At 63.6% G+C, this 113,640-nt stretch carries 106 protein-coding genes and 1 riboswitch; of the genes, 47 read left to right on the top strand and 59 right to left on the bottom strand.

What is annotated here, in order from left to right; genetic code table 11:
* The first annotated feature begins 174 nt into the window (after window positions 1–174).
* Complete coding sequence (locus tag HV681_RS21745) at window positions 175–1,974, top strand: DEAD/DEAH box helicase (RefSeq protein ID WP_175124963.1); 1,800 nt, start codon at window positions 175–177, stop codon at window positions 1,972–1,974.
* An 87-nt stretch (window positions 1,975–2,061) separates the two neighbouring features.
* On the top strand, window positions 2,062–3,249 hold the full coding sequence (locus HV681_RS21740; RefSeq protein ID WP_175124962.1) for a class I SAM-dependent methyltransferase: 1,188 nt from the start codon (window positions 2,062–2,064) through the stop codon (window positions 3,247–3,249).
* Between the two features lie 125 nt (window positions 3,250–3,374).
* On the opposite strand, the gene HV681_RS21735 is transcribed toward HV681_RS21740, so the two are convergent.
* Both HV681_RS21735 and HV681_RS21730 read right to left on the bottom strand, forming a co-directional pair.
* Entirely contained in the window at window positions 3,375–4,484 is a 1,110-nt protein-coding gene (locus HV681_RS21735) for a tRNA nucleotidyltransferase/poly(A) polymerase-related protein (protein ID WP_175124961.1), read from the bottom strand.
* Window positions 4,481–6,619, bottom strand: a complete 2,139-nt coding sequence (locus HV681_RS21730; protein ID WP_437340394.1) for a lytic transglycosylase domain-containing protein — start codon at window positions 6,617–6,619, stop codon at window positions 4,481–4,483. Before HV681_RS21730 ends, HV681_RS21735 begins: the two co-directional genes overlap by 4 nt.
* A 69-nt stretch (window positions 6,620–6,688) precedes the next feature.
* Between HV681_RS21730 and HV681_RS21725 the strand changes: the two genes are divergently transcribed.
* The 5 genes from HV681_RS21725 (at window position 6,689) to HV681_RS21705 (ending at window position 11,855) form a co-directional block, all read left to right on the top strand.
* Complete coding sequence (locus tag HV681_RS21725; protein WP_175124960.1) at window positions 6,689–7,363, top strand: 5-formyltetrahydrofolate cyclo-ligase; 675 nt, start codon at window positions 6,689–6,691, stop codon at window positions 7,361–7,363.
* Window positions 7,364–7,675: 312 nt separating this feature from the next.
* On the top strand, window positions 7,676–9,106 hold the full coding sequence (locus tag HV681_RS21720; RefSeq protein WP_175124959.1) for a circularly permuted type 2 ATP-grasp protein: 1,431 nt from the start codon (window positions 7,676–7,678) through the stop codon (window positions 9,104–9,106).
* A gap of 2 nt (window positions 9,107–9,108) precedes the next feature.
* The gene (locus HV681_RS21715) at window positions 9,109–10,083 is read left to right on the top strand and encodes an alpha-E domain-containing protein (RefSeq protein WP_175124958.1); all 975 of its coding nucleotides are present in this window, start codon (window positions 9,109–9,111) and stop codon (window positions 10,081–10,083) included.
* Window positions 10,084–10,096: 13 nt separating this feature from the next.
* On the top strand, window positions 10,097–10,900 hold the full coding sequence (locus tag HV681_RS21710; RefSeq protein ID WP_175124957.1) for a transglutaminase family protein: 804 nt from the start codon (window positions 10,097–10,099) through the stop codon (window positions 10,898–10,900).
* 91 nt (window positions 10,901–10,991) lie between these two features.
* Window positions 10,992–11,855 carry a proteasome-type protease gene (locus tag HV681_RS21705; RefSeq protein ID WP_175124956.1) on the top strand — a complete coding sequence of 288 codons (864 nt, stop codon included), beginning with the start codon at window positions 10,992–10,994 and terminating at the stop codon, window positions 11,853–11,855.
* A 46-nt stretch (window positions 11,856–11,901) separates the two neighbouring features.
* On the opposite strand, the gene HV681_RS21700 is transcribed toward HV681_RS21705, so the two are convergent.
* Both HV681_RS21700 and HV681_RS21695 read right to left on the bottom strand, forming a co-directional pair.
* Window positions 11,902–13,029 carry a CaiB/BaiF CoA transferase family protein gene (locus HV681_RS21700; protein ID WP_175124955.1) on the bottom strand — a complete coding sequence of 376 codons (1,128 nt, stop codon included), beginning with the start codon at window positions 13,027–13,029 and terminating at the stop codon, window positions 11,902–11,904.
* Window positions 13,026–14,186 carry an acyl-CoA dehydrogenase family protein gene (locus HV681_RS21695; protein ID WP_175124954.1) on the bottom strand — a complete coding sequence of 387 codons (1,161 nt, stop codon included), beginning with the start codon at window positions 14,184–14,186 and terminating at the stop codon, window positions 13,026–13,028. The genes HV681_RS21700 and HV681_RS21695 overlap by 4 nt, the downstream gene beginning before the upstream one ends.
* Window positions 14,187–14,275: 89 nt before the next feature.
* Here HV681_RS21695 and HV681_RS21690 point away from each other — a divergent pair, with 89 nt between their 5' ends.
* Window positions 14,276–15,187: a LysR family transcriptional regulator gene (locus HV681_RS21690; protein WP_175124953.1), complete on the top strand. Its 912-nt coding sequence runs from the start codon at window positions 14,276–14,278 to the stop codon at window positions 15,185–15,187.
* A 25-nt stretch (window positions 15,188–15,212) separates the two neighbouring features.
* Here the strand turns inward: HV681_RS21690 and HV681_RS21685 are convergent, their stop codons facing one another.
* Window positions 15,213–16,370, bottom strand: coding sequence for a Bug family tripartite tricarboxylate transporter substrate binding protein (locus tag HV681_RS21685; protein ID WP_175124952.1), 1,158 nt, complete (start codon window positions 16,368–16,370; stop codon window positions 15,213–15,215).
* 79 nt (window positions 16,371–16,449) lie between these two features.
* On the opposite strand from HV681_RS21685, the gene HV681_RS21680 reads away from it, so the two are divergent.
* The gene (locus tag HV681_RS21680; RefSeq protein WP_175124951.1) at window positions 16,450–18,006 is read left to right on the top strand and encodes an AMP-binding protein; all 1,557 of its coding nucleotides are present in this window, start codon (window positions 16,450–16,452) and stop codon (window positions 18,004–18,006) included.
* Between the two features lie 61 nt (window positions 18,007–18,067).
* Here the strand turns inward: HV681_RS21680 and HV681_RS21675 are convergent, their stop codons facing one another.
* The 7 genes from HV681_RS21675 to HV681_RS21645 form a co-directional block, all read right to left on the bottom strand.
* Entirely contained in the window at window positions 18,068–18,838 is a 771-nt protein-coding gene (locus tag HV681_RS21675) for an enoyl-CoA hydratase/isomerase family protein (protein ID WP_175124950.1), read from the bottom strand.
* A 10-nt stretch (window positions 18,839–18,848) separates the two neighbouring features.
* Entirely contained in the window at window positions 18,849–19,988 is a 1,140-nt protein-coding gene (locus HV681_RS21670; protein WP_175124949.1) for a type 2 periplasmic-binding domain-containing protein, read from the bottom strand.
* Window positions 19,985–21,178, bottom strand: a complete 1,194-nt coding sequence (locus HV681_RS21665) for a CaiB/BaiF CoA transferase family protein (protein ID WP_175124948.1) — start codon at window positions 21,176–21,178, stop codon at window positions 19,985–19,987. The genes HV681_RS21670 and HV681_RS21665 overlap by 4 nt, the downstream gene beginning before the upstream one ends.
* Window positions 21,179–21,210: 32 nt before the next feature.
* Complete coding sequence (locus HV681_RS21660; protein WP_175124947.1) at window positions 21,211–21,972, bottom strand: SDR family NAD(P)-dependent oxidoreductase; 762 nt, start codon at window positions 21,970–21,972, stop codon at window positions 21,211–21,213.
* Entirely contained in the window at window positions 21,969–23,147 is a 1,179-nt protein-coding gene (locus HV681_RS21655) for an aldose 1-epimerase family protein (protein ID WP_175124946.1), read from the bottom strand. Before HV681_RS21655 ends, HV681_RS21660 begins: the two co-directional genes overlap by 4 nt.
* Before the next feature lie 130 nt (window positions 23,148–23,277).
* Window positions 23,278–24,192 carry a sugar phosphate isomerase/epimerase family protein gene (locus HV681_RS21650; RefSeq protein ID WP_175124945.1) on the bottom strand — a complete coding sequence of 305 codons (915 nt, stop codon included), beginning with the start codon at window positions 24,190–24,192 and terminating at the stop codon, window positions 23,278–23,280.
* Between the two features lie 31 nt (window positions 24,193–24,223).
* A complete protein-coding gene (locus HV681_RS21645) occupies window positions 24,224–25,315 on the bottom strand; it encodes a Gfo/Idh/MocA family protein (RefSeq protein ID WP_175124944.1) in 1,092 nt (363 codons plus the stop codon).
* A 225-nt stretch (window positions 25,316–25,540) separates the two neighbouring features.
* Between HV681_RS21645 and HV681_RS21640 the strand changes: the two genes are divergently transcribed.
* Together HV681_RS21640 and HV681_RS21635 are read left to right on the top strand one after the other, a co-directional pair.
* Window positions 25,541–26,638 carry a LacI family DNA-binding transcriptional regulator gene (locus HV681_RS21640; protein WP_175124943.1) on the top strand — a complete coding sequence of 366 codons (1,098 nt, stop codon included), beginning with the start codon at window positions 25,541–25,543 and terminating at the stop codon, window positions 26,636–26,638.
* A gap of 260 nt (window positions 26,639–26,898) precedes the next feature.
* Window positions 26,899–27,897, top strand: a complete 999-nt coding sequence (locus tag HV681_RS21635) for a tripartite tricarboxylate transporter substrate-binding protein (RefSeq protein ID WP_175124942.1) — start codon at window positions 26,899–26,901, stop codon at window positions 27,895–27,897.
* A gap of 369 nt (window positions 27,898–28,266) precedes the next feature.
* Here the strand turns inward: HV681_RS21635 and HV681_RS21630 are convergent, their stop codons facing one another.
* The 12 genes from HV681_RS21630 to HV681_RS21575 form a co-directional block, all read right to left on the bottom strand.
* Window positions 28,267–29,166, bottom strand: coding sequence for a DUF6708 domain-containing protein (locus HV681_RS21630; RefSeq protein ID WP_175124941.1), 900 nt, complete (start codon window positions 29,164–29,166; stop codon window positions 28,267–28,269).
* Window positions 29,150–31,984 (bottom strand): toxin VasX, encoded by a 2,835-nt coding sequence (locus tag HV681_RS21625; protein ID WP_175124940.1) that lies wholly within the window; start codon window positions 31,982–31,984, stop codon window positions 29,150–29,152. Before HV681_RS21625 ends, HV681_RS21630 begins: the two co-directional genes overlap by 17 nt.
* A 29-nt stretch (window positions 31,985–32,013) precedes the next feature.
* Window positions 32,014–32,886, bottom strand: a complete 873-nt coding sequence (locus HV681_RS21620) for a DUF4123 domain-containing protein (RefSeq protein WP_175124939.1) — start codon at window positions 32,884–32,886, stop codon at window positions 32,014–32,016.
* A gap of 301 nt (window positions 32,887–33,187) precedes the next feature.
* On the bottom strand, window positions 33,188–34,030 hold the full coding sequence (gene metF / locus HV681_RS21615; protein WP_175124938.1) for a methylenetetrahydrofolate reductase [NAD(P)H]: 843 nt from the start codon (window positions 34,028–34,030) through the stop codon (window positions 33,188–33,190).
* Window positions 34,031–34,160: 130 nt separating this feature from the next.
* Window positions 34,161–34,496, bottom strand: coding sequence for a phage holin family protein (locus tag HV681_RS21610; protein WP_056327402.1), 336 nt, complete (start codon window positions 34,494–34,496; stop codon window positions 34,161–34,163).
* Between the two features lie 123 nt (window positions 34,497–34,619).
* Window positions 34,620–36,038 carry an adenosylhomocysteinase gene (gene ahcY, locus HV681_RS21605; RefSeq protein WP_175124937.1) on the bottom strand — a complete coding sequence of 473 codons (1,419 nt, stop codon included), beginning with the start codon at window positions 36,036–36,038 and terminating at the stop codon, window positions 34,620–34,622.
* Window positions 36,039–36,138: 100 nt separating this feature from the next.
* Window positions 36,139–36,273, bottom strand: a riboswitch (S-adenosyl-L-homocysteine riboswitch).
* Between the two features lie 61 nt (window positions 36,274–36,334).
* Window positions 36,335–37,381 carry a glycosyltransferase family 4 protein gene (locus HV681_RS21600; protein WP_175124936.1) on the bottom strand — a complete coding sequence of 349 codons (1,047 nt, stop codon included), beginning with the start codon at window positions 37,379–37,381 and terminating at the stop codon, window positions 36,335–36,337.
* A 158-nt stretch (window positions 37,382–37,539) separates the two neighbouring features.
* Window positions 37,540–37,776 carry a DUF1289 domain-containing protein gene (locus HV681_RS21595; protein WP_175124935.1) on the bottom strand — a complete coding sequence of 79 codons (237 nt, stop codon included), beginning with the start codon at window positions 37,774–37,776 and terminating at the stop codon, window positions 37,540–37,542.
* Between the two features lie 87 nt (window positions 37,777–37,863).
* The gene (locus tag HV681_RS21590; protein ID WP_175124934.1) at window positions 37,864–38,751 is read right to left on the bottom strand and encodes an alpha/beta fold hydrolase; all 888 of its coding nucleotides are present in this window, start codon (window positions 38,749–38,751) and stop codon (window positions 37,864–37,866) included.
* A 36-nt stretch (window positions 38,752–38,787) separates the two neighbouring features.
* Window positions 38,788–39,435, bottom strand: coding sequence for a 3-isopropylmalate dehydratase small subunit (gene leuD, locus HV681_RS21585; RefSeq protein ID WP_175124933.1), 648 nt, complete (start codon window positions 39,433–39,435; stop codon window positions 38,788–38,790).
* Window positions 39,432–40,853, bottom strand: coding sequence for a 3-isopropylmalate dehydratase large subunit (gene leuC / locus HV681_RS21580; protein ID WP_175124932.1), 1,422 nt, complete (start codon window positions 40,851–40,853; stop codon window positions 39,432–39,434). The genes leuD and leuC overlap by 4 nt, the downstream gene beginning before the upstream one ends.
* 100 nt (window positions 40,854–40,953) lie before the next feature.
* Entirely contained in the window at window positions 40,954–41,934 is a 981-nt protein-coding gene (locus HV681_RS21575; RefSeq protein ID WP_175124931.1) for a tripartite tricarboxylate transporter substrate binding protein, read from the bottom strand.
* A gap of 124 nt (window positions 41,935–42,058) precedes the next feature.
* Between HV681_RS21575 and HV681_RS21570 the strand changes: the two genes are divergently transcribed.
* On the top strand, window positions 42,059–42,982 hold the full coding sequence (locus HV681_RS21570; RefSeq protein WP_175124930.1) for a LysR family transcriptional regulator: 924 nt from the start codon (window positions 42,059–42,061) through the stop codon (window positions 42,980–42,982).
* Window positions 42,983–42,986: 4 nt separating this feature from the next.
* Here HV681_RS21570 and HV681_RS21565 read toward each other — a convergent pair whose 3' ends face one another.
* Genes HV681_RS21565 through HV681_RS21555 form a run of 3 tightly spaced genes read right to left on the bottom strand, consistent with a single transcriptional unit; the run spans window position 42,987 to window position 45,338 of the window.
* Entirely contained in the window at window positions 42,987–43,619 is a 633-nt protein-coding gene (locus tag HV681_RS21565; protein WP_175124929.1) for a flavin reductase family protein, read from the bottom strand.
* Window position 43,620: 1 nt separating this feature from the next.
* Window positions 43,621–44,373: a GntR family transcriptional regulator gene (locus tag HV681_RS21560; RefSeq protein WP_175124928.1), complete on the bottom strand. Its 753-nt coding sequence runs from the start codon at window positions 44,371–44,373 to the stop codon at window positions 43,621–43,623.
* Between the two features lie 8 nt (window positions 44,374–44,381).
* Entirely contained in the window at window positions 44,382–45,338 is a 957-nt protein-coding gene (locus tag HV681_RS21555; protein WP_175124927.1) for a polysaccharide deacetylase family protein, read from the bottom strand.
* A gap of 230 nt (window positions 45,339–45,568) precedes the next feature.
* Between HV681_RS21555 and HV681_RS21550 the strand changes: the two genes are divergently transcribed.
* The 3 genes from HV681_RS21550 to HV681_RS21540 are packed head-to-tail and all read left to right on the top strand — an operon-like array spanning window position 45,569 to window position 50,154.
* Window positions 45,569–46,759 carry an ABC transporter substrate-binding protein gene (locus HV681_RS21550; protein ID WP_175124926.1) on the top strand — a complete coding sequence of 397 codons (1,191 nt, stop codon included), beginning with the start codon at window positions 45,569–45,571 and terminating at the stop codon, window positions 46,757–46,759.
* Window positions 46,760–46,786: 27 nt separating this feature from the next.
* Window positions 46,787–47,665: a branched-chain amino acid ABC transporter permease gene (locus HV681_RS21545; protein ID WP_175124925.1), complete on the top strand. Its 879-nt coding sequence runs from the start codon at window positions 46,787–46,789 to the stop codon at window positions 47,663–47,665.
* Entirely contained in the window at window positions 47,665–50,154 is a 2,490-nt protein-coding gene (locus tag HV681_RS21540; RefSeq protein WP_175124924.1) for a branched-chain amino acid ABC transporter ATP-binding protein/permease, read from the top strand. Before HV681_RS21545 ends, HV681_RS21540 begins: the two co-directional genes overlap by 1 nt.
* Before the next feature lie 127 nt (window positions 50,155–50,281).
* On the opposite strand, the gene HV681_RS21535 is transcribed toward HV681_RS21540, so the two are convergent.
* Window positions 50,282–51,286: an Lrp/AsnC family transcriptional regulator gene (locus HV681_RS21535; protein ID WP_175124923.1), complete on the bottom strand. Its 1,005-nt coding sequence runs from the start codon at window positions 51,284–51,286 to the stop codon at window positions 50,282–50,284.
* Window positions 51,287–51,368: 82 nt separating this feature from the next.
* Here HV681_RS21535 and HV681_RS21530 point away from each other — a divergent pair, with 82 nt between their 5' ends.
* On the top strand, window positions 51,369–52,673 hold the full coding sequence (locus HV681_RS21530; protein ID WP_175124922.1) for an MFS transporter: 1,305 nt from the start codon (window positions 51,369–51,371) through the stop codon (window positions 52,671–52,673).
* 111 nt (window positions 52,674–52,784) lie between these two features.
* Entirely contained in the window at window positions 52,785–54,212 is a 1,428-nt protein-coding gene (locus HV681_RS21525; RefSeq protein ID WP_175124921.1) for an amidase, read from the top strand.
* A gap of 138 nt (window positions 54,213–54,350) precedes the next feature.
* Here the strand turns inward: HV681_RS21525 and metK are convergent, their stop codons facing one another.
* A complete protein-coding gene (gene metK / locus HV681_RS21520; protein WP_056327270.1) occupies window positions 54,351–55,514 on the bottom strand; it encodes a methionine adenosyltransferase in 1,164 nt (387 codons plus the stop codon).
* A 274-nt stretch (window positions 55,515–55,788) separates the two neighbouring features.
* On the opposite strand from metK, the gene HV681_RS21515 reads away from it, so the two are divergent.
* From HV681_RS21515 to xerC, 5 genes are read left to right on the top strand one after another with little or no spacing between them, the layout of a single operon-like run.
* Window positions 55,789–56,655, top strand: a complete 867-nt coding sequence (locus tag HV681_RS21515; RefSeq protein WP_175124920.1) for a lysophospholipid acyltransferase family protein — start codon at window positions 55,789–55,791, stop codon at window positions 56,653–56,655.
* A gap of 39 nt (window positions 56,656–56,694) precedes the next feature.
* Window positions 56,695–57,585, top strand: coding sequence for a lysophospholipid acyltransferase family protein (locus HV681_RS21510; protein ID WP_175124919.1), 891 nt, complete (start codon window positions 56,695–56,697; stop codon window positions 57,583–57,585).
* 30 nt (window positions 57,586–57,615) lie between these two features.
* The gene (dapF, locus tag HV681_RS21505; RefSeq protein WP_175124918.1) at window positions 57,616–58,527 is read left to right on the top strand and encodes a diaminopimelate epimerase; all 912 of its coding nucleotides are present in this window, start codon (window positions 57,616–57,618) and stop codon (window positions 58,525–58,527) included.
* 4 nt (window positions 58,528–58,531) lie between these two features.
* A complete protein-coding gene (locus tag HV681_RS21500; RefSeq protein ID WP_175124917.1) occupies window positions 58,532–59,209 on the top strand; it encodes a DUF484 family protein in 678 nt (225 codons plus the stop codon).
* Window positions 59,210–59,237: 28 nt separating this feature from the next.
* The gene (gene xerC / locus HV681_RS21495; RefSeq protein ID WP_286937877.1) at window positions 59,238–60,245 is read left to right on the top strand and encodes a tyrosine recombinase XerC; all 1,008 of its coding nucleotides are present in this window, start codon (window positions 59,238–59,240) and stop codon (window positions 60,243–60,245) included.
* 61 nt (window positions 60,246–60,306) lie between these two features.
* On the opposite strand, the gene HV681_RS21490 is transcribed toward xerC, so the two are convergent.
* From HV681_RS21490 to HV681_RS21465, 6 genes are read right to left on the bottom strand one after another with little or no spacing between them, the layout of a single operon-like run.
* Entirely contained in the window at window positions 60,307–61,467 is a 1,161-nt protein-coding gene (locus HV681_RS21490; protein WP_175124916.1) for a nickel/cobalt transporter, read from the bottom strand.
* Window positions 61,458–62,141, bottom strand: coding sequence for a DUF1007 family protein (locus tag HV681_RS21485; RefSeq protein ID WP_175124915.1), 684 nt, complete (start codon window positions 62,139–62,141; stop codon window positions 61,458–61,460). Before HV681_RS21485 ends, HV681_RS21490 begins: the two co-directional genes overlap by 10 nt.
* Entirely contained in the window at window positions 62,102–63,136 is a 1,035-nt protein-coding gene (locus HV681_RS21480; protein WP_175124914.1) for a metal ABC transporter substrate-binding protein, read from the bottom strand. Before HV681_RS21480 ends, HV681_RS21485 begins: the two co-directional genes overlap by 40 nt.
* A 21-nt stretch (window positions 63,137–63,157) precedes the next feature.
* Window positions 63,158–64,024 (bottom strand): metal ABC transporter permease, encoded by an 867-nt coding sequence (locus tag HV681_RS21475; protein WP_175124913.1) that lies wholly within the window; start codon window positions 64,022–64,024, stop codon window positions 63,158–63,160.
* On the bottom strand, window positions 64,021–64,743 hold the full coding sequence (locus HV681_RS21470; RefSeq protein WP_175124912.1) for a metal ABC transporter ATP-binding protein: 723 nt from the start codon (window positions 64,741–64,743) through the stop codon (window positions 64,021–64,023). The genes HV681_RS21475 and HV681_RS21470 overlap by 4 nt, the downstream gene beginning before the upstream one ends.
* Entirely contained in the window at window positions 64,740–64,910 is a 171-nt protein-coding gene (locus tag HV681_RS21465) for a hypothetical protein (RefSeq protein ID WP_175124911.1), read from the bottom strand. Before HV681_RS21465 ends, HV681_RS21470 begins: the two co-directional genes overlap by 4 nt.
* A 202-nt stretch (window positions 64,911–65,112) precedes the next feature.
* Here HV681_RS21465 and HV681_RS21460 point away from each other — a divergent pair, with 202 nt between their 5' ends.
* The 5 genes from HV681_RS21460 (at window position 65,113) to hslU (ending at window position 69,806) form a co-directional block, all read left to right on the top strand.
* Window positions 65,113–65,616, top strand: coding sequence for a Fur family transcriptional regulator (locus HV681_RS21460; RefSeq protein WP_056327248.1), 504 nt, complete (start codon window positions 65,113–65,115; stop codon window positions 65,614–65,616).
* A 426-nt stretch (window positions 65,617–66,042) separates the two neighbouring features.
* A complete protein-coding gene (locus HV681_RS21455) occupies window positions 66,043–67,158 on the top strand; it encodes a CobW family GTP-binding protein (protein ID WP_175124910.1) in 1,116 nt (371 codons plus the stop codon).
* 124 nt (window positions 67,159–67,282) lie between these two features.
* Window positions 67,283–67,747 carry an RNA polymerase-binding protein DksA gene (gene dksA, locus HV681_RS21450; RefSeq protein WP_056327244.1) on the top strand — a complete coding sequence of 155 codons (465 nt, stop codon included), beginning with the start codon at window positions 67,283–67,285 and terminating at the stop codon, window positions 67,745–67,747.
* 114 nt (window positions 67,748–67,861) lie between these two features.
* Window positions 67,862–68,401, top strand: coding sequence for an ATP-dependent protease subunit HslV (hslV, locus tag HV681_RS21445; protein WP_056327243.1), 540 nt, complete (start codon window positions 67,862–67,864; stop codon window positions 68,399–68,401).
* A gap of 70 nt (window positions 68,402–68,471) precedes the next feature.
* Window positions 68,472–69,806 (top strand): ATP-dependent protease ATPase subunit HslU, encoded by a 1,335-nt coding sequence (gene hslU / locus HV681_RS21440; protein ID WP_175124909.1) that lies wholly within the window; start codon window positions 68,472–68,474, stop codon window positions 69,804–69,806.
* Between the two features lie 83 nt (window positions 69,807–69,889).
* Here hslU and HV681_RS21435 read toward each other — a convergent pair whose 3' ends face one another.
* Complete coding sequence (locus HV681_RS21435; RefSeq protein ID WP_175124908.1) at window positions 69,890–70,195, bottom strand: copper-binding protein; 306 nt, start codon at window positions 70,193–70,195, stop codon at window positions 69,890–69,892.
* A 203-nt stretch (window positions 70,196–70,398) separates the two neighbouring features.
* Between HV681_RS21435 and HV681_RS21430 the strand changes: the two genes are divergently transcribed.
* From HV681_RS21430 to HV681_RS21365, 14 genes are all read left to right on the top strand, one after another.
* Window positions 70,399–70,959 (top strand): cob(I)yrinic acid a,c-diamide adenosyltransferase, encoded by a 561-nt coding sequence (locus tag HV681_RS21430; protein WP_175124907.1) that lies wholly within the window; start codon window positions 70,399–70,401, stop codon window positions 70,957–70,959.
* 175 nt (window positions 70,960–71,134) lie between these two features.
* Window positions 71,135–72,196 carry a dTDP-glucose 4,6-dehydratase gene (rfbB, locus tag HV681_RS21425; protein WP_175124906.1) on the top strand — a complete coding sequence of 354 codons (1,062 nt, stop codon included), beginning with the start codon at window positions 71,135–71,137 and terminating at the stop codon, window positions 72,194–72,196.
* A gap of 139 nt (window positions 72,197–72,335) precedes the next feature.
* On the top strand, window positions 72,336–73,259 hold the full coding sequence (locus HV681_RS21420; RefSeq protein ID WP_254595033.1) for a glycosyltransferase family 2 protein: 924 nt from the start codon (window positions 72,336–72,338) through the stop codon (window positions 73,257–73,259).
* 7 nt (window positions 73,260–73,266) lie between these two features.
* Complete coding sequence (rfbD, locus tag HV681_RS21415; RefSeq protein WP_175124905.1) at window positions 73,267–74,166, top strand: dTDP-4-dehydrorhamnose reductase; 900 nt, start codon at window positions 73,267–73,269, stop codon at window positions 74,164–74,166.
* Window positions 74,163–75,044, top strand: a complete 882-nt coding sequence (rfbA, locus tag HV681_RS21410; protein WP_175124904.1) for a glucose-1-phosphate thymidylyltransferase RfbA — start codon at window positions 74,163–74,165, stop codon at window positions 75,042–75,044. Before rfbD ends, rfbA begins: the two co-directional genes overlap by 4 nt.
* The gene (gene rfbC, locus HV681_RS21405) at window positions 75,044–75,589 is read left to right on the top strand and encodes a dTDP-4-dehydrorhamnose 3,5-epimerase (RefSeq protein ID WP_175124903.1); all 546 of its coding nucleotides are present in this window, start codon (window positions 75,044–75,046) and stop codon (window positions 75,587–75,589) included. The genes rfbA and rfbC overlap by 1 nt, the downstream gene beginning before the upstream one ends.
* Entirely contained in the window at window positions 75,586–76,632 is a 1,047-nt protein-coding gene (gene galE, locus HV681_RS21400; RefSeq protein WP_175124902.1) for a UDP-glucose 4-epimerase GalE, read from the top strand. The genes rfbC and galE overlap by 4 nt, the downstream gene beginning before the upstream one ends.
* Window positions 76,619–77,437, top strand: a complete 819-nt coding sequence (locus HV681_RS21395) for an ABC transporter permease (RefSeq protein ID WP_175124901.1) — start codon at window positions 76,619–76,621, stop codon at window positions 77,435–77,437. Before galE ends, HV681_RS21395 begins: the two co-directional genes overlap by 14 nt.
* On the top strand, window positions 77,427–78,818 hold the full coding sequence (locus HV681_RS21390; RefSeq protein ID WP_175124900.1) for an ABC transporter ATP-binding protein: 1,392 nt from the start codon (window positions 77,427–77,429) through the stop codon (window positions 78,816–78,818). The genes HV681_RS21395 and HV681_RS21390 overlap by 11 nt, the downstream gene beginning before the upstream one ends.
* Window positions 78,819–78,901: 83 nt before the next feature.
* Entirely contained in the window at window positions 78,902–81,070 is a 2,169-nt protein-coding gene (locus HV681_RS21385) for a methyltransferase domain-containing protein (RefSeq protein ID WP_302478748.1), read from the top strand.
* Between the two features lie 94 nt (window positions 81,071–81,164).
* Window positions 81,165–83,420 carry a glycosyltransferase gene (locus HV681_RS21380; protein WP_175124898.1) on the top strand — a complete coding sequence of 752 codons (2,256 nt, stop codon included), beginning with the start codon at window positions 81,165–81,167 and terminating at the stop codon, window positions 83,418–83,420.
* Entirely contained in the window at window positions 83,417–84,367 is a 951-nt protein-coding gene (locus tag HV681_RS21375) for an NAD-dependent epimerase/dehydratase family protein (protein ID WP_175124897.1), read from the top strand. Before HV681_RS21380 ends, HV681_RS21375 begins: the two co-directional genes overlap by 4 nt.
* A 126-nt stretch (window positions 84,368–84,493) precedes the next feature.
* Window positions 84,494–85,864 carry a hypothetical protein gene (locus tag HV681_RS21370; RefSeq protein ID WP_175124896.1) on the top strand — a complete coding sequence of 457 codons (1,371 nt, stop codon included), beginning with the start codon at window positions 84,494–84,496 and terminating at the stop codon, window positions 85,862–85,864.
* A 131-nt stretch (window positions 85,865–85,995) separates the two neighbouring features.
* Window positions 85,996–87,357, top strand: coding sequence for a hypothetical protein (locus tag HV681_RS21365; protein WP_175124895.1), 1,362 nt, complete (start codon window positions 85,996–85,998; stop codon window positions 87,355–87,357).
* Window positions 87,358–87,530: 173 nt separating this feature from the next.
* On the opposite strand, the gene HV681_RS21360 is transcribed toward HV681_RS21365, so the two are convergent.
* The 10 genes from HV681_RS21360 to lipA form a co-directional block, all read right to left on the bottom strand.
* Window positions 87,531–88,574: a hypothetical protein gene (locus tag HV681_RS21360; RefSeq protein WP_175124894.1), complete on the bottom strand. Its 1,044-nt coding sequence runs from the start codon at window positions 88,572–88,574 to the stop codon at window positions 87,531–87,533.
* Between the two features lie 233 nt (window positions 88,575–88,807).
* On the bottom strand, window positions 88,808–89,149 hold the full coding sequence (locus tag HV681_RS21355; protein ID WP_175124893.1) for a hypothetical protein: 342 nt from the start codon (window positions 89,147–89,149) through the stop codon (window positions 88,808–88,810).
* Window positions 89,146–89,505, bottom strand: a complete 360-nt coding sequence (locus HV681_RS21350; RefSeq protein WP_175124892.1) for a hypothetical protein — start codon at window positions 89,503–89,505, stop codon at window positions 89,146–89,148. Before HV681_RS21350 ends, HV681_RS21355 begins: the two co-directional genes overlap by 4 nt.
* A gap of 64 nt (window positions 89,506–89,569) precedes the next feature.
* Window positions 89,570–90,382, bottom strand: coding sequence for a glycosyltransferase family 2 protein (locus HV681_RS21345; protein WP_175124891.1), 813 nt, complete (start codon window positions 90,380–90,382; stop codon window positions 89,570–89,572).
* Window positions 90,383–90,395: 13 nt separating this feature from the next.
* On the bottom strand, window positions 90,396–90,752 hold the full coding sequence (locus HV681_RS21340) for an EamA family transporter (RefSeq protein ID WP_175124890.1): 357 nt from the start codon (window positions 90,750–90,752) through the stop codon (window positions 90,396–90,398).
* Window positions 90,749–91,579 carry a sugar phosphate isomerase/epimerase family protein gene (locus HV681_RS21335; RefSeq protein ID WP_254595032.1) on the bottom strand — a complete coding sequence of 277 codons (831 nt, stop codon included), beginning with the start codon at window positions 91,577–91,579 and terminating at the stop codon, window positions 90,749–90,751. Before HV681_RS21335 ends, HV681_RS21340 begins: the two co-directional genes overlap by 4 nt.
* Window positions 91,580–91,581: 2 nt before the next feature.
* Window positions 91,582–92,376, bottom strand: a complete 795-nt coding sequence (locus HV681_RS21330; protein ID WP_175124888.1) for an NAD-dependent epimerase/dehydratase family protein — start codon at window positions 92,374–92,376, stop codon at window positions 91,582–91,584.
* Complete coding sequence (locus tag HV681_RS21325) at window positions 92,373–93,542, bottom strand: FAD-dependent oxidoreductase (RefSeq protein ID WP_175124887.1); 1,170 nt, start codon at window positions 93,540–93,542, stop codon at window positions 92,373–92,375. Before HV681_RS21325 ends, HV681_RS21330 begins: the two co-directional genes overlap by 4 nt.
* Entirely contained in the window at window positions 93,530–94,609 is a 1,080-nt protein-coding gene (locus HV681_RS21320; RefSeq protein ID WP_254595031.1) for a glycosyltransferase, read from the bottom strand. Before HV681_RS21320 ends, HV681_RS21325 begins: the two co-directional genes overlap by 13 nt.
* Window positions 94,610–95,045: 436 nt before the next feature.
* On the bottom strand, window positions 95,046–96,050 hold the full coding sequence (lipA, locus tag HV681_RS21315) for a lipoyl synthase (RefSeq protein WP_175124886.1): 1,005 nt from the start codon (window positions 96,048–96,050) through the stop codon (window positions 95,046–95,048).
* Between the two features lie 178 nt (window positions 96,051–96,228).
* Between lipA and HV681_RS21310 the strand changes: the two genes are divergently transcribed.
* Entirely contained in the window at window positions 96,229–97,041 is an 813-nt protein-coding gene (locus HV681_RS21310) for a substrate-binding domain-containing protein (protein WP_175124885.1), read from the top strand.
* A 16-nt stretch (window positions 97,042–97,057) separates the two neighbouring features.
* On the opposite strand, the gene HV681_RS21305 is transcribed toward HV681_RS21310, so the two are convergent.
* The 10 genes from HV681_RS21305 to HV681_RS21260 form a co-directional block, all read right to left on the bottom strand.
* Window positions 97,058–97,780 (bottom strand): tetratricopeptide repeat protein, encoded by a 723-nt coding sequence (locus HV681_RS21305; protein ID WP_175124884.1) that lies wholly within the window; start codon window positions 97,778–97,780, stop codon window positions 97,058–97,060.
* Window positions 97,777–98,415 carry a lipoyl(octanoyl) transferase LipB gene (lipB, locus tag HV681_RS21300; RefSeq protein ID WP_175124883.1) on the bottom strand — a complete coding sequence of 213 codons (639 nt, stop codon included), beginning with the start codon at window positions 98,413–98,415 and terminating at the stop codon, window positions 97,777–97,779. Before lipB ends, HV681_RS21305 begins: the two co-directional genes overlap by 4 nt.
* Before the next feature lie 12 nt (window positions 98,416–98,427).
* Complete coding sequence (locus tag HV681_RS21295) at window positions 98,428–98,703, bottom strand: YbeD family protein (protein WP_175124995.1); 276 nt, start codon at window positions 98,701–98,703, stop codon at window positions 98,428–98,430.
* A 129-nt stretch (window positions 98,704–98,832) separates the two neighbouring features.
* Window positions 98,833–99,699, bottom strand: coding sequence for a D-amino acid aminotransferase (locus tag HV681_RS21290; protein WP_175124882.1), 867 nt, complete (start codon window positions 99,697–99,699; stop codon window positions 98,833–98,835).
* Between the two features lie 133 nt (window positions 99,700–99,832).
* Entirely contained in the window at window positions 99,833–101,095 is a 1,263-nt protein-coding gene (locus HV681_RS21285; RefSeq protein ID WP_175124881.1) for a D-alanyl-D-alanine carboxypeptidase family protein, read from the bottom strand.
* Window positions 101,096–101,247: 152 nt separating this feature from the next.
* Window positions 101,248–101,901, bottom strand: a complete 654-nt coding sequence (locus tag HV681_RS21280) for an alpha/beta hydrolase (RefSeq protein ID WP_175124880.1) — start codon at window positions 101,899–101,901, stop codon at window positions 101,248–101,250.
* A gap of 102 nt (window positions 101,902–102,003) precedes the next feature.
* Window positions 102,004–102,612, bottom strand: a complete 609-nt coding sequence (locus HV681_RS21275; RefSeq protein WP_175124879.1) for an ABC-type transport auxiliary lipoprotein family protein — start codon at window positions 102,610–102,612, stop codon at window positions 102,004–102,006.
* Window positions 102,613–102,617: 5 nt separating this feature from the next.
* Window positions 102,618–103,565, bottom strand: a complete 948-nt coding sequence (locus tag HV681_RS21270) for an MlaD family protein (RefSeq protein ID WP_175124878.1) — start codon at window positions 103,563–103,565, stop codon at window positions 102,618–102,620.
* Window positions 103,552–104,391 carry an ABC transporter ATP-binding protein gene (locus HV681_RS21265; RefSeq protein ID WP_175124877.1) on the bottom strand — a complete coding sequence of 280 codons (840 nt, stop codon included), beginning with the start codon at window positions 104,389–104,391 and terminating at the stop codon, window positions 103,552–103,554. The genes HV681_RS21270 and HV681_RS21265 overlap by 14 nt, the downstream gene beginning before the upstream one ends.
* Window positions 104,391–105,521, bottom strand: a complete 1,131-nt coding sequence (locus HV681_RS21260) for an MlaE family ABC transporter permease (protein ID WP_175124994.1) — start codon at window positions 105,519–105,521, stop codon at window positions 104,391–104,393. Before HV681_RS21260 ends, HV681_RS21265 begins: the two co-directional genes overlap by 1 nt.
* A 94-nt stretch (window positions 105,522–105,615) precedes the next feature.
* On the opposite strand from HV681_RS21260, the gene HV681_RS21255 reads away from it, so the two are divergent.
* The 3 genes from HV681_RS21255 to HV681_RS21245 are packed head-to-tail and all read left to right on the top strand — an operon-like array spanning window position 105,616 to window position 107,447.
* On the top strand, window positions 105,616–106,467 hold the full coding sequence (locus tag HV681_RS21255; RefSeq protein ID WP_175124876.1) for a biotin--[acetyl-CoA-carboxylase] ligase: 852 nt from the start codon (window positions 105,616–105,618) through the stop codon (window positions 106,465–106,467).
* Window positions 106,464–107,270 (top strand): type III pantothenate kinase, encoded by an 807-nt coding sequence (locus HV681_RS21250; protein WP_175124875.1) that lies wholly within the window; start codon window positions 106,464–106,466, stop codon window positions 107,268–107,270. Before HV681_RS21255 ends, HV681_RS21250 begins: the two co-directional genes overlap by 4 nt.
* Before the next feature lie 12 nt (window positions 107,271–107,282).
* Entirely contained in the window at window positions 107,283–107,447 is a 165-nt protein-coding gene (locus HV681_RS21245) for a hypothetical protein (RefSeq protein ID WP_175124874.1), read from the top strand.
* Here the strand turns inward: HV681_RS21245 and HV681_RS21240 are convergent.
* The 3 genes from HV681_RS21240 to HV681_RS21230 form a co-directional block, all read right to left on the bottom strand.
* A complete protein-coding gene (locus HV681_RS21240; RefSeq protein ID WP_175124873.1) occupies window positions 107,444–108,733 on the bottom strand; it encodes a 3-deoxy-D-manno-octulosonic acid transferase in 1,290 nt (429 codons plus the stop codon). The two genes, HV681_RS21245 and HV681_RS21240, sit on opposite strands and share 4 nt — an antisense overlap.
* A gap of 1 nt (window position 108,734) precedes the next feature.
* Window positions 108,735–109,772, bottom strand: coding sequence for a lipopolysaccharide heptosyltransferase I (gene waaC, locus HV681_RS21235; RefSeq protein WP_175124872.1), 1,038 nt, complete (start codon window positions 109,770–109,772; stop codon window positions 108,735–108,737).
* Between the two features lie 158 nt (window positions 109,773–109,930).
* Window positions 109,931–111,034: an MraY family glycosyltransferase gene (locus HV681_RS21230; RefSeq protein ID WP_175124871.1), complete on the bottom strand. Its 1,104-nt coding sequence runs from the start codon at window positions 111,032–111,034 to the stop codon at window positions 109,931–109,933.
* Between the two features lie 233 nt (window positions 111,035–111,267).
* On the opposite strand from HV681_RS21230, the gene pgi reads away from it, so the two are divergent.
* Both pgi and HV681_RS21220 read left to right on the top strand, forming a co-directional pair.
* Window positions 111,268–112,860, top strand: a complete 1,593-nt coding sequence (gene pgi, locus HV681_RS21225) for a glucose-6-phosphate isomerase (RefSeq protein ID WP_175124870.1) — start codon at window positions 111,268–111,270, stop codon at window positions 112,858–112,860.
* A 92-nt stretch (window positions 112,861–112,952) separates the two neighbouring features.
* Window positions 112,953–113,522, top strand: coding sequence for an SRPBCC family protein (locus HV681_RS21220; RefSeq protein ID WP_175124869.1), 570 nt, complete (start codon window positions 112,953–112,955; stop codon window positions 113,520–113,522).
* Window positions 113,523–113,640 lie beyond the last annotated feature (118 nt).

The following is a 113,640-nucleotide window of genomic DNA, read 5'->3' as shown; positions in this document are numbered from 1 at the left end:
ATCGATTCCTGACCCCTTTCCTTTCGCCCTGCGTTCCATCAGTACAAGAGAACGCGCCACGCGCATGGTTGATCCGGTCGGCACGATGCTCCATCAACCGTCGCCTGGATCCGGCCGCCTAATCCCCTGGCCCGACCAAGCACTGCGTCGCATTGATTGCGGCAAGGGAAAGTAATGTCTTTCGATACCCTGGGTCTCGCGCCCGCCCTGTTGTCGGCCGTTCAAGAAGCTGGCTTCACCACCCCCACCTCCGTTCAAGCCGCCGCCATTCCGCAAGCACTGGCCGGCCATGACCTGATGGTGTCCTCGCAGACCGGCAGCGGCAAGACCGCCGCCTTCATGCTGCCCGCCCTGCACCGCATCGCCCAGATGCCCGCCAACAAGGGCGTCGGCGTGCAAGTGCTGGTGCTGACCCCGACCCGCGAACTGGCCCTGCAAGTCACGGAAGCCACCGCCACCTACGGCCGCAAGCTGGCCGACCTGCGCACCGCGACCGTCGTGGGCGGCATGCCCTACGGCGCGCAACTGAAGGCGCTGTCGCGCCGCGTTGACGTGCTGGTCGCCACCCCGGGCCGCCTGATCGACCACCTGCAATCCGGCCGCGTCAAGCTGAACACCGTGCACACGCTGGTGCTGGACGAAGCCGATCGCATGCTGGACATGGGCTTCATTGAAGATATCGAGACCATCGTCGAGCGCCTGCCCGAAGGCCGCCAGACGCTGCTGTTCTCGGCCACGCTGGACGGCACCGTCGCCAAGCTGGCCTCGCGCATGATGCGCGAGCCGCAGCGCATCGAGATCGCCGGCGCCAAGGAAAAGCACACCAACATCACGCAAAGCCTGCTGTACGCGGACGATGCCAGCCACAAGATGCAATTGCTGGATCACGTGCTGCGCGACGCCTCGCTGGATCAAGCCATCGTCTTCACGTCGACCAAGCGCGGCGCGGACGACCTGGCCGACCGCCTGGCCGACCAAGGCTTTGCCGCCGCTGCCCTGCACGGCGACATGAACCAGCGCCAACGCACCCGCACGCTGTCGCAACTGCAACGCGGCCAGCTGCGCATCCTGGTCGCCACCGACGTGGCAGCCCGCGGCATCGACGTGCAAGGCATCAGCCACGCCGTCAACTTCGACCTGCCGATGCAGGCCGAAGACTACGTGCACCGCATCGGCCGCACGGGCCGCGCTGGCCGCAACGGTCTGGCCTTCACGCTGGCCACGCACTCCGAGCGCCACAAGGTCCGCCGCATCGAGCACTACATCGGCCAGTCCATCACCCCTGAAGTGATCGCCGGCCTGGAACCCAAGCGCACCCCGCGTCCGTCCACCGGCGGCGGCGGCGGTGGCAAGCCGTATGGCAAGCCTTTCGGCAAGCGTCCCGGCGGTTTCGGCGGTTCGCGCCATTCGGGCGGCTTTGCAGGTAATCGCGACGGCGCGCCGCGCGATGGCGCACCGCGTGAAGGCCGTTCGTTCGGCGGCCCGCGTGGCGAGTTCAAGCCGCGCGACGGCGGCTACCAAGGCAACCGTTCGTTCGACGACCGCCCGTTTGGCGACCGCCCGCAGCGTTCCTTCGGTGACCGTCCCAGCTTCGGCGATCGTCCCCAGCGCGAAGGCGGCTACCAGGGCAATCGTCCCTTCGGCGACCGTCCTCAGCGTGAAGGCGGCTTCCGCGGCGGCGACCGCGATTCGCGTCCCAGCTTCGGCGACCGTCCCAGCTATGGCGACCGTCCGCAGCGCGATGCCCGCCCGTTCAGCGAGCGTGCCCCGCGTGAAGGCGGCTTCCGTGGTGGCGATCGCGACGCGCGCCCCAGCTTTGGCGACCGTCCCAGCTTCGGCGACCGTCCGCAGCGCGAAGGCGGCTTCCGCGGCGGTGATCGCCCCGAAGGCGGTTTCCGTGGCAAGCCCTCGTTCGACAAGCGTCCTGGCGCCCCCGCCAAGCGCTTCGGCAAGTCGAACGATCGCCGCGGCTGATCCCCACGCCTGATTCAAAAAGCCCCGCGGCCATGCCGTGGGGTTTTTTTTTGGGAAAATGTCGGTTTACCCACGTCTCTGCCGCCCATGCAACGCCCCGCCCCCGCCAATCTGCCCCCCCTTTCCCCCGCCGCGCGTGAGCACAGCGACGCTACCGCCGCCCACCTGCGCGCCGCGATCGCGTCCAACGGCGGCTGGCTGCCGTTCGATCACTGGATGGCGGAAGCCTTGTATGCCCCCGGGCTGGGCTATTACGCGGCAGGCAACGTCAAGCTGGCCGATGCAGACGACGGCGGCAAGACGCCAGCCGGCGACTTCGTGACCGCGCCACAGCTCACGCCGCTGTTTGCGCGCACGCTCGCGCGCCAGGCGGCCGAGGTGCTGCGCCAGACCGGCACGCACGACGTGCTGGAGTTCGGCGCCGGCACCGGCGCGCTGGCCGAAGGCGTGCTGCATGAACTGTATGCGCTGGGCCTGGCCGACACGCGCTACTGGATCCTGGAAGTGTCGGCGGACCTGCGCGCCCGCCAGGCCGAACGGCTGGCGCCTTTCGGCGACAGGGTGCAGTGGCTGGATGCGCTACCGAATACGTTTTCGGGCTGCGTGCTGGCCAACGAGGTGCTGGACGCGATGCCCGTGTCGCTCTTTGCCTGGAGCGAAGCCGGTCAGGTGCAGGAACGCGGCGTGACGGTGGATGCGAACGGCGGGTTCACGTGGGAAGATCGGCCGGCCCCGGCGGCCCTGGCCACCGCCGTTGCGGCGCGCATGCCCGCGCTGCCCGGCTATGTGTCCGAAATCAATCTGCAGGGCGAGGCGTGGATCGCCGCGATGGGCAGTTGGCTCGAGCGCGGCGCGGCCTTGCTGGTGGACTATGGCTTTCCGCGCAGCGAGTACTACCATCCGCAGCGCGCGGGCGGCACGCTGATGTGCCACCTGCGCCACCATGCGCATGGCGACCCCTTCACCGCGCCGGGCCTGCAGGACATCACCGCGCACGTGGACTTCACCGCGATGGCGGAAGCCGCCCTTGAGGCGGGCATGCAGGTGCTGGGCTACACCTCGCAGGCCCGCTTTCTGATGAACGCCGGATTGATGGATCTGCTGGCCGGGCTGGACCCGTCCGACGCCCAGGCCTACGCGCAGGCGGTCGCGCCCGTGCAGAAGCTGCTGTCGGAGGCCGAGATGGGCGAGTTGTTCAAGGTGCTGGCCATCGGTCGCGGCATGACGGCGCCGCTGTCCGGGTTTTCACGCGGCGACCGGCTGGGCAAGCTGTAAGCGACGAGTAGTGGCCGACTGCGCTGAGCGGCTGCGGCGAGTAACTGTGGGGAGTAACTGCGACGAGTACTGCGGCAAGCGGCTGCGATGTGCAATTGCGGCAAGCGCCGCAGCGGCCGGCCGAATCAGCCCGCCTGCAGATCCACCAATCGCGCCAGTCGCGCCTGGCGCACGCTTTCCTTGATGCGCGCCGGCTCGCCCGCGCACGCCTTGGCGATGGCGCCCGCGTCCACGCCGCGCACCGCCGCCACCCGTTCCTGCCAGGCGGGCATATCCACCGCGCGCAACACGGCCGCGGCATCCAGCAATTCAAAAAAGCGTTCCGGTTTGCGCAAGGCATCGACGCGCTCCATCAGCGCAAGTTGCGCATCGGCGCCGTCCGGCATGCCGTCCAATGCATCGAGCGCGTCCAGCACATCAGGCAGCAACCGCGCATAGTCGTTGCATTCCGTGGGCACGCGCATCCGGCGGCCGAGCGCGTCGCGCTCGGGCGTCAGGCGGCACATCAGCGCGTAGCGGCTTGCCAGCGGCAAGCCCTGCTGCGCTGCGCGGTCGACCTGCGGCCCCACTTCCTCCACGCCCAGCAGCTCGGGCATCACGCGCGCCAGCGCGCCGGATTCGGCTAGCACGCCCAGCATGCGCGAAGGCGTTTGCGCCATCAGGCCGCGCGACAGTTCCTTCCAGACGCGCTCGGCCACCAGCGCATCGGCCTCGCCGGCCGCCACCATGCGCCGGCACAACGTCATCGTTTCCGGCGCCACGCTGAAATCGCCAAAGCGCGCCGCAAAGCGGGCGAGGCGCAGGATGCGCACGGGGTCTTCCTCGAACGCCTCGCCCACGTGCCGAAAGACGCGGGCGCGCAGGTCGTCGGCGCCGTTCAGCGGGTCGACGAGCTGTCCGTTCTCGTCCTGCGCAATCGCGTTGACCGTGAGGTCGCGGCGGCGCAGGTCTTCCTCCAGCGTGACGTCCGTGCCCGTATAAAAAGTGAAGCCCTTGTAGCCCCGCCCCGACTTGCGTTCGGTGCGCGCCAGCGCGTACTCCTCTTTCGTGCGGGGATGCAGGAAGACGGGAAAATCGCCGCCGACCGGGATGAAGCCGCGGCGCGTCATGTCCTCGGGCGTGGCGCCCACCACGACCCAATCGTGATCGCCAGCCGGCAGGCCCAGCAGCGCGTCGCGCACGGCGCCGCCGACGATGTAGGCGCGCAGGCCCTCGGTGGCCGGGTCCCCCGTCATTGCGCCGCGGCGGTTTCAGTGCCGACCGGCACGATGTTGCCCAGGCGTTCCTTCAGCGATTGCGGCTGGCCGGTGAACATCGCCGCGTAGTACGTGGCGTTGGACATCACGTTCTTGACGTACGTGCGCGTTTCCGTGAACGGGATGGTCTCGGCAAAGATGGCGCCTTCAACCGGATGTGTGAACGTCGAGCGCCAGTTGCGCGGGCGGCCCGGACCGGCGTTGTAGCCCGCGCTGGCTAGCATCTGCGAACCGTTCAGGTCGCGCAGCACGATGTTCAGGTAGTTGGTGCCCAGTTCGGTATTGGTGTCGAAATCATTGACGCTGCCAGGGGTGAAGTCGCTCATGCCGATCTTGCCGGCGACCCACTTGGCCGTGGCGGGCATGAGCTGCATCAGGCCCGAGGCGCCCACATGCGAGCGCGCATCCATGATGAAGCGCGATTCCTGGCGGATCAGCCCGTACACCCACGCCGGATCGAGCGCGATGGCGTTGGCCTTGGCGGTAACGCGGCCCTCGAACGGCGCGATGAAGCGCTGGCTGAAGTCGAATTCCTTTTCCGTGCGGTCCGACGTATTGACCACGCGGTCGTAAATGTTTTCGGCGCGGGCCAGTTCGGCGGCCGCCATGAGCTGACGGTCGTTCATGCCGCGCAGCGTGAAGTTCCATTCAGGCACGGCCTCGGCACGCCAGCCCAGACGGAACAGCAGCACGGCGCGCTGCAGGCCCGGATTGGCGCGCGCCTCGGCGATCTCGCGGTCGCTGATGGGCGCCGGACGCGGCGGCACGTTGATGCGCCGGCCCAGTTCTTCGGCCGCGAGCTGGCCGTAGAAATCGAAGCGGTCGGAGATGCTGGCATAGGCGGCCTGGGCCTTTTCCTTGTGGCCCTGCGCGGCCTGGCCGCGGGCCTTCCAGTACACCCACGCGGTCTCGGCCTGCTGCGAGGCCGGCATCTCGTCGATGGATTCGATGACCCACTTCCAGTCGATCTTGGGCTGGCGCAGCGCCGCGCGCACCTTCCAGGCGGCGTTGTATTCCGTCATGCGGATGTGGCCGGCCTCGCGGTACCAGTCGTTGGCCCGGCTGTCCAAGCCCAGCGCGGCGGCCAGCGCGTACTGCCCCCGCACCCAGGCCAGGTTCTGCTTGGACATCGACTTGGCCCATTCGCGGCGCAGATAGGAATCGGCGACGCCGATGTCCGACCGCGCCAGGCGGGCCAGCGCGATCGTGACCAGTTCCTTTTCGTTGCGGCCCACCGGCATGCGGTCCTGGCGCGTGAGCCACTTCATGGGGTCCTTCATCAGGACGTCGTAGGTCTTCACGTCGCGCGGCTCGAACATGTACTGCACGAACTTGCGCGCGTCGGTGGTCTTGTTGGCCTCGATGGCGTCGCGCAGCTGCGGTTCAAGCTGCTCCCAGCCCAGGATGCCGTCGGCCACCAGCTGGTCGTACAGCGCCCAGCACGCGCTGCCGGGCGCGAAGACGGCCATCGCCTGCGCGGCGGTGGCGCGCTGGCCGGTCATGTGCTTGGCGTCAAGAATGGCGCATTCGATCTGCGCGTTGCTGTTCTTCACGGGCGCCAGCTTGCGCACGGTTTCGAAGTCGCCGCTGCGCGCGGCAGCCAGCAGCCAGTCGCCGCGCAGGCGGTCGGCCAGGTAGGCGTCGCCATTGCTGTTGATGAACTGCTGCAGGGCCGCGACGGGACGGCCCGAGGCGGGCGGCGTCCAGAGCTGGTAGCGCAGCAGCCAGTACTCGGGGTACATGCCCAGCGGATCGCCCTTGGCCTGCGGCACGAGCACGCCCAGAACGGACCACTGCTTGCGGCTCATGGCCTCGCGGGCGGCGACCACGGCGGCCAGCGCGGGGGTTTCGGCAGTAGGCGGCAGGCCTGCCAGCGCCACGGGCGGCACCGCGATCATCGGCTGGGCGGCCTGCACGGCGGGCTGGGGCTGAGGATTGACGGCGGCGCTGCGCTGCTGCGCATCAACGGGCGCACAGGCTGCAGTGAACAGCGCCACTAGCGGGAGAAAGCGGTGCAACCCGCGGTACAGCCCGGAGCGGGCGTCGGCGGCTTGGGACGAGGATTTCTGATACCGTGGTGGCTGCTGGGCGCCTGTCTCTCGACGCACCCGCATGCTGAGCCTACGCAAGTTCGTCTTCAGCATGTTTGCCTTCATCTTCAACCCCCCGGTTACAGCCACAGCATGACTACGCAAAATACTCAAGAGGATACCGCAGTCCAGGAGCGCACGCGATTGCGAAAATTGCGCGCCGACCTGCCGGAAGACCAGCGCAGCCGGGGCGCTTTGCTCATGCGCGCGCGCCTGTTCACGTGGCTGAACGTCGCCCGCGACCAGGCCGTGCAGGCGGGCAATCCGGCCCCCACAACCGTCGCCGCGTTCTGGCCCATGGCCGACGAACCCGATCTGCGCCCCCTGCTGACGCAATGGAGCGAGGCCGGCATGACCGTCGCCCTGCCCGTGGTGCGCGAGCGCAACGCGCCGCTCGCGTTCCTGCCCTGGACACCCGAAGCCGAGCTGCGCGCCGGCCCCTACGGCATCCAGGAGCCCGTGGCCGGTCCCGAACTGCTGCCTGATGTGGTTCTGGTGCCCACCCTCGGTTACACCGAACAGGGCGACCGCCTGGGCTATGGCGGCGGCTACTACGACCGCACGCTCGCCGCCCTGCGCGAACGCGGCTACGCGTTCACCGCCATTGGCATCGCCTGGAGCTGCGGTGAGCTGGAACCGGGATACGTCCCCGCCGCGCACGACGTCCGGCTGGACGCGGTGCTGACCCAGGACGGCTGGGTGCCGCACGCCCCGCTCGAGGAAGGCAAGACAGGCGGATCGGTCCTGCATTCGTATCGGATGAACTGACACGCCGGTCTGCGGGTGCAACCAACGCACCCGTCCGATGCGCCACTCTGACGCACCCGTCGGTGCACCCGGCGACGCACCCGGCGACGCACCAGCCTGACGCATCAGCAGCTTCGCGAGGGCGCACCAGCGTGGTGCGCTTTCCAACGCCCCCGCGCCCGCCGTGGCGCGGCCCGTCCCCCGATCTCCGCGTCGTCCGCCGTGGGGATGGCAATTCCCCCGTCCGCAGCGCATATTGACTCCGTGGCGCCCGCCAGCCGCCAAACCTGGCATGCGGGTTGCTTGTAGCTATGCATCTGCACCGGAGGAGCCATGATGGACAGACCCGCCCGCCCATCCGCCTATGACGAAATGCGCGACGGCGAAAGCCGCATCCGCGCCCACTATCAGGCATTCGAGCGCTGGCACAACGAGCAGTCGGCCGAGGCCATGTCCGTGCGCCGGCTCGAGGCCGACCTGAGCTTTCGCCGGGTCGGCATCACGTTCTCGGTGGCGGGCGACGCCGCCGGCACCGAACGCCTCATCCCTTTCGACCTGATCCCCCGCATCATCCCCGCCGACGAATGGCGGCTCCTGGAAGCGGGCCTGAAGCAGCGCGTGCGCGCGCTGAACCTGTTCATCCGCGACATCTATCACGGTCACGACATCGTGCGCGCCGGCATCGTGCCGGCCGAGCAGGTCTTCCTGAACGCGCAATACCGCCCCGAGATGCAGGACGTCGACGTGGCCGAAGACATCTACTGCCACATCGCCGGCGTGGACATCGTGCGGGCGGGCGCCGGCGAGTTCTATGTGCTGGAGGACAACCTGCGCGTGCCGTCGGGCGTGTCGTACATGCTGGAAAACCGCAAGATGTCGATGCGGCTGATGCCAGACGCCTTCGGCCGCATCAAGGTCGAGCCGGTGGCCCACTACCCGGACCTGCTGCTGGACAACCTGCGCGAGGTCGCGCCCCATGGCGGCGACGACCCCACCGTGGTGGTGCTGACGCCGGGCATGTACAACTCGGCGTACTTCGAGCACGCGTTCCTGGCGCAGCAGATGGGCGTGGAACTGGTCGAAGGCCAGGACCTGTTTGTGGAACAGAACACCGTCTACATGCGCACCACGCGCGGGCCGCGCAAGGTGGACGTGATCTACCGCCGGCTGGACGACGATTTTCTGGATCCGCTGGCGTTTCGCGCCGATTCCGCGCTGGGCGTGCCGGGCCTCTTGTCGGTGTATCGCGCCGGCCGCGTCACGCTGGCCAACGCCATCGGCACCGGCATCGCCGACGACAAATCCACGTACCTGTACGTGCCCGACATGATCCGCTTCTACCTGGGCGAGGAACCCATCCTGTCGAATGTGCCCACCTGGCGCTGCGGCCGGCCGGACGAGCTGTCGCACGTGCTGGCCAACATGCACGAACTGGTGGTCAAGGAAGTGCACGGCGCGGGCGGCTACGGCATGCTGGTCGGGCCGTCCGCCTCGCGCGCCGACGTGGACGCGTTCAGGGACCGCGTACGCGCCAACCCCGGCAACTACATCGCGCAGCCCACGCTGGCGCTGTCGACCACGCCGACCTACGTGGAATCAGGCGTCGCGCCGCGCCACGTGGACCTGCGTCCGTACGTGCTGTGCGGCAAGGAGATCCGCACCGTGCCGGGCGGCCTGTGCCGCGTGGCGCTGACCGAGGGCTCGCTGGTGGTCAACAGCAGCCAGGGCGGCGGCACGAAGGACACCTGGGTGCTGGAGGACTGACCATGCTGAGCCGAACCGCCGACAACCTGTTCTGGATGTGCCGCTACACCGAGCGCGCCGAAAACACCGCCCGCATGCTGGACGTGAACCTGCAGATGTCGCTGCTGCCGCAGGACACGCACACGCGCGAAGGCTCGTGGCTGGGCGTGCTGCGCATTTCCGAGCTGCAGGGCCTGTACCAAAGCAAATACGCCTCCATATCGCCGCACGACGTGCTGCAGTACATGGTGCGCGATCCGGAAAATTCGTCATCGATCTATGCCTGCATGCGCGCCGCTCGCGAAAACGCGCGCGCGGTGCGCGGCAGCCTGACGACCGAAGTCTGGGAAACCTACAACACCACCTGGCTTGAACTCCTCAAGCACCTGCACACCGGCCTGCTGGAGCGCAATCCGGGCGAGTTCTTCGAGTGGGTGAAGTTCCGCTCGCATCTGGCGCGCGGCGTCACGATCGCCACCATGCTGGAAGACGAGGCGCTGTACTTCATGCGCATCGGCATGCATCTGGAACGCGCCGACAACACCGCGCGCATGCTGGACGTGAAGTTCCATGAACGCGGCGGCGCGGGCGCGCAGGACGGCCGTGCGGAACCGGCCGGCGCGGCCGCCTTGCAAAGCGAGTTCTACCGCTGGTCGGCGCTGCTCAGTTCCGTGTCCGGCCTGGAGATCTACCGCAAGGTGTACCGTGATGTCATCACGCCCGACCGCGTGGCCGAACTGCTGATCCTGCATGGCGACATGCCGCGATCGCTGCTGGCCGCGATGCGGGCGGTGGCCGGCGACCTGGCGCGCGTCTCGAATCAGCGCTCCACGGAAACCGAGCGCCGCGCGGGCATGCTATGTGCGGAGCTGCAGTACGGGCGCGTCGAAGACATACTGGCGAGCGGACTGCACCGCTACCTGGATCGCTTCCTGGACCGCATCAACGACCTGGGCAACCGGATCAGCCAGGACTTCCTGGTGCCGCTGTCGGCCTAACACGGGAGAGGCAATGAAGCAGATCATCACGCACGTCACGCATTACCGCTACACGGCGCCGGTCAACTACAGCATCCAGACCCTGCGCCTGACGCCGCGCGACGACGAGCACCAGCGCGTGCTGCGCTGGCACATCGAGGCTCCGGGCGAACTGGACAAGCAGGTCGACGCCTACGGCAACATCACGCATACGCTGACGCTGAACCAGCCGCACAGCGACATCGAACTGCGCGTCTCCGGCCAGGTGCTGGTGGCGCCGCTGACGCGCGGCGTGCTGGGCAGCGAAGACAGCCGCCTGCCGGTGCACGCCTATTGCGTGCCGACGCGGCTGACGCAGGCGGATGAAACGATTCTGGCCTTTGCGCGGGCAGTGTTGCCGAATGGACTGTCGACGTCGGACGACATCCTGAAACTGGCGGCGGCGATCCACGGACGCGTGGCCTACGTGCCCGGCACCACGGACGTGACGACCGCCGCCGATCAGGTGCTGGCCCTGGGCCTCGGCGTGTGCCAGGACCACGCCCACCTCTTCCTGGCCTGCGTGCGCGGCCTGGCGGTGCCGGCGCGGTACGTCAGCGGTTACCTGTACACCACCGCCGAGCATGCGGCCAGCCACGCGTGGGCGGACGTCTGGCTGCCCGACGTGGGCTGGACCAGCGTGGACATCACCAACAACCAGTTCGCCTCGGAGTGCCATTGCCGGCTGGCGGTGGGCCGGGACTACGACTCGGCCTCGCCCGTGCGCGGCGTGCGCACCGGTGGCGGCGAGGAATCGATGGAGATCAGCGTCCGGGTCCAGGCCGGCGCGCAGCAGTAAGCCCGCAGCAGTAAGCCCGCAGCAGTATGCCGTTACATCCGCCCCGCCGCGCCGCAATACAATGCGTGGTGGTTTTTCCCTCTTTCCGATCATGACCTACTGCGTAGCCGCCCGACTCGACGCCGGCCTGGTGTTTCTCTCCGACTCCCGCACCAATGCGGGCGTCGACCAGATCAGCGTGTTTCGCAAAATGACCGTTTTCGAACTGCCGGGCGAGCGCGTCATGGTCCTGATGACCTCCGGCAATCTGGCGGTCAGCCAGGCCGTGCTGAATGTGCTGACCCGTCAGCGCGAGGAAGGCGCCGACACCCTCTGGAACGCGCCCGACATGTTCGCGGCCACGCGGCTGGTGGGCGCGGCGGTGCGCGAGGTCTACCGAAGCGAGGCCGCCGCCCTGCACGAGCAGGGCGTGGATTTCAACGTCAGCATGATCTTCGGCGGCCAGATCGGCACCGAACAGTGCCGCCTGTTCCAGGTGTATTCGGCGGGCAACTTCATCGAGGCCGGCCAGGAGTGCCCGTATTTCCAGATCGGCGAGGCCAAGTACGGCAAGCCCATCCTGGACCGCGTGCTGCAGCCGGACACCTCGCTGGACGAGGCCGCCAAGTGCGCGCTGATCTCCATGGATTCCACGCTGCGCTCCAATATCTCGGTCGGCGTGCCACTGGACCTGCTTGTGTATAGCGCCAACTCGATGCGCGTGACGCACTTTGCCAGCATCGACGAACACAACGAATACTTCCGCATGATCCGCGGCACCTGGGGTGAACGCCTGCGCCAGGTCTTTGCGGAAATCCCGGATCCGTCGTGGACCAATCCCGACGCCCCCGGCTCACTGGTGCCGCCGTCGCGCGTACACCAGCCGCTGCGCATGGAGCCCGTCAACACCGCCCACGCCCCCTACGTGACGCCGCAGGTGCTGGCCGAAGAGCCGGGCAAGGATCAGCCCAACTGAAACGCGTGACGGGGGCATGGCGCATGGGGGGGCCATGGCACCCCGCCTATCTCGGCCCGCGTCCCATTGCCCAGGCCAGGATCTCATCCCGATTCCCATCCAGCTCAGGCACTGCCGCCGGCTGTACCGGCAGCGGCTTTGAGAACTTGACCGGAAACGCCACGCGGGGTCCATCAGGCGTCTCGGCAACCACGCCCCGATGGCGTACGTGCGGATCGTCGAAGACCTCGTCATGCCGAAGCACCGGCGCCCAGGGAATGTCGCGGCCACGGAACACGCCTTCCCAATAATCCAGGCTGCGGCTGGCAAACAAGGCGCGCAGCCGGTCGTTCAGCGCCCGCTTATCACGCAGCCGTCCTGCCCGCGTCCGGTAGGTCTCCGTGCTCAGTTCGGGACAGTCCGGAGTAAGCGCCTCGCAGAGGTTTTGCCAGAAGGTCTCTTCCAGGATGCCCAGCGCAAGATGCCGTCCATCGGCCGTCTCGAACACGTCGTTGTCGGGCATGACATGCGCCATGTTATCGATGGCCGCGCCGGCGGGCCCGTTCATCGCCTGCAGGGCCGGCGCCATCCAGGCGGTCAGCGCATCATGGATGGACACGTCCAGATGCTGGCCCACGCCCGAGACACGCGCGTCATCGACGGCGGCCAGGATCGCCAAGGCGGCGTGCATGGCCGCGCAGTAATCCGACAGGCGCAAGCGCGGGCGCCCCATCACGTCGCGCACCTGCGATGGAACGGCCCAGTAACCGGACAGGGCCAGATAGTTCACATCGTGGCCGGGCCGCTGCGCGTAGGGGCCTGTCTGGCCAAAGCCGGAGATCGAACACATCACGATACGTGGATTGGCTTGCGCCAAGCGGGTGTAGTCCAACCCCATCCTGGCCATGACGCCGGGCCGGAAGCCTTCGATCAGCACGTCGCTGCGCGCGGTCAGCTGCAGGAGGGTGCTCCGGTCTTCCTCGCACGTGAAGTCCAGGCTGATGGATCGCTTGCCGCGGTTGTACTTGGCAAAGGTTTCCGCGCCGAGCTGACGCGCCGTGTCGCCCTGCGGCTTTTCCACCTTGATCACGGTGGCGCCAAGCTGGCCGAGCAGCATCGCCGTATATGGGCCCGGGTGAAGCTGGCCCAGGTCCAGCACGGTCAGCCCACTGAGATAGCCGCCGCCTCGGGTCATGCGAGGATCCCCTTGGCGATCGTATTGCGCTGGATTTCGCTGGTGCCGGTGACGATGCGGTAAAGACGCAGGCGGCGGAATATGAACTCCACCGGATGATTCTTCGTCACGCCCACGTTTCCGTGGATCTGCATGGCCTTGTCGGCAATGTCGAAGCAGCGTTCGGACACGAACAGCTTGCACATGGCGGCCTCGTCCCGCACGTCTGCGCCGGCGTCGGCCTTTGCCGCCGTGGCAAGCACCATGTGTTCGCAGGCGTACAACGCCGTCGCCATGTCGGCCAGCATGTGCTGGATGGCCTGGAAGCGGCTGATCGGGCCGCCGAACTGCTGGCGGTGCTTGGCGTAGTCCACCGCCAGCCTGAAGGCCTGCCGCGCCAGGCCTATCATCGTCGGACAATGCAGCAGCCGGTTCACGCTGATGCGATTCATGGCGATCTTGAAGCCCTGCCCCGGCGCGCCGATCAGATTTTTCTTCGGCACGCGAACCTGGTCGAACACGATGTCCGCGTCCACGTACTGCCCCGTCATCGGCACGCAGTCGTGCACAAGCCGCACGCCGGGACTGTCCAGGTCGATCAATATCGCCGAGATGCCGTCGGTCCCTGCCTCCGGGTCCGTGACGCACATCGTGATGGCGAAGTCCGCAAACATGGACGCCGTGATGTAGTGCTTGGTGCCCGTGACGATGTAGTCGTCGCCGTCCTCCACCGCAGTGGTCTGCAGACGGGTCGCGTCAGAACCCGACTGCGGTTCCGTCATGGCAAAGCAGGCCCCGCGCTCGGCATGAATCACGGGCATGATGTAGCGCTCAAGCTGATACGGCGTGGCATGGCGCACCAGATTGCCGATACGCGATGGCCCGCCCCAGTCGCCCAGCACGTGCGGAAACAGGATGGCGCCGGAAGCGGCGACGTCGTCCTTCAGTACGCACAGATCGCGATAGGACAGGCCCTGCCCGCCCAGTTCCACCGGCAGCTGCGGACCGTACAGTCCGAGCGTCCGGCACCGTTTCCATACGGATTGCACCAGACTGCGCTCGAACTTGTCTTCGTAACTCAAGTTGAGCGAGCGCTCCAGCGGAAGCAGTTCGTCCTGCAGATACTGCCGCAGCCGCTCGCGCAGTTCGGCCAGGGTGAGCGGTGTGTCGTTGGGCATGATGTCTCCTGTCTAGGTAGTGCCCAGCTTGACAGCGCCAGTCATCCTCATGATTATCTTTTCTTCGATCTTGATAACCATGCGGAATCATGAGACTGGAAGATCTGGACTATTTTCTGGCCGTCGCCCGCCTGGGACACGTGGGGCGCGCCGCGGACAGCATCGGCATCAGCCAGCCCGCGCTGACCAAGGGAATCCGCCGACTGGAAGACGAACTGAAGCTGCAGTTGTTCCTGCGCACGCCCAAAGGCATGGAGCTGACCGTTCCCGGACGCGCGTTCTATCAACGGTCGGTCCAGGCCCGACGCGAGCTTGACGACGCGATGCAGGAAGCTGGTGATTTGCATCGGGGTAGCATCGGGCAGGTGCGCGCCGGCGTCACGCCGCTGTTGGCCGAGCCGTTCTTCAATCCCGCTTGCATCGAATTGCTGTCGCAGCGGCCCGCCGCCAAGGTGCAGGTCATGGTCAGCCTGAACGATGCGTTGATTCCTGCCCTGCGTCAGGGAGACCTGGACTTTGCGATCAGCTCGCTGTTTGAATCCGCCACCGCGGCCGAATTCGATTGCGAACCGTTGTTTGCAGACCGGCTATATGCCGCGGCGCGGCCGGGCCATCCCTTGCTGAGCGGCCGCAAAGTTCGCTTTGCCGACCTTGCTCCGTACAAATGGATGCTGCCCGGTCCGCAAGCCGCCTCCCGCCGCTGGCTGGAAACCAGATTTGCGCAGCACGGCTTGCCCCCGCCCGAAGTGACCATCGAATCCAACGCGTCCGTATCAAACCTGCTGAGCATCCTGCACGGCACGGACCTGCTGACGCTGGTCAGCGAAATGACCCTGTCGGCGCACGCCGGCCAGGACCTTGCGATTGTGCCGCTGGAGGACCTTACCTGGCATCGCCAGATCGGCGTGCTGACGCGGCGCAATAGCTATCAGTCGCCCCTGACCGAGCGGCTGCTGGAGATCCTGCGCCAGCACGCGCAGCGGCGCACGCAGGCGAAGTAACGCCCGGCCCGCCGCGTGGCATTCGCTATTCCGCCGTCAGACCAAGGCGCTGGATCAGCGGTCCATAGCGAGCGGACTCCTGATCGATGAGCTTGCCCATGTCGGCCGGCGAGCCGGCGATGGATTTGAACGACTGCGACTCAAGCGCCTGCAAGACTTGCGGGTCGGCCATGACCCGGCGGATCGCCGCATTCAGGCGTTCCACCACCGCTGGCGGCGTGCCCTTCGGCACGGCGATGCCCGCCCAGCTTCCGCTGTCGAAGCCTGCGTAACCCAGTTCGGCAATCGACGGCACGTCAGGCAGGGACGCAGCCCGCGCTTCGCTGGTGACGGCTACCGCGCGGATTTTGCCCGACGTAATGAATGGCATGGCCGGCGCAACGGCCACAATACCCACATCTATCTGTCCGCCGGCCAGGTCGTTCAGCGCATTGCTGCCGCCGCGGTACGGCACGTGAACGGCATCCAGGCCGAAATGCTGCTTGATGGTTTCGAACGTCAGGTGCATGGACGAGCCCACGCCCGGGCTGCCATAGCTGAGCTTGCCCGGATGGGCCTTGGCGTACGCCTGCAGTTCGGCGAACGTTTTGATCGGCAACGCACTGCTGACCAGCACCACGTGGGGCGCGATGCTCAAACCCGATACCGGCGCAAGGTCGGCGATCGGATCGTATGTCAGCTTGGGCGACAGATGCTTTGCGATCGCGAAGTTGCCGCCATATTCAAGCAGGGTATAGCCATCGGCCGCCGCACTGGCGACTTTACCGCCGCCCAGGTTTCCGCCGCCGCCTCCCACGTTCTCGACGATGATGGTTTGCCCCAGCTCCTTGCCCAGCGGCGCCGATACCAACCGGGCGATGTAGTCGAACTGCCCGCCCGCCGTGAACGGAACAATCAGGCGGATGGGCTTTTCCGGATACTTGCCCGCCCCGTCCGCGGCCTGCGCCGGCGCGATGGCGGTCAGGCCGGCCAACGCAAGGGTCGCCTCGGCCAAGCGACGGACCGCCTTCACTCCCCACCGAACATCTCGTTTATCCACGCCTGTCTCCTGTCTCTTATCGGGGTTGGACCGTCGCCTCCCCTTTGGCAATAGAGGTAACCCGGCGCCCCGCGCCGCGTCATGCCACACCCGGCGATCTTCATAACGCACGGGAATCGCGCAGACGCGATAACGCAGCGGCATGAGGTTTTGCGTCCCGGTTATGCGGCCGTGCGCTGCGCCGCGCAGCATAGCGGCAAGCCAAATTCGATACGGAGCCGTCATGAACCAAGGCCGATACACTACCCGCAACGCGCGCTACTGGCGCGACCGTCCCGCCATTATTTTCGGCGACCGCAGCATAACCTTCGGTCAGTTGGATACCCGGTCCAATCGGCTGGCCAATGCGCTGCTGGGGCTGGGCCTGGTCAAAGGCGACCGCGTCGCCATCCAGGCCTGGAATTGCCCTGAAATCATCGAACTGGAATGCGCCCTGTACAAGGCGGGACTGGTCAAGGTGGCATTGAATGCCCGCTTGTCTGCGCAGGAGATGGTGGACTCGGTCAACAACGCGCAGGCCGCCGTATTTATCGTGGATCCGGCGCATCTGGAGGACGCAGAGTCGCGTCGCAACGCCTTCGAGACCGTTCGCCATCTCGTCGTGACCGGAAGCCGGGACGCGGGCGACTGGCGGTCCTACGAACGCCTGCTGGAGGCTGCCGCCGACCGCAACCCTGATGTCCCCATGCAGCCGCAAGACCTGGCGGTGCTGCATTTCACATCGGGTTCAACCGGCAAGCTGAAGGCCGCAATGCAGACGGTCGGCAACCGCCTGGCCTCGCTGCGCAAGGTGGTCATGGGCCGAATGCGCGCGAATCCGGGTGAAGTGCTGGCGTTGGCCGGGCCGATCACGCACGCCAGCGGCATGTTCATGCAACCGTTTCTGTTTCAGGGCGGCACGATCCTGCTGCACGACCGGTTCGAGCCCGAGGCCTTTCTCGCGTCAGCCGCCCGCCACCGCGCCGCCTTCAGCTTCATGGTGCCCACGATGGTCAACATGCTGATCGCGCATCCGAACCTGCATCGCCATGATCTGTCTGCGCTGCGGCAGATTTCCTATGGCGGCGCGCCGATGGCACCCGCGCGCATCCGCGAGGCCTGGGAAGCATTGGGACCGAAGCTCAGCCAGGGATATGGCGCCGGCGAGACGACCGGCGGCCTCGTTCTGCTAAGCGCGTTGGATCACGCCGATGCGATGGCGGGCCATCCGGAGCGCCTTCTGTCATGCGGCCGGCCTTTCGGCGAAAGCGAAGTCCGGCTCGTCGATGAAAACGGTCAGGAAGTGCCTCCCGGCGAGATTGGCGAAATCAGCGTCAGCGGTCCGGACGTCTTTGCCGGCTACTGGCAAGAGCCGGAACTGTCGGCGCAGGCGCTGCGCGACGGCTGGCTGCATACGGGCGACCTGGCGCGCACCGACGACGAAGGTTTCATGTACATCGTCGACAGGAAGAAGGACATGATCATCTCGGGGGGCTTCAACATCTACCCGACGGAAGTCGAGCAGGCGCTCTACCAGCACCCCGCCGTTTACGAAGCCTGCGTGTTCGGCGTGCCCGACAAACTGTGGGGCGAGTCAGTCAAGGCGATGATCGTCCTCAAGCCGGGCGAAGCGGCGACCCCGGCCGACCTGATCGAGCATTGCCGCAAGCAACTGGCCGACTTCAAGAAGCCGCGGAGCGTCGAACTGTTGGCGGAACTGCCGAAGAACGCCAATGGCAAGGTCGCAAGAAAGCAGATGCGGGACGCATTCTGGATGGATGAGGAGCGCAAGGTTGGGTGATCGCAACGGCATGCGGGCATGGCGCACCGGTCAGGTGCCGTCCAAGACGGCACCTTTCGGATCAGCGCCGCTCGAACTTCGGCGCGCGCTTTTCTTCAAACGCCTTGCGGCCTTCCTTCGCGTCGGCGGTGGCAAAGCAGATCGCCTGCAGATCGCGCTCGTATTCCACGGCCTTCTCCAGCGGCATCGACAGCGCGGCGCGCAGATTGACGCGGGCCGTCTCGGCGGCGATGGGCGCGCGCGAGGCGATGGTGGCGGCGAGCGCCTGCGCGCGCTCGCGCAGTTGTTCTTGCGGCAACACCTCGCTCACCAGACCCCAGGCCAGCGCCTGCTCGGCGCGGATGGGGTCGCCGGTCAGCACCATGAGTGCGGCGTTGCTCGGGCCGATCGCATGGACAAGCTGCGCCGTCATGCCGCCGCCGCCGATCCAGCCCAGCTTGATCTCGGGCGCACCCAGGCGCGCGTTGTCGGCGGCGATGCGGATATCGCAGGCCAATGCCATCTCCAGGCCGCCACCGAAGGTGTAGCCGTTGATCGCAGCCACCGTGGGCTTTTTCAACATGCGCACGCAGTCGCAGTAGTCGAGCCGGTTGCGAAAATCCCAGGGCGTCGCGTAGCGGTCCAGCTCGGTGATGTCCGAGCCGGCGCAGAAGGCCTTGGGACCCGCACCGGTCAAGATCACCGCGCGCACCTGCGCGTCGGTGTTGCATTGCTCCACCGCCGCGATCAGCAAATCGGCCATCTCGGGCGTCATCGCGTTCAGCTTCTCAGGGCGGTTGAGTTCAATGATGGCGACATGGCCATCGATACTGAGATTGACGAGTGCGCTCACGTCGACATCCTTATTGCGGAGTGCTTGGGGTGGCGGCCAGGCTGGCCTCGAAACGCTCGGTCAGGCCGCGCGCCAATGCATGGGACGATGCGCCGGCGGCGACGCCATCGCGCAGGAACTGCGAGGCCTCGCTCTGAAAGGCGATGTAGCCGTCGTGCCGCGGCCGGATCGAGGCCGCTTCCAGCGTGCGGGCCGTGTTGGCGTAGAAGTTGCCGCTCGCCGCATTCACGTTTGCATCGGCCCAGCTGCCCCGATGGCTGGGCTGTCCGTCATGCTGCGGGATGAAGCGGCTTTGGGTCTCGGCTGCCAGCAACCACAACAGATGCGCGCGTAGCTCTGGTCCCACGATGCAGCGCTGCGATATCGCAATGCCGGTGCCGCCGAGGATCGACCCGGGCCGGCCAGCGTCGGCCTGGGGCGCGTCACGGAACGTGAGCGGCTTGGCGACGGCGGCGGTGGCGTAATTCACATAGCCATAGACCAGCGGGCAGAGCGTGATGTCGTCGCGCGCGCTCATGTGGCCAAGCAGCGCAATGGGGTTGTACGCCAGGGCGTGCGCGGGCGTGCGCCGCGCCAATTCGCTTAGCACGTCGCACGCGCCGACAAGCGTCGCCTCGTCATGCCAGGCGCCGTGCGGCCTCAGGTCGGTGTCGGGCGCGATGGCGGCGGCGATCGACAGCAGCGACAGAAACGGATGCGGTCCCCCCCAGCTGAGCGCGACCGAGCCGCTGCGTTGCGACAGCGTCATCACCTCATGCCATGTGCGCGGCGCGGGGCCGTCAAGCCGATCCGCGCGCGTGGCCATCACCTGCGTCGCAGCGTCCAGCGGCAGCGCCCATTGGCGGTCGGCCATGCGATAGCTGTCGTACGACAGTCCGATGCTGTCGCGTGCGATCCGCGCCAGCTCGTCGGGCGCGAACACGGTGTCCAGCGGCTGCAGGCAATCGTGCGCCAGGGCTTCGCCCAGATGCGGATGATCCAGCACCACCAGGTCATAGCGGGCGCAGAGCTCGGCAATCGGCGCCGACTCAAAGCCTTCGAGCGACTGCTTGTCCCAGTGCACCAGCGGCGTGTGGGCGGTCGCCGCGTGCAGCGCATTGAAGCCGCGCGGGTGATCCCAGGTCAGGCCCCGATAGGGTAGCTGGCTCATTCCGAGGCTCCACGCAACACCGCACCCGACGCCGCATGCGCGGCGATCTCGTTGTCGCTGAAGCCAAAATCACGCAGCACTTCGTCGGTGTGCTGACCGGTGAGCGGCGCACCGCGCACCACCTGGCTCGGCGTCTTGGAAAAGCGGATCGGAAAGCCTGGCGTCTTGATCCGGCCTTCGGTCGGATGGTCGTACTCGACGAACGTGCCGTTGTGCGCGATCTGCGGATCTTCGACCAGATCGGCATAGCCATACACGGGGCTGCACCAGATGCCGGCGGCATCCAGTTTGGCGAACCAGTCGGCGGTCGAAGCCTTGGCCAGCGTATCGCGCACCAGCGCGTAGATCTCGTCGCGCTTTTCCCAACCGTCGCGCTCGGTGTACGTCGCCAGGCGCGGCTCTTCGGTCACGCGCGCCAGCACGTTCATGTCGGGCATGGCCAGCGCCAGATACCCGTCGGTCGTCGCGAAGGTGCCGTAGGGCGCGCGGATGTACACGTGGGCATGCGGCTCGGCGCTGCGCACCTGCGGCTTGTGCCCCACGGTAAACACCGAGAGCTCCTGCATCTGGATCGTGGTGATGGCATCCAGCATGTTGACCTCGACCTTCTGGCCTTCGCCGGTGCGCTCGCGGTGCAGCAGCGCGGCCAGCACGCCTTCGAACGCGCAATACGCGGTGACGGCGTCGACCACATACTGGCCCGCCGCGCGCGGCGCCTCGCCGGCCCGGCCCGACGACAGCATCGCGCCCGACATCGCCTGCAGCAGCAGATCCTGTCCGGGACGCGTGGCATAGGGGCCGTCCTCGCCGAAACCCGACATCGATACATAAATCAGGCGCGGGTTCAGGGCCGACAGGGTCTCGTAATCCACGCCCAGGCGGCCGGCTACACCAGGCCGATAGTTCTGGATGAACACATCGGCCTGCGCCGCGAGCTTCTGGATGATCTCCTTGCCGCCGGCGCTCTTCAGATCGATCGCCAGCGAACGCTTGTTGCGGTTCAGCGAAAGAAACGACACGTTGATCTTGTTGCCCGTGATGCCGCCAGCGGGCGCGTGCCGCTGCCATTCGCCGGTGGGCGGCTCGATCTTGATCACGTCGGCGCCCAGGTCGCCCAGACGCTGCGCCGCGAACGGCCCCGCCATGGCGATGGAGCAGTCCAGAACCTTGTAGCCAGAAAGAATGCTCATTGCTTCTACCCTTTGCGTGGCGCCGATGCGCCTCAGTGCATGACCCAGCCGCCGTCCACCGCCAGCGTCTGTCCGGAAATGAAACCCGCCTCGTCCGAGGCCAGGAACAAGATGGCCGCGGCAATGTCGCCGGCGTGCCCCCGGCGCTTGACCGATTGGCGTTCGAGCACCATGCGGTTGTAGCCCTCGGGATCGGGATGGATCTTCTCGGCGTCGGTCGGAAACGCGCCCGGCGAAATGGCGTTGACCGTGATGCCCCACTTGCCGAACTCGCGGGCGAAGGCGCGCGTGGCGCCCACCATCGCACCCTTGGATTGCACGTAGGGCAGCAGGTTTTCCCAGCCGCCCGATAGGGTGATCGACGAGATGTTGATCACGCGGCCCCACTGCTGTTCGCGCATGCCAGGCAGTGCCGCGCGCACGATCTGCACGGCGGCCTCCACGTTGACACGGTGCACGCGCGCCAGCTCGGCATCGCTGTATTCCTCGAACGGGCGCGACGGATAGATGGCCGCGTTGTTGATGACCACGTCGATCGTGCCCTCGGCCGTCAGCCGCTCAAGGTGCGATTGCAGCGCGCTGGCGTCGGCAAGGTCGGCCTGCAGGATCTGAAGCTGGCCGGCCAACTGTGCCGGCACGGTGCTGCGCAAGCGATCGATATGCCCGGCGTGGTTGTCCAGCGCAATCACACGTGCGCCCGCTTCCAGCAGCGCAATCGTGGTGTCCACGCCAAAGCCGCCCGCGGCGCCCGTGTACAGCACGCGACGGCCTTGCAACGAGAAGCGCGCGCTCATGTGCGCCCCGCGATAGGCGCAAAGCGTCCCGACAACGGCGGATAGTCGGTCTCGGGCTGCACCGCGATTGCGCGGATACGAGCTTCGCAGGCCGCGATGTCGGCGGCCGAGCCCAGCACGCTGAACGTGGTGTCGTAGCGGCGCTCGTCGCCATGCTCGAGCCAGATGAGCTCGTTGCGCTCGCGCGCCGCGCCCTGGCCCAGCACATGGTTGGTGGAGGGCTCGATGCCCATCGCATACTGGCCGGATTGCAGGTTCTGCCATTGGTACTGGCAGGGGAATTGATGCTTGTAGGTGCTGACCTGCATGCCCAGGCCCAACGCGTCGTTCACCAGGGCGACCGGCACGCTGCCGTCGGCCGCGGCCGCCATCTCGTGCTGCCACACCTGCTCATGAAAGCCCAGTTGCGGCGCCGGCATGCGGCGGTAGCCCACGCCCTGCTTGCGGTAGTCCTGCTCGTGCGCGGCCCACACCACCTCGCGGATCGGCGCCAGATAGCGAGAGTCTGCATCCAGCACCGGATAGCCCAGGTTGATGTGGTAGCAGAGCATATGGGGCGTGCGGTAGAAGCCACGATTCACGACACGATCCGACAGCTTGATGTCGTTGGTGCCCACCTCGATCTCGATGCGGCGGTGCAGCTCGAGATGCTCGCCGAACACCGTGCCCTGGCTCACCACGCCCTCGGCCCACAGCACGCAGCGATCGCCGTCCCAGCGTTCGCCGTAACCGGTCAGCCGCGCGGGAATGGTGCCGACGCGGCCATGGATCGATTGCCTGGCCGTCTTGCGCGGGCCGTACACGTAGTTGTCGGCCGGTGCGTCGTACATGAACAGGATGTGGTCCAGCCCGCAGGTGATCATGAGCCCGGAAAACGACCGCATCCAGCCCAGTCCGCCCTCGCCTTCGTAGTCGTGCAGCCCGGGGTGGCGAAAGCCCGACGGCGATTGCCATCCCATGGCCATACCGCGATATTCGCAGTCGGCGATGTCCATCGCCCGATCCACCAGCACCGTAAAACGCAGGCCCGTGCCGCTGCGGAACTCCAGCATGCGGATACCGCGCTCCAGCCCGTCGTCCAGCGTCATCAGGCGTACGCCGGCAAACTGCGCAAGCTGTCCGGTGCGCGCCTCTACGTCGCGGCGCGTCATCCAGGTTCCGTAAATGTCAGGCATGAGTTCTCCCTGGCGGATGCGCGGACGCGCGTCCACCGGTGTCGGTGTTCGGAATCGTGTTCAAGAGGCGCGCCGCGGACGCTGTTCGTTGATGGCTTCGCGGCGCGCCGGTACTGCTTGGAGCGCCGGCCTACAGACCGTTCGCGCGCAGCCGCTCGTCGAGGAATTGCTTGGCGCGCGGCACGTCGTCTTCGGTCAGGTGTTCGATGATGATGGGAATGTTGGGGTGCTTCTTGGCCAGGCGCTGCAGGTACAGGTCGTAATTGAGCGCGCCCAGGCCCGGCGCCGGCAACTCGATCTCCCCGACCCCACGGAACGTATGGCTTTCCGCCGCGCTGTCGTCACCGATGTCGCTGTGCTTTTCCGACTTGTCATCGCCCGAACGCTTCACGTCCTTGGCATGCGCGATGCAGATCTTGTCGGAGAGCGCGTCAAACACCTGATTGAGCGTGCGGTCCATCTGGTCAATGTTGTGCGCTTCGAAGAAGTTCGTCGGGTCCATCAGAAGGCCCAGGCCCGGGTGGTCTACTTCAGCGAACATGCGCAGCGTTTCCTCGACCGACCCCACCACGTTGTTCACGTAGGTCTCCAGCAGGAACACCGCCCCATGGTCGTAGGCATGCTGCGACAGCTCGGCGATCACCGCGCGGCACTGGTCCCAGCCTTCCTCGGTCTTGTTCTTGGGGTGATGCACCCAGTCGCTTTCGGTGTCGAACGTGCCGGTTTCCGAGATCACGTAAGGCGAGCCCAACTGGCGTGCGTGCGTGAGGATCTCTTTCAGATAACCGTTGCGGCGTTGGCGCTCGGCGGGATCGGGATGCACGATGTTGGTGTAGGCCGAGATGCAGGACACCGGCAGGTTGTAGTTGCGGAAGGTGTCGCGGATCTGCGTGCATTTCTGCGCGGTCAGTTGCCCCGGGCCGAGTTCCATGTCCTTGAAATGCAGGTCCAGCTGCACGGTGTTGAAGCCGTGCGAGCGGATCACCTTGGCGGTGCGCTCCAGCTCATAGGGAAAGTAGCCCGAGAAGATTCCGGTCTGGATCATGATGGTTGTCTCCGTCTGTTTTTCTGTCTGGTTATTCAACAGCCGGCAGCCGTACCGTGCGGCCTTCGGCGATGGACGTGTACGCGGCCTCGACCAGCGCCATCGTGCGTACGTTGTCGGTCACGCTCAACGCAGGCTCGGTGCCGCTGGCCAGCGCGTACTGCAACTGCTCCATCACGCCGATGAAGGCATGCGGAAACCACATCGTGTCCCACGTGGGCGTCACCCAACGCCCGTCGGTATGGCCCTTGGCCGCGCGCGAGGCGTAGCTCAGGGTCGACGGCTCGCCGGTGGGCCAGCCGATGGTGCCGCGCGCGACGCCCTCGGTGCCTTCCACGCGCCAGCGGATGTGCTGGTCGTCGGGGTATCCCTCGGCCCGCGGACCCGACCACACGTCTTCGAGCGACAGCGCGAGCAGGCCGTTGCCAAAGCGCAGCGTGGTGCTCACCAGCCCATCCTGATGCGCGAACTCGGTGCGCGGATCGGGACGGGTGATGCTGGTGATCTCGGTGGGCTCGCCAAAAAGATAGCGCAGGGCATCGAGGTGATGCACGCTCATGTTCGAGAGCGTCAGACGGTCGTAGCCGCGCAGGAAGTCCTGCCAGTGCGGGATTGCGTGCATGTCTATCTGCGCGAACACCGGCGTGCCCAGCACGCCCTGGTCGAGCAGCTGCTTGAGCGTGCGCATCGACTGGTCGTAGCGCATATTCTGGTTCACCGACAGGATCTTGCCGGCGGCCCGGGCCTCGTCGCGCAGGGCGCGGGCTTCATCCAGCGACAGCGCGAGGGGCTTCTGCGCCAGCACGCCGCGCACGTGCGGGGCGCGCAATGCGGCGCGGATCAGCGCGGGCTGCTGGTCGGGCGGATACGCGATGTCCACGATCTCGATCTGCGGATCCGCGATCAGGGCCAGGGGGTCGTCATGCACACACGGGATGCCATAGCGTTCTGCAACCGCGGCCGCTTTGCTGCGGGTGCGTGACGCGATCGCCGCCACGGTGAAGCCGGCCTGCTGATAGGCCGCCAGATGGCACTCGGCCATGATCATGCCGGCGCCGATGCAGCCGATGCGAAAGCGCCGTTCGCGGACGGGGGGGTCGGGCACCAAGGTAGGGTTCGACATGTGCTCCTCCTGCCGGCCTGGTATGCACTGTCGACTGCCTGGCATCCTGCCGTGCTGTGTTTGATGTATTGAGCCGCGATATTCACATCAAAACAATCAGGGGTAAAGACGGTCGGCGCTCATAGCGCTGCTGCGTTACCTTTTTGATCTCGAATGATTGCAAATGATGGCTTATGATGGCCGCGCTGCCATCGTCCTGATGGTGTATTGAGAGCCTGATCCGCCATGCGCCCCACCATTTCCCTCATTGCCCGTGAAGCCGGCATGTCCACCGCGACGGTGGACCGGGTCCTGAACGACCGGGACGGCGTGCGCGGCAAGACGCGCGACCGCGTGTTGGCGATTGCCAATCGCCTGGGCTACTTCGTTCCGGGCGCCGAGTCCGCCAGTCAGGACGTGCGGGTCGATTTCGTCTTGCCCGCCGGCACCAACAGCTTCATGACCGCGCTGGGCCGGCACTTGCTCGAAGAAGCCGCTGCCCGCCCCGACGTGCAGGCCCGCCTGCATCTGATCGAGGGATTCGACGCCAACAAGCTCGCGAAAAAGCTCTACGAACTGCGCGAGCAGACGCAGGCGGTTGGCCTGGTCGGGCTGGACCATCCTCAGGTGCGCGACGCCATCATGGCACTGCGCGACAGCGGCGTGCACGTGAGCACCCTGGTGTCGGACATTCCGATCTCGGCGCGCCTGGGGTACGTGGGCATCGACAACCGCGCCGCAGGCCGCCTGGCCGCGCTATTGCTGGGCCGGTTTCTGCCGCAGCACACCGAACGCAAGGTCGCGGTGTTCGTGGGGTCATTGGCCTATCGCGGCCACGAAGAGCGCGAGATGGGCTTTCGCTCGCTGCTGAGCGAAGAGTTTCCGCACCTGCGCATCGCCCACACGCTCGAGATCGGCGACGACCGCGACCGGGCCTTTGCCGTCACGCAGGATCTGCTGCGCACAGACCCGCCGCACGCGATCTACAACATCGGCGCGGGCAATCAGGGCATCGCGCGGGCGCTGAAGGAGGCGCGGCCGGCCGAGGCATGGGCGGCCGACGCGTGGCCGGACGCGGCCCGGCCGATCGCGGCCCGGCCGATCGCGGCCCGCCCGGACAAGGCGTCCTCCGCCCCTCGCATCGTCTTCGTCGGCCACGACCTCACCGAAGCCACGCGCCGCCTGCTGCTCGATCGCACGATGGACGCCGTGATCGACCAGAATCCGCGCGTCGAGGCACGGGAGATCGTGAAGCTCCTGGTGGCGGCCGTGAAGGGCGCACCGGAACCCAGCTACCTGCCCCGGCTGCAGGTGATCTTCCGGGAAAACATTCCGGAGCCGTGATGGCCCGGCGCGGGCCCGGCCTGGAACCCGTGCGCGCGGTTCGCACCAGCCCGGGCCCAGGCAAAATCCAGCCCATCCGAGGCACTACACGCACGCTTTTTAGCGCTTCTGCCGGCAAGTCCACGTAAACCCTCCTTTCCGCACGCCGAAGCCCGGCTTGCGAAACCGCGAATTCCCAACCTCGCCCTTGTCGCGCCACACTGCCGATGCCTGCCCGCCATGCGCGGCATCGCGGGCCAAGAGACTACAAGGAGCGAGACATGTCCCACCGATACGCGCGCGCGATCCAGCGCGCCGCCTGGCCCGTGCTGGCCCTGTCCTGCCTGGCTGTTGGCAACGCCGGCGCGCAAGGAGCCTACCCGAATCACCCGATTTCGCTGGTCGTGCCGTTTGCCGCGGGCGGTCCCACCGACGTCGTGGCCCGCAGCCTGGGCGCCTCCATGGCCAAGACGCTAGGGCAGAGCGTCGTCATCGAAAACCGCACCGGCGCTGGCGGCACGCTGGCCTCGCAGCATGTGGCACGCGCAGCCCCTGACGGCTACACCTTCCTGATCCACCACAACGGCATGGCGACGGCTCCGGCGCTGTACCGCAAGCTGTCGTTCAATCCGCTGACCGACTTCTCGTATGTCGGCCAGGTCGCCGACGTGCCGATGACCCTGCTGGGCCGAAAGGACCTGCCGGCCGACGGCATGGCCAACTTCATCAAGTACGCCAAGGAAAACGGCAACAAGATCAACCTGGCCAATGCCGGCCTGGGCGCCGTGTCGCAGCTGTGCGGCATGCTGCTGCAGGAGTCGCTGGGCGTGCAGTTCACGACCGTGCCCTACGCGGGCACCGCGCCCGCCATGACGGCGCTGCTGGGCGGCCAGGTGGACGTGCTGTGCGACCAGACCACGCAGACCATCCCGCAGATCAAGGCCGAACGCGTCAAGCTGTACGGCGTCACAACCCAGGAACGCATCAAGACGCTGCCCGACGCGCCCACCCTGCAGGAAGGCGGCCTGAAGGATTTCGAGGTCAAGGTATGGCACGGTGTCTACGCCCCCAAGGGCACGCCGCCCGAGGCCATCAACAAGTTCAACGCCGCGCTTCGCGCCGCACTGAAGGACCCGGCTTTCACGCAGAAGATGGCCGAGCTGGGCGCCGAAATCGTGCCCGAAGCCAAGCAGACGCCTGAGGGCCTGCAGACGTGGCTGAAGTCTGAAGTCGACAAGTGGGGCGGGGTGATTCGCAAGGCGGGCGTGTACGCGGATTGAGGCATGTTGCGGCGCCCGGCTGGGCGCCGCGGCGGAACAAAACAAGGCCATCTCGGCAACGCCCGTGTGAAGGGATGCGTCTCCAAAGCGGTGGCCGTGTCGGAAAACACTTGATGCAGCCAGGGACGTTGGCGTTCGGAGGCTTCGTTCTAGGCGGTAGACCCGCGCTGGTTCACGATGACGCAGGCTTATGACGTCATCGCTTGAGCCTGTTCTAGGGGGGAAAACGGCCATCGCTTCGCAGCGGCGTTCCGCCAAAGCGCAGGCTCTGAGAGAGGCGCTTTATGTCAACACTACTTGGCACACGGCAAATTTCCGTTCGAATCAATCGGAGCATTTGCTGATAAGTTGGGCAGTTGGCGTGCGTTTCTAGTCAAATCCGCATAGCCGATCTATTTCCTCGGGGAATTGCGCAAAGGGCACGTTGTATTGAAGGAAGGCCTCGAAACTGTCTGGATAAGCTTCGATCACCAGCAAAATTAGCCAGAACGGAATGGTGATTGGGGCTATCAAGATGCCGTTGGGTTGAGAGAGCTTGTGCCGCAAGCCCATGTACCAATTCCGATACGGCTTGAGCGTTTCCTCTGCCCGGCTTAGTCGTGGGGCCAGCAAGGCAGGCTTGGGCAAACCCTCTGGTCCGTTTTCCATGAAAGAGAAAAGATAGGACCACAGCCCCTTCGCTGACTGATCTCCAGTAAAGAGGCCGAGATTGCCGCACGCGACGCACACCTCAGACGGCGGGTCCATGCTGTAGTCGACGCCGATTAGATAGAGAGGGTGTCTGCTGAAGTAGCCGTTTGCGGAAATGATGGGAATGTAGCCGGCTACCGCTTCCAGTTGATCCCAGGCAAGAACATGCGTCCGCTTCTGCCTTGGGTATACGAAGTAGAGTTTTCGCGTACCGCGGTGTACACGAACATATGCCCCGCGACTTTTATGCGTTCCGCCTGCGAAATAGAAAATCAAGGCCATGATCGTCAAGGTCGGAGATAAGGCGAGCATGATCATGATCTGTTCGCCGCTGATGTCCTCCACGCCAATTGCGATTACTCCCGCAAAGAACGCTACGATACTCACAACGATCGACATCGCAATAAAACTTGCGGCGCCCCCGTGCACGTAATTCGCGTACGTTTCGAGTTCAACGCAACTTTCGTTAGCGCGCCGAACGCCATCGGGTTTGGGGGGAACAGAAGCAGTACCCGCTCTGTCGAGTGGAGTGCCTCCGAGGCGAAGACTATTCGGCAGACGCTTAATATTTTTGTTCATTCGGGGGGCGTACAGACTCAAGCTTGGATTGATGGATCGGATCTCTAAACCAACCTCCCGATGTGAATTCCAAAGGCGCAGGCTCACCGGGCTGCCGAATTGCCAGAGTTGGATGTCGTTCTGGGTCGGGGAAGTAGAGATACTCCAGCGCCACTTCGGCGTCCTCATGCATGAAGATCGACCACCCGCATTCTTTGCCGGTCCCACCTAATCGCGAGACGACGCACTCGAGTTCATAGTTGACGGGACTCGTGCCGGGCGCATATGCAATGGGTCCGTCCACTTGAATCAGCTGCCTGCCCCGCATAGTTAGAGACAGTCTCGACTGAAATCGGTCCTCGAGATAATCAGTGTTATCGGGTAGCTGACAACTGATGCGAAGAGCACCTACCGCATATCCTGATGCGTTGGTCCATTCAGCTGTCAACCTTGGTCGATAAAGCATGCCGTGAACCACGTCCAATTCTTCAGCGTTGGAGTAATGACGGTCTTCCACTCCCCACGCACTGTGTTTGAGCCAGATCTCGACCGGACCGTGCTTGTTGACGTCAACACCGAAGGCGAATCCAAACAAGAACACCACCGCAATACCCGCCGCGATTGCCCATCCCGCAGGATTTAAGCCGAGCATGATTGCGGCACCTCCACCGACAAGGGAGGCTGCCGTAGCCGTCCCTCCCGCCCACATCGCGACAGTTATAACGCCGCCAGCTATCGCTGATCCAATCAACATTCCCGCCTGCTCAGGGTTGCCGTCACCAAACGCCTGGGCCGCCTTGATCAAGTCGGCAACTGCCGCCAGTCCTGCCGCTCCGGCTCCAAAGAGCGCAATGCCTCGCTTTGCTGCAATGACGGACGTCTGGAGCGCCAAAGCTGTGTTTCCCCGCCTCGTTGCACTGAATGAAATCATGGAAGTACCAATTTCTATGCCGGCGGCGACGACGGCGCTCGTCGCTCCAGTGAAGCTCACGTAATTGGCGGCAGTTTCGTCCGAATTCCTCAGGTTCTTCCAAGCGTTTGACAATGCATTCAACGCTAGAAGGCCACCCAGTCCGGTGAATAAGTTTCCGACTGGCGCTCGCAAGCGATTCAACATACTGATGAACGGGTTGCCCTCCATCCGAATTGCCCTGGACAGCGGCAGGGCCGACTTGTCCGTGGTCGCCTCGCCAATCTCGCGGTACGTGGTTTCACCCACCTTCACCCAGTCATAGACTGATGTCCTCTTGCCCGAATCTGCCTGACTGATCTTCGGGGACGGCATCTTCCACCCACGCAACCCGTCTTCGCCAAGCGTTTGATATCCTTGGAATTCATAAGCGGCTCGCTGCAGGTCGACGATCCCAACGTCGTAACGAACGATGGTGAAACCGGCTCTGACCTCCATCACATGCCGCAGACGTGGAACCAGTACATCCGCCACCTTGGTTTCCGGCAGCGCCTGCAACAACCCGATTAGCGCGTTGGACGCTGTGGTCAGCTGGTGCTGTTCCAACACCTTGTCCATGACGTTGAAAAGATTCTTGGCAATCTCGCCGGAGCTCGACTTCAGACGAGCAAGAAGCAGTTCACTGCCATTGGCCAGTGCGAGCCAGTAAGGGCTTTTATCGACGGGCAGATTGATCAGGTCGTGCAGTACCTGTATTCCATCTTTCGCGTGCACCAGACCGCCAATGCACTGCAGGACGGCGTCCTCATAGTCATGGGCGTTGTAGATCACGCCGCGATCAAAGCAACGCAGCGCCTTGCCCAGCAACCGCGAGGGGTCGATAAGGCGAACCCACGCAACGGAATCCGCTACCGCTGCTGCAATAGTGCGGTCGAACGCTTCGATTTCCTTGGCGTAGACGCCGGGGAATGACATGGCGCCGCTGTAGTTCACCAAGTTTTGCTGCCGCGTGATCGTGTTGGCGACGTCTGGGTTTCCACCTGCCTCTTTCTTCATCGCCTCGAAGTAATTGCGGATGAGCGTTGCGCTCTGCAATTTGTGCGCGTTGCGTCCGGCGTATTCCGTCTTGCGGGTCACGGAATGGGTAATCCGATAATGAAGCTCGCTGGCGATCCCGATCGGATCCTGCAACGCAACCACCAGGGGCGTGAAGTCCTTGCGTGGCAGCAACGCGAGGTACATGTTGGCCAGGATGTTGTGGTGGTTTGGCGCCTTTTCCGAGAACTGGATTTCGCTCCAGTCGAACGGCTTGGGCGCACCATGTCCGGATGGCGAGACGAGTTCCCGTGCGGCCTCGCCCAGCAGCGTCGCGTCGAAGATGTGTTCTTGGTACGCATTGCCCGCAGGCCTGCACTGTGTGCTCAATGCATCGCGAAGGCCGCCGTCATTGGTCTCGATGGCCCACAACGTGCGGTGGGACAGCAGCGTGTCGCTCACCAGGATGTGTACGGTTTCGGCAGTCTTTGCGTCCGGCGCGAAGAGATACGTCTGAGCACCCACCGTATCGGGCCGGCTGAGCCGGCCCGGCGTGGCATCGGCGTCGTCCGCATCACTCCACCAGATACGGGCGAAGCGGACGTCTTCGGTGACTTGGTAATGCTGCGTCCACATGCGCCCATTCTGGAAGTGGAAGAGGTAGACGTAAGTGCCCGGACGCAATGTGCGCAATCCGTACGCTTTGCCCGCCGTGAGCGTGGGATAGCCCTCAATGTTCAGGCGGGGAAACACCTCCCTGTCCCACGCGTAATCGGCAATGCCATAGCGCAGCGGATACAGGGGCACACCGCGTTCGCAGGGCGGTGGGGAGATGGCTTTGCCCAGGCGTTTTTCATTCGGGCGAATGGAACCCAGCGCCTTTTTGTAGTTCACCGCTTTGCAGTCCACCTGATGAGGCTCCTTTACCGCGCCACAAGGGTCGAGAGCCGCGCTTCGGCGTCCACCAACCGCTGTTTTCCCGGAATGTGCCGGCTGGTCAGCATTTCGCGAAGCGCGTTGTCTGTGGAGAAAAACGCTTGCGGGTAGCGAAAGCGCAGATCGACGTAGCGGCGAACGTCGCGTTCCAAGGTGAGTGCGAGTTGATCGGCCGCCTCGTGCACGAAGAGGTCGATGCAACGCCACAGAACTGGTTCATTCTTTGGATCGTCGTAGGCCGGCGTTCGCTGGCGAACACTGCGCGCGCAGTCACGCATGAACCACGCGAGGCTGGCCTCGTCGAGTGAGATCTCATCGGCTTTCGTCAAGGCGATGGGCTCGTCCAGCGCGGTTGTGGCTTGCCCCGGGAAGGGAGAGTCCGCAACCAGCCATTCGCCCTGATGCGGGTTGCCCGCGTACCAGATGAAACGTTGAATGGGGCCGAACAGCCTGGCCAGGGCGTGCGCGTTCAAGCCTTCACAGAACTCTTCAAGCGCCCGCGCGCCGTTAAGGCTGAAGCTGATCGGAAGTCCGTCTGAACCCGTCAGTTGATGCAACTGTTGCAGATGGGCGACCAGGGTGTCGTCATCGTCAGAGGCGAGCAGGATGATCCCCGTTTGCTGACGGAACCAATGGTCAAGGGCGTGAGTGAACAAGGCCTCGTCGAGGGGCACGAGCAGGGGACCATGGCGATAGCCTGGGTTGCGGTACTCCCGAGGCGTGTCGCGCCACACCCACCGGTGCTCGAATCCCCTTGTGATTCGCAGAACGTCGCTTTCGAGTGTGTCGCTGCGGGCGCCGTCCAGAAAAAGCCAGGGGCGGATACCGTGTTCCAGCGAGGTCCAATCCGGACATGCCAATGTACTTACCACCCGACGCGTCCATCTGGACGCCTCGGCCGTCAAATCAGTCGCCGCTCCCGCCATGTGAGTTTCACTCGTTGATTGAACGAAAAGTCGTTCAATCTAAGGCGGGGCCGCCCCCTTGGACATATGAATACTTCGAAACTGCTGAGGAGCGGGTCTGAGTTACCAGCAAAAAAATCCCCACGCAGCGTAACGCTTCGTGGGGATCGATCTGACCAACTTATTAAGACCGGGGAAGACGCCGGCCTTTTACGACGGCAGCCAGCGGTATTCCCGCCGCCGTGCAACCGACCGCTTACACCGTCAGTTCCTTCCAGATCGCCAGCGGCGCTTCGGAATTGTTCAGCGTGTAGAAATGCAGGCCGGGCGCGCCGTTGTCCAGCAGCGTCTGGCACAGCTCGGTCACAACGTCCACGCCGAAGGCGCGGATGGAGGCCTTGTCGTCGCCGAATTCGGCCAGGCGCAGGCGGATCCAGCGCGGGACTTCAGCCCCGCACATCTCCGAGAACCGAAGCAGCTGCGTGTGGTTCGTGATGGGCATGATGCCCGGCACGATCGGCACGTTCACGCCCTTGGCGCGGGCGCGGTCGACGAAGTCGAAATAGGCGTCGGCGTTGAAGAAATACTGCGTGATGGCGGCATCGGCGCCGGCCTTCACCTTGGTCACGAAATGGTCCAGGTCGGCCGACGGATTGGCGGCCTGGGGGTGCATTTCGGGATAGGCGGCCACTTCGATGTGGAACCAGTCGCCGGTTTCCTTGCGGATGAACGACACCAGTTCGTTGGCGTAGCGCAGTTCGCCCGCGTCGCCGCCCATGCCCGAGGGCAGGTCGCCGCGCAGGGCCACCACGCGCCGCACGCCCTCGTTCTTGTAGGCCTGCAGGATGTCGCGCAGATCCTGGCGCGACGCGCCCACGCACGACAAGTGCGGCGCCGCATCGCAGCCCAGATTGCGCAGCGTGCGCACCGCGTCGGCCGTGCCGGCGCGCGTGGAACCGCCCGCGCCGAACGTCACGCTGACGTACTTGGGCTGGATGGCCAGCATCTGCTTGGCCGCACGCACCAGACGCTCCTGGCCGGCCAGATCACGCGGAGGAAAGAATTCCAGACTAAAAGCAGGAGAGTTCGATTCGGACATATCAATCTTTTTATGGCGCCAAGCGCCGCTTAGGGCAGGTGCGGCCCCCGCGGGGTGCCGCGGATCCGGGCTCCGCCGGTCCGCAGGCACGCCCCTGGGGGAAGCGCGCAGCGCTCGGGGGGGCTCTACCCTACGGGATCAGCTTGGTCAGGAGACCGGAAATGATGCTGTAGAGGATGGCGCCGCCCACGGCCCACCAGAACCCGTTGACCTGGAAGCCCTTGAGCACGGAGCCCACGAACCAGAACAGCAAGGCGTTGATGACGATGAGGAAGAGCCCAAGGGTAACGATCGTGATGGGCAGCGTCAGCAGCACCAGGACCGGCTTGACCAGCATGTTCACCAAGCCCAGCACCAGCGCGGCGATCAGCGCCGAACCGAAACTGGCCACCGTGATGCCGGGCAGCAGGTAGGCAACGGCCAGCAAGGCCACTGCGTTCAGGATCCAGACGAGTATCAGTGTCACCATGTTCGAACTCCTGTATTGACGCTCCGCGGACCCGTCGGCGCCGGGCGGCGACGGGCGTGACCCGCAGACCGGAAAACCCGCGCCGACATGGCGCGGAATTTTCCTATTGTGCTACATCCATCAATAGCGGTAGTGGTTGGGCTTGTAGGGGCCTTCGACCGGCACGCTGATGTAGTCGGCCTGGTCCTTGCGCAGGGTCGTCAGCTTGACACCCAGCTTCTTCAGATGCAGGCGGGCGACCTTCTCGTCCAGGTGCTTGGGCAGCACGTAGACTTCGCCGGACTTGTAGGCGTCGTTGCGCGTGAACAGTTCGATCTGGGCGATCGTCTGGTTGGCGAACGAGGACGACATCACGAACGAGGGGTGGCCGGTGGCGCAGCCCAGGTTCACGAGACGGCCCTGCGCCAGCAGGATGATGCGCTTGCCGTCCGGGAAGATGACGTGGTCGACTTGCGGCTTGATCTCTTCCCACTGGCAGTCGGCCAGCGCAGCGACGTCGATTTCGTTGTCGAAGTGGCCGATGTTGCAGACGATGGCCTGGTCCTTCATGGCGTTCATGTGCTCACGCGTGATCACATGGTAGTTGCCGGTGGCGGTGACGAAGATGTCGCCGTGGGCGGCGGCTTCTTCCATCGTCACGACCTTGAAGCCTTCCATGGCGGCCTGCAGGGCGCAGATCGGGTCGATTTCGGTGACCCACACTTGCGCGCGCAGCGCGACCAGCGCCTGGGCGCAGCCCTTGCCCACGTCGCCGTAGCCGGCCACAACCGCGATCTTGCCGGCGACCATGACGTCGGTGGCGCGCTTGATGCCGTCAACCAGCGATTCGCGGCAGCCGTACAGGTTGTCGAACTTGGACTTGGTGACCGAGTCGTTGACGTTGATGGCGGCAAAGGCCAGCTCGCCCTTTTGCGACATCTGATACAGACGATGCACGCCGGTGGTGGTTTCTTCGGTCACGCCCTTGATCAGCGCCAGGCGGGTCGAGTACCACTTGGGATCGCGCTTCAGGGTTTCCTTGATGGCGGCGAACAGGATGCGCTCTTCATCGCTACCCGGGTTGGCCAGGACCGAGATGTCCTTTTCAGCCTTGGTGCCCAGATGCAGCATCAACGTGGCGTCGCCGCCGTCGTCGAGGATCATGTTGGCGTTCTGGCCATTGGGCCATTCGAAGATCTTGTGGGTGTACTGCCAGTACTCTTCCAGCGTCTCGCCCTTGACGGCGAAGACCGGGGTGCCGGACGCGGCGATGGCGGCGGCGGCGTGGTCTTGCGTGGAGAAGATGTTGCACGAGGCCCAGCGCACTTCGGCGCCCAGCGCCACCAGCGTTTCGATCAGCACGCCGGTCTGGATGGTCATGTGCAGGCTGCCGGCGATGCGCGCGCCCTTGAGCGGCTGCGATGCGGCGAATTCCTCGCGGATGGCCATCAGGCCGGGCATTTCGGTTTCGGCGATGGCCAGTTCGCGGCGGCCCCAGCCGGCCAGCGACATGTCGGCGACGAGGTAGTCGGAAAAGGATTTATCAGTCACAGCGTTCATGGTGTGTAGGCTCCACGTGAAATACGAACGGCGCACGAGATGGCCGGACAACGCGAATACACCACGACAGTCGAGTGCTCGCCTTTCCCGCCATACGCGACAAAGGTGAGCGCCGTTGCTGTAGCGACGCGCGGGGCGCGGCGCTTGAACAAGGATTCCTGAGCCTGGCGAGCCGGGGTCCGCATGGGTAAGACACATGGGGGACCGCAGGGTCGTCGCAACGCTCCTCAGGATTGCCGGGCATTGTACAAGGTTGGCGCGCCGCGCGGTTAGCAAATCCGGGCGGCGCGCGTGTTTCAGGTGGTGGTCGCCCAGTCGCTAGCCGCGCCGCGCGAATCGCCCTGGGTCAGCGGCACCAGCGCGTCCAGCAGATCCGAAGCGACCGAATCCCAGCTGCGGGTCAGCGCCTGCGCGCGCACCGCGTCCCGGTGCAGCGGCAGCGCGGCCAGGCAGGCCCGCTTCAGATCGTCGTCCAGCCGGCCCGTCACGCCCTCCTCGACCACGGCAAGCGGCGCCTCGCTGCGAAAGGCCGCCACCGGCGTGCCGCAGGCCATGGCCTCCAGCATCACCAGCCCGAAGGTGTCGGTCAGGCTGGGAAAGACGAACACGTCGGCCGCCGCGTAAAAGCCGGGCAGCGCACCGTCCTGCTGCATGCCCAGGAAGACCGCGTCCGGAAAACGCTTCTTCAGGCGGGCCTCGTCAGGTCCTGCGCCCACCACCACCTTGCTGCCCGGCAGATCCAGGGACAGGAAGGCATCCAGGTTCTTTTCCTTGGCTACGCGGCCCACGCTCAGCCAGACCGGCCGGGGCAGGTCCTGGAACGCCTGGCTGGCCGAGGGCTGGAACTTGCGCGGATCGACCCCGCGCGACCAGACGCGCAGATTCGCCAGGCCACGCCGCACCAGGATGTCGCGCACCGTGGGGGTGGGCACCAGCACGCATTGCGATGGCCGGTGGAACCAGCGCAGGTAGCGCCACGGCAGCGCAGCAGGAATGCCCATGCGCGCCTGCAGGTAGTCCGGAAACATGGTGTGGAACGACGTGGTGAAGCGCCATCCCCGCCGCATCGCCATGCGCCGGGCCGCCAGCCCCAGCGGGCCTTCCGTGGCGATGTGCAGCGCATCGGGGATGGTGTCGCCCAGGATGCGGCGCAGTTGCCGGCCGGGTTGCAGGCACAGCCGCAGATCGGGTTCGGAGGGCGCGGGGATGGTTCGGCTGCCCTCGGGGCTGACCACGATCAGCTCGTGGCCCCAGTCGCTGAGGATCTGCCGCATGGTCGACCAGGTGCGGACGACGCCGTTGACTTGCGGATGCCAGGCATCCGTGACGAGAACGATGCGCATGATGGAGCCGGAAGTGGGCAATGGCGCTATTCAGCCTGCGCCATGTGACAAGCCCAAGACGGGGACGCAAGCGCGCGGCTTCGCGTCTTTAACGTGGCTTCAATGGGGATGGCGGCGCGGTCATGCCCAGGCGCGGCGGCGCGTCAGTGCGCAGCGCGTCAGTTGTTACGCCGCGGATACCCTTGCGACTTGATGCGGATCCAGACTTCGCGCTTTTCTTCTTCCGACATGAACACCCAGTTGGCGACTTCCATGGCAGTGCGCCCACATCCGCGGCAGATGTCGTCAAACAGCGTGGAGCACACCGCCACGCAGGGTGAATCCGACGCTTTGAAGGCGCGCTGGGCGTCCTCGGCGTCGGGCAATTCGGAAAGATCGGCGAAGTAACGATTCATGGGCCGAAGGTTAACACCAGGGGTGCGTCCCTTTTTGGATAGCCCTATCGCCTGCCGAGGCTTGATTGACAGGCGGTGCGCCCCCCTTCATCGCCAGCCGAAGAAATTTCCGGCTTCGGCCAGCACGGCGTCCGGCGTTTCCTCGGCCAGATAGTGCGCGCCGGGCAGCGGGCCGCCGGTCACGTCGTCGGCCACCGCGCGCCATAGGGCCAGCACATCGAAGTTTCGGCCCACGGCGCCGCGCTCGCCCCACATCGCGCGCACCGGCATGCGCAGGCGCTCGCCCGCCGCGCGGCCGGCCTTGTCGTGGTCCAGGTCGATCGTGGCGGACGCGCGGTAGTCTTCGCAAATGCCGGTTGCCCAGCCGGGTTGGCGCGCGGCGCGTTCGTATTCGGCCATGGCCTCAGCCGAAAAATGCGCCAGTCCGCCCGGCCGACCGCCCATCACGGACCGCAGATAGAAGACGGGATCGTGCTCGATCATCGTTTCCGGCGCCGGCGCCGGCTGGATCAGCCAGAACCAGTGGAAATAGGCCTGCGCAAAGGCGCGCGTCGTGCCTTCATACATATCCAGCGTGGGCGCGATGTCCAGCAGCATCATGCGCGAGACGGCCTCGGGGTGGTCCAGCGCCAGCCGGTGCGCGACGCGCGCGCCGCGGTCATGCGCCAGGATCTCGAAATGGTCATGGCCCAGACCGCGCATCAGCGCCACCATGTCTGCCGCCATGGTGCGCTTCGAATGCGCGGCGTGATCGGCACTGGCAGCGGGCTTCTCGCTGTCGCCATAGCCGCGCAGGTCGGCAGCCACGCAGGTCCGATGACGCGTCAGTTCGGGCCAGACGCGGTGCCAGATGGCGTGGGTCTGCGGATGGCCGTGCAACAGCAACAGGGGCGGACCCGAGCCGTCGATGCGCGCGGCGATCTCCACGCCGTTGGCCCGAAAGCGCCGCACCGGCAGGTCGAAAAAGGCGGTCATCTGCGTCATCTCCTTTGTTGTCGCGCACGTCACGCGCTAGGCGGCGTCCAGCCGGTCGCGCACCTGACGCGCCACGTCCTTCATCCACGGAAAGCGCGCCCAATGGCGGGCTTCAAAACGCTCGACGTCGGGCAGTTGTTGCAGCGTTGCACCCACCATGTCCTGTCCCTGCGCGAACATGTGCCGATGCCGCGCCGGCAGGTCAAAGTGTGCGGTCCAGCCATCGGCCGCGCGCACCTGCCCGGCCATCACGTCGATGCTGACGCGGTTTGCGCCAGCCGCCGTATTGGACACCTTCGAGAGCAAGGCGTCGACCTCGGCCGGTGGCAACGTCGCCAGCAAGAGGCCGTTGTTGAGCGCGTTGAAGTAGAAGATTTCGCCGAAGCTGGACGCGATCACCGCCCGGATGCCGAACTGCTGCAAGCCCCAGACGGCGTGCTCGCGGCTGGAACCGCAGCCGAAGTTGGGCCCCGCCACCAGAATGGACGTGCCCGCGTACGCAGGCTGGTTCAGCACGCAGTCCGGCCGCGGCGCGCCCGCTTCGTCAAAGCGCAGGTCGTAGAGCAGCCCCTTGTCCAGCCCGGCCTTGTCGATGATGCGCAGGAACTGCTTGGGCATGATCTGGTCGGTGTCCAGATTGGAATACGGCAGCGGCGCGGCCACGCCTTCGGTCATGGCATTCATTTGGCGTCTCCCCAGGTGCGCACGTCGACGATACGGCCCGCCAGCGCAGCCGCTGCGGCCATTGCGGGACTCATCAGGTGCGTGCGCCCTGCCCGCCCCTGGCGTCCCTCGAAATTGCGGTTCGTGGTGGACGCGCAGCGCTCACCGGGGCGCAGCACGTCGTCGTTCATGGCCAGGCACATCGAGCAGCCGGGCTGGCGCCATTCGAAGCCGGCCGCGATCAGGTCGGCGGCCAGCCCTTCGGCTTCAGCCTGCGCGCGCACTGCGCCAGAACCGGGCACCACCATCGCCCGCACCCCCGCCGCCACCTTTTTGCCGCGCGCCAGTTCGGCCACGACACGCAGGTCTTCGATGCGGCCGTTGGTACAGGAACCGATGAAGACGCGGTCGATCGGCACGCCCGCGATGGGCGCGCCCGCGGCCAGGCCGATGTAGTCCATGGCTTTTTCCAGCGCCTGCCGGGCCAGCGCGTCGGGCTCGTCCCGCGGATCCGGCACGGCGCCATCGACCGGCATTGCCTGATCGGGGCTCGTGCCCCAGGTCACAAACGGCGCGATGCGGCCCGCGTCGAACGCGTGTTCCACGTCGAAGCGCGCGTCGTCATCCGAGCGCAGCGTGGCCCACCAGGCGCGCGCGTCGTCCAGCATGGCGCCGCGCAGCTGCGGCGCGTGCACCGTGACGTAGGCATCAGTGACGGCGTCCGGCGCGATCAGTGCGGCGCGCGCGCCGGCTTCGACCGTCATGTTGCACAGGGTCATTCGCGCTTCGGCCGACAGCGCAGCCACCGCCTCGCCGCAGAACTCCACGGCATGACCGCGCGCGCCCTGCGCGCCGATGCGATGCACGATGTAGATCACCAGATCCTTGGCCGACACATGCGCCGGCAGCACGCCGTCGATGCGGATCCGCATGTTGCGCGCCATGCGGTAGACCAGCGTCTGCGTTGCCAGAATGTGCTCGACCTCGCTGGTGCCGATGCCAAAGCCCAGCGCCCCCAACGCGCCGTACGTGGTGGTGTGGCTGTCGCCGCACAGCACCACCATGCCGGGCAGGATCATGCCGTGTTCCGGCGCGATGACGTGCTCGATGCCTTGCAGCGGATCGGTCGTGTCAAATAGCGCGATGTGCTGCGTATCGCAATTGCGCTTCAGGTTCAGCGCCTGCCGCGACGACGCATCGTCCGCAATCACGCGCAGCGCGGAAGGCACGGGATGCGTGGGGATGATGTGGTCCACCACGGCCATCTGCTGGCCCGGGCGCAATACGTCGCGGCCCCGCGCGGCCAGGCCGCTGAAGGCCTGCGGGCTGGTGTACTCGTTCATGATGTGCAGGTCGACGTAAAGCAGCACGTGCTCGGCGTCGATCCGGGCCACTTCATGGCTGGCCACCAGTTTGTCGTAAAGCGTCATGCCGGGCATGTCTGTGCTTCCTTGCTTGAAAGAGGCGCCCGCGGTGCGCGCGGGCGGGTATTGCGGCCGGCGGTATTGCCGCCGGCTATTGCGGGTGCATCCTGCGCGTTCAGTTCGCCTCGATGCCGGCTTCCTTGACGATGCCGGACCAGCGCGTCATCTCGGCGGCTACCATCGCGTCGGTCTTGTCGGGCGTGGTGATCAGCGGTTCAAACCCCTCCCTCTGCATGCGTTGCGTCAGCGCGTCCGTTTTCAGCGCCTGCCCCAGCTTCGCGTTCAGCGTGTCGATCACCGCCTGCGGCGTGCCGGCCGGCGCGCTGACGACGAACCAGGTGTTGAATTCATAGCTAGGCAGACCAGACTCGGCGATGGTCGGCACGTCGGGCAGCAGCGGCGAGCGCTTTGTGCCGGTCACCCCGAGCGCGCGCAGCTTCTTGCCGTCGACCTGCGGTTTGGCGGCGGACAGCACCGGAAAACTCATCTGCACCTGGCCGCTGATCGTGTCGAGCATGGCCGGGCCGCCGCCCTTGTACGGCACGTGCATGATCTGCGTCTTGGACACGGACTTGAAGAGCTCCGCGGCCATGTGGAACGTGCTGCCGGTGCCGGCCGAGCCAAAGCTCAGTTCGTTCGCGGGACGCGCGCGCACGTACGTCAGCAGCTCGCTCACCGACGCGACGGGCAACGAATTGGTGACCGTCAGCACGTGCTGGGACGTGCCCACCGTTCCCACCGAGCGCAGATCCTTCGCGGTGTCGAATGGCATGTTCTTGAAGAGCGCCGGATTGATCGCCAGCGACATGGTGTTGATGCCCAGCGTATAGCCGTTGGGTTCTGCGCGCGCCACGGCCGACATGCCGATGTTGCCGGACGCGCCGGCGCGGTTTTCGACGATCACGCTCTGCCCCAGTTCCTTTGCCCACGCGTCGGCGATCAGGCGGGCCGCGATATCCACGCTGCCGCCCGGCGCGAACGGCACGATCAGCGTCACCGCGCGTTCAGGAAAGGCATTGCTGGCCGCAGCGCCATGGGCCCAACAGGATGCGGCAACGGCCGCGCACAATGCGCCGGCCAATCTGGCTATCTTCATTTCGGGTCTCCTCGTGTGGCCGCGTGGCGCGGCTCTGTATCGGTAAACCCAGTGTATAGGCCGGTTTCATTCTTATAATTCGTGGAATGTATAAATCTTTATTAAATTCAATTTATAAATCGCCATGGACGCGCTCTCCGATCTCGCCTTCTTCTCGCTGGTGGTCAAGCACGGCAACCTCTCGGCCACGGCGCGGGAACTGGGGCTGACGCCGCCCGCGGTCAGCACCCGGCTGGCCAAACTGGAACAGCGGCTGGGCGTGCGTCTGTTGAACCGCACCACGCGACGTGTCAGCGTCACGCAGGAAGGCGAGCTGTACCTGGCCGAAGGCGCGCGCATCCTGGCCGATCTGCAGGCGCTGGAACGGTCGGTGTCCAGTGCCCGCGCCCAACCGCAGGGCCTGCTGCGCCTGAACGCGACGTTCGGCTTTGGACGCGCGCACATCGTGCCGGCCGTTTCGGATTTCTGCAGGCAGTTTCCCGACGTGGAAGTGCAGATGCGCCTGACCGACAGGCCGCTCAATCTGATCGAGGAAGGCTTTGACGTGGCGGTGCGCTTCGGCGACCTGCCGGACGCGCGGCTGACGGCGCGCAGGATCGCCTCAAACCGGCGCCTGCTGTGCGCGTCGCCGCGCTACCTGGAGATTCATGGCGAGCCGCGCGCCCCCGGCGACCTGCAGCGCCACCGCTGCATCGTCGTGCGCGAGAACGACGTGGCCTACGGCACCTGGCGGCTGGAATCCGGCGCGCGCGCGGAAACGGTGAAGGTGCGCGGCCCGGTCAGTTCGAACGACGGCCAGAGCGCGCTGGAATGGGCGCTGGACGGCCACGGCATCGTCATGCGGTCCGAATGGGAAACCGCGGCGCACCTGCGCGCCGGCCGGTTGCAAGAAGTGCTGACCGACTGGCGCACGCCGCCCGCGGATATTCACGCGCTGTACCCGGAACGCCTGAACCTGCCGGCCAAGACGCTGGCGTTCGTGGACTTCCTGTCGCGACGCTTTGCGCGCCGCCTGCGGGCGCCCGGCTCCGGCGCCGCCGTGTGGTGAGGCCTCAGATCTCGTCGATGGCCGTGCTGGCCGGCGCGTTCTTTTCCGCGTCGATGGCGTAGCGGTCTCGCGTCCGCACGTAAAAGCTGGCGCCAAACCGGCCCACCGGAAAGTAATCCTGCAGGCGCACGCGCCACGTCTCCGTGTCGATCAAGCCATCGCGCGCATGCAGCCAGCGCACCTGACCGATGAAGATCTGGCGGCTGGCGGTCTCCATGGTCTCGAACAACGTGCATTCGAAGGCGACGGGCGCCTGCACGATGCGCGGCGGCGCGACGCGGTGGCTGGGCGCGGCGTCCAGACCCGCGTGCGCCAGTTCGCTGACATCGGAGGGCAGGCGGTCGCCGCAGCGGTGCATCTTTTCGGCCATGGCTTCGTCGGTCAGGTGAACGACGAACTCGCGGTCGCGCGCGATGTTGACCGCAGTGTCCTTCAGCCCGCCGTCTTCCAGGCGGTTGATGCTGACCATCACGATGGGCGGGTCCTCGCCCAGCATGTTGAACATGCTGAACGGCGCGGCGTTGACCACGCCGGTCTCGGACAGCGTCGTGATCAGCGCGATCGGACGGGGCACGATCAGGCTGGCCATCAGCTTGTAGCGCTGATATTCGGTGATAGCGTCGAAGTCGATTTCCATGTCAGGCCAGTCCCAGCATCTGGGCAAGGGTTTGCGCGGGCTGCGGGCGCTCAAGGCTGATGCGCCGCTCCAGGTCCGCCAGGTGGTTGTCGTTGGTCCGCACGGCTTCGGCTACGTCGCCGCGCTCCATCATGTCCACGATCAGCACGTGCTCGCCGTGTTCGCAGGCGGCGTTGCCGGGCGGCTCGTACAGCGCCACGATGAGCGAGCAGCGCGAGACCAGCTCGGCCAGGTAGCCGTGCAGGATGGTGTTGCCGGACAGTTCGCCCAGCCGCACGTGAAACGCGCTGGCCTGCCGTGCCCAGGCCGGTTGCCCGGCGCGGTGCAGCAGCGCATGCTCGTCACGTAACTGCTTGCGCAGCGAGGCGTAGTCGGCGCGCGTGGCGCGGGCCGCGGCCAACGGCAGCAAGGCCGCCTCCAGCGCGCGGCGCGCCTGGAAGATCTGGCGGGTGTCCTCGGGCGTGGGTTCGGCCACCACCGCGCCGCGGTTGTGGTGCAGGTCCACGACGTGCTCGTGCGCCAGCCGCTGCAACGCCTTGCGCGCCACCGATCGCGATACGCCGAACAGGTCGCAGATCGCGGCCTCGGGCAGCTTGGTGCCAGGCGTCAGGCGCTGGCTCATCACGCTTTCGTAGACCGCCTCGCAGATGCGGCGTTCCATGTCGGCGTCGGGCAGGACGTCATCGTCCGCGGCGGGCTTGGGGGGTTTGGACCGCGCGGCGGCGGCGCGGCGGGATTGGGTTGGACTTGGCACTGCGGCTCCTAAACGATCACACCCGGCGGCAAGCCGTCCACATGCCGGCAGATCTCGCCTGGCGTGGTGAACCAGATCTCGCCGCGGTCACGGGCGGCGGCCAGTGGCGCCAGCGCGCGCCGCAGGTGACGCAACCGGTATGGCTGGCCGACGATGTAGGGATGCAGCGCAATGCCCATGACCAGCGGCTGGCGCACCGCCTGCGCGCGCATCTCCTCGAACTGGTCAAGGATCATATCGGCAAAATCGCGCGCGTCCATCTTGCGGCCCATGATCATCGGAATGTCGTTGAGTTCCTGCGGATACGGAATGGCCCACAGGTCGCCCGCGCGGGTGCGCATACGCATGGGCTGGTCGTCGTGGCACCAATTCAGGGTGTAGCGGTAGCCCGCCTCGGCCAGCAGGTCGGGCGTGGCGTGGCTTTCCGAAATCCACGGCGACAGCCAACCCGCCGGCTCGCTGCCCGCGTGCCGCAGGATGCGATCGCGGCAGTGCGCTAGCAGCGCGCGTTCCTCGGCCTCGGGCAATCCGCCCTGCCGGTGCGCGTTGCTGTAGCCGTGTCCGATGAGCTCGTCGCCGCGCGCCAGGAAGGCGTCCACCAGATCGGGGCAATGCTCATACAGCGCGGTATTGATCAACACGCCGGCGGGCAGGCGCAGCTCGTCGAAGAGTTCCAGGCAGCGCCACGCGCCCACGCGGTTGCCGTATTCGCGCCAGGCGTAGTTCAGGACGTCCGGATGGGGCGACGCCGGGCCGAGTTCCGCGCCCAGTCCTTCCCCGAACGCGAAGTGCTCGATGTTGAAGCCCAGGTACACGGCCAGGCGTGCGCCGTTCGGCCACGAATAGTCGGCGCGGCCCGCGATGGCGCGGTACGGGAAGCGGCCGTGGCTGGCCAGCGGTTGCGGCGTCCAGGCGGCGTTGCCTTCGCGCCCCGGTTTAGTGCTTGGAAGCGAGGATGGATTCATTTTGGTGCAAATCCTGAAGCATGATTGTGAACAAAATCGCTGCGGTTTTGGCGACAAAATCCTGACATCGGTGTGCACATATCCCGCCTACACTGCCCGCGCCCAGCGGCGGCGGGGCGAAAGCGGCATGCAGCAATGAACGCGGATCAGGTGGCATGGATCTTGCATAAGGGAACGAAGCAGCACTTAACCCCATGCAAGATTCATTCCACTTTTTCAGGAGTGTCCCGATGACCCCGACCCGTCGTTCCTTTATGCGCCACGCGGCCGCCGCCGCGCTTTTCGCCGCGGGCCTTGCCTCGCAGTCGGCGCTGGCAGCGGACCCGATCAAGATCGGTCTGATCACCGCGCTGTCCGGGGAGTCGGCGCGCGCCGGCGAAGCGCTGACGCGCGGCATCACCATCGCCATTGACGAGATCAACGCGCGCGGCGGCTTGTTGGACGGCCGCCAGGTCGTGCTGGTGCGCCGCGACGACGAAGGCAATCCTGCCAAGGGCATGGCCGCCGCGCGCGAGCTGATCTACAAGGAAAAGGTCGCCGTGCTGTTCGGCGGCCTGGACACGCCGGTCTCGATGGCCATCGTTCCCATCGTGAACCAGGAGAAGGTGCCGTTCATGGGGCCGTGGGCCGCGGGCACCGCCATCACGCAGAACAAGGGCAATCCCAACTTCGTGTTCCGCGTGTCGGCGATGGACGAGATCGTCGACAGCGCGATGGTCCAGTACGCGAAGAAGACGTTCCAGAGCGCCAAGCCAGGCATGATCCTGGTGAACAACCCCTGGGGCGAATCCAACGAGAAAGGCCTGAACGCCGCGCTGGCCACCGCCAAGATCACGCCCGCCGGCGTCGAAAAATTCCAGCCCAACGATCTGGACATCGTGCCGCAACTGAGCCGCCTGAAGGCCGCCGGCGCCGACACGCTGTTCCTGGTCGGCAACGTGGGTCCGTCCGCGCAGGTGGTGAAGTCGCTGGACCGCATGGGTTGGAAGGTGCCGATTGTGTCGCACTGGGGCCCGGCCGGCGGCCGCTTCACAGAACTGGCCGGTCCCAACGCCAAGAACGTGCACTTCGTGCAGACCTACAGCTTCTTCGGCAAGCAGGGCCCGGTGGGCGACAAGGTGATGCAGGCGCTCAAGACCAAGTATTCCGACATCAAGGGTCCGCAGGACATCACGCCGGCCGTGGGCGTGGCCAACGCGTACGACGGCATGCAGCTTGCCGCGCTGGCCATCGCGCAGGCCGGCTCGACCGATGGCGACGCGGTGCGCCAGGGCTTCTACAAGATCGGCAAGTACGAAGGCCTGATCAAGACGTATGAGCAGCCTTTCACGCCGGCCTCGCACGATGCGCTGCGTGAGGACGACTACGTGTGGACGCAGTTCATCGACAACCGCATCCTGCCCGTCAAGGGCGTGCAGTAAAGCGGCCAGACGCCGCGGGAGACGCGCATGTTGTTGATGTCCGCCATCGTCAGCGGCCTGGGACTGGGAAGCATGTATGGGCTGATGGCCCTGGGCTTTTACCTGACCTATGCCGTGTCCGGCACGGTGAACTTCGCCCAGGGCAGTTCCATGATGCTGGGCGCCGTGCTGACCTACACGTTCGCCCAGACGCTGGGCTGGCCGCTGGCCGTGGCGCTGCTGTTTGCGCTGGCGCTCTGCGCGCTGTACGGCCTGGTCGTGGAGCGGCTGGCGGTGCGGCCGTTTGCCAGCCGCGGCTCCAATGCGTGGCTCATGTCCACGGTGGCGCTGGGCATCGTGCTGGACAACGTGGTCATGTTCACGTTCGGCAAGGAGCCGCGCAGCCTGCCCTCTCCGCTGGCGCAATCGCCGCTGGAGATCGGCGGGCTGGGCCTGGGCATCTATCCGCTGCAACTGCTGATCCCGGTGGTGGGTCTGGCGCTGGCGGCTGCGCTGCACACCTTGTCGCGCCGCACGCGCTGGGGCGTGGCGCTGCTGGCCGTGGTGCAGAACCCGAACGCCGCGCGGCTGATGGGCATCCCCGTGCGCCACGCCATCATGGCCGCCTTCGCGGTGTCCACGCTGTTCGCGGGCGTGGCCGGCGCGCTGGTCGCGCCGCTCTTTAACGTGCAGGCGGACATGGGCACGCTGTTCGGTTTGAAGGCCTATGTGGTCGCCATCCTGGGCGGCATCACCAGCGCATGGGGCGTGATGATCGCGGGCTTGCTGTTCGGCGTGGTCGAAGCGCTGATCACCGTGGCGCTGGGCTCCGGGTATACGCAGATCATCAGCTTCACGCTGGTGATCGTCATGTTGGCCGTGCTGCCCAATGGCCTGTTCGGGCGCGCCGATGTGAGGAAGGTCTGATGAACAAGCAATCCGCAATGCGCTGGCTGCCGCCGGCGCTGTATGCCCTGCTGGCCGTGGCGGCGCTGATGCTGGCCGCCACCGTCAACGGCTACTACGTTTTCGTGCTGGGCAATGTGGCGCTGCTGGCGCTGGCCGGCATCGGCCTGAACGTGCTGCTGGGTCTGACCGGCCAGATGTCGTTCGGCCACGCGGGCTTTTATGCCATCGGCGCGTACACCGTCGCGATCCTGACCGGCCAGGCCGAATGGAGCTTCTGGCTGGCGTGGCCGGCCGCCGCGCTCGTGTGTGGCGCGTTCGGCCTGCTGCTCGCCGTGCCCGCGCTGCGCGTGAAAGGCCCGTATCTGGCGATGATCACCATCGCCTTCGGCTTCATCGTGGAACACGCGCTGATCGAAGGCGGCTCGGTCACGGGCGGGCAGAACGGCCTGATGGGCATCGTGCAGCCGGCCCTCGGCAGCCTGGGCGGCGACCGCGGCGTGGCCATGCTTGCCATCGTGGCGGTGTTTGCCGCGCTGATCGGCTATGCGCTGCTGTCGCGCGGCGCGTGGGGCGCGGCCATGCGCGCGGTCAAGGACAGCGAGACAGCAAGCGAATCCATCGGCATCAATCCGCTGGTGGTCAAAGCGGTGGCCTTCATGGTGTCGGCCGCGGTGGTCGGCCTGGCGGGCGGGCTGTATGCACCGCTCACGGGCATGATCACGCCGCACAATTTCAACTTCATGCAGTCCATCCTGTTCGTGCTGGCGGTGACCATCGGCGGCGCGGGCTCGCTGGCCGGGCCGCTGCTGGGCGCGGTGGTGGTGGGCCTGCTGCCCGAAGTGCTGTCCAGCCTGGAGGAATACCGCTTGCTGTTCTTCGGCGCCTTCCTGCTGGTGGTGTTGTGGGCCGCGCCCGAAGGCGCCGCCGGGCTGCTGGCGCGCTGGCGGCGGCGCGCGCAGACGCAAGGGCTTGCGCCTCGCCACGGCGCGTTGCCTGCGACCGCGCGTGCGCGCCGCACGTTGCAGGCCGACGCGCTCACCATGACCTTCGGCGGCGTGCGCGCCGTGCAGGCCGTGTCGTTCACGGTGCCGCCCGGTGCGGTGACGGCGCTGATCGGCCCCAACGGCGCGGGCAAGTCCACCGTCATCAACATGCTGAGCGGCTATTACCAGCCGACAAGCGGCCGCGTGGCGCTGGGCGATGCCCCGCTGGCCGCGCTGCCCGCGCATCGCGTGGCGCGCAGCGGCATTGCACGCACCTACCAGACCTCGCAGCTCTTCGACACGCTGAGCGTCGAAGACAACGTCGCGCTGGGCATGCTGCGCGGACGGTTGGGCGGGCTGCTGGCGTCGCGCCGCTACCTGGCGCCCGACGTGCGCGAACGCGCGCGCGCCCTGCTCGCGTTCTGCGGCTACGAAGGCGCGCTGGACATTCCCGCGGCGGACCTGCCGCACGTGGACCGGCGGCTGGTGGAGATTGCGCGCGCGCTGGCCACCGATGCCGACGTGCTGCTGATGGACGAGCCCGCGGCCGGACTGTCGCGCGAGGACAAGACGCGGCTGGCCGGGCTGCTGCGGCGCATTGCCGAGGCGGGCGCGGGCGTGCTGCTGGTCGAGCACGACATGACGCTGGTGATGGGCGTGTCCGACCACATCGTGGCGATCGACGCCGGACGCGAACTGGCGCAGGGCAGCGTCGCCCAGATCCAGCAATCGCCTGAAGTGCGGCAGGCCTATCTGGGCGACGAGGCGGCCCGCCGGGCGCCCGCCGCGCGGCGCAGGCCGGCGGGCGAGGCGCTGCCGCCCGAGGTGCTGGGTGTGGGCAATCTCACGACCGGCTACGGCGCCAATCCCGTGCTGCACGGCATCGACCTGCAGGTCAGGCAAGGCGAGATGGTGGCGCTGCTGGGCGCGAACGGCGCGGGCAAGTCCACGCTGATGCGCACGCTAGCCGGGCTGCACCGGCCCGCGCAGGGCGGCATGCACCTTCAGGGTCAGGAGCTGCACGGTCTGGCCGCCGACCGCATCGTGGCGCGCGGCCTGGTGCTGGTGCCGGAAGGACGTCAGGTGTTTCCGGGACTGAGCGTGCTGGACAACATCCGCCTGGGTGCCTTCCTGCATCCGCAGGATCGTGAGGCGCGTGTCGAGGAAATGCTGACGCGCTTTCCGCGGCTGCGCGAACGGCTGCACCAGCGCGCGGGGTTGCTGTCGGGTGGTGAACAACAGATGCTGGCGATCGCTCGCGGCCTCATGGCCAAGCCCGTGATCCTGCTGCTGGACGAGCCGTCGCTGGGCCTGGCGCCCAAGATCATCGACGAGCTGTTCGATGCGCTGGACCGGCTGCGCAAGGAGTCGATGACCATCCTGCTGGTGGACCAGATGGCGGCGCTGGCGCTGTCCCTGGCCGACCGCGCGTACGTGCTGGAATCCGGCCGGGTCGCCGCGCATGGCGCCGCGCAAGACATTGCCAAGGACGGCGCGCTGGCGCGCGCGTATCTCGGGGCATAGCGGAAGTGAGGCGCCGAGGCGGCCGCCTGGAAGTGTGGCCGCCGGAAGGGCCTAATGGGTCTGGAGGGTCTGAAGGGCTGGAAGGGCCGGAAGGGCCGGAAGGGCCGAAGGCGGCCCCGCGTGAACATCACGCGGCGTCCGCCCCCAGCCGCGCACCCGCGCGCACAATGCCGCAACGCTTGTGCGCGCGCATCACCACGCCGACTTCGCTGTTCAGCACGCCGTCCAGCTCGCCCAGCCGCCGCGTCACCACGTCCCAGAGATGCAGGCTGTCGCGGCACAGCACGTGCCAGAAAAGCTGCGACGCGCCGCTGGTGCCGAACAGGCAGCGGGTATTGGGGTCCAGCGCCAGATGCGCGGCCAGCGCGTCCACCGTTTGCGGACGCACCTGCACCGAGATCACCGCTTCCACCGGAAAGCCGACCAGCGCCGGCTCGACTTCCACGCGAAAGCTCAGCGCCCGGCGCTCCACCAGGTTCTGCAGCAGGCGATGCGCGGTGGGCTCGCTGACGCCGGATCGTTCGGCCAGCTCCGCCAGGCTGGCGCGGCCATCGCGCATCAGGTGCGACACCATGCGCTGCTCGGGATCGGTCAGCGCGGCTGGCGGGGACAGCAGCGGCGCGTCCGCATCGCCTTCAGACGCCGGCTGAATCCGCCACTGGCCCGCGCGCCGGAACGGCCGAAGCACCAGCCGCGCCTCCACGTGCTCCACCCCGTCGATGGACGGCAGCACGTGGGTCACGACGTCCGGCATATCGGCCGCGTCGGCCAGCGTCAGCTCGGCCATCAGATCGGCGGAACCGGCCAGTGTCACCACGAGCTGGCTGATGTCCAGCTTCGCGAGTTGGTCGGCCACGTCCGGCACCCGGCCAGACCGGCAGCGCACCCAGGCGTGCAGCACCACGCCGCGGCCGGTGGCCAGCGGGTCCGGTTCCGCGATGACGCGCAGCGCGTCCGCGTCCATCAGGCGCTTGATGCGCCGCGCGACGGTTCGCTCGGCGATGCCGGTCGCCGCGCCCAGCTCGCGCCAGGACGCGCGAGGCTGCGCCTGCAGCGCGACGAGGCACGCGAGATCCGTGTCGTCCAACGCGGCGCTTAGGGAATTACCCTTACTTGACGTGACCATATCCATTAATCTAACGTTCGCGCATTGATAAAAACACAAAATTTAGTGGTCTATTTGACCAAAAAACAAAACACAATTTGAGGACGTCATGAGCAGCACATCCGCAACCTTGCGCGCGGCGCAAGGCGCAAGCGCCCCGCCCGTTTCGCGCGGCCGCACGATTCTGGCCGGTAGTGTAGGCAATGCGGTGGAATGGTTCGATTGGACCATCTACGCGTCGTTCGCCATTTTCTTTTCCAGCCAGTTCTTCCCGCCCGGCAACGAAACCACTGCCCTGCTTGCGACGTTCGGCATCTTCGCGGTGGGCTTCTTCATGCGTCCGGTGGGCGGATGGGTGCTCGGCATCTTCTCCGACCGCTACGGCCGCAAGGCCGCACTGGGCCTGACGATTTTGATGATGGCGGGCGGCTCGCTCATCATCGCCATCACGCCGACCTACGCCACCATCGGCATCGCTGCGCCGCTGCTGCTGACCGCCGCGCGCCTGCTGCAAGGCCTGTCGCTGGGCGGAGAGTATGCCTCGGCCACGACCTTCCTGGCGGAAATGGCGCCGCCGAACAAGCGCGGCTTCTATTCCAGCTTCGTCTTCTTCAGCGCCGCGGTCGGCATCCTGGCCGCCTCGGCCGTGGGCTGGATCCTGACCACCGTTCTCACCAAGGCCGACATGGCCGAGTGGGGCTGGCGCATCCCGTTCCTGTTGGGCGCGCTGGGCGGCCTGGCCGGCATGTGGATCCGCCGTGCCATCCCGGAAACCGAAGCCTTCTCGCACGCCAAGAAGGCCGGCATCGAAAAGCAACCCCTGCGCACGCTGCTGCGCGACCATCCGCGCGAAGTGCTGCGCATCGTGGGCTTCTCGGTCCTGACCACGTTCGCGTTCTACATCTTCGTGGCCTACGTGCCCACCTACGCCATCCGGCAGGTCGGCGCCGACCCCAAGACCGCGTTTGCGGCCAACACCGTCGCGCTGATCGTATTCATGCTGGTGCAGCCGCTGTTCGGCATGCTGTCCGACCGCATCGGCCGCAAGCCCCAACTGATCTTCTTTGCCGCCGGCTACCTGATCTTCTTCTATCCGGTCATGACCACGCTCGGGCCGTCATTCGGTTCGATCCTGGCCGTCGAACTGTTCGGTTTGGTGCTCTACGCGATGTACACCGCGATCGCCCCGGCCATCATGTCCGAGCAGTTTCCCACCAGCGTGCGCGCCGTCGGCATCGGCACGCCGTACAACCTGGTCGTCGCGCTGCTGGGCGGCACCACGCCCTACCTGCTGACCTGGCTGCAAAGCAAGGGCATGGAGCGCTGGTTCTTCTATTACGTGCTGGCGGGCGCCGTGATCACACTGATCACCTTCATCCGCATGCCTGAGACGAAAGGCCAGGTCCTGAAATAGACCAGCCCCGGTAGGCCATCCCGGTAGGCCGTCCCCCGCTCAGCCATCCCGATCAGATCGCTTTCCGGTCCCGCCGAGGACCGGAAGGCTTTTTCCATTTCGACGAGACACATGCCCGCCCAAGACACCACTCCGCATTTCCAGGACGCCCGCCAGCTTGCCCGCGCCATCCGCGAGCGCAAGCTCCGGTCGCGCGATCTTACCCTGCATTTCCTCGACCGCATCGAGCGCGGCGCCGCACTGGCCGCCTACAGCGTGGTCACGGCCGAGCGCGCGCTGGCGCAGGCTGAGGCGGCAGACCGTTTGCTGGACGCCGGCATCACTCTGGGCCCGCTGCATGGCGTGCCGGTCGCAGTGAAGGACAGCGTGCAGTGGGAAGGCACGCCGTGCACCGGCGGCTCGCAGGCGCGCGCCGGCGTCGTCAGCACGGAAACCGCCGCGGCAACGCGCGGGCTGGCGGCGCAAGGCATGGTGATCCTGGGCAAGACGCGCATGACGGAGTTCGCGTTCGGGCTGTCGGGACAGAACCCGACGCAGGGCACCGCCCGCAATCCGTGGGACGCAACGGTGGCGCGCGCGCCGGGTGGCTCGTCCAGCGGCGCGGGCGTGGCGGTCGCGGCCGGTCTGACGCCGCTGGCGCTGGGCGGCGACACCGGCGGCTCGGTGCGCGCGCCGGCGGCGTTGAATGGCGTGGTCGGCTACAAGCCGTCCTCCGGCCTTATCAGCCGCGCGGGCTGCCTGCCGCTGTCCGACACGCTGGACGTGCTGGGCCCGATTGCGCGCAGCGTCGGCGACGCCCGTCTCCTGACCCAACTGCTGGCCGCCCCGGACGTCGATGACGGCGCCACGCTGGCGCTGCCGGCCGCCCGCTTCACCAGCCTGCGTCACACCGCCGCGCGCCAGCCGGGCGCCGTCGCCGTACTGGCGCCGCAGGCCTGGCCGGCCCCGCTGACCGACGAGGCGCTGCAAACCTGGCACGCGGCGCAGGGACGCCTGGCAGAGGCTGGCTTTACGCCCACCGCCTGGCACCCGCCCGCCTCGCTGTCCTTTGCGCGCATGGCGGAAGACAACTCGCTGGTGCTGGCGTACGAGGCCTTCCGCTATTTCGGCGCTTTGGCCGAAGACGCCTCGCAACCGTTGTGGGACGTGGTGCGCGCGCGCATCGCCGCTGGCGGCCGGATCACGCAGGCCAGCTACGAGGCCGCGCTGCTGCGCCGCCAGGCCGACATGGCGGCTTTCGAAACAGCCATGCGGGGCGTTGACGCCCTGCTCATGCCCGCCAGCGATCAGGCCGCCCAGGCGCTGGACTCGCAGGACACGCGCCACGCCGGCCTGGGCAAGCTGCTGCGCCCGGCCAACTTCCTCGGCGCGGCGGCGATTGCGCTGCCGGCGGGCCTGGACATGGACGGCATGCCGTGCGCCGTGCAACTGCTGGCGCCCGCAGGCGGTGACGCCGCGCTGCTGGACTGCGCAGCGGCGCTGGAAACGGTGCTGTCTCCAACGCCGCTGCAGCCGGACCTGTCGGCCTGGGGTCTTTGACGCCGCGCGCAGCCACGGCAGAAGCCCGGCCCGGCCGGCGCGCGCCGTGAATCAAGAACGCCGTTCATCGGCGGCACAAAACGAAAAAGCGCCCAATCGGGCGCTTTTCGTTATCCGCATCGCGGATCCTGGATCGCGTCAGGCGGACTTCTTCAGTTCCTGGACCTTGTCCGTGGCTTCCCACGAGAACTCGGGCTCGGAGCGGCCGAAGTGGCCATAGGCGGCGGTCTTGGTGTAGATCGGGCGCAGCAGGTCCAGCATGTTCACGATGCCCTTCGGACGCAGGTCGAAGTGCTCGCGCACCAGCTTGGCGATCTGGTCGTCGGGGATGACGCCGGTGCCTTCCGTGTAGACGGTGATGTTGATGGGTTCGGCCACGCCGATGGCGTAGCTGACCTGCACCTGGCACTGGCGCGCCAGACCGGCGGCCACGATGTTCTTGGCCACGTAACGGGCGGCGTAGGCGGCCGAACGGTCGACCTTGGACGGATCCTTGCCCGAGAACGCGCCGCCGCCGTGCGGGCAAGCGCCGCCGTAGGTGTCGACGATGATCTTGCGGCCGGTCAGGCCGCAATCGCCTTGCGGGCCGCCGATGACGAAGCGGCCGGTCGGGTTGACCAGGAACTTGGTCTTGGGCGTGATCAGGCCTTCGGGGAAGCTGGGCTTGATGATGTCTTCGATGACCGCTTCGCGGATGGTCTCTTGCGAGACTTCCGGCGCGTGCTGGGTCGACAGCACCACGGTGTCGACTTCGGCGGGACGGCCGTCGACGTAGCGGAACGTGACCTGCGACTTGGCGTCCGGGCGCAGCCAGCCCAGGCGGCCGTCCTTGCGCAGTTCGCTCTGACGCTGCACCAGGCGGTGCGCGTACCAGATCGGGGCAGGCATCAGGTCAGGGGTTTCGTCGCAGGCGTAGCCGAACATCAGGCCTTGGTCGCCGGCGCCCTGGTTCAGGTAGTCTTCCGAGCTGCGGTCCACGCCCTGCGCGATGTCGGGCGACTGCTTGTCGTAGGCGACGAGCACCGCGCAACCCTTGTAGTCGATGCCGTATTCGGTGTTGTCGTAGCCGATGCGGCGGATCGTGTCGCGCGCGACCTGGATGTAATCGACGTTGGCGGTGGTGGTGATTTCGCCAGCCAGCACGACGAGACCGGTGTTGCACAGCGTTTCGGCTGCAACACGCGCGTTGGGGTCTTGCGTGAAGATGGCGTCGAGGATCGAATCGGAGATCTGGTCGGCAACCTTGTCGGGGTGCCCTTCGGAGACGGATTCGGAAGTGAAGAGAAAATCGTTGTTGGCCACAGATGCGTCCTTATTGTCCGGTCTTGCCGGCGCATAGGTTCTCGAGGCGCGTTGCACCCCGGTCTGCATGCAATGCCAACTGGGCGCGACGCTTTAGCGGATTTGGCGCAGGCTGCGCGAAGCGCAGTACCCTTGCCGTCGCCCCGCAAGTTGTCGGTTAACTCGGCGACTGGGCGCATTTTAAGCGAAAATGCCGTTCTTATGCTTGTTGCCGGGGTGTATCCATATGCCTCGATCAGCAGTATTACCCTGCCCGATTTCAACCTTTTGACGCATGTTGCTGCCTCTGTTCCGACTTTTTGCCGCCCTGCCGCTCCCCGTCGCGCATGCGATCGGAAGGTTCGCGGGACGCGCCATCTACGCCTTGCCGGGCAAGTACCGGCGGCGCCTGCAGGCCAATGCGGCGCAGGCGGGCTACCCCGGCGCGGCGTTCGCCCGGCGCGCGGCGGCTGAAGCCGGCGCGATGATTCTCGAGAATCCCCGCGTCTGGTTCCGCAACCAGGAAAGCCTGGCGCAGGTGGTCTCCGACGATGACGACGTGGTCGCCGCCGCCCGCGCCGAGAACCGCGGCATCCTGTTTCTGACGCCGCACCTGGGCTGCTTTGAGATCACCGCGCGCTACCTGGCCCGCCAGATGCCCATGACGGTGATGTTCCGCCCCCCGCGCAAGGAAGCGCTGGCGCCCTTGCTGGAAACGGCGCGCAACAGCTCGGCCGTCAATGCGGTGCCCGCCAACATGCAGGGCGTGCGGGAGTTCGTGCGCGCGCTGCGCCGCGGCGAATCCGTCGGCATGCTGCCCGACCAGGCGCCCAGCGTGGGCGACGGCGTGTGGGTGCCGTTCTTCGGGCGCCTGGCCTACACCATGACGCTGCCCGGCAAGCTTGCATCGCAGACCAACGTCCCCATCATCCTCACGGCCGGCGAACGCCTGCCCAAGGGCCGAGGCTGGCGCATCCACTACGTGCGCGTGCCCGAGCCGCTGCCCGCCGAGCCCGAGGCCCAGGCCGCCCTCATCAACGCCGCGATGGAAACGCTGATCCGCCGCTGCCCCGACCAGTACCTCTGGAGCTACAACCGCTACAAGACTCCGCGCGGCGCGACCCCGGCGCCCGACGCTGAACCGGCGCCCCCGACCGCTTGAACCCTGGCTCATCCCGCCGTCCGGTCTCCATCCACATCCATGAACGATAGAAAAACGCGCACGCTGGTTACCCTGCTGAAATGGTTCGGCCGCATCAAGCCGTCGACGCGCCTGCGCATCGGCGCGGTGTTGGGCTGGCTGGCGCCGCGGCTGGCCAAGTCGCGCGCGCGCATCGTCCGCCGCAATCTTGAACTGAGCTTTCCCGACCAGCCCGAGGCCGTGCGTGAACAGTGGGTGGCCGATCACTTCCGCGCGCTGGCGCAATCCATCGTCGACCGCGGCGTGCTGTGGTACGGCACGCCCGAGGCCATCAAAGAGATGGTCACGCAGACCGGCGCCGACCGCATCAACGCGCTGACGGCCGAGGGCCGCTCGGTCATCCTGCTTGCGCCCCACTTCATCGCGCTGGACGCCGCCGCCACCCGCCTGACCATGGAAGTGCCCAGCGCGGCCACCATGTATACGCCGCAAAGCGATCCGCACATCGACGCCGTCGTGGCCGCCGGGCGCGCGCGCTTCAATGAAGTATTCCTGGTCAGCCGCAAGGACGGCGTGCGCGACCTGATCCGGCACCTGCGCGCCCCGCGCCCGGTCTACTACCTGCCCGACATGGACTTTGGCCGGCAGGGCTCGGTCTTCGTGCCGTTCTTCGGCGTGCCCGCCGCCACGCTGCTCGCGACGGCGCAGCTCGCCCAGAAATGGAACGCCGCCGTCCTGCCGATCGTGGGGTTCTGGAATCCTGACACCGGCAAGTACCATGTCGACGTGCTGCCGCCACTTGACGACTTTCCGGGCGACGACACGCTGGAAGCGGCCACCGCCCGCCTGAACCGCGAACTCGAATCCTGGGTGCGCCGCTGCCCCAGCCAGTATTACTGGGTGCACCGCCGCTTCAAGACACGCCCCGAAGGCGAAGCCAAGCTGTACTGAACCGCGGCGCGCACTCGCCGCACCGCGAGAATGGGGGATAATCCGCAGATGAACTGGAACTTCACCAAAATGCACGGCGCGGGCAACGATTTCGTTGTGCTCGACGGGGTCCGCCAGACCATCGAGATGACGCCCGAACGCGCGCGCGCCCTCGGCGACCGCCACTTCGGCGTCGGCGCCGACCAGATCCTGCTGGTCGAACGCGCCACGCGGCCGGACGCCGACTTCCGCTACCGCATTTTCAATTCCGACGGATCCGAGGTCGAACACTGCGGCAATGGCGCCCGCTGCTTCGTGCGCTTCGTGCACGAGCAAGGCCTGTCCGACCACAATCCGCTTCGCGCCGAGATCGCCACCGGCATCCTCGTCCTGGACGAAGGCGACGACGAGCAGGTCACCGTGGAAATGGGCAGCACCCGCTTCGATCCGGCCGCGCTGCCCTTCGACACCGCCGGCCTGCCTTCCGTCACGCAGGGCCAGGACACCCTCTGGGAACTGGACCTCGACGCCCCCGCCGGATTTCCCCGCACGGTCACTCTGTCCGCCGTCGCCATCAGCAACCCGCACGCCGTGCAGGTCGTCGACAACGTCGACACCGCGCCCGTCGCCGTGCTGGGGCCGCTGATCGAAACCCATCCGCGCTTTGCGCGCCGCGTCAACGCCGGCTTCATGCAGGTTGTCGACCGCAACAACATCCGCCTGCGCGTCTTCGAGCGCGGTGTCGGCGAAACGCTGGCCTGCGGCACGGGCGCCTGCGCCGCCGTCGCGGCCGGCATCCGCCGCGGCCTGCTCGATTCGCCCGTGCGCGTACAAGCGCTCGGCGGCGTGCTGACCGTCGCCTGGAACGGCGAACAACTCCGCATGACCGGCCCGGCCGAATCCGTCTTCACGGGCCAGGTCGACATCGACAAGCTCGTCTTTTCCATGGCGCTGAACCGATAACTCTATGACCGATACCGCTTTCACCGCCCAGGACATCGCAACCTTCCTGCAAGAGAACCCCGGCTTCTTCGACGACCACGCCGAAGTCTTCGCCACCCTGCAGGTGCCGCATCCGCACGGTTCGCGCGCCATCTCGCTGGGCGAACGCCAGATCCTCACGCTGCGCGAGCGCACCCGCGAACTCGAATGGCGCCTGAACGAACTGGTCCGCAACGCCACCGCCAACGAGACCATCGGTTCGCACGTGGCCAAGTGGTGCTGCCGCCTGCTGTCCGAATGCGATCCTCAGCTGGTGCCCGGCGAAATCGCGCTGGGCCTGGCCGAACAATTCGAACTGAACCACGTGGCGCTGCGCCTGTGGAACCTGTCTGACCTGCCCGATCACGGCTACGGCGAGCCCGTATCCGATGACGTGCGCACCTTCACCGACAGCCTGAAGACGCCGTATGTCGGCGCCGACACCGCCTTCGAAGCAGTGGCGTGGCTGGACGCCAAGCCCAAGTCGCTGGCGCTGGTTCCGTTGCGCCTCGAAGCCGACGGCGCCGCCGTGGGCCTGCTGGTGCTGGGTTCAGACGACCCGGAACGTTTCACGCCGGAAATGGGCACGACGTTTCTTGAATCCGTCGGCCAGCTGGCGTCGGCGGCTTTGCACCGGTTGAATCCGGCCTCGCCCAAGGCGTAGGGCTGCCGGGGCGGACAAGGACAACGCGATGCAGAACGCCGAGCAGAATGCGAAGCACGAAGCCGAGCAAGCCAACAATCCGCCCCCGCTGCCGGATCCGATGCGCGCCTGGCTGCGCCATCTGGAGACCAACCGCCGGTACTCGCCCCATACGTTGGACGGCTACCAGCGCGAACTGCATTTTCTGCGCGAACTGGCCGACAAGGCCGGTCTGCCGCTCGACAAGCTTGGCAACGGCCACATCCGGCAGTTCGTCGCGCGCCTGCACGCGCAGGGCCGCGGTCCGCGCAGTCTGGCCCGCACACTCGCGGCGTGGCGCGGTTTCTATCAATGGTGGGCGCCTGCCGTCGAACTGGCCGGCAATCCCGTCGCGGGCGTACGCGCGCCCAAAGCGCCCCGTGGCCTGCCCAAGGCCTTGTCGGTCGAACAGACCCAGGCTCTGCTGGAAAGCGCACCGGCACAGGTCGCCACCGAACCGGCCGCGCTGCGCGATCAGGCCATGTTCGAGCTGTTGTATTCCAGCGGACTGCGGCTGTCGGAACTGGTGGGACTGGACCTGTGCTACGAGCGCACCGCCGATTACGAGTCGCGCGGCTGGCTGAATCTGGATGATGCCGAAGTCGTGGTGCTGGGCAAGGGCGGTAAACGCCGCTCAGTGCCGGTCGGTCAGCAGGCCCTGGCCGCGCTGCGCAAGTGGATCGAGGTGCGTCCGCAGCTTGCGCTGCCCTCGCCGCCGCCCGCAGACGCGGCCGCGCTATTCCTGGGCGCCCGCGGACGCCGCATTTCACCCCGCGTGGTGCAGTTGCAGCTTGCGCGCATCGCGCAGACGGCGGGCGTGCCCACGCATGTGCACCCCCACGTGCTGCGCCACAGTTTCGCCAGCCACGTCCTGCAATCCGCGCAGGACCTGCGCGCCGTGCAGGAGATGCTGGGCCACGCCAATATCTCGACCACGCAGATCTACACGCGGCTGGATTTCCAGCATCTGGCCAAGGCCTACGACCAGGCCCATCCGCGCGCTGGGCGCAAGTCCTGACCTTTCTTGGCGAGGCGCTCGTCCAGCCTGATCAAAGGCCCGGCCCGCACGCGGGTATACGCTACCCGCCCACGGCCAACATGCCGCCCAGCAGCATCACGCCCAGCAGCAACACCGCAATCGCGGCCAGCGCCTCGACCGCATAGCGCAGCCGCGCCGCGCCAGCGCCGGACAGACGGCTGCCCAGACGCGTCGCGGCGCTCCCGGCCGCAACAGCCAGGCAAGCCAACGCCGCCACGGTCAGCCCCGTGCCCAAACCCATCGCCAGCGCCGATGCGACGCCGGCAAGAAAGAAATTCTGCGACAACGCGAACACCAGCACGATCAACGCGCCGCTGCAGGGCCGCAGGCCCACCGCGAAAATCGCCGACCACGCGCGGCGCCAGTTCATCGGACCGGCAACCTGTTCCGGCGCGGGTACGTGCGCGTGTCCGCAACCGCAGTCGTGGTCATGGTGATGATCGTGATCATGGTGATGCGCTTGGACCTGAACCTGCGGATTGCCGTACGCATGCTTGTGCGCGTGTTCGTGATCATGCCGGTGATCATGTACGTGCTCGTGTACGTGCTCATGCCCATGCGCATGTTCGTGCGTGTGTTCGTGCGTGTGTTCGTGCGCCTGCACCGGCGCATCTGCATGATCATGCGCTGCATGTTCACGCGCCCCGGCCCGCCGCAGCAACGGCCTCACCGCCTTGAACCACACCAGCCACACGCCCAACAGCGTCACCAACGCATACGACGCCAGCTCCAGCCAGCGCGTGGCTTCGTTCATCGTCGCCGCCGTCGCGTTGAAGATCAACGCCAGCACCGCCACCATCACGATCGCCACCAGCGCCTGGATCAGCGAAGACGCCAAAGCCAGCAGCGCACCGTTGCGCGCCGTCTGGCGGTTGGCCAGGACGTACGACGAAATCACCGCTTTGCCATGGCCCGGTCCCAGCGCATGAAAGACGCCGTACGCGAACGACAGGCCGACCAAGGCCCACGCTGCGCCGCCGTCCGCCTGCCAGGCACGGACAGCGCCCGTCAGTTGCCTGTAGAAATGCGACTGCCAGACAGACACGCTGCCAAAAAAACTGGACAGCCAGCCGGGACCGGCAAGGCCGCTGCCGCTTTCCGGCACGCCAAAGGGATGCGTGCCTTGCGCGGCCGCAATCGACAGCCCACCGAGCATCAGCAGGATGATCGCCAGCGCGCGCGCGCGGCGGCTCACGGGCATCGCACCTCGATGCGGTGCGTGAGTCCCTTGGTAATGGCGAACAGTTCGTCGGGCAAGGCGTCCGGGTCGGCCGGGATCGCGGCCAGTTCCTGCATGGTTTTCCAATCCAGTTCCTTGGGCTTGCGGTAGTCGGCCTTGCAGGCCGCGCCTTGCGGACCGCCGAGCGACACCGCCCCCTTCTCTTCAAATGCGTAGGCCACGAAATAGGTGGGGTCGTAGATGTCCACCTGCGCGCCGCCCGCGCCCGGCACGACGGGCTCGGCCAGCGGCAGCGTGAAGGACAGCGTCAGCCGCGTGGTCTTGGGGTTCCAGTCGACGCGGGCGTCGCGAGGTGCGGCGAATGCCGCGGTCTTGCCGTCAACGGTGACGCGCGTGAAGTAATGCGAGATCGGCTCACCCAGCGCCTTCATCCAATCCTGCGCCATGCCTTTCAGAGTGTCGGCGGGAAGCGTCCCGTCCTTGGCCTTTTTCAGCCCCTGCGTCGCGTAGGCGCCGAACATTTCGTCGAACAGCCACACCTGCCGCACGGCGCTGATGCGCTGTTCGGCATCGACGTCGATCTGCGCGCGCGCATCGATCCACATGTGCGGGTGCGCGCTGGCGGCGCCCGCCGCCAGCAGCGCCGCCACGGCGCTCAGGGTTGCAAGGCCGCGGCAAGCTGGCGTGCGTTCCATTCAAACATTTCCAGGTAGGTGGCGCCCGGCTGTCCAGGCTTGGACAGGGCATCGGAGTAGAGCGTACCACCCACCTTTGCGCCGGTCTCGCGCGCGATCTGCTGGACCAGCTTGGGACTGCTGATGTTCTCGACGAACACCGCGGGCACCTTGTCGCGCCGCACCTGTTCGATGATCGCGGCCACCTCGCGCGCCGACGGTTCGGCGTCGGTAGACACCCCCATTGCGGGGATGAACGTCACGCCATACGCGTCGCCGAAATAGCCGAACGCATCGTGCGAGGTGACGACCTTGCGGCGATCGGCGCCGATGGCGCCAAAGGTCTTGCGCACGCTGGCGTCCAGCGCCTGCAGCTTGGCGACGTAGGCGTCGGCGCGTTGGCGATACGCCTGCGCATGCGCGGGATCCGCGGCGGCCAGGCCGTCGGCCACGTTGCGCGCGTAGATCACGCCGTTCGCCAGGCTCTGCCAGGCATGCGGGTCGGCGTCGCCATGGTGATGGTGATGGCCGGGCTTGTGGTCGTGGTCATCGTCATGGTCATGGTCGTGGTCATCGCCGTGCTTGTGATCGTGTCCGTCCTTGTGATCATGATCGTGATCAGCCTCGTGCGCGTGCCCATCGCCATGCCCCGCGAACTTGCGCGGCGTCACGCCCTTGGACGCCGTCACCGTCTGTCCGGCGAACCCGGACGCCTTCGTCAGCTTGGGCAGCCAGGTCTCGAAGTCCAGGCCGTTCACCACCAGCACGCGCGCATCCGCGAGCTTTTTCGCATCGCCCGGCGTGGGTTCGTACCCGTGCGCATCACCGTCAGGCCCGACCAGCGTCGTCAGGCTGATGTCGGCGCCGCCAATTTCCCGCACGATGTCGCCCAGGATGGAAAAGCTGGCCACCACTTTCAGCGGCTCGGCCGCCTGCGCGGTTCCCAACATGGCCGACAGGCAGACGCCCGCCATGGCCAGCAGTGCGCGGCGGCGTGCCGGCAGAATCGAACGCATGGTCAATCTCCTTATGAAGTCTCAGGCAGGGCGCGCGCGGCGCGTTGCCCGCAGCAGCCCGCCTTGCGGGCCGCCCACGATGGAAAACAGATAGCAGGCGCCGGCCGCCAGGATGATCGCGGGCGAGGCCGGCACGTCGAAGTGATAGGAGACCAGCAGCCCGGCCACCGAAGACGCCACGCCGAGCGCCGCCGACAGCGGAATCTGACGGGCCGCGCTGCGCACCCAGAACCGCGCCGCGGCGGCCGGCAGCATCATGATGCCCACCACCATCAGCGTGCCCAGCACCTGAAAGCCCGCCACCAGATTCACGACGACCAGCACCAGAAAGCCCATGTGCACCACGCCGCCCATGCCGCCGCTGGCGCGCAGGAATCCCGGGTCCAGGCATTCGGCAACCAGCAGCCGGTAGATGGCCGCCAGCACAAGCAAGGTCACGCTGGCCGTGGCGGTCACAAGCAGCAACGCCGCGTCGTCCAGGCCCAGCACCGTGCCGAACAGCACGTGCAGCAGATCCATGTTGGAGCCGCGCAGGGACACCAGCAGCACGCCCAGCCCCAGCGATATCAGGTAGAAGGCGGCAAAGCTCGCGTCCTCGCGCAGCGGCGTCAGCCGGGCCACCAGCCCCGCCAGCAATGCCACGGCCAGTCCAGTCGCAATACCGCCCAGCATCATCGCGCCGAGCGACAGGCCGGCCATCAGAAAGCCCACCGCCACACCCGGCAGAATGGCGTGCGACATCGCATCGCCCATCAGGCTCATGCGCCGCAACACCAGAAAGACACCCAAGGGCGCGGCGCCCAGCGACAGCGCGCAAGCACCCGCAAGCGCGCGCCGCATGAAACCGTAGTCGAGGAACGGCGATACCACCCAATCCACGAGCGTCATGCCCAGGCTCCCGCGTGGCGTTGGCGCGCCGTCTTCAGATGCGCCTCGCTCAAGGTGGCGGTGGTGTCGCCCCAGGCCACCACTGAACCGGACAACAGCAGGCTTTCCGGAAAGTGATCGCGCACCAGGTCCAGATCGTGCAACACCGCGATCACGGTGCGGCCTTGTCCATGCAGGCCGCACAACAGGGCCATCAGTTCCTCGGCGGTGTGGCTGTCCACGGCCGCAAAGGGTTCGTCCAGCAACAGCACCGGCGCGTCCTGCACCAGCATCCGTGCAAACAGGGCGCGCTGCATCTGCCCGCCCGACAGCGTATCCACGCCGCAGCCCGCGCAATCGGCCAGGCCCACGGTTTCAAGTGCGTGCATGCACCGGTCCAGCTCGTCGTTGCTGAACGCGCGCCAGGCGCCGACCCGGCGCCAGGCGCCCATGGCCGCCAGGTCCAGCACTGTCGTCGGAAATGATCGGTCCAGTTCCGCCGCCTGCGGCAGCCACGCCAACGCCGATCGTCCGGCGCCCTGGATGCGCACGCTGCCGGTCATGGGTCGCAGCACGCCCATGATGCCCTTGATGAGCGTCGACTTGCCCGCGCCGTTGGGTCCGACCACGGCTGTCATGCCGCCGGGCGCGAAGCTGCCCGAAACCGCGCGCAAGGCCGCGCGCCCATGCCAGCCGAACGATGCGTCGACCAGCTCGACCGTGACGGGCGCCGCGTTCATCGCGGCCACCAGTCCAGCGCCCAGCCGGTCAACGCCCACAGCGCGATGCCGGCCATCAGGGCGTAAGCCATGCGCCGCCAGGCGGAAACGAGAAACGCGGAACGGGGCGGCGTGCCCCGGCCGGGCGCGGCGCCGGGCCGCGGGGGCAGGAGCGAGAAATGGGACATGGCAGGCAACAACGGAATTCGGCAACGACGGGAAAGCGGCAACCGCAGCAACAACATACGAAGCAGCGGTAGTTTTATTATGTTATATCATAACTAAAACATGACGGCTTCAGAGCCGGTTCCCGCACGCCGGGGTTTTCTGCTACCTTCCAGGCATCTCGCGCGCGCGTCGCGCGCGCTTCCCATTCAGATAAAGCCCGCCATGTCCGCTCCGTCCCGTCCACCCCGCAACGACAGCGTTGGCGCTCAGCTCAGCGTCGCCGAAACGCTGTGCGCGCAGCGCGGACGCCGCCTGACCCCCATCCGCCGCAAGGTCCTCGAACTGTTGCTGCGCCATGGCCGCAGCCTCAAGGCCTACGAGCTGCTGGACGCCATGCGCGCGGTCCATCCGGGCGCTGCGCCGCCCACGGTGTATCGCGCCCTGGACTTCCTGATGGACGAAGGCCTCATTCACCGCCTGGACGCCGTCAATGCCTGGAGCGCCTGCCACGACGCCGGCGGCGCCCCGCATGACCTGCTCGTCGTCTGTACCGGTTGCGGCGCTGTCGCTGAAGTCTCCGACCCGGCCATGAGCCGTCAGTTGGCCGAACGCGTTGCCCAGACGGGCTATGCGCTGGCCACGCATGAAACCGAAATCCGCGCGCTGTGCCCGCAGTGCCAGAAGACGCAGCCGGCCGACGCGGGTCATCACCACCATCACCACTGATTGGGCGGGCGCCCCTGAGGCGTTTCATCCATTGGGTGCGCCTCATCCTTGGATTGGCCTCATCCCGGGCACCTCTCATCCTTGGATGAGCCCCATTTCGAGCCGCATCTCATCCTTAGGATGCGCCCCATCGGCCGCGCCATTTCAAGCCCGCCCGCTCCCGGGCCGCCGGCTCGCCCTTGAATTCAGGCAAACCGCCCCAAAATAGAGGTATCGCCCGATACTTGACGGCGATCGGCTGCCATCTGGCGGCCACGGCCCCCCGGGTTGGCCCGGGGTTTGCCCCCTGCCCCCGACTGTGCTGTAATCCTGCGTCCGGCCGCTATCGGTGGCTCTCGCAGCCTGTGGCAGACATCAATCGGCAGGGACTGAAAACCCCGTCAGGCGCTGTGTTTCACGCCCTGACATCACGCTAGCAGCTTCGCCATGAACACCCCGCGCAGTTTGGACAAAATGGTTCCCGTCACCATCCTCACCGGCTTCCTCGGTGCGGGCAAGACCACCCTGCTCAAACGCATCCTGACCGAATTCCATGGCCGCCGCGTCGCCGTCATCGAAAACGAGTTCGGACCCGAAAGCATCGACAACGACCTGCTCGTGCAGGACAGCGACGAAGAAATCATCGAGCTGTCCAACGGTTGCGTCTGCTGCACGGTGCGCGGCGACCTGATGCGTACTCTGTCCGAGCTGCGCGCCAAGCGCGAAGCCGGCGAACTCACTTTTGAACGCGTCATCCTCGAAACCACCGGCATGGCCAACCCCGGCCCCGTGTGCCAGACGTTCTTCATGGATGACGACATCGCCGAGTACTACCGCCTGGACGCGGTGGTCACCGTGGTCGATGCCAAGCACGGCATGTCCACACTCGACGAACAACCCGAAGCCCAAAAGCAGGTCGGTTTCGCCGACCGCATCCTGATCTCGAAGAAAGACCTGGTCAACGAAGTCGACTACGAAGCGCTGCGCCACCGTCTGGTTCACATGAACCCGCGCGCGCCGATCACCGCCGTCAACTTCGGCGACGTCGACCTCAAGTCCATCATCGACATCAGCGGCTTCAATCTGAATTCCATTCTGGACATCGACCCGGAGTTCCTGGCCGATGAGCATCCGGACGCCGCGCACAACCATGCCCACGATCACGACCATGATCACGGCCACGGCCATGACCACGATCATGACCACGATGGCGAATGCGGCGCGCACTGCAATCATGCCCACCATCACCACCCCAAGCACGACGACGAAATCGGCGCGTTCGTGTTCCGTTCCAACAAGCCGTTCGATCCCGCGCGCCTTGAGGAATTCCTGGGCGGCGTCGTGCAGGTCTATGGTCCCGACCTGATGCGCTACAAGGGCATCCTGTACATGAAGGGCATCAACCGCCGCATGTTGTTCCAGGGTGTGCACATGATGATGGGCGCCGAACCCGGCAAGCCGTGGACCGCGGCCGAAAAACCGTCCACCAAGATGGTGTTCATCGGACGTAAGCTGCCCCAGGAGATTTTTACCCGGGGCTTGGAGCAGTGCCTGGCGGGGTAATCCCCATTCCTGCGTGACGCGATGCGACGAAGGCAGTACTGTGAGGTACGGATAGCGTAGGCAACAAGTAACACGGACCGGGACGGACGCCCGCGCCAGGATCGATTCATAGTGGAGTGTTTACATGGCTACCAAGGCAGCAACCAAAAAATCAAGTAAGTCGACGAGCGATACGGCGATTGATCTGCCCAGCGAAAAGGAATTGCTGGCCATGCCCGAGTCGGACTACATGAACGACCGCCAACTGGCGTTCTTCAAGGAACGGCTCAAACAACTCGAGCAGGACATTCTGGCCAACGCCGGCGAGACCACCGAGCACCTGCGTGAAACGCAATTCGTGCCGGATCCCGCCGACCGCGCCACCATCGAGGAAGAGCACGCCCTGGAACTGCGCACCCGCGACCGCGAGCGCAAGCTGCTCAAGAAGGTGCAGCAATCCATCGCCCGCATCGACAGCGGCGAATATGGCTGGTGTGAAGAAACGGGCGAGCCCATCGGCATCCCCCGTCTGCTCGCCCGCCCCACGGCCACCCTGTCGCTCGAAGCGCAGGAACGCCGTGAGATGCGTCAAAAGCTGTACGGCGACTGATCCGTCCCGCTTCCGCTCCGTCCCTGAAAGGCCATGCCGGTTAACCGCATGGCCTTTTTTCTACTTGATATACCGGCGACCGCCCCCAGCTAAAACTTTCAACGGAAGGAACGCATGGAACAATTTCACGCCACCACCATCGTGTGTGTGCGCCGCGGCAACCGCGTCGCGCTGGGCGGCGATGGCCAGGTCACCCTGGGCAACATCGTCATCAAGGGCACTGCCCGCAAGATCCGCCGCCTGTACCACGACAAGATTCTCGCTGGCTTCGCCGGCGCCACCGCCGATGCGTTCACGCTGCAGGAACGCTTCGAAGCCAAGCTCGAAAAGCACCAGGGCAACCTGATGCGCGCCGCGGTCGAACTGACCCGCGACTGGCGTACCGACCGCGTCCTGCGACGCCTGGAAGCCATGCTGATCGTGGCCGACGCCGAGCACACGCTGGTTCTCACCGGCAACGGCGACGTGCTGGAACCCGAGCACGGCCTGGCCGCCATCGGCTCCGGCGGCGCGTACGCGCAATCGGCCGCGTTGGCCCTGCTGCGCAACACCGACCTCCCGCCCGAGACGATCATCAAACAATCGCTCGAGATCGCCGGCGACCTGTGCATCTACACCAACCAGAACCACGTCATCGAAACGCTGGGCGACTGACGCCTGCCGCGCGGCGCAACCTGCGCCGCGGCGCCCTCCCAGCCCGCCCTAGCTTCAAGGATCCGCCCTGATGTCCGCATCCAACATGACGCCCGGAGAGATCGTCTCCGAACTCGACAAGTACATCGTCGGCCAGAACCGCGCCAAGCGCGCGGTCGCGGTGGCACTGCGCAACCGCTGGCGCCGCCAGCAGGTCGCCGAACCCCTGCGCCACGAAATCCATCCCAAGAACATTCTGATGATCGGCCCGACCGGCGTCGGCAAGACCGAGATCGCGCGCCGCCTGGCCAAACTGGCCAACGCGCCGTTCATCAAGATCGAAGCCACCAAGTTCACCGAGGTCGGCTACGTGGGCCGCGACGTGGACACCATCATCCGCGACCTGACCGAATACTCCATCAAGCAGACCCGCGAACTGGAAATGCGCCGTGTGCGCACCCAGGCCGAGGACGCCGCCGAAGACCGCATCCTGGACGCCCTGGTTCCGCCGCCCCGCGGCGCCTCGGGTGAGCCCCAGCGCGGCGAGGACAACAGCGCCCGCCAGACGTTCCGGAAGCGCCTGCGCGAAGGCCTGATCGACGATCTGGAAATCGAGATTGAAGTCGCGCAGACCGTGCCGCAAATGGACGTCATGACGCCCCCCGGCATGGAAGAAATGGCCGAGCAGCTGCGCGGCATGTTCGCGGGCATGGCGCGCGACAAGAAAAAGCCCAAGAAGATGAAGGTGCGCGAAGCCTTCAAGCTCATCGTCGACGAAGAAGCCGCCAAGCGCGTCAACGAAGAAGACCTGCGCAGCGTTGCGATCAACAACGTCGAGCAGAACGGCATCGTGTTCCTGGACGAAATCGACAAGATCGCCGCCCGCCAGGAATCCGGCGGCGCCGATGTGTCGCGCCAAGGCGTGCAGCGCGACCTGCTGCCGCTGGTTGAAGGCACCACCGTCAACACGCGTTATGGCATGGTCCGCACCGACCACATCCTGTTCATCGCGTCGGGCGCCTTCCACCTGTCGCGTCCGTCGGACCTGATCCCCGAACTCCAAGGCCGCTTCCCGATCCGCGTCGAACTCGAATCCCTCACCGCCCAGGATTTCGTGCGCATCCTGTCCGACACGGATGCGTCGCTGACCAAGCAGTACACGGCGCTGATGGCGACCGAGGACGTCGAGCTCGAGTTCACCGACGAAGGCGTACGCCGCCTGGCGGAACTGGCCTTCGAGGTCAACGAAACCACCGAGAACATCGGCGCCCGCCGTCTGTACACGGTGATGGAAAAGCTGCTGGACGAGCTTTCCTTTGACGCCACGTCCAGCCAGGACAAGCACGTCAAGATCGACGCCGCCTACGTCAACTCGCAACTGGCCGAAGCTGCCAGCAGCCAGGACCTGGCCCGCTACGTGCTCTGACGCTCCGGGCACCAGCGACCCGCCGCAGATGCAAAAAACCCCGCCGCAACGCTTTGCGGCGGGGTTTTTTCTTTGGGACAGCGTCAGTTCGTGATCGCCGTCACCACGTACTTGCCATCCTTGCGCGTAGCGGTAAACCGCACCTTGTCGCCCGCCTTGATATTGGCCAGCAACGCCGGATCGGCCTGGTAGACCAGCGACATCGCCGGCAGGTCCAGCGCCTTGATGGCATCGTGCTTGATCGTGACCTTGCCCGCCGCGGCGTCCACGCGCCGCACCTCGCCCGTGGCATCGGCCTGCTGCGCGAAAGCGACTGGCGTCGCCAGCGACACGACAGCCATTGCGGTGGCAACCGCCATGGGCGTTGCGTACTTGCGGTTAAAACCCATATGTAACCTCCCTATGCGATCCAAGCGGCCGGGGCGCCTAAGGCGCTCCTGCCGCTTTTTACAGTGCTAGGATACTGCGCGAATGCAACCATTCCGCCGCGAGTGCGCAACAATCCTGACGGTTGTTTGCGGAGCGGCCCTGCTTGCGGGCTGCGCTTACCGTCGGAAGCAAGCCTCCAACTCTTCTCACTCAATCAAAAAACATGGCCAACCGCTTATCCGTCATTGCCACCCGCACCGGCGACGATGGCACCACCGGGCTCGGGGACGGATCCCGAATCCCCAAGGACGCCCCGCGCATCGCCGCCCTGGGCGATGTGGACGAACTGAACAGCGTCATCGGCCTGTTGCTCACTGAAACCCTGCCGGACGACGTGTCCGCCGACCTGCTCACCATCCAGCACGACCTCTTCGACATGGGCGCGGAGCTTTGCATCCCCGGCCATGCCGCGATCACCCAAGCGCAGGTTGCTTATCTGGATGCGCGGCTCGCGCACTACAACGCGGCGCTGCCGCCGCTGCGCGAGTTCATCCTGCCCGGCGGCTCGCGGCCGGCAGCAGTGGCGCACATGGCGCGCACGGTAGCCCGGCGTGCCGAGCGCGCGGTGGTCGCGCTGGCGGGAGTGGAAAGCGTAAATGCGCCGATCCGGCAGTACTTGAACCGGTTGTCGGATCTGATGTTCGTGCTGGCGCGCTTCCTCAATAAGGCGACTGGTAAAGGGGACATATTTTGGAGCAGCCCAGTTGCCCGTAAGGCCACGTAACTCCTGCGTGAATTTGCAAGGGCCGAATTGCCGCCTCTTCCTATGTCGATGTGACCCTCCTATTTCGACAAACGCCTTGTTTCACTTGTTTGAAGGCGTCATGGCAGTTGCGGCATAATTGAGGGTTAACGAGCGTGTTCGCGCACCGCGCTCATCGCTCAAGGACTATATAAGAATGAGTATTATTGTTACCGGCGGAGCGGGCTTTATCGGGTCCAACTTCGTACTTGACTGGTTCCTAAAATCCAATGAGCCCGTCGTGACGTTGGATAAGCTCACCTATGCAGGCAACCCGGCTAACCTCGCTACGCTTAAAGGCAATCCCGCTCACAAGCTGGTGCAAGGGGACATCGGGAACTTTGAACTCGTCAGCCAACTACTCGCAGAGCACACGCCACGCGCCGTCCTCAATTTCGCCGCGGAATCGCACGTGGATCGCTCGATCCACGGTCCGGGCGAGTTTATTCAGACCAACATCGTTGGCACCTTCCAGTTGCTCGAAGCCGTGCGTGCTTACTGGAGTGCGCTTCCTGACGTTGATCGCGCGGCCTTCCGCTTCCTGCACGTCTCCACCGATGAAGTCTACGGCTCGTTGGAAGAGGACGATCCCGCTTTCAGCGAGACCAACCGCTACGAGCCCAACAGCCCCTATTCGGCCAGCAAGGCAGCCAGTGATCACCTAGTTCGCGCGTATCACCATACCTACGGCCTGCCCGTGCTCACGACCAATTGCTCCAACAATTATGGTCCGTACCATTTCCCCGAAAAGCTGATTCCGCTCGTGATCCACAATGCGCTGGCTGGCAAACCGTTGCCTATCTATGGCAACGGCCAGCAGATCCGCGATTGGCTGTACGTGAAGGACCACTGCGCAGCGATCCGCCGGGTGCTGGCCGACGGCAAGCTGGGCGAAACCTACAACGTAGGGGGCTGGAACGAAAAGGCCAACCTCGATGTCGTCCACACGCTTTGCTCGCTACTCGACGAGCTCAGCCCTCGTGCCGATGGTCAGCCGTATAAGAACCAGATAACGTTCGTCAAGGACCGGCCGGGTCACGATCAGCGATACGCCATTGATGCGTCGCGCCTGGAGCGGGAATTGGGCTGGAAGCCTGCGGAAACCTTCGAATCCGGCATTCGCAAAACCGTTGAATGGTATCTGGCCAACCAGGATTGGGTCGCAAACATCACCAGCGGCGCCTATCGCGACTGGGTGAACACCCAGTACGATGGCTGAACGCGCCAATGGCTTGCGCTCCACCCGGAGCGCGGCCTCCTGCAATCATGAGCGCTTTCCCAATTTACTTCCCGTATCCACTCGTTGAGCAGTGGGCGACAGCGTTTCCCTTCAATCGCATTCTCTCGTGGATGGCACGATGAGCCAGAACGTCGCTATCCTCCTTTGCACCTATCAAGGTGGCCAATACCTTGCAGAACAGTTAGATTCCTTCGGTTCACAATCGCATCGGGAATGGAGCGTTTGGGTATCGGACGACGGTTCCCAGGACAACACGCAAGAGGTGCTCAAATCGTACCAACAGGCTTGGGGACCGGAACGCCTTGTTGTCCGGGCGGGACCCCGCAAGGGCTTTGCTGCGAACTTCCTGTCCCTTGCCTGCCGCGAAGAAATCGCTGCTGATTATTACGCAATGTCGGACCAAGACGACATATGGCATGCTGACAAGCTTGAACGGGCTGTCCGCTGGCTCAAAACTGTCCCCGCTGACGTCCCGGCGTTATATTGCACGAGGACCGAGCTGGTGGACGAAGCAGGCGGAAAACTTGGATACTCGCCCTTGTTCACGCGCCCGCCGTCCTTCAAGAACGCCTTGGTGCAGAACGTGGCAGGCGGCAATACCATGGTCTTCAACAACGCCGCACGCGAGTTGTTGAAGTCGGCCGGCGCCGACGTTAAGGTTGCAGCCCACGATTGGTGGGTGTACATCGTGGTGAGCGGATGCGGCGGCCAGGTGTTCTACGACCCCATTCCTTCATTGCTTTATCGGCAACATGCGGAGAATTTGATCGGCGCCAACACCGGCTTTGGCGCACGCCTTCAACGGATTGGCAAGCTGTTCAAGGGCCACTTGAAGGCATGGACAGACCAGCACATCGTTGCCATGCGGCCCATCATTTCCAGCCTGTCGCACGACAGCTCGTCCACCTTCGAGCGGTTCACCTTGGCGCGTCAACGCAGTTTGATCCCTCGCGTCTTCGGAATATGGCGATCCGGGATCTATCGACAGACTCCGCTCGGCAACCTCGGGCTGCTGATCGCAGCGATTCTCAATAGGATCTAGGCTCGTTATGAAGATTCTTCTATTGGGCAAGACCGGACAAGTCGGAAGTGAGCTGCATCGCACCCTGCTCCCGCTCGGTGAGTTGATCACGTTAAGCCGCGCAGAGGCTGATCTTGAAGTTCCGCCAAGTCTGATCGATGTGTTGGCAGCGCATTCACCGGACGTGATCGTGAATGCGGCTGCCTATACCGCGGTTGACAAGGCGGAATCAAATACGCAAACGGCGCATGCCATCAATGCAGAGTCCGTGGCGGTGATCGCTCAATACGCAAGATCACGCGGCGCGTTGCTGGTGCATTACTCCACTGATTACGTTTTTGACGGCGCCAAAACCGCAGCCTATGAACCCTCGGATATTACCAATCCGCTAAGCGTCTACGGTCGCACGAAACGCCAAGGCGAAGAGGCCATTGTGGCCAGCGGCTGCCAGTTCCTGATTCTTCGGACGAGCTGGGTGTTCTCGGCGCATGGAAGCAATTTCGTCAAGACAATACTGCGCTTGGCGAAGGAGCGCGACGAGTTGCGCATCGTCGCGGATCAGCACGGCGCACCCACGTCGGCGGAATTGATCGCCGACGTAACCGCGCTGGCTATTGCGGGATTTCGCCAGGGGCTGTGCAAGAGCGGCATCTATCATCTGACCGCCGCCGGCCGAACCACATGGCACGGCTTTGCGCGCCATATCGTGTCCCGCGCAACCGCGAACGGCGCGGCAATCAAGGCAACCTCCGAGAAGATTCATCCGATTCCCACGGACGATTACCCCCTGCCGGCACCCCGCCCCAAAAATTCCTGCCTGGACACGTCCGCGCTGAGCGAAGCGTTGCTACTACAGTTTCCCGACTGGACCGTTCATGTGAACCGAACCGTGGATCAATTGACTACATCGATGGAGTATCCCCTATGAACCGCAAAGGCATCATTCTGGCCGGAGGCTCCGGCACGCGATTGCACCCGGCCACGCTCGCGATAAGTAAGCAGCTACTGCCGGTTTACGACAAGCCAATGATCTATTACCCGCTCAGCACTTTGATGCTGACGGGAATTCAAGACATCTTGATTATCTCGACGCCGCAAGACATTCCGAGATTCCAGCAACTTTTGGGTTCCGGGGAGCAGTGGGGCCTTAACCTTCAATATGCGGTCCAGCCCTCCCCAGACGGATTGGCGCAAGCGTTCATTATCGGTGAATCGTTTCTCGACAACTCGCCTTCCGCGCTTGTACTCGGGGACAACATTTACTACGGCCATGACTTCGCAAGCTTGCTGAGCAGCGCCAACGAGCGAACGACGGCCGCCAGCGTATTTGCTTACCATGTCCACGACCCAGAACGGTACGGCGTGGCGGAATTCGACTCCGAGGGAAAAGTTCTCTCCATTGAGGAAAAACCTAAGACGCCAAAGTCGAATTACGCGGTGACCGGTCTGTACTTCTATGACAACCAGGTCGTCGACATCGCGAAACGCATAAAGCCATCCCCGCGCGGCGAACTTGAAATTACCGATGTGAATCGCGTCTACCTGCAGCAAGGAAATCTCTCCGTGGAAATCATGGGTCGGGGATATGCCTGGCTGGATACCGGTACCCATGAATCCTTGTTGGAAGCAAGTCAATTCATCGCGACTTTGGAGAATCGCCAAGGTCTGAAAGTGGCATGCCCCGAAGAGATCGCCTATCGCCAGGGATGGATCACTGCCGAGCAACTGGACGGATTGGCTACGCCCCTCCAAAAGACCGGCTATGGCCAATACCTGAAGCGCCTCCTCCTCGAAAGGATCTACTGATGAGAGTTTCCTCTCTAGAAATTCCAGAAGTTAAGGTTATTGAACCCAGGATCTTCCAGGACGCGCGCGGATATTTCTTTGAGAGTTTCAATCATCGTCAATTCGAGACGGACATTGGCCAGAGGGTCGAGTTCGTTCAGGACAATCAGTCCCTGTCCATGAAGAATGTCTTGCGGGGACTTCACTATCAAATCGAAAATACCCAGGGAAAACTCCTGAGGGTCATATCAGGTGAAGTGTTTGACGTCGCAGTTGACATTCGCAGATCGTCGCCGACATTTGGCAAGTGGGTCGGAGAGAATTTGTCTGCGGATAACAAGCGGCAATTATGGATCCCGCCAGGTTTCGCTCACGGGTTTCTGGTCCTGTCCGACTCGGCGGAAGTTTTGTACAAGACTACGGACTATTACGCGCCCCAGCATGAACGCTGCATCGCGTGGAACGACGAATCGCTAAATATACGATGGCCGCTTGGCGCCCCCCCGATACTGTCGAAATCCGACGAGCTGGGTAAGCCTTTAATAACCGCGGAACTATTTAAATGAGTTCAATCTTCGTGACCGGCGGCGCAGGCTACATCGGCACCCACACGTGCTTGGAATTGTTGCGGGCCGGCCATAAGGTTTTTGTTTACGACAATCTGTCGAATAGCAGCCGTCTGGGACTTGAACGTGTTGAGCGTATTGCCAACGCGGATATCCAATTCATGGAAGGCGACATTCGCGACGCAGGTGCGTTGACGCGCGCACTTCAGGAAAGCCAATGCGATTCGGTGATCCATTTTGCGGGATTGAAAGCTGTCGGCGAATCCGTTACGAATCCCTTGACTTACTACCATAACAACGTTGTTGGCACCTTTACACTGCTGACTGCGATGCAGACCATCGGCGTAAAAAAGCTGGTTTTCAGCTCGTCAGCCACTGTCTATGGTGAACCGGTATCATTACCCATTGATGAGGCGCATTCTTTATCGGCAACCAATCCGTATGGCCGTACCAAACTGATCGCTGAAGACATGCTGCGTGACCACTTTCGAGCGTCACCGGATTGGAACGTAACCATTCTGCGTTATTTCAATCCTGTCGGTGCCCACGAAAGCGGCTTGATCGGTGAAGACCCAAAGGATACACCCAACAATTTGATGCCATTTATTGCTCAGGTGGCGATCGGGCTTCGCGAGAAGTTGAATATCTGGGGCAACGATTATCCTACCCCGGACGGAACAGGCGTGCGTGATTACATACACGTCGTCGACCTCGCGATTGGGCACGTAAAGGCAATTGAAAGGGTGGCGCCGCCGCAATGCATCGAGTTGAATCTCGGAACCGGCCGTGGTTATAGCGTCCTAGAGGTCTTGCGCGCGTTTGAGCGGGCGAGCGGCAAGACCATTGCGTACGAATTCCTACCTCGAAGACCTGGTGACGTCGCCGCTTGCTACGCCAGCACCCGCCATGCCGAGTCAATACTGCAATGGCGCGCCGAACGAAACTTGGCAGCCATGTGCGAAGACCACTGGCGCTGGCAGCATCGCAACCCTGCCGGGTACGCTTCAAACAACGATTTCGCGAGTGAAAATGCAACGGAATAGCGGCTCCCCGGCTTCACTGACTAAGAGTCTTTGGAGCAATCGCGGCCTGATCAAAGCACTGGTTAAGCGGGACGTACTTGGCCGGTACAAAGGATCCTTCCTCGGGATCGTTTGGTCCTTTTTCAATCCGGTGTTCATGCTGCTTGTGTACACATTCATGTTCAGCGTGGTGTTCAAAGCCCGTTGGCCTGGCGGAAGCGAATCAAAAACTCAGTTTGCGATAATTTTGTTCGCGGGTCTGATGGTGTTCAACCTGTTTGCCGAAGTGATCAACAGAGCGCCAAGTCTCATCCTGTCAAATACGAATTACGTCAAAAAGGTGATCTTTCCCCTGGAAATTCTGCCTGTCGTCGCCCTAGGCGCTGCGCTCTTTCATTTTCTGATCAGCATGAGCGTCTGGTTGCTTTTTTATCTTATTTTTCTAGGCATACCGCCGGCAACCGCACTCCTTTTACCCATAATCTTGTTCCCACTGCTGCTTTTCACCCTTGGGATAACCTGGATTTTGGCGTCCCTAGGCGTTTTTCTGCGTGATGTGGGACAGGTGATTAGCATCCTGACCATGGCCCTGATGTTTCTATCCCCGATTTTCTACCCGATCTCCGCGCTGCCTGCACAGTATCAGGAGTTCATGGTGATGAATCCAATGACTCCTGTGGTCGAAGCGGTTCGAAACGCCCTGATCTGGGGCAAGGCTCCCGACTGGTTGCTCTACAGCGGTTACACGCTCATAGCTGCCATGATCGCGTGGCTGGGATTTGCATGGTTTCAAAAAATGCGAAAGGGATTTGCTGATGTCCTCTGATACTGCAATCACGGTTGAGAACCTTAGCAAGTGCTATCAAATCTATTCCTCGCCGCGGGATAGGCTGAAGCAGTTTTTCATCCCTCATCTGCAACGCGCGGTGGGAAAGCCGCCGAGCCATTACTTCAACGAGTTCTGGGCACTTCGAGACGTATCGTTCGAGGTCAAGAAGGGCGAAAGTGTTGGCATTCTTGGACGTAACGGATCCGGCAAATCCACCCTTTTGCAGATGATCTGCGGCACGCTTTCCCCAACGGCGGGCAACGTTCAGACGACCGGCCGTATTGCTGCGTTGCTCGAACTGGGCTCTGGTTTCAATCCTGAGTTTTCTGGTCGAGAGAACGTTTACATGAATGGAGCCCTGCTTGGACTAACCAGCCAACAGATAGATGAAAGATTCGATGCCATCGCCTCGTTCGCGGATATCGGTCAGTTTATCGATCAGCCCGTCAAGACCTATTCGAGCGGCATGTTGATTCGGTTGGCTTTCGCCGTTCAGGTTCAAGTCGAGCCCGATATCCTCGTCGTTGACGAAGCGCTGGCTGTGGGCGACGCGCTTTTCCAAAAGCGATGTTTCCGGCGCATCGAGAAGCTGGTAGCCGATGGAACGACTTTGCTTTTTGTGTCTCACGACCAGGAAAGCGTTCGGACGCTCACCAGTCGCGCCCTCCTCCTCAAGCAAGGTCGGACCGTCACCTGGGGCAAGTCGTCGGACGTGGTCCTGGAGTACCGACGGCAGCTGCACGACGAAGAATCGTCGTACTTCACGGCAGCCACGAAACAACTCGCGGCCAAGGCCCAGGCTGCGGTGACGCCTGCAGCGACGGGAGATGGCTCCGATCGATCCGACGAGCAAGCCCATGCCTCGCCTGCGGAGATGGCACGCTCCGACAAGCTTACGTTTGGGGATGGCGAGGTCAGAATCGTCAAAGTGGAGACATTGAACGGCGAGGGGCAAGAGTCGACTGTGTTCTTCCCGGGCGACGCGCTTCGCATTCGGATTTCGTGCGAGGTCTTAAGTCCAATTTCCAACCTGAATGTTGGCGTGAGAATCAGGAACAAGGAAGGCATCAAGATTTATTCTTGGGGCACACTTAATCAAGACATGCGGTTAAGAAATTCGGCCGCCAGCACTCCACTATTCTGGGACCAGAAGTTTTCCGCGGGCGAGACATTTGCGGTTGAACTGTCGTGTGACTCACCGTTGGGGATGAATCTGTATGAGATTCAGGCAACAGTAACGTTTGAAGAAACGCCGGACTACATGGGACAACGCATGTTGCATTGGATCGACGAAGCCGCTTTCTTCCAAATTTTGATGAATCGCGATGAAAACTTCTTTGGTGGGGTCGCGGATTTGAGGATGAATGCATCGTGGTAAATAAGATTTCACCCCACTCGGAAGTACCCGACCGCGAGCCGACCGTACTTGGCGGAATTGAGCGTGTAATCCGTACATGCGGAATGTCGAAGGTATTATGCCTTGGCCGGTCCAGTTCAGCTCATGTGACGGCACTGCTGAAACACGGTGTGGATGCTGTCGGCTTTAGCGAGTCCACGGCGACGGCGCAGGGCGCCGGCGGTCAGATAACTGGCGGGACCTTGTCTGGATCGGTCACTCAGTTGCCGTTTCAGGACGCCGAATTCGGCACCGTTCTCATCGTCGATTGCCTGGAGTACGTGCATGCTGGGAAAGTCGAGCAGGCACTATCCGAAATTCGCCGCGTGGCGCAGCGTTATGTCTGGCTGCAGGTAGCAACGACCGCGGCCGCGCAGGATCCCGCGCGATTGACCGTTCAAGATCGCGCATGGTGGGAACGCCTTTGCTTCGAAGCCGGTTTCCGGAAGCATCCAGCCTACTACGCTGTGAATGATTATGAAAGCCTGAATAGTGACGGCGCTTCGATCTGCATATTGTTGGAACGCATGCCCGCAGCGGCTGAAGCCGCATATCCGCTGTCATCCCTGGATGAAGAGCGCAGTCTGCACATGGATATGTTTCGAGACACGGGCACTCGATCAGATGCTCACGTCGGGCGATATCACTTCGCCTCCAAATACATCAGGCCCGGCGATGTGGTTCTCGATGCCGCGTGTGGACTCGGGTACGGCACGTACACTTTGAAAGGCCTGACGGCAGCGTCGTCCTTCCGAGGTATCGACGGTAGCACTTCCGCAATCGATTATGCCAACGCCTGCTATAGCGTAGACCAGACCATTACCTTTTCGGAAGGCTTTCTACCCGAATGTCTGTTCGACATCCCGGACAACAGCGTAGACGTTGTCGTTTGTTTTGAAACGTTGGAACACGTGGAGCGTCCGGCTGACCTCTTGAAGGAGTTTCACCGGATTCTGACTCCTGGAGGCAGAATCATATCGAGTGTTCCCAATGACTGGAGTGACGAGACGGGAGAAGATCCCAACCCATATCATTTCCACGTTTACGATATTTCGAAATTCACGTCCCAGATGGAAGGCTGTTTCGAAATCGAACACCTGTTCGGCCAGACTGCAGACAGGGTGAAACTCGCAAACGGACGATGCGAATGGGAAAGGCGCCCCCGTCAGCTTCGCGAAATTGGCCTCGACGAAACAGAGGGCGTCGAATCTGAATGGCTGTTAGCGATTGCCGCCAAATCCCCAATCGGTGGTGAGGATGTCCCGTACGTTGACAAGGGTTACACCTCTGAAGAGCGGGTAACGACGGGGAATGCCTTGGCATTTTCTCGCGATTACGAAAATCCATGGCTGATCCGAAGCTTGATTGCTCTGGGTTCTCGAACTTCCAACGGTCGTCTGCGGGAAAAGTGGGCCCGCCAAACGTTGATCAAGGCCTCTCCGGATAGCCCCGATGCGGGAGCAGCCTTTTGTATACTCGCGTATCTGGCCCTGAATCGAGAAATCGTCCTTAACGATGCTGATAGCGAAGCAATCAAACGATACATCGCCAATGGACAAGCGTCGAGCAACCCAAGCGTCCTGCGCTGGCAAGTTTCCCTTGCGTACGTTCAAGGGCTGCTTTCACTGAGCGTTGGCGACCGCAAAGGTGCGAAAGAGTATCTTCGATGGGTGCTTGATGCGGATGTTGCAAGCTTCAGCGTTTCGTTGTTGACTAAACCAGCCCAGGCTGGATATTTGCTCGGGCTATTGGAAGCTGTGGACGGCGACCTCGCCGCGGCCCGCCAGACTTGGCGGCAAACCGCAGTGGACGTACAAGGTGCAATGGCGCAGTACTTTTCCGCGCCCCATCTAACACCCGCGCCGTTCGTCCTGCGCGAAACGGCGGCCGCGATGTTGTTCTGTGGTCGAATACTGGCTGCGGACAAGCACTCGGGCAGCCTGAACTCAGCGCCTGCGGCCTTCTTCGCAAATGCGGCAAACGACTACTTGTCCGAGATCGAGCGTTTGACTGCGCTCGCCCTCAAGTTTGAATACCAGCTTGTCGCAGAAGCTCGGGAGAATGGTCGTGCGCTAGCTTCGCAGGCCCACCAGTTGGCCGAGATTCAAGAGTATGTGGTTGCTTTGGAGCAAAGCCGCAACGAGCAGAAGCTACAGATGGCAGAGTTGCGCCAGTATATTTCCGACCTCGAAGAAAGCAAGTCCAGGCTGACGCAAGAATTACAGAAACGGTAGGCTGCGCAACTCTAGCGGCGGCGAATGGTTTACTTTTCGAGCGTCTCGGGTTCGATGTAGACGGGAACATTCATAATAATAGGATTAACCATAAATGAAGAGTCTAAACGTTTGGATCGTAACGTCAGAATTCCCGCCCATGTACGGTGGCGGAATTAGCACCTACTGCCGCGAAGCTGGCATGGCATGGGCTGAGTCCGGGCATTCGGTTACCGTGTTTACGCGGGCAAACCCTGGACAGACTGAAATCAGCGAAGAATCGCTCCAAGAACGGTTTGGGCTCGTTCGCGTTCCAGTCGTGGCTGCTCCGAAATTGCAGGCTGCACTCGGTTACTGGCATTTGATGTCTTATTGCATCGCCGACGAAATTATCCGTCGAATCAAGACATCGGGAATAACGCCCGACATGATCGAGGTTCAGGACTACGGCGCAATGGCGTATTTCCTGTTAAAGCGAAAGCTGGCTGGCGCGCGTGAATTGGCTTCGACCCGCATCGTCATCTATTCCCACACGCCAGTTTTCGAGCTTGCCCAGGTCAACCAGGAACCCTCGTATCTCTTCCCCAATTACTGGTTGGGCCAATGCGAAAAATTTTGCCTGAGGGCGGCAGACGCCGTGATTAGCCCCTCTCAGTTTCTGAAAGGAAAGATACAGCAGCATACTGACAAGCCCATAGAAGTCATCCCCTACCCGCACTTTCAGACTGCATCTGAAGCGTCCAACAAAGCGGCAGCCGTTCCGGAGTTTGACTGCGTTTATCTTGGAAGGCTGGAGTATCGCAAAGGTGTGGTGCAACTTCTGAGCGCCTTCAAGACGCTTTGGGAGGCCGGACACAAGATTCGCCTGCGCATGGTGGGGGGTGACACCCATTGGTCGCCCAAGCAGATCAGTATGAAGACATATATCCAGAACCGATATTCGTCTTTCATCGATCGGGGCCTGCTCACGTTGTCTGAGCCAGTTCCCACCGACCAACTCCCTGGGATTTTTGCGTCTGCCCGAGTCGTTGTGGTGCCGTCGATATACGAAAACTATCCGTATGTCTGCATGCAAGCCATGGAACTGGGAATGCCCGTCGTCGTCTCGAAGTCCGGAGGGCAGGCCGAGATGGTTGGGTCCGACTCATCCTGCGGCTGGGTGTTCGATTGGGACCAACCCAACAGCTTTCAGGACACCATTCAGCAAGCGCTGGCAAGTTCACCCGCGGAATTGAAGACAATTGGCTCCAACGGCCAGCTAAGAATCCGGGATGTTTGCTCGGTACCGAACTTCATTCAGAACCGGACACAGCATCTGGCTCGCACGATCGCGCTCTCTGACTCCCAACCCGCGAAGTATCCGTTTGCGCATGAGGACGTCAAGGTGGATCGCATTGCTCCCGTTGCACAAGACGATTCGGGCAGTGTGTCAGGGCGAATTTCCGTCGTTATACCCTTCTACAACCTGGCCGCGTTCCTTCCCGACACACTGGCCAGCGTGGCAGCCAGCGACTATGCGGGTATCGAGATCGTCATTGTGAATGACGGTAGTACCGATTCCGATGCAATTGAGCTGCTGGGGCAACTGCGTCAGACGAGTCCTCATCTTCGCATTCTGGACATAGAGAATGGCGGCCTGGCCAACGCGCGCAACGTGGGCGCTCGGGCGGCCACAGGAGAATACGTTGCCTTCTTGGACGCTGACGACTGCGTCATGCCCACGTATTACTCGCAGTGCGCGCACATCCTGAAGAAGTTTGACAACGTTTCCTTTGTTTATTCCTGGCTAAATTACTTTGGTGAGAGTGAAGGCTATTGGCTCAACTTCGACACTGAGTTCCCCTACTTTCTGGCCGCCAACATGCTCGCTGCGTTCCAGGTTGTGCGGAAGAAGGATTTCCTGGAAGCCGGCATCAATGATCAAGAAATGATGTTCGGAATGGAAGATTTTGAGGCATGGCTGCGGATGGCCAGCCTCGGGTACAAGGGAGTTTCCATTCCTGAGCCGCTCGTGAACTATCGTGTGCGACACAATTCCATGGCTCGGCAGTTCCGGCGGAGCACCGTTCTCTATATGTACGAGCAGATGGCCAAGAAAAACCCAGCCATCTATCAACGGTTTGGCGATGAGCTCTTCATGCTGATGAATGCGAACGGCCCCGGGTACCTCTGGAACAACCCCACCATGACCTATCCAAGCATTGGCTATATCGGGGATGGCGCGATCACTGCCGCGGAAAGTACGGCGGTTGCAACCGAATTTAGTGCTGGCGATTTAATGCGCCTGAAAGCTCTAGCATCGAGGCCGTTCATGGCAAAAATCATAAGGCTGATTCTTTCTTTCAAGGCCGACGAATGGTTCAAACGATGACCGATAACGCAACGCCCCTTCGTTGCCTCGTCCTCGGCGGGCGCGGTTTTGTGGGCTCCCATCTTGTAGATGGGCTGCTAGCGGCGGGACACCGCGTGCGTAGCTTTGGACGCCTGCATACTGGCCACCACGAATCTCGTGAGAATCTCGAATATTTCGATGGGAATTTCGAGAATTCGGATGACGTGCGATCAGCGTTGGAAGGCTGCGATGTTTGCTATCACCTGATTTCCACGACACTACCGAAGTCGTCGAATGGTGATCCTTGCTACGACATCGAAAGCAATTTGATTGGCACCGTTCGACTGCTCAACGCCGCAGTCAGAGGGGGTGTAAAAAAAGTAATCTTCACCTCGTCTGGCGGCACGGTGTACGGAAATCCTCGGTATACCCCAATACCGGAGAGCCATCCTACTGATCCCATTTGTTCCTATGGAATCACCAAACTCGCTATTGAGAAGTATCTTGAGATGTTCCGAACCCTGCACGGGTTGGAGTACCAGGTTTTGCGTTTGGCGAATCCTTACGGGGAAAGGCAACTGACGCGAGGCAACCAAGGCGCCATTGCGATCTTTCTGGGAAAGATCATGAGAGGAGAGAGCGTGGAGATCTGGGGCGACGGGTCATCGGTTCGAGACTATCTGCATATTTCAGACGTCACACGCGCGTTAATCCGTTGCATCGAGCCGGGCCGCACCGAGGAGCGCGTATTAAACATCGGCTCCGGGATAGGCGTTTCGGTAAATGCTTTACTGGATGCGATAGAAACGGTGGTTGACCGACCAGCAGAGCGGAAATATTTGCCCGCCCGTGCATTCGATGTTCCCTCAAATGTACTGGATATATCCGCGGCGCACCGTTCGCTCGACTGGTCGCCTAAGGTCGGCTTTACCGAGGGTATATCACGGTTTCACCGCTGGCTCGCAAATAATCCCCACGCTCTTTAAGAGTAAACAGCAAGCAAATTCGACAGCCACGTCAGACTAGACCACAATTGATTTCGAATTTCGATCTAGCCGTCATTAGGCCATCAAGGTTGCGCTGCAAGTAAAGTAGACCGCATTCGCGTCAAGATGCATAAAACGAATATATTGGTCGGACAATGGATTAGGCGTGCTTTTGGGGACAAGGGCGCGCCTTATATATTGCTGATTGCGGTGCTGGCAATTTCTGCCATCTGTTTTGGACCGGGTATAGTCATGTCGGATACCATGACCAGATGGGCGGGCGCTTACACCGCAGTTGGGAAGCTGGAGATCCCGTGGGGATTGGAGCGTTGGCTGGCGCCGACGATGACGTGGTTTATGGTGCCATTTGCCGCGACGGAATTCGGACCACCATTATTTCTTATTGCACAAATCGCCTACTTAATGCTCGGGGGAGTCGCATGGATTCGTTTTTCTTCATGCTGGCGTCCATGGTGGGTCGCTTTCGTATTTACGATTCCACTTATTTTCGCTTACGCGAGTTTCATCGTCCCGGACGTGTGGACGCTCGCTGCAATCCTCGTCACTGTCGGTTGTTTTCAAGCGGTTGAGACATCTCGACGCACGCTTCCGCTTTTTACCTTTTTTTTCTCCTGCATCGTTCTATTCGGCTTCCGCCAAAATTCGCTTGTCCTTGTGCCATTCATTTGGTTTTTCATCGGCCGACTCCGACACGTGACAAAGGGGGTAAAGACAGGTATGTTCGCCCTTACTGTTCTCGCCCTGTCTACGGTAGCGCTGGTGCCACCCTTCGTAGGATTCGTCGGGCCGGATAGCTCAGCCTCCGCACCCGCCTGGGAGCTGGCTGGCGCAATCAGAGTAGCGAAGGAAAGCGGCATACCTTTAGATTCAACATTGTCGCTCGAAGGTTTTGGAGACACGGAACTGGCCGCCAGCCGCCACTCATTTGTGACCATAAACCCCCTTATTTGGGGTGGTGACGCTGCAATTCCGACGAGGGCCATAATGGATCAGTCCGCAGAAATAAAATCTCGATGGCTGCAGATGATACTTAGGCACCCAATCATATACGTTAAGGCCAAACTCAGGATCTACGAATGCATGATGGGCCTTTGTGACGGCGATATATTTGGAAAAATGTCATGCATGAAGCCGTGGCCTCAGTTGGAGGGTCGCCTTCGCACATGCGACGGCTCTGAAACAAGTTCCAAGATTCTGTCAGCTGTAAATAAGGTTCAGGAGACGATTGGCGTACTTTTCCTTCCCATAATCTGGATTCCCCTAACCGCTGCAATAATGTATTTCAGTTGGAACACATATGGCCGGCACGATCGGATCTTGATTATCCTGGCCGCAGCATACTTCGGAAGCTTCTTTGTACTCAATCAAGCGGCGACATTTAGATATTTCGTGCCAACGTATGTGGTGTTTGCAGCATACCAAGCTCGGTTTTTTCTTTCGTTACCTCGGACGTTAATGGGGCGAAGGCGTGCATGATTGAAGTCGACAAGGGCAGTGGTCTTGGATTGGCAAGTCCGAGTCCAACTATATTCTGAAAGCTTCACGTCGCGATGATGAACAGACGGCCCTTTCTCCGTTTCATATCGTGCTCGTTCATCTGGAATCTAATGGCTGAGAACACTGTACGCAAGCGTATGTCCGAAAGCCTAGCCACCCTCGAGAAACTCGGGCCATGCCTGCTGCTGGCCGCAGTGTTCACCCTGTCTTTTCTAGGCTTCGCGCCTGGCATCTCGATGTCAGATACCTTAGCCAGGTGGGCCGGGGCCTTCACCATAGTGGGAAAACTAGAGATTCCCTGGGGGCTTGAACTTTGGTTGGCCCCGACGATGACCTGGTTTATGGTCCCGTTCGCGGCGACGGAGTTCGCAGGCCCGTACTTCCATGCCGCGCAAGTTGTCTGTCTGCTATTGAGTGGTATTGCTTGGATCTGTTTCACTTCCAGTACCCGGCCGTGGTGGGTGGCAGTGCCTTTTATGATCCCGTTGGTATTTGCCTACACAAGTTTCATCGTCCCGGACGTATGGACACTCGTAGCGATTTTAGGGATTGTGGCCTCTCTTTACGCGTTGGAACGGTCGGCTTTCGTATCGGTGTTCTTCGTGTTTCCACTATCTTGTCTGATCCTGTTCGGCTTCAGGCAAAATTCGCTGGTGCTCCTGCCATTTGTTTGGCTATTTATTGCAAAGCTGCAGAACGCGTCGAAGACTATTAAAATCGCTCTGGTGGCAACGACCATAGCGGCCGTGGGTGCCATCAACTGGGTCCCTTCCTTAATCGGCTTCCAAGGTGCAAGTAGTTCTGCAGCTGCGCCGGCCTGGGAACTCCTGGGGGCTAACCGTGTGGCGCGAGAAATCGGTATGGAACTGGACCCGGCAGTTACCTTCGACGGCCTCGCCGACACGACCAAAGCCGTGAAAGAACATTCGTTCGTCACGATTGATACCATTCTTTGGGGTGACAAAGCAGCGATTCCGACGACGGCAATCATGGCCCACGCGGACGAAATCAAAAGCAGGTGGCTTCGAATGATTCTCAGGCACCCAATGTTATATCTCAGGACGAAGCTGAGAATTTATGAATGTATGCTTGGCTTGTGCCGAGGGTATCTCCAGACTCGAATTGCATGCGTGAAACCGTGGCCCGTGCTGCAGGAAAACCTCGACACGTGTGTGCCCGGCACTAACGCCGCCAACGTCCTCGAGGAACTGAACCGTATTCAGGGGCCGGCACAGGCCGTACTTCTGCCAATCTTCTGGCTGCCCCTGTCTGTCATCGTTTTTTTCTTCGCTTGGCGTGGGTATGGGCGCCACGACAAAATGCTGATCTGTCTGGCGACAGCGTATCTCGGTAGCTTCTTTCTGCTCAACCAAGCAGCATCTTTCCGATATCTACTCCCGACCTATGTAGTGTTCACCGCATATCAGATTCGGTTTCTGTTCGAGCTACCGGCAAGATTTAGAACGCGATGACCATGAGCGGCACGAGTACTTCGTTTCCTGCCAGAACATAACCTCATCCAGTAAACAGACGGCTCAAAGCCGGATGATTTTACCGCGAGTTGTCGAAGAGTCGCCTACAGAGCGACATCGATTTTCTCCAAATAAACTGGCAGGGATCTAATTGGCTTTGGCGCAAGGTCTTACTACGGCACGCTTTTGCAAACTTCGCGCCTTCTAGAGAAAACGCTTACCAGCTTTTCGTGAACCGCGTTTGCTGTGTGGGCCAAGATTAATATTGCTGATAATCCGCCAGCCAGCGCACTCCAATACAGGTAGCGAAAATCGGAGGCTGGCGCAACAACAATATATGGGAAAATATAGAGCAGACCGGATGCGGATACCATAGCGATGACGAGGCCAACTCTAGCAGGCCGCATGACAGTCAACCCGATCAACAGTTGGAACGTTAACAGAATAAGCCAGAACCAACCAACATATAAAAATGATCCATTTGACAATTTCAGGATGCTCGAGACAACCATCTTCGCATTCATCGCTCCGGGAACGCGAAAATCAAAAACGTCGGGAACCCTTTTCTCGCTAGCGAAGTGCGCTTGCAGAATCAAATTGCGATCAGTATGGCTTGGATAATACCCTTCACTCATTAAAAAATTAAAGACCGCGAATCTATGCTTCATGTAGACTGAAGATTCATTGGAAATCGCATTCAACCAACTAGCACGCAACTCGGCCTGTAAGCCAGCATCGGTATTGCGCGGCAACAAAGATGGCAAACCATCGGGCCGACGCATTATGAGATTGTTCGCGTTTCCCCATAAAATGGATTTAGCATATTCCTCGGCCACTTTATCCTTCCTATACTGAGGCGTCGTCTTTATATATTCAGGAAAGTAGTCCACACCGCTTATGCTGGAAATTCCTGCTATATCATATAATTCCAAATACTGAATCGGGTAGCGCTTTTGCGCTTTGATATAGCCATACGATACAAGTTGCACACCTCCAACGACTGCGGCGAGAATAAATATTGAAGCGATCGCAGAATATGCGGTCGTGGTGCGTTGCGAGGATCCGGGTTTGCGCTGCGCTATGATCGTCCAGGCCAACATAATCATGACAGGAGCTAACGCAAATATCCCGTTTGTTCTCACGCCAAATGCGTAGGCCGACAGGCATAGAACTGCGATAGTTCTGACCGCCGATATGCGCCGTTTCATATATGCCACACCCACAAGTCCGCAAGATAGAAACAACGAAAATGAAAAGCCTACATCCTTCCACAACACCCCCGAAAAATTTATGACAACGGGAGTTGCGAGAAAGAGCGCAACGAGAGGGTCCAGACGTACAAACCTGAAATTTCAAGAATTCGTGCCCAAAAAACCGCAGCGATGGACAGCACCAGCAGATGCAGGATCAATAGCGATTCAATGCTTCCCGTCGCTTTAATGAGTTGAGCCTAAACCCATGCCATGAGAGGCGGATGCCAATCCCAATAAATTCCGGACATCGCCTCGCGCAATTGATCCGCGGAATCGTTGGAATAGACTCCGGGGTAATAGGCCGCCAGCGTTAGATACGCCGCCATCAAAAGAAATAGAAAGAAAATCCAGCGGTAGAGATTACGCCAATTGAGCAGAACGAACACTGCTGCCAGCGAGAATCCAAGAAGAACGAAGGACAACAATATGATCGGATACGTTATCCTATTCTTGTATGCCCCCGGTGCAACGATAACGTCCCTTACGCCATTACGCTTCGAATAGAGGTCAACAACTTTCTCGTTGTTTTCCCATTTCAATATGACAATCCCGGAATACGGGTTCGTCGCGAATGCATCCGAATGAGGCCCTTGAATTTCAGGGAAGCGACCCCGGGCTGCATCAAATGGGAAATATAAATTCCATCGCGCTTCACCCAAGAGGAATCCACTTCAAACCTATCCCACGGGATTTTTTTGTTTTCACCAATTTCAAATGCGCCACGAAACCAAACTTCTGCGCCTTTTGAATTCGCGTTTTTTGTTCCAGTGGCATGGATGTCAACGCGATTGACCGCTTCCCCGGCAGCTGGTCGTAGAAAGCCAAAGCCGATCAACGCGTGACCAAAAACCCCGAAAACTGCGCCGAGAAGGATCGCACGCAAGAAAACCCGCATGGGGTATGCCACGGGTCAACATTAACCCGCTCGAGTGCGCGATTCCGAGTCGAAACCATACACCCTATTTCTTCGGTGAATAAAAGTTCATACAAGCCTTGACCAGAACTGCCAGCACGGACAGATTGCCCTTAAAGCTGGATATCTTCGTCGGAATCTCTCCTTTGGGGTAACGACGTATTGTCGGGATTTCCAAGCAACGATAACCCGCTTTTGGCGCACGATACGACAGATACGCCAACAGCTCGTAGGTCATGAACACATCCCGAAACGGCGCAACCCTGGGATCGAGCAGCATACGTTTGCTGTAGGCACGGAAACCCTGGGTCGTATCCGTCCATTTAAAGCCCGAAAATAGGCCGAGCATCGGCGCGTGGATGTACCGTATGGCCAAATGTCGGGACATAGGTGTGTTTTCCGCTACGCCTCCCGGGATAAAGCGTGAGCCCTGGACAAAGTCCACGCCTTGTTTTAGAGCTTCGATAAAGCGCGGTATCGCTTCCGGATCGTCTTTATCGTTCCCGTCAATGGTGATAATGCCTTCATAGCCTTGATCGAGTGCGAAAGCGTAAACACAGCGTAATTGGGCGCTCAACTTGCCAGGCCCAGTTTTAACTAATAGCCCCTTGACTTCATGACGCCGTAGGGATTCCAAGTTCAGCGAGTTATCGGAACTTCCCCCGTCGACGATGATGATGTCAGCTGTATCATGAATTTGCAGGGCAGCCATTCTCGTCAGCAGACGCTTGATCCGGTTTCCCTCATTGATAACAGGAATGGCCACGCACCAAGGATGCCTGCGGCCGCTCCATAAGGCCGTTTGAAATGTCGGTATCTGCCAGCTCGCCCGAAGTTCCGGTGAGACATTGAAGTTCATGTTTTTATTGCCTTTAGCCCACCCGGGCCGTTATAAGGGCGACACCCGCGATTACCATTGCAATACCGAGTGCAGTCGTCCAGGGGAACGGCTCTCGAAATATCGCTGCCGAGCACACCGCCACCGTTGCGATCGCGCCTGCTGTCAGCACCGGATGGGCGACATTCAGCGGCAGGCGGGCCAACGCGGCTGCGTAAAGCAGGAAAGCCATTCCATATAGTGCGAGGCCGAGCCAGAAGGGCCAATTTTGCAACGCGACCAGTGGCTCGCTGGGTGTCGGAAATTTGCGAGGCGGCGTCATCGCTATCTTGACCAGGACGCTGGCGGAGGCGTTTGCTGCAATGCCAAGAATCAAGACAAGCCACTTCATCCGCGAACCTCAGTACTCTCGTTCCGGTAGTGCCGTATTGCCACGGCCAGTGCTCGCTCGATGGACGTCACATGCGCCTCAGTCTGGGTGGCCAGCATTTCGATCGAGACCACATGATCGGGCAGATATTGGTTCAGAGCAGCGGCGACATTGGCGTGATCCACTCCACCGTCACCCAGCGGCAGCAACTCTGGCTCGCTCGCATGGACGTGGTAAACATGGGATGCGCAATCTTGAAGGACAGTGGTTGGATCTTCGCCATTGATGGCAAGTGCGCCCGTGTCCAATTGCATTCCAATGGCTTTATGGTCTATCAAGCGTACGACTTCAAGCGTTTCACCGCTAGAAGTCATAAAGTTGGCGCCGTAGCACGTCGGATTGGGCTCCAGGCAGATCCGCACACCATGAAAGTGAGCGATGTCTCCAAGGCGTCTGAAAAAGGCCACTGCAGTGTCCATGGTTTTTCGATCGTCGAGTCCGGAACGGTCTCTGTTCTTCGGCGAACCAAAAACAATTCGTTTTGCGCCTAAGCCCGCACCTATCCGACATACCGCCCCGAGATGACTGAGCATGGCGTCCTGCGATTCGCGCGTGCCAAATAGATTTAAGCCCGTTGTACCAAATAGCAGCGCCTGCATGCCCGTGAGTTCGACGCCGCGATCAGCCCACCACGTTCTTACGCGTGCGATATCCTTATCGGATGCCTTCGCGGGTTGCGCGAAATACTTGCCCGGAGCGACATCGATAGCATCCACTGCGTGCCGTTTAAGCAGCGCCGCCATCGATTCGTCTTCACTGATATCCCAGGCGATGTTGGAGATGGCCAACCTCAAGATATCACCCCCGAATCGGTCTTTATCGTAAGCGGCTCGGACTGCGCATACGCCCTGATAGCCTGAATGGTTTCACGAGCACCATACTGATATGGACCCACGCTCCCAAAAGTCGCAGCGTGGATGGTCCGCATATCGTAGGTGGACGGCGTCCCGGGAAGTTCCTGGTCAAACAGTTTCCCGAAGCCCTCCTTGGACACCTTGGCTACGCTGACCGGTTCTGCAGTAAGGTGGAGCAGCTTCAGGCCGGCCTTGAGCGCTGTCTGGATGTCGTACCAGAGGTTCACCATGGGGTAAAACTGGAATACTCCACGGCTCTCAATGGCATGCAGGTTATTCGTGTTCAGAAAGTCGTAAACGACATTCTTGCGAAGTCCCGGACCCACAAGCCCAGGTAGGCGCACAATAAGGTGAGCCGGAAAGTGTTGCTCAACAAATTTTTCGAGCAATCGGCGATGCAGACCATATGCATGTAGCCCCGATTCCACCACCGGCGTCGCTTCGTCCACAGCTATCGGTTCTTTGAATACGTCGACCGTGCTTATCAAAACGAAGGTCTCGCAACGGATGGTTTTCAGGTGCGCGATTAGTCCCTCGATCTTTTGCAGATCGGCCTCCGGCTCTCGGTTGGCGATCCATTTCTGAGCTGGAGCGCCAGCGCACACCACTGTATCGAAAGACTGCCCCTCGATGGCGGCGATGTTCGTGGAACGAAAGCGCGCATCAAAGGATGCCTGTTTGAGAAGCGTGGATCCGACGAACCCCGAATACCCAATTAACGCATTATTCATCTCGATACTCCGGATATGGCGCTCTCGGCGATTACCGGGGAGGGGAAAGCCTCGGAATCCAGTTTTTCGAGAACGTCGTATATGTTGTCAACTTTTCCGCCCAGCACAGAGTAGCAGCCGGGAAGCTCCGAGTGCTTCTCGAACAAAATTGGCCTGCCGTCGTCTCCCTCGTTCTTCATCAGGACAGTCTTTATCTCAAACAACGATTCAACGTATTTAGCTTCGAGCACCGCAGGCAGATATCGCCCTACATCCCGAACCATGCGCTCTACTCGCGTGGCGCGTTCATAGTGCTCTAGCCTGTCGTACGGACTGATACCTTGTTCGTCATTCCAATGCATGTGAGGCGTATAACGCACATGCGAAAGCGTATGCAATCCACGCGCGGGAAATGGCATCATCGAGAAGAATGGACCGTCCATGACCGTAATGCCTAGGCCCTCAAGTGCGGGTGGGGCCTTCATCAACGCCATCTCGGTTATTTCATGTTTGAGGCGCGTCCTGGTGCCGGGAAAATCTCCCGTGAACTGATTCAGTCCGCTGTATGTGCAGTTAAAGACATACGGGGAACTCAGACACATTTCAGACCCATCTGCGTGCGTCATGACCACCTTCAGGTCGTGCTTCGGCCCCCTGGATACTGAGATCACTTGCGTTTGCAGATGGACATGCACGCCACAATGCTCCAGTTCTTTAATCGCCCAACTCGCCAACTTGGTCGAGTCAAAAGCATATTCACGGACCAGAAATACTTCCTCGATCAAGTGTGGCTCGAACAAGGCTCGAAGCGACGGCTCGGCAGGCTGAATGCTTGCACCAATCTCACGGCAAAAACGTTCAAATTGTTTGGCAGTGACCTTGGAGTTGCGGCGCGCGATCGCATAAAGCTTCGTGAAGTCCTGAGTTACCGCCTGGGGCCAGTCCCGGACAAACTTGGGCAAATTAACGCGGCTCCGATATGCGGTCGTGAAACTGCGCGGATAATGGTACCCGTTGTGAACGCGAGCTTGATTATTGTACGAAGCACGCTTCAGCAGTGCGGATTCTCGCTCCACCAGTACGATACGTTTGAATCCGCGCTGCTTCGCCAAATATATGGCAATGGCAGCTCCGTAGAATCCGCCACCCACAACGATTGCATCCTGATAATTGTCTATGGTTGGCATTTGGCGACCCGCTCGGACCCATTGTCCGAAGCGCCTGCCGGAGTGGTTCCAATCTCCTCAATATTCAACTTTTCATGCCGGGTCATGCGAGCGCTAGTAAATTCTTGCCCAACATGATAAAGCGGCCCTTCATTCGACAGGCTAACCATCTGCAGGATGTATTCGCCAAGTACTAGAAGGACAAGAGAGATAAGAAAGAACATCCCTGATTGCTGGAGTGACAGACTAATCCAGCCAGGCGCAACGTCGGGTTTTAGCAATCCGACCACGAGAACGTAGATGGAATAAAAAAGATTCGCGACCGCGCCAAATAACGATAACGAGGTGACAATACGCATCGGCGCACGGGTACTAGACACCATCAACCGCATGCCTCGGTCGACACTTTCGCCCAGTCGCTTGGTGTGCGCAACCTTCGGTTCCGCGCGGTAATTCAAGTTAACGCGTGCGAATCCTCCAGTTGCCGGGAGATGCCGATACGTCATCGCCGGCTGAGAATGCTGAAGAATAAAGTTGACGACTCGCTTACTCAACACTCTGTATTGGGGAGCTTCTTTAGCGAGATGAATGCCGTTGAAGCGCTTGTATAACCCGTTGAATACGGCATAAGACAATCGATAGGCAACCGACTGCGCGACCTTTCGCTGGTTACTGGCAAACACCACGTCGGCGCCGCTGACTGCCTTTTCAAGCATTTCAGGCAGAAATTCCACACTGTCAGCCAAGGGATCAATAACAGCAACGAAATCACCCAATGCATTCTCCAGGCCAACCCACGACGCAGTGTCAGCATCGACCTCCTTGGTCAATGCATATATCTGCAAATTAGGAAGACCACGTTCCCCCGTAAGCGTTTTAAGCACGGAGACGCTGTCGTCGCTGGAAGCGTTATCGACGACAATAATTTCATATTCACTAACCAACGAGGCAATGCAAGAGGCGGCATCGGTTAGTATTTTTTCAAGATCGTTCGAACGGTTGCGCACGACGAAAACGATCGACATGAAAATTGGGAAAAAGGCCATTAATACCCCACTAAATGCCACCACCAAATTGGCGTGCGCCAATCATCGGAAACTGCGGAAATTCTACCTTACCGGATATGCCGAAAGTGCCTCTTCCGTAGAAACATAAGCGGGGTATTGGGCAATTAATTTGCCAACTTCATCCTCGGGGTGGATTAAATTTGATACATCAGCCCTCGTGCTTGACCCCAGCAGACTACGTTGCCCTGTTTAACGGATCTCGTGACTGTAAATGAATCGAAGCTGTGACTGGTCGATGCGACTTTGAACAACCCCGCCCCATGTCAACACCCCCACCAGCGGTGAAATGATGCACAGCGACGAGCAATGACTCGTGAGCAACCATGCATCGATGCGTCGTAAAGGCGCGGGTTAAGAGTCACGTTGACTTAGTCACTTCCACGGAGCCCACCCGATATGAAGTCGGATGCAGTGCAACCGCACAGCATCTTGTCTCAACCTATTGGCAAATGACGAATCAATTCACCCCAGCCGCATGCGCCTGTTCGTCCGCATGGTACGACGACCGCACCATCGCGCCCACCGCCGCATGCGAGAACCCCATCGCGTAAGCCTCACGCTCGAACATCGCGAACGTGTCCGGATGCACATACCGCAGCACCGGCAGGTGGTGTTCCGAGGGCTGCAGATATTGGCCAATCGTCAGCATGTCGACATTGTGGTCGCGCATATCCCGCATCACCTGCAGGATTTCCTCGTCGGTCTCGCCCAGGCCCAGCATCAGGCCGGACTTGGTGGGCACTTCCGGGTGCAGCTTCTTGAACTCGGCCAGCAGCTTCAGCGAGTGCATGTAGTCCGAACCCGGACGTGCCTGCTTGTACAGGCGCGGCACGGTTTCCAGGTTGTGGTTCATGACGTCCGGGGGACCCGCGTTCAGGATGGTCAGCGCGCGGTCCAGACGGCCGCGGAAGTCGGGGACCAGCACCTCGATGCGGGTGGTGGGCGACAGTTCGCGGATATGCGTGATGCAGTCCACGAAGTGGCCGGCGCCGCCGTCGCGCAGGTCGTCGCGGTCGACCGAGGTGATCACCACGTAGGACAGCTTCATGGCGGCGATGGTGCGCGCCAGGTTTTCGGGCTCTTTGGTGTCCAGCGGGTCGGGCCGGCCGTGGCCCACGTCACAGAACGGGCAGCGGCGCGTGCACTTGTCGCCCATGATCATGAACGTGGCCGTGCCCTTGCCGAAGCACTCGCCGATGTTCGGGCACGAGGCCTCTTCACAGACCGTGTGCAGGTTGTGCTCGCGCAGGATGCGCTTGATGTCGTAGAAGCGTGAACCGGGCGCGGCGGCCTTCACGCGGATCCATTCAGGCTTCTTCAGGCGCTCGGCCGGAATGATCTTGATCGGAATGCGCGCCGTCTTGGCCTGCGATTTCTGCTTTTGCGTCGGGTCGTAGACCGCTTCCGCGGGCGCGGCGGCGGATTCGTTCGAGGGCACAGGAGACTCGGCGAGCGTGGACATGGGACACCTTCGTGACCGGCGCGCAGAACGGCCGGGTCTGGGAGAAAACAGGCATTTTACCCTTCGCGGCCCGATCCGATGCGGGAACGTCCGGCGGCCCGGGGAACCGCTGCAGTATGTCCGGCGCCCCCATCAGCCCTGGGTTATCGTCTGGCCTGACGTATTTCCAGCCTTTGCCATGCCTTCCCTGCCCTCGCCCGCCCCAATCGCCGTGATTGCCGCCCGTCTCGATGCCGGCCCGACCGCCCGCGCTTTGCAGGCCTGCAGTGAACGCGTCGCGTCAGCGGGTTACTACCTGTCCGTCGGCCCCTGGCACGAGCCCGCCGGCCTCGCCCTGCTGGACGGGCTGCGACCGGCGGCGGCCCTGGTGATTGGTCCCGTGGACACGCCCACCCTGCGCACCGCCCTCAGCGCGCTGGAGGTCCCCATCGTCGAAACCTGGATCGCCTGCCCGCAGACGCTGGACAGCGCGGTCGCCATCGACAACGCCGAAGCCGGCCGCATGGCGGCGCGGCATCTGGCCGAAAAGCGCCATCCGCGTGTCGCCTGCATCAGCGCCGACACGCCGTGGGAGCGTGCCCGCCGAGAGGGCTTCATCAGCAGCGCCGCCGCGTTGGGACTGGAACTGGTTGCGGACATCGTCCAACCGGAAGTCCAGCACATGAACGACGGCCGCATGGCGTTCCTGCGCCTGTTGGCCACCAATACGATCTTCGATGCGGTGTTCTGCACGTCCGACCTGCTGGCGGCCGCCGCCGTGTCGGAGGCGCACAACCGCGATCTGCAGGTACCGCAGGATCTGGCGGTGCTGGGGTTTTCCGACGACGGCAGCGCGGTGCAGTGGGTGCAGGGCCTGACCACGCTGGGCGTGGACGCCGCCGAGCTGGGCCGGCGGGCCGGTCAGCTGTTGCTGGACCGGCTGGACGGCGAACGAGGCGCCGGGCAGCACGACATGATGGAAGTGGTGTTCGATGCGCGCCTGAGCACCTGAGGCGCGTGAGGCTGGTCTACGCTTCGTACAGCGCCGGAAAGCCGCAGTCCTGCAGCATGCCGTTGGCTTCCTTCAAAAATGCGGGCGTCGCGGTTTCCGGGACGCGGACCAGCCATTGCACGGCTTCCTCTTTCTTGCCTTGCAGCAAGAGCATCCGACCCAGGTGGAACATGCCGCGGAAGTCGCCGCCTTCGGCGCAGCGCCGGTAGCAGTCAAACGCGCGTTCCAGGTCTTGCGGGACCACGTCGCCGGCCTCGTGATAACGGCCCACGACGCCGATCGACTTCACGTGGCCGGCCTGCGCGGCCTGCTGGTACAGGGCCAACGCCGCGGCCTGGTTCTGCGTCACGCCGCCCCGGCCCGTGCGCAGCATGTGCGCGTAGTTGTACAGCCCCCAATCCAGACCCGTGTCGGCGGCGCGGCGGAACCAGTACGCCGCGACCGTATCGTCGGCCGCCACGCCCCAGCCGTTTTCATAGCAGCGTCCCACCATGTTGATGGCCATGGGGTGATCAGAGTGCGCGGCACGCTTGAACCAGGCCAGTCCCTCCGCGGGCTGGCGCTCGACGCCCACGCCGTCCAGCAGCATCTGTCCGTAGATGGTCTGCGCCTCGGTCAGCCCCAGGTCGGCGGCGGCGCGGATCCATGCGGCGTATTCCTCTGGCGGTCCGGATTCGCGCAGACGGGCAAGTTGTTCGGGCGTGGTGGCGGCGACCTCGGCCGCGGTGTAGGTCTTCAATTTGGGTTTCTTCGGCGTTGCCAGGCGTGCGCAAGATTCTGCGCCAGCGCATCGCCCGTCTCGGTGGGCGTGCGCCGCACGCCACAGGCCGCCATGTCGACGGTGCGCAAGCCTTCGTAGCCACAGGGATTGATGCCCAGGAACGGCGCCAGATCCATCTCGACGTTCAGCGACACGCCATGGTACGCGCGGCCGTTGCGGATCTTGATGCCCAGCGCGGCGATCTTGGCCAGCTCGCCGCCTTCGGGATGCGGCACATAGACGCCCGGCGCGCCGGGCTTGCGACAGGCCCCGTCCACACCCAACTGCTCGAGCGTGTCGATGACGGCCGATTCCAGCAGCGCCACGTATTCCTTCACGTACATGTCGGCGCGGCGCAGGTCGAACAGCGCGTAGGCCATGACCTGGCCGGGGCCGTGATAAGTCACCTGGCCGCCGCGGTCGCAATGCACGATGGGAATGTTGCCGGGATTGAGCACGTGTTCCGGCAGGCCCGCCTGGCCCAGCGTGTAGATCGGCGGATGCTCGCACAGCCAGATTTCATCCGGCGTGTTGTCGTCGCGCTGGCTGGTGTACGCCTGCATGTCCTGCCAGACCGGCAGATAGTCCGCCGGTTGCGCGAGCCACTTGATCACAGCGGTCTTGCCTTACAGGACGATGGACACCATGGGGTGGCCATGCAGCGCCCGGTACAGCGCATCCAGCTGCTCGCGCGAGGTGGCGCGCACCGTGAAGGTCAGGCCGAGGTAGTTGCCGCCCTTGCTGGGGCGCATTTCCACCGTCGCGGCGTCGAACCCGGGATCGAACTGCAGCACGACCTCGGTCAGCGTCTGCGCAAACTCGGGATGCTGCTTGCCCATGACCTTGATGGGAAAGTCGCTGGGGTATTCGATCAAAGAATCTTCGGGCGGAATGTTCATGATGTGCCTAAAAAGAGTTGCCCCTGAATGTTCTTATATGGGGGCACGCGGCGTGCCGGCAAGTGCCGGCGGGCGCCGTTGGGGCGGGCGGCCGGCCGGCATGCATTGCAGGCAGGCCGCCCCGCGCCAGGACTACAGCGCGGCGATGCGGGCATCATAACCCGCACGCAATTGCTCAAAAACAGGGCCGGGCTTGCCCGTACCCACGGGTTTCCCGTCCAGCGACACGATTGCCAGCACTTCCTTGGTAGCGGACGACAGCATCAGCTCGTCGGCCTGCTCCACCTCTTCTTGCGAGATCCGGCGCGACTCGAACGGGATGCCGGCCTCGGCGGCCAGTTCGCCCATCAGGCCGTAGCGGATGCCTTCGAGGATCAGGTTGTTCTTGGGCGGGGCCAGCAGCTTGCCGCCGGAGACCACCCAGATATTGGTGGACGCGCCTTCCGTCAGGTAGCCGTCGCGGAACTGCAGGACCTCGTCGACGTGGGCGTCCACGGCCTGCTGCTTGGCCAGCACGTTGCCCAGCAAGGACACGGACTTGATCTCGCAGTGCAGCCAGCGCTCGTCGGGGATGCTGATGGCGGACAGGCCTTGTTCGCGCTGCGCGGCAGGCGGCGGGGACCAGGGCGCGATCATGCCGAACACCGTGGGCGTGACGGCCGGCATGGGGAACGGATGGTCGCGCTTGGCCACGCCGCGCGTCACCTGCAGGTAGACGATGCAGGTGTCGAGGTTGGAGCGGTCGAGCAGCTGCTGGATCAGGTCGATCCACCCGCTGCGGTCGAACGGCGGCGCGATGCGCAAGGCAGCCAGGCTGCGATCAAGGCGGTCGAGGTGTTCGGCCATGCGAAACGCATTGCCTTGGTACACGGGGACGACTTCGTAGATGCCGTCGCCGAAAATGAAGCCGCGGTCCAGGACGGAGACCTTGGCCTCGTCCACGCGCAGGAATTCACCGTTGAGATACACCTGGCTTTCGCCCGGCACGCCCGGAATCATGAGGCACTCCTGAATTTGAAATGGAACAGGGACGAGCCGCGCGGCTCGCCCCCGAAGAATGCAAAACGGGCGTTTCGCGCACGAAACGCCCGCTGCTAGCTTACACCCGCGGCTGCGGCCGCGGGGCGCCGATTTACTGGAACCAGCGCTTGACGGTGTCGACCATGCGGCCAAAGAAGCCGGCACGTTCGACGGCGTCCTGCACCACCAGCGGTTCGGTGCGCAGCACCTTGCCGTCCAGCGTGAATTGCAGCGTGCCGACCTGCTGGCCCTTGGCCAGCGGCGCGATGAGCGGATCGGTGCGCTGCGCGACCGGCTTCAATTCACCCGCCTTGCCGCGCGGCACGGCGATGGACACCGGGTTGGGCGGACCGAGCTTGACGTTTTCGGCGGTGCCTTCCCAGACGCGGGCGTCGATGCCGGGCTGGCTCTTGTCGAACAGCTTGACCGTGTCGAAGTTCTGGAAGCTCCAGTTCAGGAGCTTGAGGCTTTCTTCGGCGCGCGTCGCTTCGCTGTCGGTGCCCACCACGACCACCAGGATGCGGCGATCACCGCGCACGGCCGTCGACACTAGGCAGTAGCCGGCCGAATCCGTGTGACCGGTCTTCATGCCGTCCACCGACGGATCGGCCCACAGCAGGCGGTTGCGGTTGGGCTGCGTAATCTTGTTGTAGGTGTAGCTCTTCTGCTTGTAGTAGTGGAAGAAGTCCGGGTGATCGGTGATCAGGTGCGCGGACAGCGTGGCCAGATCGCGCGTGGAGGTCATGTGCTGCGGATCAGGCAGACCCGTGGCATTCATGAAGTGCGTGTTCTTCATGCCCAGGCGATCGGCTTCCTGGTTCATCAGCGCGGCAAAGGCGGACTCGCTGCCGCCCACGGCTTCGGCCAGGGCCACCGAGGCGTCGTTGCCCGATTGCACGATCATGCCCTGGTTCAGTTCGTCCACCGTGACCGGCTTGCGCGGTTCGATGAACATGCGCGAACCGCCCGTGCGCCAGGCGTGCTCGGACACCGGCACGGTCTGCTCCAGCGTCAGGCGCTTTTCTTCCAGTGCGTTGAACACGACGTAAGCCGTCATGATCTTGGTGAGCGAGGCCGGCTCGACCTTCATGTCGGGATTGGAAGCGGCCAGCGTCTGGCCGCTGTTCACGTCGACGACGATCCAGGCCTTGGCCGCGATGGTGGGCGCCGGGACGGCCGAGACGTCGCCGACGGGCACCGCGCCGGTCGGCGACGGAGCCGGTGCCGTCGCGGCCGGCGCGGCGGCGGGTGCGGCTGGCGCCTGCTGCGCCCAAGCTGGCAGGGAGGCCGCCAGCATCGCTGACAACACCGCGCCTGAAATGATGCGACGGGTAAAGACAACGGGGGATTGAGCGGAGTGAGGCAATTTCTTCATCGGCAACGTGGGTCCAGGAATGACGCCCGCCGGCGCGGGGCAAGTGGCTGACAATTATAGGCAGTCGATCAGACCCATCCCGGCCGCGTGGGGTTCCCTGCGCGCCTAAAACATGCAACCTGATGCAACCTGCGAACTGCCAGGAGGCCGGATCAGTCCAGCGCAACCTTCAAACGGGCCTGCACCAGCTGGCGCAGCACGAGCAGCTTGCCGTGGAAGAAATGCGAGGCGCCCGGCACCACCACCACCGGAATCGAACGCGGCCGCGCCCAGTCCATGGCTTCGGACAGCGGCACCACTTCGTCTTCTTCGCCGTGCACCAGCAGCGTGTCGTCGGGCACCTGCACTTCGTGCGACTGAAAGCGGTTGACGGCCGGGCCCATCAGCATCAGCGCCGACGGCAGCACGGCTTCGCCCGCATCGGCCAGCGCGGCGTAGGTTTGCGCGGCAACGGCGGTGCCGAACGAAAAGCCCGCCAGCACCCACGGCGCCTGCGCCAGTTCGGGGTGCAGTTCGCGCATCTGCGCGACCACGGCCAGCATGTCCTGCGTCTCGCCGACGGACTTGTCGAACGTGCCTTCCGATTGGCCGACGCCGCGGAAGTTGGGGCGCACCGCCACCAGGCCGTGCTGCACGCAGGCGCGCGACAGGGTCGTGACCACCTTGTTTTCGCGCGCGCCGCCCTGCAGCGGATGCGGATGCAGCACCAGCGCCCAGCCGCGCGGCGTGTCGGCGGGCCAGTCGATGGCGCAATCGATGCGGCCGGCGGCGCCGGTGAAAGCGTGGGTTTCAGTGCGTGCGGACATGGCGGAACTCAACGTGCGGAAAAAAGAAACGATGTTAACCGCCCGGCCCGCCCGGCGAAATGCCGGTTGACCGCAACCGGCGCGCAGCGGCGCGAGCTGACGCTACTTTCCGCGCGAGGCGGCTGCGGCGGGCGGCCGCAAGGTGGCGGCAAGCCATTGCGCGAGCTGATCGCTCGCCTCGTCGGTGGCCTGGCGCAGCGCCGCGACGCCCCCTTCGGCATCCTGCGTGGGCGCGGGCGCGGCCACCAGAATGCGCTTCTGGTCCACGACGTTGCGCCCATCCAGCAGCACCGCCTGCAGCAGGACGCGTCCCTGGCTCGACTGGCCGTCTTCGGAGAAAACCTGCTCGAACTGCGCCAGCGAGACCTGCAACTGCGGCGTCTGCAACGTGACGCGGTCACTCAGCACCGCGCCTTGGCGCGACAGGCGGTCGGTGATGCGCTGCCGGACGAGGTCGGCGGGCGACGCGGCCCAGCGGTACGTGGCATAGGAACGCGGCGCGGCGCTGTCGCCCACGCGCCAGATCATGCCAGTGTCGGTCAGACCGGGGGCCGATTGGAACGTCAGCGCGATCGGATCGCGGGCCGGCAAGGCCGGCACGGGCCGCGCGTCCAGCCCCAAGTCGAACAGCGTGGGCGGCGCGTCCACGCGGCCGATGCTGCATCCCGCAAGGGCCAGGGTCAGAATCAGAATGGCGCTGCGCATCTTCATGAGGTCTATCTCCGGAATCCGGCAAAACCGGGTTCGCCGGGTCCCGGCGCGATGGGCGGGGGACCGAACAGGAACGATTGCGGCGTGTTGTCCACACGGCGCAGGGTGATGGCGGCGCCACGCGCGGCCGTGCTGACGTCGTTCGCCATGGTGGTGAAGGCCGGCAGGGTCTCGCCGTCCAGCCGCGCGGCGGCCAGGGCGATGTCGTTCAGGCTGCGCGTGGCAACCGCCAGCGGGCCGTCGGGCGCATTCAGGCGCGCCAGCGACTGACGGGCCTGCTGGGCCAGGTCGCCGATCTCGCGCGCGGCGCGGTCGGCCTGACGCGACGTGCTGTTCAGCGAATCCATCAGCGGACCCAGCTTGGCCAGCGTGGGCGCGAGGTCGCGGCTGGCTTCCTTCAGGGACAGCGAGATGTCGTTGGCGTTCTGCAGGCTGGCCGTGAGCGCCTGCACGTTCTGTTCGCTCAGCACGCGCTTCAATTGTTCGGTCGCGACTTCGACGTTGGAGATCAGCTGGTCACCGCGCTTTTCGATGCGGTCCAGAAAGCCCGGACGCAGCGGAATGGCCGCCGGATGCTCGGCGGTGGAGGTCAGGCGCTTGAGCGACGAGCCGTCGTCGCGCAGGTCCACGTTGGCCATGCCGGTCACGCCCTGCACGCCCAGCTCGGCCCACGTCGATTCGGTGATCGGCGTGTTGGGCGCCACACCGATGCGGATGCGCACCTGCCCGGGCTTGTTGGGATTGAGCGCCAGCGACTGCACGCGGCCCACGGGCACGCCCTGATAGCGCACGGCCGATTGCGGGTTCAGGCCGGTGACGGCCGTGGCCGAGATGATTTCGTATGGCTGCAGTTGCGTCCGGTCGCGGCCAATCCAGATGGCCGTCAACGTCGCGGCAGCCAGCAGGACCAGCGTGAAGATACCGGCCATGAGCGCATGACTACGGTTTTCCATGGTGCATTCCCTTCGGTGCCAGATCTCCCAGCGCGCGCAGACCGCGCTCGCCCAGGAAGAATGTATGTATGAACGGGTGATCGAACTTCAGGACTTCAGGCACCGTGTCGCAAATGATCACCCGCTTCTCGGCCAGCACGGCCACGCGCGTGGCCAGCGCCAGCAGCGTGTCCAGGTCGTGCGTCACCATGACGACGGTAAAGCCAAGCTGCCGGTGCAGGCTGCGCACCAGGTCCACGAATTCGTCGGACCGCAGCGGATCGAGCCCGGCCGTGGGCTCATCAAGGAACAGCAATTCCGGGTCCAGCGATAGCGCGCGCGCCAGCGCTACGCGCTTGACCATGCCGCCCGACAGGTCCGACGGGCGCTTGTCCGCATCGCGCGACGACAGGCCCACCATGGCCAACCGGCACATGACGACGTCGCGCACCAGGTCTTCCGGCACCGTGCGCAGTTCGCGCAAGGGCAGCGCCACATTGTCGAACACCGACAGCGCCGAGAACAGCGCGCCCGCCTGAAACAGCATGCCCCAGCGGTATGACAGGCGCCGGCGCTCTCCCGCCGTCAATTCCGACAGCGTGTGACCCAGCACCTTCACCGTGCCTGCCGCCGGCACGTCCAGTCCGATGATCTGCCGCAGCAGCACCGTCTTGCCCGTGCCCGAACCGCCGACCAGCACCAGGATCTCGCCCGGAAACACCGTCAGGTCCAGATTGTCGTGCACGACATGGTCGCCAAACGCGGTTCGCAGGCCGCGCACGGTAATGACCGGCTCGACGGTCACGCCCTCTTCGGTGAACAGCCGATTCTGCGTGGCGTTGTTCATCAGATGCCCACCGAACTGAAAATGACCGCGTACACCGCATCCAGCAGAATCACGCCCGTGATCGACGTAACCACCGACGTAGTGGTGCCGCGGCCGAGGCTTTCGGTGTTGGGTTGGATGCGCAGGCCGAAATGGCAGGCGATGAGCGCGATCAGGATGCCGAAGGTCACGCCCTTCAGCATGCCGATCCAGTAATTGGTCAGCGTGATCGCATCAGGCAGCGACTGCAGGAACCACTGCGCGGACACGCCCAGTTGCGCCTGCGCCGCCAGCATGCCGCCCAGCAGCGCCATCGCGCTGGTCCACAGCACCAGCAGCGGCATCGTGATCGCCAGCGCCACCACGCGCGGCAGGATCAGCCGCTGGCCGTGCGAAATGCCCATGACCAGCATGGCGTCCAGTTCCTGTGTGACCCGCATCACGCCGATCTGCGCCGTGATCGCAGACCCCGAACGCCCGGCCACCAGAATGGCCGCCAGCACGGGGCCCAGCTCGCGCACGATGGACACGCCCAGAAGACGCACGATGAAGCGGTCTGCGCCGAACATCTGCAGCTGCTGCGCCGACAGGTAGGACAGCACCACGCCGATCAGAAAGCCCACCAGCGCCGTGATGCCCAGCGCCTGAGCGCCGGTCCGGTACACCTGCGCGGAGATTTCGCGCCACGGGCCCAGCCAGGGCCGGCGCAGCATGGCGCCCACGTCCAGCACCAGTTGGCCCAGCATGATGAGCAGCGCCTTGCCGTTCTCAGCGGCCCGCAGGATCGCACCGCCCATGGCGCGCACCCATGTCCAGGTTTCGGGCTTGGCGGCGGGCGCGGGCGTCTCGCCCTTGTTCATCGCCAGCGCGTTGAAGACGTCCTGCTGCCCCGCGCCCCAGCGCACGCGCTCGGGGAGCTTTTCACCCCACGCCTGCCAGATGATCAGCGCGCCGATCGTGTCCAGCCGATGGATCGCGTGCATGTCCCAGCGCGCGCCTTCCTTGGCCGCCCGCGCGAGCGCCGCGCGTCTGCGTTCCACTTCGCCCGACTCGGCCAGCGCCAGGACGCTCCAGTCGCCGCCGACGTGGCAGACCCCGCCTTCATGGCGGAAAGGCGCGGCGGCGGTCGCAAGCAATGCGGAATGCGGCATGTCGTCGGGGTGCGGATGCAAAAATGTATCGCCAATCATAAACGCAGGGGGGCTGCGGCCGCGAGCGCGGCCCGCGTGCCCTACAATCGCGGCCATGCCCGCCCCCGTTTGCCCCATCGACCTCCCCGCCCCGGAAACGCTTGCCCGGACGCTGGCGCAGCGCCTGCCCGCCTTCCAGGACGTCACCTGGACCGGCAGCACCGGATCGACCAATGCCGACCTGCTGGCGCGCGCGCGCACCGGTGCCGGCGCGGGCAAGCCCTGGCTCTTGGGCACGCATCAGCAGGATGCCGGCCGCGGCCGCGCGGGCCGCCCGTGGCAGAACCGCTCGGGCTCCACGCTGATGTTCTCGTGCGCCTTTGACGTGCACCTGCCCGCCATGCAGCTGGCGGCACTATCGCCGCTTGCCGGCGTGGCCGCCTGCGAAGCGCTGCGCACCGTCGCCGGGCCGGGTTCGCATGGCCTGTGCATGAAATGGTCCAACGACATTCAATGGCACGACGCCAAGCTGGCGGGCATCCTCGTCGAGACCACCCGCAATCCGGGCGGCCGCGACACCGGCTACACCGTGGTGATCGGCATGGGCGTCAATCTTGCCGATGCGGCCGAACTGTCGCTGGCGCTGGGCCGCGAGATTGCGGACTGGACGCAGGTGCAGGCCGGTGCAGACCGCGCCGCCGTGGCTGCAGACCTGATCTGCGCCAGCGCCGCGGCGTGGCACGAGGCGGTCCGCACGCTGGAACGCGACGGCTTCGGCGCATTCCGACAGCGCTTCGACCAGGTGGACGCGCTCGCGGGCCGCAAGGTGAACGTGCTGGACAAGGGCGCTATTCTTTTAAGCGGCACCGCCTGTGGCGTGGACGAGCAAGGCCGCCTGCTGGTGCAAACGCCCGAGGGCGCCACACCGATCTCGGTCGGTGAAATTTCGATTCGACGCCAAGCATGATTATTCTCATCGACTCCGGCAACAGCCGCCTCAAAGTGGGTTGGCTGGACGCCACCAATCCGGACATGCCGCGCGAGCCCGCGGCCGTCGCCTTCGACGGCCTGGACCTGAACGCGCTGGATGACTGGCTTGCCGCCCTGCCCCGGCCGCCGCGGCGCGCGCTGGGCGTGAATGTCGCTGGCGCGGCGCGCGGCGACGCCATCGCGACCATCCTGCAAAAGCACGGCTGCACCGTCAACTGGTCGCCTTCGCAGGCAACGACGCTGGGCCTGGTCAACAGCTATCGCACGCCCACGCAGCTGGGCGCCGACCGCTGGGCCTCGCTGCTCGGCGTGCTGTCGCGCCTGCCCGGCACTCACCCGCCGTTCGTGCTGGCCAGCTTCGGCACCGCCACCACCATCGACACCGTCGGACCGGACAACGTCTTTGCGGGCGGCCTGATCCTGCCCGGCCCGGCCATGATGCGCACGTCGCTTGCCCACGGCACGGCCAACCTCCCCATCGCCAACGGCCAGGTCGTGCCCTATCCCACCGACACGCACGAGGCCATCGCCTCCGGCATCGCCGCTGCGCAGGCCGGCGCGGTCGTGCGCCAATGGCTGGCGGGCCGCCAGCGCTACGGCCAGACCCCGCAGATCTACGCGGCCGGCGGCGGCTGGCCCGAAGTCCACCAGGAAATCGAACGGCTGCTGGCTGACGCGGGCGGGGCCTTCGGCGCCACGCCGGTTCCCGTTTACCTGGACCACCCGGTCCTGGACGGATTGGCCGCCGTGGCGCGCGCCACCTTGAACACCACTCCCTGACGAAGGTCCGGCATGCGCGTGCTCTTTATCCTGATCCTGTTGGCGAACCTGGGCGTCTATGCGCTGGGACAAGGCTGGCTGGGCGCCCGGCCCGAAGACGAAGGCCGCGATGGGCGGCGATTCAGCCAGGAATTGAATCCGGGCGCGGTGACGTTGGCGCCGCGTAAAACGCCTTAACGGCCCGGCGCCGCTCCGTCCAGCCAGGGTCCCAACGCATCCATCGTCCGCCCGGTGGCGCCCGCATGCTGGTCGAACCAAGCCCTCGCGGCCTTGCTCGCCAGCTGCCTGCGCGGCGTGTCCCGCAGCAGCGCGATTGCCGCGTGCACCGCCTGCGCCGGATCCTCGGCGCGCAGCGCGGCGCCGGCCTCGATGGCGTCTTCCGCCGCCTGCTTGAAATTGAACGTGTGCGGCCCGACGATGACGGGCACGCCCGCCGCGCAGGCTTCGATCAGGTTCTGGCCACCCAGCGGCGCAAAGCTGCCCGCCACGATCGCCACATCCGAAGCTGCGTAATAAAACGCCATCTCGCCCAGCGAATCCCCAAGCAGCACGGCGGCGTCCGGTGGCGCAAGCGTGCCTTCCGAACGGCGCACAAAACCGAATTTCGCGTCCGACAGCAGGCGCGCAGCTTCGTCAAAGCGCTGGGGATGACGTGGGATCAACAAAAAAAGCGGCGCGCCCCGCGCTGCTGCCTGACGTTTGATCGCCTCGATGAACGGCGCGTCCTCACCCTCGCGCGTGCTGGCGACCGCAACCACCTGGCGCCCGAGCTGTGCCCGCCACGCGCGTCCCGCCTCTACCTGAGCGGGCGGCAGCACCAGATCGAACTTGAGATTGCCGGTCACAACCGCCGCCGGCGCACCCGCCTCGGCGAGCCGCCCGGCATCTTCCGCCGTCTGCGCCAACACCATGTCCAGCCCGGCCAGGGCCTCGCGCATCACGCGGCCCATCCGGCGCGCCTGGCGCAGCGACGACGCGGAATAACGCGCGCTGACCAGCGCCATGGGCACCCGCGCCTGCCGCGCGGCGGCCAGCAGGTTGGGCCAGATCTCGCGTTCCATCAAGAGGCCGCAGCGCGGCCGGTGCGCCGCCAGGAAGCGGCGGGTCGCGCCCGGAAAATCGTAGGGCAGCCATGCCTGCCGCAGTTGCCCCCGCGCGATGGCATCCTTGAACAGGCGCTCGCCCTCCGCGCGGCCGGTCGCCGTCGTGTGCGTGAGCAACACCGGCAGGCCGCGCGCCAGCAGTGCGTTCAAGAGCGGCAGCGCGGCTCGCGTCTCGCCCAGACTGACGGCATGCATCCAGACCGGGTTGTCCGGCAGCACGGTGGCCGGATCAGGGCGCCCAAAGCGTTCGGGAGAGAAGATTTCCCAGCGGCCCCCGGCGCGCTTGGCGCGGCGGGCCATCCATAGCCAGATCAGCGGCGCGAGCGCCCGAAGCCCCAGCGTGTAGACGCCGCGGTTCATGTCACTGCGCGGCGAGCGCCTGCTCGACCGACGCCATGACGGCCTCGCGCGACGGCGAGGCGCCGCGGTCGCCCAGGCTGGCGGTGTAGTTGGACCCGACCAGGGGGGTGCGCACGGGCGTCGAGGCCCGGTAGATGCCGATCGTGGGACGGCCCAGCGCGGCTGAGAGGTGCGTCAGGCCGCTGTCCAGGCCCACCATCAGGCGGGCGCCGGCCAGCAGCTTGGCCACGGCGGACAGATCCATGCGGGGCATGACCTCGGCCCCCTCCATGCCGGCCACCAGCAGCTGGGCGCGCTCGGCTTCCTGGTCGTTGCCGGCCAGCAGCTTCAGCGTGCAGCCGGCCTCGCGCAGGCGGCGGAACACCACGCGCCAGTCTTCCTCGGGCCACAGTTTGTCGTCACGGCTGGCCGACGGCATGATCACCGCATAGCCGCGGTCAGTGTCCAGATGATGCAGCCGCGGCAGCTCGGCGGCGTTCAGACCGCCGCTGCCGACTTCGACGACCGGCTCGGGCGCCTGGGTCGCCTGGCGCGCAAACGCCTGCAAGCCAAAATCGGGCAAGCCGGCATGCTGATAGCCGAACGTCAGCCCGGCCAGCTTGCGCTGACGGATCACCGCGGGCTGCCAAAATTCGACGCGATGACGCACGTTGTAGAACAGCGAGGCCAGCGGCTCGCGCGCGGACCGCCAGTCCAGCCCATGCTTGACGCCCTGCGTCTGACGCACCAGCCACGCCGATTTCAGCAGGGCCTGCATGTCCAGGACCACGTCGTAGCGCACGGCCCGCAGGCGCTCGCGCAGCGCGCGCCGCTCGGCGCGCACTTGGGCAGACCACCACGACTTACGCCAGCGCCGGTGCGCGACCTTGATGATTTCGTTGACGGCGGGATGCCACGACGGGATCTCGGCGAAGGCTTCCTCGACGACCCAGTCGATCTGCGCGTCCGGCACATGCCGGGCGATATCCGTGATCGCAGGCAGCATGTGGACAAGGTCGCCCAGGGAGGACGTGCGAACGATGAGAATTCGTGTGGGCATGGACAAGGATTGGTGCAGGGAGCCGCGCTCGACCCGATGAGAGCAGACACCGATCAACGCAGCCGGAACTTTACATCAACAATGGCAATTGCTGCGCACGCCAGCGCATCCTTTGTCGTGCCGTTCCGGGCAAGCTGGGGCAGAACACCAAATCGGGATTATGACCGCTTCTTTTTCTTCAAGATCATCCACTTTGGCATTCGGAACAAAACCAGGCGGCGGTACAACACGACATACGTCGTCGAGAAAATGCCTGTAAACAGCATCAGCAGCCAGGGATTCTGCCAAAAAAGCACCGCGGGGATAACTGCCAGCGACGAGAGCAGCCACAGGTACGGCGACGTCATTGAATTACGTTGCGTCTGATGCCGCATTTCACGCGAACCGATGGCCCAGCGGACCAGGCGTTTGTAGATCAGCATATGCAAGTGCACGCCATCCGGCGCGCCTGGCGAGCGCCCCCGGAGGAATTTCTTGCGGTAGATGGAGAAGAGCGTCTCGAACACCGGATAGATGCACAACAGCAGGGGGAACCAGGCGGAGACGTAGGGATGCCGCGCGAGCATCAATACGGACAGTTCACCGATGATGAATCCGAGGAGATATGCGCCACCATCACCAAGGAAAATATGGCCGTGCGGAAAATTCCAGACCAGGAAGCCGATGACGGCGCCCAAGGTGCTCAGGGCAACAATCAGAAGGAAGCGGTCACCCAGGTAAAACGATACGTACGCAAAACCCGCCAATATCATTGCGGACACCACGGCGGCCAAGCCGTTATATCCGTCGATAATGTTTATCGCATTGGCGGCGCCGCCGATGGCGACGGAAGTAAATACCAGCGAAATCACCCCGAATTGCAGCAGCCAGTCCACGCCGATAATGTCGACACGCGTCACTTCAGCGCCCAATAGATAAAACGCTGCAGCACCCGAGAGCATCGCAAGTCCCAGCCGGACAAGCACTCTCACTCTTTTCGTCAGGTCCTCGGCAAATCCGCCAAGAAAAGCGGGCATGCCTGCCGCAAGCAAAAGAACCAGATTCGGGAGTACATCGGGTTCGCGCACGGCGACCAACGCGCAAGTCACGCCGGAAGCAACAAGCAGGGACAAGCCGCCGATGCGCGGCACGGGGACTGCATGGTACTTCTGCACCCCTTCAAGATCGTGATCGGCCGTCAGTCCATCGTGCCAGGCGCGGTAGCGAACGATCAGCAAGGTCGAAATGAGCGAAACCAGGAACGCTACGAGGACGTACAGCATGGAAGGGCGCCTAAAAAGTTAGGCGAATTGTAGCGTCAGACGCATTTGTGTAATGAACTTAAGACAGACAGGTTTACAAATGAACGGATACGTTGCGCACAAAAAAAATGGGGCGCGCATAGACACTAGCCAAACAGCTAAACTGCGGACCTTTCCCAACGGCAAGAAAGTTCGGGCGACGATTCGGGCGACCCGCTGCCTCGACTCCAGCACCAAGACGCATTCCCAAGAATATGCACCCTTTCAAGCCCGCTGAACACGCAAGCCTGCTGCAACTGCCCGAATGGAAGGCATTTTCCGAAGCCGTCCTGGAAGGCGCGTTTTGTACTGACGCGCTGCACCTCGTGCAGGCTGCCGACCTGACCGTTGACTTGAGCGCGCATGTCGACTCGCCCGCCGCGCGGCAGGCCGGCGCCGCCCTGCTTCACGCACGCGGCTTCGACACCGCGCGCAAGGCCTTGCTGGCGGGCGAGCCTGTCAACATGACCGAGGATCGGGCTGCGTGGCACACGATGCTGCGCGCGCGTCAGCCTATCGCGGAAGTCGCCCACGAACACCAGCGCGTGCGCGACTTCGTGCAGGACGCCGATGCGCACCGCAAATGGAAGTCCATCATCCATATCGGCATCGGCGGCAGCGACTGGGGCGTGCGCCTGGCCACAGACGCGTGCGGTGGCTACGGCTGCCGCCGTGACCTCAAGTTCGTCGCCAATATCGACGGCCACGCGATCGAGGACGCAGTCCTGGGCATGGACCCCCGCGAAACGCTTGTGGTGGTGACGTCCAAGTCGTTCACGACGGCCGAGACGCTGGCGAACCTGCGGCGCGCGGTGCAGTGGCTGGCCGATGCGGGCATAGAGAATCCTTACGACCATGTGGTCGCCATCACTGCCAAGCCGGCGGCGGCGGCCAAGATCGGCATTCCCGAAAACCAGACCTTCCAGTTCTGGGACTGGGTGGGGGGCCGCTACTCGCTTTGGTCGGCAGTCGGCCTGCCGGTTGCGCTGGCCGTGGGCCTGGACGTGATCGAGGGCATCCGCGCCGGCGCCGCCGCGATGGACGACCACTTCGCCCAGGCCGACATCGCCGACAACGCCCCGGTGCAGCTCGCGCTGGCCGGCATCGCCAACCGCAGCGTGCTCGGCTACGGCTCACTGAGCATTGCCGCCTACGACGCCCGCCTGCAATACCTGGCCCCCTATCTGCAGCAGCTCGACATGGAGTCGCTCGGCAAATCCGTGGATATTGCCGGCCGGCCCGTGGGCGTGCCCACCGGTCCTTCGGTCTGGGGCATGCCGGGCACGGACGGGCAGCACACGTTCTTCCAGTGGCTGCACCAAGGCACGGACGGCGCGGCGGTCGATTTCATCATGTGCCGCGAAGCCGACCATCAATGGGTCGAGGAACACGCCATGCTGCTGGCCAATTGCCTCGCGCAGCGCCAGACGTTGCTGCGGGGCACATCGATCGACGCGGATGAGGCGGCGCTGAAGGCGCAAGGTATGCCGGAAGCCGATGCGCAATGGCTTGCCCGCCACCGCCACCATCAGGGCGGCCGGCCCTCGACGTTGATCGTGCTTCCACGCCTGACGCCCGAGGCGCTCGGCGCCTTGCTCGCGCTTTACGAGCACAAGGTCTTCGTGCAAGCGCTGGTCTGGGGCATCAACCCTTTCGACCAATGGGGTGTCGAAGCCGGCAAGAAGATGGCCAGCGGCATCCTGCGCGAACTCCATGGCGAACCGCAGGCGCCGTCGCACGACCAATCCACTCGGCACTGGATCTCGCTGCTGGCAGGTGACCGGCAGGACCGCGACAACCACGATTGACCGCCTGGCCCGGCAGGGTTTTGTCCCCGAGATAGCCAAACCCGCCTTTTGGGCACAGAATGCACATAAAGCGTTTCTACAAGGAGACAGCCATGCGCATTGCCGATGCCCAATGGATTCCTTCGACGCAGCACCAGACATGGGATGCGTTGACCGACCCGCGAGTGTTACAGAAATGCATTCCCGGGTGTGTCGAAGTCGCCATGCGCAGTCCGACCGAATATGCGGTCACGCTGCGCGCCAAGATCGCCGGCATCGACACCGACTACGAAGGCGAGATCCTGCTCTCCGACATGAACGCCCCCGACAGCTGCACGCTGGTGTTCGAAGGCAAGGGGCGCGCCGCCTGCCTGGCGATCGGCACGGCGCAGGTCAACCTGACCACCAAGGACCAAGGCACCCGCGTGGCCTACACGGTGGCGGGCATGGCGGGCGGCAAGCTGGGCGAATGCGGGGAAGGCGTTCTCTTGAAGGCCGGCGAGAAGATCATCGAGAAGTTCTTCGCGTCCTTCATCGACCACATGGCGGCACAGCCCCGGATCGCGCCCCCTCCCCCGCCTCCCGAACCAGAAGCGCGAGGCCTTTCGAATTCACGCTGGTCCTGGATGCTGGTCGTGCTGGTCATCGCGGTTTTCTGGGGATACCACACGTTTTACAAGTGATAACCCTAGACATTATGGTCGCTCGTTAATCGGAAGGCGGCTCGTCTCCTGTATCGTGGATTGCGCTCTCCAGGAGAGCGCCGAGCCACATGCGGCGGGGCAAGCCAGCCGCAAACCG

Source organism: Achromobacter animicus, from assembly GCF_902859585.1.
Classification (GTDB): Bacteria; Pseudomonadota; Gammaproteobacteria; order Burkholderiales; family Burkholderiaceae_B; genus Achromobacter; species Achromobacter animicus.
The sequence above is the reverse complement of the archived record's forward strand: the minus strand, read 5'-3'. Positions and strand labels throughout refer to the sequence as shown.

Excerpts from the sequence above, each read along its gene's own strand:
- HV681_RS21340 (WP_175124890.1), bottom strand. The coding sequence starts at position 90,752 with ATGAAGTGGCTTGTCTTGATTCTTGGCATTGCAGCAAACGCCTCCGCC.
- HV681_RS21595 (WP_175124935.1), bottom strand. The coding sequence starts at position 37,776 with ATGAATCGTTACTTCGCCGATCTTTCCGAATTGCCCGACGCCGAGGAC.
- HV681_RS21550 (WP_175124926.1), top strand. The coding sequence starts at position 45,569 with ATGACCCCGACCCGTCGTTCCTTTATGCGCCACGCGGCCGCCGCCGCG.
- dksA (WP_056327244.1), top strand. The coding sequence starts at position 67,283 with ATGGCTACCAAGGCAGCAACCAAAAAATCAAGTAAGTCGACGAGCGAT.
- HV681_RS21630 (WP_175124941.1), bottom strand. The coding sequence starts at position 29,166 with ATGAACAAAAATATTAAGCGTCTGCCGAATAGTCTTCGCCTCGGAGGC.
- leuC (WP_175124932.1), bottom strand. The coding sequence starts at position 40,853 with ATGCCCGGCATGACGCTTTACGACAAACTGGTGGCCAGCCATGAAGTG.
- HV681_RS21500 (WP_175124917.1), top strand. The coding sequence starts at position 58,532 with ATGACCGATACCGCTTTCACCGCCCAGGACATCGCAACCTTCCTGCAA.
- HV681_RS21670 (WP_175124949.1), bottom strand. The coding sequence starts at position 19,988 with ATGAGCCAGCTACCCTATCGGGGCCTGACCTGGGATCACCCGCGCGGC.
- HV681_RS21700 (WP_175124955.1), bottom strand. The coding sequence starts at position 13,029 with ATGACCCGAGGCGGCGGCTATCTCAGTGGGCTGACCGTGCTGGACCTG.
- HV681_RS21640 (WP_175124943.1), top strand. The coding sequence starts at position 25,541 with ATGCGCCCCACCATTTCCCTCATTGCCCGTGAAGCCGGCATGTCCACC.
- HV681_RS21510 (WP_175124919.1), top strand. The coding sequence starts at position 56,695 with ATGAACGATAGAAAAACGCGCACGCTGGTTACCCTGCTGAAATGGTTC.
- HV681_RS21530 (WP_175124922.1), top strand. The coding sequence starts at position 51,369 with ATGAGCAGCACATCCGCAACCTTGCGCGCGGCGCAAGGCGCAAGCGCC.
- xerC (WP_286937877.1), top strand. The coding sequence starts at position 59,238 with ATGCAGAACGCCGAGCAGAATGCGAAGCACGAAGCCGAGCAAGCCAAC.
- HV681_RS21270 (WP_175124878.1), bottom strand. The coding sequence starts at position 103,565 with ATGGAAAACCGTAGTCATGCGCTCATGGCCGGTATCTTCACGCTGGTC.
- HV681_RS21310 (WP_175124885.1), top strand. The coding sequence starts at position 96,229 with ATGCCTTCCCTGCCCTCGCCCGCCCCAATCGCCGTGATTGCCGCCCGT.
- HV681_RS21720 (WP_175124959.1), top strand. The coding sequence starts at position 7,676 with ATGATGGACAGACCCGCCCGCCCATCCGCCTATGACGAAATGCGCGAC.
- HV681_RS21475 (WP_175124913.1), bottom strand. The coding sequence starts at position 64,024 with ATGACGCTCGTGGATTGGGTGGTATCGCCGTTCCTCGACTACGGTTTC.
- HV681_RS21230 (WP_175124871.1), bottom strand. The coding sequence starts at position 111,034 with ATGCTGTACGTCCTCGTAGCGTTCCTGGTTTCGCTCATTTCGACCTTG.
- HV681_RS21645 (WP_175124944.1), bottom strand. The coding sequence starts at position 25,315 with ATGTCGAACCCTACCTTGGTGCCCGACCCCCCCGTCCGCGAACGGCGC.
- HV681_RS21600 (WP_175124936.1), bottom strand. The coding sequence starts at position 37,381 with ATGCGCATCGTTCTCGTCACGGATGCCTGGCATCCGCAAGTCAACGGC.
- HV681_RS21480 (WP_175124914.1), bottom strand. The coding sequence starts at position 63,136 with ATGCGTTCGATTCTGCCGGCACGCCGCCGCGCACTGCTGGCCATGGCG.
- HV681_RS21465 (WP_175124911.1), bottom strand. The coding sequence starts at position 64,910 with ATGTCCCATTTCTCGCTCCTGCCCCCGCGGCCCGGCGCCGCGCCCGGC.
- HV681_RS21255 (WP_175124876.1), top strand. The coding sequence starts at position 105,616 with ATGCCCGCCCCCGTTTGCCCCATCGACCTCCCCGCCCCGGAAACGCTT.
- HV681_RS21730 (WP_437340394.1), bottom strand. The coding sequence starts at position 6,619 with ATGCGGGTGCGTCGAGAGACAGGCGCCCAGCAGCCACCACGGTATCAG.
- HV681_RS21660 (WP_175124947.1), bottom strand. The coding sequence starts at position 21,972 with ATGAGCGCGCGCTTCTCGTTGCAAGGCCGTCGCGTGCTGTACACGGGC.
- HV681_RS21745 (WP_175124963.1), top strand. The coding sequence starts at position 175 with ATGTCTTTCGATACCCTGGGTCTCGCGCCCGCCCTGTTGTCGGCCGTT.
- HV681_RS21275 (WP_175124879.1), bottom strand. The coding sequence starts at position 102,612 with ATGAAGATGCGCAGCGCCATTCTGATTCTGACCCTGGCCCTTGCGGGA.
- HV681_RS21430 (WP_175124907.1), top strand. The coding sequence starts at position 70,399 with ATGGCCAACCGCTTATCCGTCATTGCCACCCGCACCGGCGACGATGGC.
- HV681_RS21280 (WP_175124880.1), bottom strand. The coding sequence starts at position 101,901 with ATGTCCGCACGCACTGAAACCCACGCTTTCACCGGCGCCGCCGGCCGC.
- HV681_RS21290 (WP_175124882.1), bottom strand. The coding sequence starts at position 99,699 with ATGATTCCGGGCGTGCCGGGCGAAAGCCAGGTGTATCTCAACGGTGAA.
- ahcY (WP_175124937.1), bottom strand. The coding sequence starts at position 36,038 with ATGAACGCTGTGACTGATAAATCCTTTTCCGACTACCTCGTCGCCGAC.
- HV681_RS21715 (WP_175124958.1), top strand. The coding sequence starts at position 9,109 with ATGCTGAGCCGAACCGCCGACAACCTGTTCTGGATGTGCCGCTACACC.
- HV681_RS21635 (WP_175124942.1), top strand. The coding sequence starts at position 26,899 with ATGTCCCACCGATACGCGCGCGCGATCCAGCGCGCCGCCTGGCCCGTG.
- HV681_RS21545 (WP_175124925.1), top strand. The coding sequence starts at position 46,787 with ATGTTGTTGATGTCCGCCATCGTCAGCGGCCTGGGACTGGGAAGCATG.
- HV681_RS21710 (WP_175124957.1), top strand. The coding sequence starts at position 10,097 with ATGAAGCAGATCATCACGCACGTCACGCATTACCGCTACACGGCGCCG.
- leuD (WP_175124933.1), bottom strand. The coding sequence starts at position 39,435 with ATGAATGCCATGACCGAAGGCGTGGCCGCGCCGCTGCCGTATTCCAAT.
- metF (WP_175124938.1), bottom strand. The coding sequence starts at position 34,030 with ATGTCCGAATCGAACTCTCCTGCTTTTAGTCTGGAATTCTTTCCTCCG.
- HV681_RS21650 (WP_175124945.1), bottom strand. The coding sequence starts at position 24,192 with ATGATCCAGACCGGAATCTTCTCGGGCTACTTTCCCTATGAGCTGGAG.
- lipA (WP_175124886.1), bottom strand. The coding sequence starts at position 96,050 with ATGTCCACGCTCGCCGAGTCTCCTGTGCCCTCGAACGAATCCGCCGCC.
- HV681_RS21285 (WP_175124881.1), bottom strand. The coding sequence starts at position 101,095 with ATGAAGAAATTGCCTCACTCCGCTCAATCCCCCGTTGTCTTTACCCGT.
- HV681_RS21735 (WP_175124961.1), bottom strand. The coding sequence starts at position 4,484 with ATGACGGGGGACCCGGCCACCGAGGGCCTGCGCGCCTACATCGTCGGC.
- HV681_RS21490 (WP_175124916.1), bottom strand. The coding sequence starts at position 61,467 with ATGCCCGTGAGCCGCCGCGCGCGCGCGCTGGCGATCATCCTGCTGATG.
- rfbB (WP_175124906.1), top strand. The coding sequence starts at position 71,135 with ATGAGTATTATTGTTACCGGCGGAGCGGGCTTTATCGGGTCCAACTTC.
- HV681_RS21695 (WP_175124954.1), bottom strand. The coding sequence starts at position 14,186 with ATGCCCAACGACACACCGCTCACCCTGGCCGAACTGCGCGAGCGGCTG.
- HV681_RS21540 (WP_175124924.1), top strand. The coding sequence starts at position 47,665 with ATGAACAAGCAATCCGCAATGCGCTGGCTGCCGCCGGCGCTGTATGCC.
- pgi (WP_175124870.1), top strand. The coding sequence starts at position 111,268 with ATGCACCCTTTCAAGCCCGCTGAACACGCAAGCCTGCTGCAACTGCCC.
- HV681_RS21380 (WP_175124898.1), top strand. The coding sequence starts at position 81,165 with ATGAAGAGTCTAAACGTTTGGATCGTAACGTCAGAATTCCCGCCCATG.
- dapF (WP_175124918.1), top strand. The coding sequence starts at position 57,616 with ATGGGGGATAATCCGCAGATGAACTGGAACTTCACCAAAATGCACGGC.
- waaC (WP_175124872.1), bottom strand. The coding sequence starts at position 109,772 with ATGCCCACACGAATTCTCATCGTTCGCACGTCCTCCCTGGGCGACCTT.
- HV681_RS21435 (WP_175124908.1), bottom strand. The coding sequence starts at position 70,195 with ATGGGTTTTAACCGCAAGTACGCAACGCCCATGGCGGTTGCCACCGCA.
- HV681_RS21685 (WP_175124952.1), bottom strand. The coding sequence starts at position 16,370 with ATGCCGCTGCGTTATCGCGTCTGCGCGATTCCCGTGCGTTATGAAGAT.
- HV681_RS21590 (WP_175124934.1), bottom strand. The coding sequence starts at position 38,751 with ATGACCGCCTTTTTCGACCTGCCGGTGCGGCGCTTTCGGGCCAACGGC.
- HV681_RS21525 (WP_175124921.1), top strand. The coding sequence starts at position 52,785 with ATGCCCGCCCAAGACACCACTCCGCATTTCCAGGACGCCCGCCAGCTT.
- HV681_RS21705 (WP_175124956.1), top strand. The coding sequence starts at position 10,992 with ATGACCTACTGCGTAGCCGCCCGACTCGACGCCGGCCTGGTGTTTCTC.
- HV681_RS21740 (WP_175124962.1), top strand. The coding sequence starts at position 2,062 with ATGCAACGCCCCGCCCCCGCCAATCTGCCCCCCCTTTCCCCCGCCGCG.
- HV681_RS21350 (WP_175124892.1), bottom strand. The coding sequence starts at position 89,505 with ATGCGGGTTTTCTTGCGTGCGATCCTTCTCGGCGCAGTTTTCGGGGTT.
- HV681_RS21460 (WP_056327248.1), top strand. The coding sequence starts at position 65,113 with ATGTCCGCTCCGTCCCGTCCACCCCGCAACGACAGCGTTGGCGCTCAG.
- HV681_RS21385 (WP_302478748.1), top strand. The coding sequence starts at position 78,902 with ATGTCGAAGGTATTATGCCTTGGCCGGTCCAGTTCAGCTCATGTGACG.
- HV681_RS21265 (WP_175124877.1), bottom strand. The coding sequence starts at position 104,391 with ATGAACAACGCCACGCAGAATCGGCTGTTCACCGAAGAGGGCGTGACC.
- HV681_RS21455 (WP_175124910.1), top strand. The coding sequence starts at position 66,043 with ATGAACACCCCGCGCAGTTTGGACAAAATGGTTCCCGTCACCATCCTC.
- HV681_RS21485 (WP_175124915.1), bottom strand. The coding sequence starts at position 62,141 with ATGGAACGCACGCCAGCTTGCCGCGGCCTTGCAACCCTGAGCGCCGTG.
- rfbD (WP_175124905.1), top strand. The coding sequence starts at position 73,267 with ATGAAGATTCTTCTATTGGGCAAGACCGGACAAGTCGGAAGTGAGCTG.
- HV681_RS21470 (WP_175124912.1), bottom strand. The coding sequence starts at position 64,743 with ATGAACGCGGCGCCCGTCACGGTCGAGCTGGTCGACGCATCGTTCGGC.
- HV681_RS21220 (WP_175124869.1), top strand. The coding sequence starts at position 112,953 with ATGCGCATTGCCGATGCCCAATGGATTCCTTCGACGCAGCACCAGACA.
- HV681_RS21330 (WP_175124888.1), bottom strand. The coding sequence starts at position 92,376 with ATGAATAATGCGTTAATTGGGTATTCGGGGTTCGTCGGATCCACGCTT.
- HV681_RS21665 (WP_175124948.1), bottom strand. The coding sequence starts at position 21,178 with ATGAGCATTCTTTCTGGCTACAAGGTTCTGGACTGCTCCATCGCCATG.
- HV681_RS21535 (WP_175124923.1), bottom strand. The coding sequence starts at position 51,286 with ATGGATATGGTCACGTCAAGTAAGGGTAATTCCCTAAGCGCCGCGTTG.
- HV681_RS21375 (WP_175124897.1), top strand. The coding sequence starts at position 83,417 with ATGACCGATAACGCAACGCCCCTTCGTTGCCTCGTCCTCGGCGGGCGC.
- HV681_RS21565 (WP_175124929.1), bottom strand. The coding sequence starts at position 43,619 with ATGGAAATCGACTTCGACGCTATCACCGAATATCAGCGCTACAAGCTG.
- HV681_RS21240 (WP_175124873.1), bottom strand. The coding sequence starts at position 108,733 with ATGAACCGCGGCGTCTACACGCTGGGGCTTCGGGCGCTCGCGCCGCTG.
- HV681_RS21555 (WP_175124927.1), bottom strand. The coding sequence starts at position 45,338 with ATGAATCCATCCTCGCTTCCAAGCACTAAACCGGGGCGCGAAGGCAAC.
- HV681_RS21655 (WP_175124946.1), bottom strand. The coding sequence starts at position 23,147 with ATGCCTGACATTTACGGAACCTGGATGACGCGCCGCGACGTAGAGGCG.
- hslV (WP_056327243.1), top strand. The coding sequence starts at position 67,862 with ATGGAACAATTTCACGCCACCACCATCGTGTGTGTGCGCCGCGGCAAC.
- HV681_RS21365 (WP_175124895.1), top strand. The coding sequence starts at position 85,996 with ATGGCTGAGAACACTGTACGCAAGCGTATGTCCGAAAGCCTAGCCACC.
- HV681_RS21515 (WP_175124920.1), top strand. The coding sequence starts at position 55,789 with ATGTTGCTGCCTCTGTTCCGACTTTTTGCCGCCCTGCCGCTCCCCGTC.
- HV681_RS21690 (WP_175124953.1), top strand. The coding sequence starts at position 14,276 with ATGAGACTGGAAGATCTGGACTATTTTCTGGCCGTCGCCCGCCTGGGA.
- hslU (WP_175124909.1), top strand. The coding sequence starts at position 68,472 with ATGTCCGCATCCAACATGACGCCCGGAGAGATCGTCTCCGAACTCGAC.
- HV681_RS21725 (WP_175124960.1), top strand. The coding sequence starts at position 6,689 with ATGACTACGCAAAATACTCAAGAGGATACCGCAGTCCAGGAGCGCACG.
- HV681_RS21370 (WP_175124896.1), top strand. The coding sequence starts at position 84,494 with ATGCATAAAACGAATATATTGGTCGGACAATGGATTAGGCGTGCTTTT.
- HV681_RS21395 (WP_175124901.1), top strand. The coding sequence starts at position 76,619 with ATGCAACGGAATAGCGGCTCCCCGGCTTCACTGACTAAGAGTCTTTGG.
- HV681_RS21245 (WP_175124874.1), top strand. The coding sequence starts at position 107,283 with ATGCGCGTGCTCTTTATCCTGATCCTGTTGGCGAACCTGGGCGTCTAT.
- rfbA (WP_175124904.1), top strand. The coding sequence starts at position 74,163 with ATGAACCGCAAAGGCATCATTCTGGCCGGAGGCTCCGGCACGCGATTG.
- HV681_RS21390 (WP_175124900.1), top strand. The coding sequence starts at position 77,427 with ATGTCCTCTGATACTGCAATCACGGTTGAGAACCTTAGCAAGTGCTAT.
- galE (WP_175124902.1), top strand. The coding sequence starts at position 75,586 with ATGAGTTCAATCTTCGTGACCGGCGGCGCAGGCTACATCGGCACCCAC.
- HV681_RS21325 (WP_175124887.1), bottom strand. The coding sequence starts at position 93,542 with ATGCCAACCATAGACAATTATCAGGATGCAATCGTTGTGGGTGGCGGA.
- rfbC (WP_175124903.1), top strand. The coding sequence starts at position 75,044 with ATGAGAGTTTCCTCTCTAGAAATTCCAGAAGTTAAGGTTATTGAACCC.
- HV681_RS21680 (WP_175124951.1), top strand. The coding sequence starts at position 16,450 with ATGAACCAAGGCCGATACACTACCCGCAACGCGCGCTACTGGCGCGAC.
- HV681_RS21250 (WP_175124875.1), top strand. The coding sequence starts at position 106,464 with ATGATTATTCTCATCGACTCCGGCAACAGCCGCCTCAAAGTGGGTTGG.
- HV681_RS21570 (WP_175124930.1), top strand. The coding sequence starts at position 42,059 with ATGGACGCGCTCTCCGATCTCGCCTTCTTCTCGCTGGTGGTCAAGCAC.
- HV681_RS21345 (WP_175124891.1), bottom strand. The coding sequence starts at position 90,382 with ATGAACTTCAATGTCTCACCGGAACTTCGGGCGAGCTGGCAGATACCG.
- HV681_RS21575 (WP_175124931.1), bottom strand. The coding sequence starts at position 41,934 with ATGAAGATAGCCAGATTGGCCGGCGCATTGTGCGCGGCCGTTGCCGCA.
- HV681_RS21420 (WP_254595033.1), top strand. The coding sequence starts at position 72,336 with ATGAGCCAGAACGTCGCTATCCTCCTTTGCACCTATCAAGGTGGCCAA.
- HV681_RS21260 (WP_175124994.1), bottom strand. The coding sequence starts at position 105,521 with ATGCCGCATTCCGCATTGCTTGCGACCGCCGCCGCGCCTTTCCGCCAT.